This window comes from Saccharothrix sp. BKS2 (assembly GCF_047689505.1).
Taxonomy (GTDB): Bacteria; Actinomycetota; Actinomycetes; order Mycobacteriales; family Pseudonocardiaceae; genus Actinosynnema; species Actinosynnema lopnurensis.
The window spans coordinates 55,612-170,954 of record NZ_JAUQOL010000014.1; the positions used below are offsets into that span (position 1 = coordinate 55,612).

Below are 115,343 nucleotides of genomic sequence, written 5' to 3' on the forward strand. Positions count from 1 at the left end.
GTCGGCCGCGGCGTACATGGCCTCGACCTCCTCGAACTTCTGCCCGAGGCCCAGGGCCACCGCCTGGGTGCGCAGGTTGGACAGCTGGCCGCCGGGGATCTCGTGCGTGTAGACGCGGCCGGTGGGGCCGGGGATGCCCGACTCGAACGGCGCGTAGACCTTGCGCACGGACTCCCAGTACGGCTCCAGGTCGCAGACCGCCCGCAGGTCCAGGCCGGTGGCCCGGTCGGTGTGGTCGGTCGCCGCGACGATCGCCGACAGCGGCGGCTGCGACGTGGTGCCCGCCATCGACGCGACCGCGCCGTCCACCGCGTCCACACCGGACTGGACGGCCGCCAGGTAGGTCGCCAGCTGGCCACCCGCCGTGTCGTGGGTGTGCAGGTGCACCGGCAGGTCGAACTCCTCGCGCAGCGCGCTCACCAGCCGGGCCGCGGCGGGCGGGCGCAGCAGGCCCGCCATGTCCTTGACCGCGAGCACGTGCGCGCCCGCGCCGACGATCTGCTCGGCCAGCCTGAGGTAGTAGTCGAGCGTGTAGAGGCGCTCGGCGGGGTCGGACAGGTCGGCCGTGTAGCAGAGCGCGACCTCGGCGACCGCCGTGCCGGTCTCGCGGACCGCCTCGATGGCCGGGCGCATCTGCTCGACGTCGTTGAGCGCGTCGAAGATGCGGAAGACGTCGATACCGGTCTTGGTCGCCTCCTGGACGAAAGCGCTGGTCACCGCCTCGGGGTAGGGCGTGTAACCGACCGTGTTGCGACCGCGCAGCAGCATCTGGAGGGTGATGTTGGGCACGGCCTCGCGCAGCGCGGCGAGGCGTTCCCACGGGTCCTCGGCGAGGAAGCGCAGCGCCACGTCGTAGGTCGCGCCGCCCCACGCCTCCAGCGACAGCAGCTGCGGCGCCATGCGCGCCACGTGCGGCGCGACGGCCAGCAGGTCCTTGGTGCGCACGCGGGTGGCCAGCAGCGACTGGTGCGCGTCGCGGAACGTGGTGTCCGTGACGCCCAGGGCCGTGCTCCCCCGCAGCCACCGGGCGAAGCCCTCCGGGCCCAGCTCGACCAGCTTCTGCTTGGAGCCGGCGGGCGGCTCGGCGGCCAGGTCGACGGCCGGCAGCTTCTGCCGGGGGTCCACCGCGGCCGGGCGGGGGCCGTTGGGCTTGTTCACCGTGACGTCGGCCAGGTAGGTGAGCATGCGCGTGCCGCGGTCGGCCGGGGTGCGGGCGGTGAGCAGGTGGGGGCGCTTCTCGATGAACGAGGTGGTGACGCGGCCCTCGTAGAAGTCCGGGTCGTCCAGCACCGCCTGGAGGAACGGGATGTTGGTGGACACGCCGCGGATGCGGAACTCCGCCACGGCGCGGCGGGCGCGGGCCACGGCGGCCTCGAACGTGCGGCCGCGGCAGGTCAGCTTGACCAGCATCGAGTCGAAGTGGGCGCTGATGGCCGTGCCGACGCCGGTGGTGCCGCCGTCCAGGCGCACGCCGGAGCCGCCCGGCGAGCGGTAGGCGCTGATCATGCCGGTGTCGGGGCGGAACCCGTTGGCGGGGTCCTCGGTGGTGATGCGGCACTGGAGGGCCGCGCCGCGCAGGTGCACGGTCTCCTGGCTCAGGCCCAGGTCCGCCAGGGTCCGGCCGCTGGCGATGCGCATCTGGGACTGCACCAGGTCCACGTCGGTCACCTCCTCGGTGACCGTGTGCTCGACCTGGATGCGCGGGTTCATCTCGATGAAGACGTAGTTGCCGTGCGGGTCGAGGAGGAACTCGACCGTGCCCGCGTTGCGGTAGCCGATGTGGCGGGCGAACCGCACCGCGTCGCCGCACATGCGCTCGCGCAGCTCGGGGGAGAGGTTGGGCGCGGGCGCGATCTCGATGACCTTCTGGTGGCGGCGCTGCACCGAGCAGTCCCGCTCGAACAGGTGCATCACGTTGCCCTCGCCGTCGGCGAGGATCTGCACCTCGATGTGGCGGGGCTCGACCACCGCCTGCTCCAGGAAGACGGTCGGGTCCCCGAACGCGGACTCGGCCTCGCGGGAGGCGGCTTCGAGGGACTCGCGCAGCGCGCCGCGGTCCTCCACGCGCCGCATACCGCGACCGCCACCGCCCGCCACGGCCTTCACGAAGACCGGGAAGGTGATGTCCTCCGCGGCCCGCAGGAGGGTCTCCACGTCGCTGGAGGGCTCGCTGGACCTGAGCACGGGCAGGCCGGCCTCGCGGGCCGCGGCGATGGCGCGGGCCTTGTTGCCGGTCAGCTCCAGCACCTCGGCGGGCGGGCCCACGAAGGTGATGCCCGCCTCGGCGCACGCCTTGGCCAGCTCGGGGTTCTCGGAGAGGAAGCCGTAGCCGGGGTAGATCGCGTCGGCGCCCGCCTTGCGGGCCGCCTTGATGATCTCCTCGACGGACAGGTAGGCCCGTACCGGGTGACCGGGCTCACCGATCTCATAGGACTCGTCGGCCTTCAACCTGTGCAGGGAGTTGCGGTCCTCGTGGGGGAAGACGGCAACCGTGCCGGCGCCCAGTTCATAGGCAGCGCGAAAGGCCCGGATCGCGATCTCGCCGCGGTTGGCGACGAGGACCTTGCGGAACATTCGGCGTTCCCTCCCGGTAACTCGGCGGTGAATCAAGGCACGTTACCGCGCGCGTTCCGCTCCTCGGGAGTTCCATCTCACGTGACGGACGTCATCGTGATCGGTCACTCTTTCCCGCAAGGCCGGTGCGACCTGGGAGCACGCCCCGGGATTCTCCCCCGCGCGGGGCCGGCGCGCAGCCCGCTGGAAGGCGGTACGGCGGGGAAGGCGAGGGGTGCTCGGCCGGTCCGCCGGGCCCTCCCCGAACCTCACCCGACAGAGATCTTGCCCCCGGTCGAACACCTGTTCGAGAATAATCCCATGAACCCCATCACACCGTCCCTCACCCAGCCCGCCTCCCCCGCCTTGCCGTTCCCCTCGATCGCCCTGCCCGACGAACGGATTTCGCGACGCTGCACGCCCGGCCGATTACTGTGCGTTCACCGCATCGAGTGACCACTGCCGGCGTGTTCTCGGTAGGGTTGACCCATGGCCGGGGCTGAAGGGACTGGGCAGCCTGCTGCCCGCACCCATTTCGACGTCGTTCTGCGCGGGTACAACCAACGCCAGGTGAACGAGCGCGTGACGCGCCTGGAGTTCGACCTCAAGAACTCCACCAGAGCGCGTGAGGCGGCGTCGGCCCAGGTCGCCGAGCTGACGAAGCTGCTCAACGGCACGCGTGCGGAGCTGGACAAGGTCAAGGGCCAGCTGAACAACCTGGCCAACAGCCCGGTCAACGCGTCCAACGTCACCGAGCGCGTGCGCGTGATGATGACGTTGGCGGAGGAGGAGATCGCCGACATCCGCAAGGCGGCGCAGGACCAGGCGAACGCCACGCGCGCCGAGGCCGACCGCGCGGCGGCCGAGGGCAGGGCGGCGCACCAGCGGGCGATGGCCGAGCTGGAGGACCGGCGCCGGCAGCTGGAGGCGGCGCACCTCCAGCGGACCACCGAGCTGGAGCGGCAGCACGAGGAGCGGCGCGCCGAGCTGGAGAAGTCGCACGAGGAGCTGCGGGCGAAGCTCAACGCCGAGCACGAGGCCCTGGTGGCCGAGGCCCGCGCGGACCGCGAGCGGGCGACCGCGGAGTTCGAGGCGAAGGCCGCCGAGCTGGAGGCGAGGCGGACCGAGCTGGAGCAGAAGTACAAGGGCTACCACGACGACCTGGACAAGGAGTACGACGACCTGCGCACCACGCTCCGCAAGGAGCACGAGGTGCACGTGGTCGAGGCGAAGGCCGAGGCCGCGAAGCTCCTCGAAGCCGCTCGCGCGGAGACCGCGGAGCTGCGGGCCGAGACGCAGCGGCAGATCGCGGAGCTGGAGTCCGAGGCGCTGGCCAAGGCGGAGAAGGCGATCGGCGAGGCCAACGCGCAGGCGGAGCGGACCGTCTCCGAGGCCAACGCCCGCGCCGAGAAGACGGTCACCGAGGCGGACGCCCACGCCACGCGCCGCACCACCGCCGCGGACCGGAAGCTGACCCAGCTCCACGCGGTGCACGAGGAGCTGACCAAGCAGTTCGCCGCGGCTCACGACGCGATGACCCGCGCGGTCGGCACCCTCACGCCGCTGGAGGGTGACCTGGCCCTCACCGGTGGCGGCGCTGATGGCGGTAGCGGTGTCAGTGCTGATGCCGGTGCGGACACGGGTCCCAGCGCTGCCGCCGAGAAGACCTCGGCGGGCAAGAGCGCGGACGAGGGCGCTGCGGAGAAGGCCGCTGTCGACAGCACCACCGCCGGTACGGCCGCTGCCGGCGCGACCGACACCGACGACGAGACCACCGTGGTGACGCGGAAGCCCGCCGCCGGTGGGGCCGGACTCGGTGCGAGCCAGGCCGGGCCGAAGGCTGCCGCCAACGCCGGTGGGGCAAAGGCCGGTGGCGCGAGGGTTGGTGGCGCGAGGGTTGGCGGCGGGGCAGCTCAGGCCGAGGTCAACCAGTCCGAGCCGCCCACCACCAAGCTGCCCATCCTCAAGAAGGGCGGCAGGTAGCCCTCAGGGGTGGCGGGGTAGGCCAGTTGGGCTCGGTCCACGTCACCCCGGCCCGATCGACCGGCTGGCCCCTGGGGCTGGCCGGCTCCCGAGTCCGGCCGGCCCTCGGGTCCGGGTCGCGCTCGGGTCCGGCTGGCCCCTGGGTCCGGGTCGCGCTCGGCCACGACGTCGAGAGGCCGGATCCGGCAGGGGTCCGGCCTGGTCGGGCTGGGGAGCCGAGTAGCTCGTGCCGCAGCCGCCTACCTAGCCCGCCTACCCGCCTGCCTCGCCCGTCCTACTGCGGAATTTCCTCCGCCGGGACGACCTGCGCCTGGTTGGGCACGACCACGTCGACCGGTCCGCCCCAGTCGCGGAACCGGGTGGCGGAGCGCTTGACCACCTTCCCGTCCAGTTCGAACCGGTACTCGGCCTTCAGCGGCACCGAGGTGTCGTCCACCCACACCGACGCGGCGATCTTCACGCCGTACTCGGCCAGCTGGGTGTGCTGGAGCTGGATGTCCGGGTCCTCGATGGTCTTGGCCATCTTGAAGGTGTCGACGACCAGGTCGTACCGCGTCACCGGCACCCCGTCGAGGTCCTCGGTCGCGCGCGCGACGATCAGCGCCGCCCTCGGCTGGAGGTAGTCCAGCTCGGCCCCCACCGTCGCGCTCGGGCCGAAGCCGCGCAGCAGCGCGCCCAGCTCGGCGCTGTTGCCCGCCGTGTAGTAGCCCCACTCCTTGCCCGCCGGCATGGGCGCGCCCGCGACCCGCACGTACGTCCCGCCGGGCACCAGGACCAGCGACGTCCGGTTCGGGGCCTGCCCGCCGGTCGAGACGTCCATGTCCATCGACGCGCTCACCCCGCCGCCGGAGTAGCGCACCACGCCGTTCACGACGTTGCTCACGTCCAGGCCCTGCCCGTCGGTGGCGAACCCCTCGGTGCGGAACGAGGCGGTGGCCAGCTCGGTCCGCCGCTGCTCGACGCGGTCGGCGAGCAACGCCAGGTCGCCCCTGGGCGGGGACGAGGTGTTCGGGGCCGGGTCGCCGGACGGCGCGGTCGAGCAGGCGACCAGCGCCAGCGGAACCAGGGCGAGCAGGAATCGGCGCACGAGTCAGGGTAACCGCACCCGGCCTGCGCCTTCTCCAGGTGCTCCGGCCCGTCCCGCGCCTCCCCCGGGTACCCCGCCCGCGCTACGCCTTCTCCAGGTACTCCGCCCGCTCGTCGTCCAGCAACCCCGCCACCAGCAGCGCCAGGCCGGGGTGCGCCACCAGGTCCGGATCGGCGTCCACGACCCCCTGCGCCACCACCCGCGCCTCGGTGATCACGTCCTCGTCGCGCAGCAGCGACAGCATCTTCAGCCCGGACCGCGTACCCGACTGGGCCGCGCCGAGGATGTCGCCCTCGCGCCGCAGCTCCAGGTCCAGCTGCGCCAGCTCGAACCCATCCACAGTGGACTCCACGGCCCGCAGCCGGGCCATGGTGGAGGTGCCCTCCGGCATCTCCGTGACCAGCAGGCACAGCCCCGGCGCGCTGCCCCGCCCGACCCGGCCGCGCAGCTGGTGCAGCTGGCTCACGCCGAACCGGTCCGCGTCCATGATCACCATGACGGTGGCGTTGGGCACGTTCACGCCGACCTCGACCACGGTCGTGGCCACGAGCACCTGCACCTGGTTGGCCGCGAACGCCCGCATCACGGCGTCCTTGTCGTCCGGGGGCATCCGGCCGTGCAGGACGTCCACCCGCAGGCCCCGCAGCGGCCCCTCGACCAGCCGGTTGGCCACGTCCAGCACGGCCAGCGGCGGCCGCCGGTCGGAGCCGTCCTCCTTCGGCGGCTCCTCCGCGCCCGGCTCCGCACCCGACGCCGACTCGTCGCCGTCGCCGATGCGCGGGCACACCACGTACACCTGGTGGCCCTTGCCGACCTCCTCGCGGATGCGCTGCCAGGCCCGGTCCAGCCAGGCCGGCTTCTCCGCCACCGGCACCACGGACGTGCTGATGGGCGACCGCCCGGCGGGCAGCTCCCGCAGCGCCGAGACCTCCAGGTCGCCGTACACGGTCATGGCGACCGTGCGCGGGATCGGGGTGGCCGTCATCACCAGCACGTGCGGCGTGGAGCCGCCGGCCCGGCCGCTCAGCGCGGCCCGCTGCTCGACGCCGAACCGGTGCTGCTCGTCCACCACGACCATGCCCAGGTCGGCGAACTCCACCCGGTCCTGGATCAGCGCGTGCGTGCCGACCACGATCCCGGCCTCGCCGGTCACGATCTCCAGCAGCGCCCGCTTCCGCGCCGCCGCGCCCATGGACCCGGTCAGCAGCGTCACCCGCGTCGCGTGCTCGGCGGCACCCAGCTCGCCCGCCTGCCCGAGGTCGCCCAGCAGCTCCCGCAGCGACCGCGCGTGCTGCGCGGCCAGCACCTCGGTGGGCGCGAGCATCGCCGCCTGCCGCCCGGCGTCCACGACCTGGAGCATCGCCCGCAGGGCCACCATGGTGTTGTGCGTCACGACGAAGTGGTCGGTGACGTAGAGCCGGTCGCGGTGCGCGATGGAGAGGCACCGCACGGGCTTGCGCCCCACGCGCTCGACCCGGCGGATCACCCGGACCGGCTCGGCCGGCCGCGCGGAACCGGCCTTGCCCGGCACCCGGAACGGCGGGAAGCCGCCGGGCAGGCGCACCTCGACCGAGGAGCCGGCGGGCAGACCCGACTCGACCGAAGAGCCGGCCAGGACCCGGCCGGTGCCGCCCAGCGACTCCGCGAGCCACCCCACCTGCCCGACGAGCCGCGCCGAGGGCGACCGGAACACCACCTCTCCCCCGACCACCTCGCCGGCGGCGTCCAGCAGCCCCTGCAACAGCGCGTGCCGGTCCTTCACCGGGGCCACGAGGTACGCCTCGGGCACGCCCCCGCCGGGGAGCGAGGCACCGAGCCGGTACGGGTCCTCGGGCCGGTCCTCGAAGCGGTCCAGCTCCGGCGCGACGACGGTCGGCAGGCGCCACTCGACCCCGTCGGACAGGCCGTCGCGGATCTCGCGCAGGGTCAGCACCTCGCGCCGCCCCGCGCGGTCCACCGCCCACAGGTGCTCCAGGTCGCACTCGACGCCCGTGCCGTCGGACAGGACCAGCCGGTAGACGTCGCGCTCGCCCTGCGGGAACACCCCGGTGACCACGGTGACCTCGCCGTCGGCGGCGATCACCTCGTCACCGGGCTCGATGTCGCCCATCGGCCGGAACCCGGTCGGGGTGAGCACGCCCGCGTCCAGCGGCTGCGCCTTGCCCGAGCCGACCTCCCCCTGGAGCAGCCGGTTCATCGGGTGCTCGCCGGACAGGTCGGCGGCGATCCGCTCCCCCACCTCGCGCTGCCCGGCGGTCAGCTCGAACGGCAGCCGGTCGTCGAACGCGTCGCGCACCCGGCCGGTGCGGGGCGGGCAGGCGGGGGCCGGGCGGGCGTTGGACGACCGCCGCCGCTGCGCCAGGGCCAGCTGGACGGCCATCGCCTCGTCCCACTTCAACCGCTCCTGCGCCACCGCGATCGCGGCCCAGCCGTCGGGGCGGTGGACGTCCCGCAGCGCCTTCTCCAGCGGCACGAGCCCGCGCTCCTGCCGCAGCGCGGCGGGCAGCGGGTCCTCGGCCACGCCGTCCCACAGGGCCAGGACCTGCTCGACGCAGTTGGACACGTGCCACGACTGGATGCCCTGCGCCGCCGGGTAGACCGGGATGAACGCGCCCGCGAACCTGGCCGCGTCGCCCTCGAACCCGTCGAGCACCTGGTAGTCGGGGTGGGCCAGCTGGAGCTTGCCGTTGAACATGCCGACCTTGCCCGCGAACATCGCCTCGCGGCCGGGCAGCAGCTCGCGCTCGACCTTGCGGGAGCCGCGGCCGAAGAACACCAGGTGCAGGTCGCTCGACCCGTCGGTGATGACGGCTTCGAGCAGCTCGCCGCTGCGCGACTTCATCCGCCGCTGGCGCGCGCTCTTCACCCGCGCCTGCACGGTCACGTGCTCACCGAGCTCCAGGCCCTTGATCTCGGTGAGCTTGCCGCGCTCGTCGTACCGGCGCGGGTAGTGGCGCAGCAGGTCACCGACCGTGCGCAGGCCCAGGCCGGACCCCAGCGCGTCGGCGCTCTTCTTGCCGAGCACCGGTTCCAGCTCGTCGTCGAAGGTCGTCATCCCGGCCCATCCAACTACTCGACACCGACAACCAGGATCGCGTCCGGCTGCCCGCCCGCGTAGGCGGCCAGCTCCACCTCGGGGTGGGCGACGCGGAGGTGATCCTCCAGCACGCGCCCGATCCCGCTCGGGGCACCCCGGCCGAGCAGCACGGTGACCAGCTCACCGCCGCTGGCGAGCATCCGGTCCACCAGCCGGCACGCCAGCGCGCCCACGTCGGCGGAACCGGGCTCGATCAGCACGACCTCGCCGTCCACCATGCCGAGCAGGTCGCCGGGCGAGCAGCGGCCGACCCAGGTGATGGCCTCCCGGCCGGACACCGCGACCTCGCCGCGCCTCGTCGCGGCGGCGGCCTCGGCCATGGCCACCACGTCGTCGCCCGCCCGCCGGGACGGCGAGTGCACGGCGAGCGCGGCCAGCGCCTGCACCGGCGAGAACGTCGGCACCACGACCACGTCCTGACCGGCGGCGCACGCCTGCGCCACGGCGTCGTCCAGCGGCTCGCGCAGCTCCGGGCCGCCGGGCAGCACGGTCACGTGCCGGGCCCGCGTGCCGGTCAGCACGGCGAGCACGTCGGCCGCGGTCACCGGTCCGCCGGTGTCGAGCACCACCGCGCCCTCGGAGCGGAACAGCTCCACCGCGCCGGGGCCGTCGACCAGCACCACCACCGCCCGCTCGCGGGTGAACCGGGACGCCTGGGCCTCGACCTGGTCGGCGAACCTGGCCACCGTGATCCGGTGGGGGCGGCCCGCCTCGACGCCGGCCTCCACCGCCGCGCCGATGTCGTTGCAGTGGACGTGCACGGTCCACAGGCCCGCGCCGTCGCCCACGACCGACACGCAGTCGCCCAGCGCGCCCAGCACGACCTTCAGGCGCTCGGCCCCGGGGTCCCCGGCCACGCCGTCGAGCAGGTACATGACCTCGTACTCGAACTCCGGCGACCCGGCCTCGCGCGCGGTGGTCAGCGCGTCGCGCGGCACCGGCGGCCCGGCGGGCGCGGGCGCCACCGCCTGCCCGGTGATCACCGCGGCCAGCGCGTCCAGCAGCACCACCAGGCCCCGGCCGCCCGCGTCGACCACCCCGGCGCGGGCCAGCACGGCCAGCTGGCGCGGGGTGTCGGCCAGCGCGTCGGCGCCCGCGCCGGCCGCCGCGGTCACCACGTCGCCCAGCTCGTCGGAACCGCAGTCGCGGGCCGCCGCGGCGGCGGCGCCCAGCACGGACAGCACGGTGCCGGGCACGGGCTCGGACACCGCGGCGGTGGCCAGTTCGTCGGCCCGCAGCAGGGCCCGGCGCAGCGACGCGCCGGTGGCCGTGGAGGCGCCCTGGGCCGCCTCGGCGAGCCCGCGCAGCACCTGGGACAGGATCACCCCGGAGTTGCCGCGGGCGCCGGCCAGCGCGCCGCGCGCCAGGGCGGCCAGCGCGCCGCCGACCGAGTCCACGGGCGTGCGGAGCAGGTTGTCCAGGGCCGAGCGCATGGTCTGGAGCAGGTTCGTGCCGGTGTCGCCGTCGGGCACCGGGAAGACGTTGATGCGGTCGATGTCCTCCCGGTTGGCGTCCAGGGACCGCACACAGGCGTCCGCCCACTGGCGCACCGCGACCGCATCGAGAGCCCGCATGGCGGGAGGGTACTTCGGCGCGGTGGCGCCCCGGTTTGGAGGCGGTGCCGCCCACGGGCTACCCTGTGGGAGTTGCCATGCCCGGCTGAGGCTTGTGCACGCTTGCGCGCCCGCCGGGGCGTGAGTACCGCTGAAGAACCTTAAGGAGTGGCTGACGTGGCTGCCGTGTGCGACGTCTGTGGCAAGGGGCCGGGCTTCGGCAAGTCGGTCTCGCACTCCCACCGACGCACCAACCGCCGGTGGAACCCGAACATCCAGACCGTGCGCGCGAAGGTCTCGCCCTCGCAGCGCCAGCGGTTGAACGTGTGCACCTCGTGCCTGAAGGCGGGCAAGGTGGTGCGCGGCTGACGACCGCGCCCCCCACGCGTTGAGAAGGGGCCCGGTCACCTCGCCAGAGGTGGCCGGGCCCCTTGTCGTCCACCCCGGGCCTGCCGGGCGGCGGGTACGGGGTGCCAGAGGACGAACCCGCCAGGCCCTGGTGGCGAGCCCGGGACTCCGGGGTGGACGACTGCGGTGTCCGGGTGGACGTCCCGGGGATTGCCCGGTCGCCCCGCGTCAAGCAGGAATCACTCGAAAGAGGAACGGATCAACGCCGGGGTGGCACGGCAGCGCCCGCGCCCCGCACTTCCGCGTCACGGCAGCAGCCGCGCGCCTCGTCGCGCCATGACAGCTTCCGCGCCCAGCGCTCCCGCGTGTCACGGGAGCGCCGAAACCGGGGCGGTCCCTACGGGAGCTTCCAGTCGACCGGGGCCGCGCCCTGCTCCACCAGCAGGTCGTTGACCTTGCTGAACGGCCGCGAGCCGAAGAAGCCGCCGGCCGCCGACAGCGGGCTCGGGTGCACCGACTCGACGCACGGGAACGGCGCCAGCAGCGGCTTGAGCGCCCGCGCCTGGCTGCCCCACAGGATCGCCACCAGCGGGGTGTCGCGCGCCGCCAGGGCCTTGATCGCCTGCTCGGTCACCGGCTCCCAGCCCTTGTTGCGGTGGGAGTTCGACTTGCCCGGCTGCACGGTCAGCGCCCGGTTGAGCAGCAGCACGCCCTGCTCGGTCCACGGCGTCAGATCGCCGGTGGACGGCTTCGGGTGGCCCAGGTCGGACGTGTACTCCTGGTAGATGTTGACCAGGCTCTTGGGGATCGGCCGCGTCTCGGGCGACACCGAGAAGCTCAGGCCGACGGCGTGCCCCGGCGTCGGGTACGGGTCCTGGCCGACGATCAACACCCTGACCGAGTGGAACGGCTGCTGGAACGCCCGGAGCACGTTCTCCCCGGCGGGCAGGTAGGTGCGTCCCGCGGCCACCTCGGCGCGCAGGAACTCCCCCATCTTCGCGACCTGGTCGGCCACCGGGGCGAGCGCCTCGGCCCAGCCGGATTCCACGATTTCCTCAAGAGGGCGTGCCACGGCGGGACCCTATCTCAGTCCAGTCGGCGCAGTTCCCCTCGGTACCGGGAGATGTTCTCGACGTAGTTGTCGACGATGAACTTCCACGCGCCCTCGGGCACCACGTGGCCCTCGCGCACGCGGGCCGGCACGCCGAGCGCCATGGACCGCGCCGGGATCCGGCCGTCGAACGAGACCACCGCGCCCGCGCCGACGATCGCGCCCTCCCCGACCACGGAGCCGTTGAGCACCACCGAGCCGGAGGCGATCAGGCACCCGTCGGCGATGGTCGCGCCCTCGATGTGCACGTTGTGGCCGATCACGCACTCCGCGCCGATCAGCGCCGGGTGGACCTGGGTGCAGTGCACGACCGTGCCGTCCTGGACCGAGGTGCGCTCCCCGACCTCGATGCGCCCGTAATCGCCGCGCAGCACCGCCTGGGGCCACACCGAGGCGTGCGCGCCGATCCGGACGTCGCCGATCACGGTCGCGTCGGGGTGCACGTAGGCGTCCGGGTGGATCTCCGGTGCCACGTCGCCCAGCGCGTAGATCGCCACCGCGTCCTCCAGCGTGCTCAGAGTTCCTTCGCGAAGCAAAGGCTGTTGGGATGATCGCGGTAGACGCCGAAGTTGTCGATACGGGTGTAGCCGCTGCGGGTGTAGAGCCCGATCGCCTCGGGCTGCCGGTCGCCCGTCTCCAGCACCATGCGCCGGCGCCCGACCGCGCGCGCCGCGTCCTCCAGCGCGGTCAGCACGAGCCGCGACAGGCCGCGCCCGCGCAGGGCGTCCACCACGTACATGCGCTTGATCTCGGCGTCGCCGGGGCGCAGCGAGTCCAGCGCCTCGTCGTGCGCGCGCCAGCCGCCGCAGGCCACCGGGCCGCCGTCGAGGTAGCCGACCACGAAGTGGCCGGCGGGCGCGGCGAACTGCGCCGGGTCGACCGGCGTCACGTCCTCGTCGCCGTAGCGCACCACGAAGACCTGCTGGAGCTCCGCGATCAACTTGACCGCGTCTGGATGGTCATACGGGAGCGTGCATAGTTCCACACCGATCAGGCTACCTAGCGCCAGTGCTCCCAACCAGGGGGCTTCTCGTACGCGCGGCCGTCCACGGTCACCCCGCTGCCGTGCCGGACCGTGCCGATCGTGGTCCACCCCTCGGGCACCGCGGCGGGCTCGGGGAACGCCGCGGCCAGCGCGTGGTCCTCGCCGCCGGTGAGCACCCAGTGCCGGGCGTCCGCGCCGAGCGCCGCGGCCACGTCGATCAGCCGGGGGTGCACCTCCAGCAGCTCGGTGCGGATGTCGATGCCGATGCCGGACTCGTCCGCGATGTGCCCGAGGTCGGCCAGCAGCCCGTCCGACACGTCGATCATCGCGGTCGCGCCGGCCTCGGCGGCCTGCGGACCGGCCGCGTACGGGGGTTCGGGGTTCCGCTGCGCGCCGACCACCGCGACCGGCGACCGGAACCCCCGCTGGAGCACCGCCAGGCCGCCCGCCGCCCAGCCGAGGCGACCGCACACCGCGATCACGTCGCCGACCTGGGCGCCGGACCGCGTCACCGGCTCCAGGCCGTTCATGTCGCCCATCGCCGTAACGGAGATCACCAGTGTCGCGGAGGACACCATGTCGCCGCCCACCACGCCCGCGCCCGCGACGACCGCCTCCTGCCACAGCCCGGCGGTGATGCCCTCGACCACCGCGGAGGGGGTGTCGGCGGGGCAGGCGAGGCCGATCGTGAGGGCCGTCGGGATGGCTCCCATCGCGGCCACGTCGGCCAGGTTCACGGCCGCCGCCTTGCGGCCGACCTGCTCGGGAGAGGACCAGTCGAGTCTGAAGTGGACACCTTCGACGAGCACGTCGGTGGACACCACCACGCGGCCGTCCGGCGCGGCCACCACGGCCGCGTCGTCACCCGGCCCCAGCAGGGTGGTGGGCGGTTGCGTCCGACCCGCCGTCACGCGGCGGATGAGACCGAACTCACCCACTTCAGCGACCGTGTCCGCGCTGTGCGGCGGCTCCGGACGCACGATTGCCTCCCGTTCTGAGCATTCGGAACCCCAACTGGGGTACGTTGCTGTGCACGTTCCTACCCCGACCCAACCTGTCGCGACGAAGGGGCACGCCGTGGTCCACGCATACATCCTCATCCAGACCGAGGTCGGGAAGGCAGCCGCCGTCGCGGCGGAGATCTCGGGCATCCCGGGCGTGGCCCAGGCGGAGGACGTCACCGGTCCCTACGACGTGATCGTCCGCGCCGAGGCCGAGACCGTGGACCAGTTGGGCCAACTGGTGGTCGCCCGCATCCAGAACGTCGAGGGCATCACCCGAACGCTGACCTGCCCGGTGGTCCACCTCTGACGCCGTGCTGTCATAGCGGCGTGGCACCGCAACCGGACACCGCACCACCGCTTCCGCGTCCGCTGACCGCCGTGGCCGTCGGCCTGTCGGCGCTGCTGGTGGCGGGGGTGGGGGCCGTGGGCCTCTTCTCCCGCACGGTCGGCGAGGACACCCCCGCCGCACCGCCGCCGGTGGACCGCTCCGGGCCCGTCGCGCTGGTGCCCGTGCCCGCCCCGGCGGCCGGGTCCGACGCGTGCCGGGCGCTGCTGGGCGCGCTGCCCGCGGAGCTGGTCTCCAACGGGACCGCGCTGCCGCGCCGCGAGCTGGCCTCCCCCGCGCCCGAGGGCGCCCTCGCGTGGGGCGACGCCGCGCACGAGCCGGTGGTGCTGCGGTGCGGGCTGGACCGGCCGGGCGACCTGGCGCCGACCTCCGAGCTGCGCACCGTCTCCGAGGTGGAGTGGCTGGTGCTGTCGGCCGCGGGCTCGGCCACCTGGTACGTCGTGGACCGGCCGGTGTACGTGGCGCTGACCCTGCCGACCGACGCGGGCACGGGGCCCCTCCAGGACATCTCGGCGACCGTCCGAGACACCCTGGCGAAGGGCCCCGTGGACACGCGGGGCTGACCTACCGCAGGCCGGTGCCGCGGGCGATCGCCGTCTCGACCAGCGTGGTCAGCAGGGACGGGTAGTCCAGACCGGTCTCCGCCCACATCCGCGGGTACATCGAGATCGGCGTGAAACCCGGCATGGTGTTGACCTCGTTGACCACCAGCCGCTCGTCCTCGGTGACGAAGAAGTCCACCCGGGCCAGGCCCTGGCAGTCCAGCGAGCGGAACGCCGTGACGGCCATCTCGCGCAGCGCCCCGGCGACCCCCTCGGGCAGCTTCGCGGGCACGTCGAACTCGCACACGTCGTCGAGGTACTTGGCGTCGAAGTCGTACCAGTCGACCTCGCCGCCGACCACGCGCAGCTCGGCGGGCACCGACGCCTCCACCCGGCCGTCGGGGAACTCCAGCACGCCGCACTCGACCTCGCGGCCGGGAACGCCGGCCTCGATGATCACCTTGGGGTCGGTCTTGCGGGCCAGGGCGATGGCGCCGTCCAGGTGCTGCCAGTCGACGACCTTGGAGATGCCCACCGAGGACCCGGCGCGCGCGGGCTTGACGAAGACCGGCAGCCCGAGGCGCTCGCGGTCGGCGTCGGACAGCGTGTCCTGGTCGCGCCGCAGCACGGCGTACCGGCCGACCGGCAGGCCCGCGCCCTCCAGCAGGCGCTTGGTGAACTCCTTGTCCATCGCCGCGGCGCTGGCGAGCACGCCCGGCCCGACGTAGGGCAGGTCGGCCAGCTCCAGCAGGCCCTGGACCGTGCCGTCCTCGCCCCACGCGCCGTGCAGCAGCGGGAAGACGACGTCCACGCCGGACAGGGCCTCGCCCGGGGCGACCGGCTCCAGGTGCCCGCCCGAGACGGGGACCAGCGCGGTGACCGACGGCAGTTGCCGGTCACGCACCTCCAGCGCCTTCGTGTCGTCGGCGCCGACCACCCACGCGCCTGCTTCGGTGATGCCCACGGGCACCACCTCGAACCGCTCCCGGTCGAGGTGCGGCAGGACGCTGCCGGCGGACAGGCAGGAGACCTTGTGCTCGCTGCTGCGCCCGCCGAACACCACGGCGACCTTGGTCTTGCGCTGTGTCATGGATCGGACCCTACCCGGATGGCGTAACAGCGTGACCGGACCGCTCGGGGGGCTGGGCGGGTGGGTTGGCAGGGTCGGTGCCCGGCCGGGCAGGGCCACTCAGCGCGAGCCGCTCAACCCAGAACCGCCCGCAGCAGCGCGATCAGCTCGGGCACGGCGGCGGCCAACTGGTCGCGCGAGCAGGCGCTGTAACCGATGGCCGCGCCGTGCACCCTGGGCCGGCCCGCGTGGTGACGACCCAGGCCGTCCAGGCGCAACCCCTTCGCGTGGGCCGCGGCGAGCACGTCGCGCTCGGCCTGCGCGGTGGGCAGGGGCACCACGATGTGCGCGCCCGCGTCGTCGCCCAGCACCGGGACGCCCGCCTCCGCGAAGGCCGCCGACAGCAGCGCGCGGCGCTCGGACAGCTCGCGGCGCAGCCTGCGCAGGTGGCGCCCCAGGTCGCCGTTGCGCGCCAGCTCGACCAGCACCCGCTGGCCGGCCGCCGACGGGCTGGTGCCGGTGCGGTCGCGGTGGTCGTTCACCTCGGCCGCGACCTGCTCGGGCGCGACCATCCAGCCCGCGCCGAGCGTCGGGGTGAGGATCTTGCTGGTGGTGCCCAGGTGCACGACCACGTCCGGCGCGAGGGCCGCCAGCAGCGGCAGGGGCGCCACGTCGTAGCGCAGCTCGCCGTCGTAGTCGTCCTCGACCACCAGCCAGCCCTCGGCCCGCGCCCGCTCCACCAGGGCGACCCGGCGCGCCGCCGACATGCGCCCGCCCATCGGGTACTGGTGCGCGGGCGAGCAGTAGACACCGCGCACGCCCGCGGGCACGCCCTCCACCAGCAGGCCCTCGGCGTCGACGGGCGCCTGCACCACGCGCACGCCCGCCGAGCGCAGCGCCCACACCGCCCGCTGGTAGCCGGGTTCCTCCACGGCCACCACGTCACCGGGCCGCAGCACCGCCGCGGCCAGCTCCACCAGCGCCGCGGTCGTGCCGCCGGTCGCGAGCACCGACTCCTCCCGCAGCCCGCCGCGCACGGCCAGGCCGCGGTGGCGCAGCAGGTGCTCGGCGACCACGGCGCGGTACTCGGGCAGGCCCGCGCGGGACGGGCGGAACAGCGGCGGCACGTCCGCGGCCGCCCGCCAGGCCCGCCGCCACGCCGCGCGGTCCAGGCCCTCGGCCCACGGCGCGCCCGGCGCCAGGTCCACCACGTCGGCGGGCGCGGGCGCGGTGGTGGTGCGGCGGGCGCGGGCGCGCAGGGCGCCGGGCGGCGTGGTCGTCACGTAGGTGCCCGAACCGTGCCGGCCCGCGATCCAGCCCTCGGCGTGCAGCTGCTCGTACGCCGCCGCGGTCACCGTCCGGCTCACGCCCAGCCGCTCGGCCAGCGCCCGGGTCGAGGGCAGCCGGTCGCCGCTGCGCAGCCTGCCGTCCGCGGCCGCCTCGCGCAGCGCGTCCGCCAGCTGCACGGCCAGCGGCTCGGCCGAGCCGCGGTCCAGCGCCACCGCCAGTGCCGTAACCGCCACAGTGGTCTCCTCTAATAGCCTGTAATTGGCTCTTGTTGGAGGCCACTTTAGCGGTGAGGCTGGTCGCATGACGTTGTCGCCGACGCCCCGCAGCACGGTGAAGCGCGGACACCAGCGCGCCGTGACCGAACGCCCCGCCCTGCACGCCGTCCTGGACGCCGCGCTCGTCTGCCACCTCGCGGTGGTCGTCGACGGCGCGCCGCTGGTGGTCCCGACCGGCTACGGCCGCGACGGCGACACCCTCTACCTGCACGGTTCGACCGGCGCGCGCAGCCTGCGCGAGGCCGAGGCGGGCGTGCCCGTGTGCGTCGGCGTGACCGTGCTCGACGGCGTGGTCTACGCGCGCTCCCTGTTCGGCCACTCCCTGAACTACCGCTCGGCGGTCGTCCACGGCGTCGCCCGGCCCGTCACCGGGCGGGAGGCCAAGCTGCACGGCCTGCGCGTGCTCACCGAGCACCTCTCCCCCGGCTCCTGGGACTACGCCCGGCAGCCCACGGCCAAGGAGCTGGCCGCCACGTCGGTGCTGGCGCTCGACCTCACCGAGGCGTCGGTGAAGGTCCGCGGCGGCCCGCCCGGCGACCACGAGGACGACGTGGCCGCCAACGAGCGGTGGGCGGGCGTGCTGCCGGTGCGCGCGGTCTGGGGCGAGCCCGAGCCGGACCCGTCGCTCGTCGGCGACTGGGACGTCCCGCCGCACGTCGTCACGCGCAGTCGGGCCTCGTCGCCGCCGGGACCTCGCGCGTAGGCCCGGCGACCGGGTCGTACCGGTACGGGCGCATGGTGCGCCCGCCGTCGCGGTAGACGTGGATCGTGACCGCCGGGTCGACGCCGTCGTTGCGGACCCGGTGCACGTAGTCGGGGCCGAACACGCGCGACTGGCCGGCCACCAGGTGGTGCAGGACCTGGCGGCGGCCCACCGCGACGATCTCCGTCAGGGAACCGCTGACCAGCGTGAACGCCCCGGTGGTGAGGCCGTGGTCGTGCAGGTCGGTGTGCTGGCCGGGCAGCCAGCTCATCAGCCACACCTCCTGGTCCCCGGTGCGCTCCACCAGGGCGGCGAAGCGGGTGTCGGGGTCGTAGCGGAGCAGGTGGGACCAGCGCTCGCGCCGTGCCGCGGTGTCCAGCGCGATCCGCACGGGGTGCAGCGCGCCGTGGGACTGGGGCAGGGCGATCGTGTTCTCCGGAACGGCGAACATGGTTCCTTCTCGGGATCTCGGGGGCGTGCGGGCCTCAACGGCTCGCGGGGCGCGAGGCGATCACCGAGGGAGACAGAGCGCGCTGGCGACCAGGCCGAGGTCGATGTGACCCCGCCCGGCGGTCCTGGCGCGGAAAGACATGGGACCGAGGGTGGCAGCGCCCCCGGTCCCCCGCAAGCGCGTCCCACGAAATGGACCCGTTCAGGTGGCCCCGCTCAGAGCGAGGCGAGCACGTCCGCCACCAGGTCGGCGGTGTCCTCGCAGCCGGCGGACAGCCGGACCAGGCCCTCCGGCACCGGGTCGCCCCAGTGGGCGCGCCGGTCCAGGGTCGTGTGCAGGCCGCCGAAGCTGGTGCTGGCGTACACCAGCCGCGATCGCTCCAGGAACGCCCCGACCGCCGCGGCGTCGGCCAGCACGAAGGTCAGCACGCCGCCGAACCGCCGCATCTGGCGGGCCGCCACCTCGTGGGCCGGGTCCTCCGGCGAGCCCGGCCAGCGCAGGCCGGTCACCGCCGGGTGGTCCTTGAGCACCTCGTACAGCGCCGCGGCGTTCTCGGCCTGGCGGGTCAGGCGCAGGTCGAGGGTGCCCAGGCCGCGGTGCGCGAGCCAGGACTCGAACGGGCCGGGGATCGCGCCGCCGGTGGTGCGCGCCGCCCGCACCCGCCCGGCCAGGTCCTGGTCGGCGGTCGAGACGTGGCCCAGCAGGACGTCGCTGTGCCCGGCGACCGCCTTGGTGTCGCTGCCGACCACGACGTCCGCGTCCAGCCGCAGCGGCTGCTGCCCGAGCGGCGTCGCGGTCGTGTTGTCCACCGCCACCAGCGCGCCCGCCGCGTGGGCCGCCCGCGCCAGCGCCGCGATGTCGCAGACCTCCAGACCCGGGTTGGACGGCGACTCCAGCAGCACCAGCCGGACCCCCTCGAACGAGGGGTAGGGGCCCGCCGTGGGCGCCTCCACGACCCGCACCGGCATCTCGGCGACCAGGGTGCGGGTCAGGTAGTAGCCGTCGCTCGGCACCACCACGGTGTCGCCGGGCGCGAGCACCACGCGCAGCAGGGTCGAGATCGCGGCCATGCCGGACGGGAACAGCACGGCCGTGCCGCCGTCCAGCTCGCCCAGCGCGGCCTCCAGCGCCCGCCACGTCGGGTTGTGCGCGCGGCCGTAGGTGTCCTCGCCGCCCAGGTGGTAGGCCGAGGCGAACACCGGGCCCGCCAGGAACGGCTGCCCCGGCGCGACCGGCGCGGAGTGGACGACCCGCGTGCCGTCGCCCCAACCGGCCGCCGCGCCACCGCCGGTGGTCGCCGCGCCGTCCGCCGCCGGGCCCTCCGCTGTCGCGCCACCCGCCGCCGCGCCACCCGCCTCCGCGCCACCCGCCTCCGCGCCCTCCGCTGTCGTGCCACTCATCATCGCGCCACCCGCCGCGCCTTCGTTCCCGCTCACTGCCGTTCCGCCTTCCGCTCCCGCCCGAGCAGCGCCGCCGTCAGCACGCGCGGGTCCATCCCCTCGTGGCACACCCGGTGCACGCCCTCCGTAATCGGCATGTCCACGTCCAGCCGCGCCGCCAGCTCGCGGATCGACGAGCACGACTTGACGCCCTCGGCGACCTGACCGTGCGCGGCCTCCTGGGCCTGCGCGATGGAGTCGCCGCGCCCCAGCCTCTCCCCGAACGAGCGGTTGCGCGACAGCGGCGAGGCGCACGTGGCCACCAGGTCGCCCAGCCCCGCCAGCCCGGCGAGGGTCAGCGGGTCCGCGCCCAGCGCCTCCCCCAGCCGCGCGGTCTCGGCCAGGCCGCGGGTGATGAGCGAGGCCATCGTGTTGTCGCCGAACCCCATGCCCGCGGCCATCCCGCAGGCCAGCGCGATGACGTTCTTGCACGCCCCGCCCAGCTCGCAGCCGACCACGTCCACGTTCGTGTAAGGCCGGAAGTAGGAGTTCGAGCAGGCGTGCTGGAGGTCGACCGCGCGGTCGTGGTCGGTGCACGCGATGACCGTCGCGGTCGGCTGCTCGGCGGCGATCTCGCGGGCCAGGTTCGGCCCGGACACCACCGCGACCCGGTCCTCCGGCACGGCGGCGACCTCGCGGACCACCTCGCTCATCCGCTTGAGCGTGCCCAGCTCCACGCCCTTGGCCAGGCTGACCAGGGTGGCGTCCCGGGGCAGCAGGTCGCGCCAGCCGGAGAGGTTCGCGCGCAGCGTCTGGCTCGGCACGGCCAGCACCACGGCCTCCGCGCCGTCGAGCGCCTTGGCCGCGTCGGAGGTGGCGGCCAGGTTGTCCGGGAGGACGATGCCCGGCAGGTAGTCGGCGTTCACCCGCCCCGCGGCGATGGCGTCGGCGACCTCGGGCCGCCGCGCCCACAGCACCACGTCGGTGCCGGCGTCGGCGAGCACCTTGGCGAAGGCCGTGCCCCACGACCCGGCGCCCAGCACCGCGACCCGCTCCACGTCAGACCTTCCTGGAGGAGTAGAAGCCGTCGGGCGCCTGCTCCTGGCGGATCTCCGCGAGCAGGCCCTTCACCTCGCCCATCAGCAGGTCGGTCACCTCGCGCAGCAGGCCCAGGCTCTGCGGCCGCGCGCGGTAGGTCGACAGGTCCACCGGCCCGCCCACCCTCGTCACCACGGTCTTGCGCGGCAGCGGGCGGAACTTCCGGCGGTAGTGGTCGTAGACGTCGCGGGTGCCCCAGCGGGCCGCGGTCAGCACCGGGACGTCGTGCTCCAGCGCGAGCCGCGCCACCCCGGTCCGGGAGCTCATCGGCCAGCCGTCGGGGTCCTTGGTGATCGTGCCCTCCGGGTAGATGATCACGAGCAGCCCCTGCTCCAGGGCCTCGTGCGCGGCGCGCAGGCTCTGCTGGGCGTCGGCGGTGCCGCGGTAGACGGGGATCTGGCGGGCGCCCCGGAGCACCGAGCCGAGCACGGGCACGTTCCACAGGCCGTGCTTGGCCAGGAAGTGCGGCACCCGGCCCTGCTTGTGGACGAAGACCGCGTCGTAGACCGGGTCGAGGTGGGACACGTGGTTCATCACCACGAGCACCCCGCCCGAGCTGGGGACCCGCTCGCCGCCCTCGATGCGCTTCCGCGACATCGCCGCGGTGGCGGGGTAGAAGACCACCGCGGCGAACCCGACCCAGAAGCCGCCCTTCTCCTTGGCCACGTGCACTCCCTCTGAAGTCGTGGACCCGGAGTCTTCCCCGGAGCCCCCGGCCAGGTCCAGCCGGCATCGGGGAGTATGGCGGGGTGGGAGCCGAAGTGGACCTGGTGGTGCCGGTCAAGACCCTGGAGCGGGCCAAGTCGCGGCTGGTGGGGGCCAGGTTGGACCGGCCCGCGCTGGCGCTGGCGTTCGCGCTGGACACGGTCGCGGCCGCGCTGCCCGTCGCGCGGCGGGTGCTGGTCGTCACGTCGGACCCGGCCGTGGCGCGCGGGCTGCGGGCGCTGGGCGTCGAGTCGGCGGCGGGGCCCGAGGGCCTCAACGAGGCGTTGCGGTTCGGGTCCTCCGTGCTGCGCGAGCGCGACCCGGGGTCGGTGGTGGGCGCGCTCCAGGCCGACCTGCCCGCGCTGCGGACCGCCGAGCTGGCCCTCGCGGTGGCGGCGGCGCGCGGGCGGGCGTTCTGCCCGGACCGGCAGGGCACCGGGACGACGCTGCTGCTGTCGGAGCCGGGCGGACCGCTGGAACCCGCGTTCGGGACGGGCTCGGCGGCGGCGCACGCGGCGTCCGGGGCGACCGCGCTGGTGGGCCCGTGGCCGTCGCTGCGGCACGACGTGGACACCGCGGCGGACCTCGACCTGGCGGCGGACCTGGGCCTGGGCCCGCGCACGGCGGCGGTCCTGAGCCCCGTCTGCTAGCCGAGCCGGTCGAGCGCGCCGCGCAGGAACGCGTCGCGGCGGGCGGCCACCACCCCGGCGGTCAGGTCGGCGCGGCCCTGGCCGTGGATCGCCGGGAGCCACGTCGCGACGTCCGCGGGCGTGCTCAGGGCCGCGACGACGTCCCAGCGGGCGAGGTCCCGGGCGGGTCCGGCGACCGACTCCCACCCGTCGAGGACGTGTCCGGGCGCGGCCGGGTCGCCCAGCAGGGCCGCGTCGCAGCGCAGGTTCCCGAGGTCCACGCCGGCCGACCCGACCCCGCCGTACTCCCAGTCGACGAAGCCGGAGAACGAGTCGCCGACCCACAGGGCGTTGCCCTGCCAGAGGTCGGCGTGCACGAACACGGCGGGCTCGGGCGCGGGCGCGCCGCCGACGCGTTCCCGCGCCTCGACGAGCAGCGGCGAGGTGCCGTGCCAGGCCGTGGCGAAGCCCCCGCCGGCCCCGTCCATCGGCCACCGGCGCAGCGGCAGGTCCGGTCCCGGCTCGGCGGTCACGGCGTGCAGGGCGGCCGCCGCGCGGCCCAGCGCCCGCATCCGCTCCGGCGACGGGGTCACCGGGATCCGGCTGCTGCCGGGCAGCACCGTGGTCAGCAGCGCGGGACGGCCCGACGCCGCGCCGTCGAGCTCGGCGGCGATCAGCCTCGGGGTCGGCAGGGCGTGCCGGCCCGCCAGGTCCAGGGCGGCGGCCTCGGTGGCGAGCCGCTCGCGCGCGCCCCGGTCGTCCGGCGCGGCCAGGCGCAGGACGGCCGCGCGGTCGGGGTCGCCGAAGCGGACCAGCCACGGGCCGGCACCCGACCGCAGGCTCCGCACGCCGACCACCCGGGCGCCGGGTGCCACCGCGCGGGCGGCCCACCTCAGCGCCGGTCCCCTCGCACCGCTCATCGCCACACGCTAGCCAACCGGGTCGCGCGGCCGGTGCGGTCGGGACCAGACTGCGACCGTGGACGAACTCGATCCGGCGGTGGCGGTGCGGGCGCACGTGGACGCGTTCAACGCGGGCGACCTGCACGCGTTGGCGGCCGGTTTCACCGACGACGCGGTGTGGGTGACCGGTACGACGACCGTGCGGGGCGCCGCCGCGCTGAACCGGCTGTTCGCCGACGCGATCGCCGGCCTGCGCCCGCGCCTGGCGGTCCACGGCCTGCTCGTCGACGGGGACCGGGTGGCCTGCGAGATGACCGAGACGCTGGTGGCGGGCGGGGAGGAGCGCTCCTCCCCGATCGCGGGTTTCTACCGGCTGCGCGGCGGGCGCATCGCCGCGGCGAAGATCTACCGCGAGGGCAGCGCCGAGGTCGCCTGACGCGGCCGGCCGCGAACACCCCGGCGGTCGAACGCCGGCCGGGGCGGTGCGGCCGATCGGCTAGCGTTGCCGCCGTGCCGGAGCAAGCGACCGTCAGCGCGCACCACCCGGATGGCGCAGCCACCGTCCTGCGGGACGACGGCGTGCTGGTCGACGTGCCCGCCGCCGCGGTCGCCGCCGGCGGCTGGCGCGCGTTGCGGCCCGGCCAGCGCGTGACCCTCGACCGCGACCCGGCCGGCGGGGTGCGGGCCCTGCTCCGGCCGGTGTGACGCGGAGTTCACCTCCTGGTCCGTCCCGATCAGGGCGGACGTCGGATTTCTGGGGAACAATGCGTTCGTGAGCACCGAGAACACGCCTGAACAGCCGGCGCCGAGGCGGCGCGGCCGATCACCCCGCGCGACCCCGCCCCCGTCGGGCACCGCGCGCCGCCGCCCCCGCCCGGCCACCCGCCGCGGCACCGGCCGGACCGCGACCCCGCCGCCCGCCGAGACGCCCGCCCGGCCGTTCCCGAGCTCACCGCCCGCCGTCACCGCCACCGAGGCCCAGGTCGACCTGCCCGACGACCGGTACTTCAACCGGGAACTGTCCTGGTTGGACTTCAACGCCCGGGTGCTCGCGCTGGCCGAGGACGCCTCCCAGCCGCTGCTGGAGCGGGCCAAGTTCCTGGCGATCTTCGCGTCGAACCTCGACGAGTTCTACATGGTGCGGGTCGCGGGCCTCAAGCGCCGCGACGAGACCGGCCTGTCGGTGCGCAGCGCGGACGGGCTCACCCCGCGCGAGCAGCTGTCCAGCATCTCCAAGCGCACCCAGGAGCTGGTCGAGCAGCACGCCAGGGCGTTCCTGGACCACGTGCAGCCGGAGCTGGAGAAGCACCACATCAGCATCGTGAACTGGGCGCAGCTGACCGATTTCGAGAAGCTGCGCCTGACCAACTACTTCACCGACCAGGTGTTCCCGGTGCTCACGCCCCTCGCCGTGGACGCCGCGCACCCCTTCCCCTACATCTCCGGCCTGTCGCTGAACCTCGCGGTGACCGTGCGGGACCCGGAGGGCGGCGCGGAGCGGTTCGCCCGCATCAAGGTGCCGGACAACGTGCCGCGGCTGGTCCGCGTGGAGAAGGACCGCACCAGCCCGACCGCGACGTTCCTGCCGCTGGAGGAGCTGATCGCGGCACACCTGGGCGAGCTGTTCGCGGGTATGCAGGTGGTCGAGTGCCACGCCTTCCGGGTGACCCGCAACGCCGACCTGGAGGTCGAGGAGGACCAGGACGAGGACCTGCTCCAGGCGCTGGAGCGCGAGCTGGCCCGCCGCCGGTTCGGGCCGCCGGTGCGGCTGGAGGTCTCCGGCGACATGACCGACCACATGCTGGAGCGCCTGCTGCGCGAGATGGAGGTCGACCCGGCCGACGTCGTGCAGGTGCCCGGCCTGCTCGACCTGTCGTGCCTGTGGCAGCTCTACAGCGTCGACCGCAAGCAGCTCAAGGACGCGCCGTTCGTGCCCGCGACGCACTCGGCGTTCGGGGAGCGGGAGACGCCCAAGAGCATCTTCGCCACCCTGCGGGAGGGCGACGTGCTGGTCCACCACCCGTACGACTCGTTCTCCACGTCCATCCAGCGGTTCATCGAGCAGGCGGCGGCCGACCCGCGCGTGCTGGCCATCAAGCAGACGCTGTACCGCACCTCGGGCGACTCCCCGATAGTGGACGCGCTGATCGACGCGGCCGAGGCGGGCAAGCAGGTCGTGGCGCTGGTGGAGATCAAGGCGCGGTTCGACGAGCAGGCCAACATCAAGTGGGCGCGGGCGCTGGAGAAGGCGGGCGTGCACGTCGTCTACGGCCTGATGGGGCTCAAGACGCACTGCAAGACGTCGCTGGTGGTGCGCCAGGAGGGTTCGCGCATCCAGCGCTACTGCCACATCGGCACCGGCAACTACAACCCGAAGACCGCCCGGCTGTACGAGGACATCGGCCTGCTGACCGCGGAGCCGACCATCGGCGCGGACCTGACGGACCTGTTCAACGTGCTCACCGGGTACGCGCGGCAGGACCACTACCGCAGCCTGCTGGTGGCGCCGTACGGCGTGCGGCGGGGCATCGTGGAGCGCATCGGGCACGAGATCGAGCTGGCGCGGGCCGGGCAGCCCGCGGGCGTGCGCATCAAGGTGAACTCGCTGGTGGACGAGGAGGTCATCGACTCGCTGTACCGGGCGTCGCAGGCGGGCGTGCGGGTGGAGGTGGTGGTGCGCGGGGTGTGCGCGCTGAAGCCCGGCATCAAGGGGCTGTCGGAGAACATCCACGTGCGGTCGATCCTCGGGCGGTTCCTGGAGCACTCGCGGGTGTTCCACTTCACCGGGGCCGGCGAGCACTGGATCGGCAGCGCCGACATGATGCACCGGAACCTGGACCGGCGGGTCGAGGTGTGCGTGCGGGTGACCGACCCGAAGCTGACCGCGCAGCTGGACTCGTTCCTGAACTCGGCGCTGGAGCCCACCACGCGGTGCTGGGTGCTCCAGCCCGACGGGGAGTGGGAGGCGTGGCCGGCGGACGGCAGCCGGGTGCGCGACCACCAGGCCGAACTGCTCCGCCGGCACCGCGCGGTGGGGTGACCGGGGTGATCAGGGCTGCCGGCGCCGTGCTGTGGCGCGAGGGTGCCGCGGCGGTCGTGCACCGACCGCGGTACGACGACTGGTCCCTGCCCAAGGGCAAGCTGGACCCCGGTGAGACCGTGCCCGCCGCGGCGGTGCGGGAGGTGCGGGAGGAGACCGGGTTCCGGGCCGTGCTGGGCCGGCACCTGAACCGCGTCTCCTACCAGGTGTCGGCCGGGCCGAAGACCGTGGACTACTTCAGCGCGCGGGCCGGGTCGGGGGCGTTCTCGCCCAACGACGAGGTGGACGAGCTGCGGTGGGTGCCGTTCGCGGAGGCCGCGCGGCTGGTCAGCCACGACACCGACCGGGCCGTGCTGGAGACCTTCCTGTCCGCCCCGGTCGACCTGGCCCACGTGCTGCTGGTGCGGCACGCCAAGGCGGGCAAGCGGGACAACTGGCCGGGTGACGACGACCTGCGCCCGCTCAGCTCGGCCGGGTGGCGGCAGGCCGCGGGCCTGCGCTCGATGCTGCCCCTCTGGGGGCCCGCGCGCGTCCACTCGGCACCGCGCGTGCGGTGCGTGGACACCGTGCGGGGGGTCGCGGACGACCTCGGCGCGGCCGTCCTGCTGGAGCCGCGCCTGTCCGAGGAGGGCTACTGGCCGGACCGCGAGGCGGCCCTGGTGCGCTTCCTGGAGATCGTCGACGGCGCGGGCACCCCGGTCGTCTCCAGCCAGGGCGGCGTCATCCCCGACATCGTCTCCACCCTCGCCGACCTGGGCGGTCTTCCCCTGGACGACGTCCCGTGCAAGAAGGGCAGCGCCTGGCTCCTGGCGTTCCGCCGGCCCGCCCCGGGCTGGTCCACATCGGACTCGTCGACCGGCTGGCCCCGGCTGGTCTCGGCGCACTACTTCCCCACCGCGCTGCCGACCCCGCCGGCCAGGTGACCTCACCCCACCGGTTGGCCGCACCGGCGGAAGCGGACGGTGCGGCCCGGGGTCGGTCCGCAACCCGACCGGCCCAGTGGCGACCCGGGTGGTCTAGTCGCCCGAACGTTGAACTCGGGGGTCCCGAACGTACGACACGGTCGTCCTGAACGTACGACTCGCGGAATTGCTCAGGGCCCGGTGCGCGTCCGCACCGGGCCCTGAGCTGGTTGCGGGGGCCGGTGCGCCGGCCCCTGCGTCACTTCTTCTTCGCTGCCGACGTCTTCGCGGCAGCTGCCGGCTTGGCCGCGGCGGCGGGCTTGGCAGCCGCCGACGCGGGCTTGGCGGCAGCCGACGTCTTGGCCGTGGTGGCCTTCTTCGCCGCGGTGGCGGGCTTGGCCGCCGCGGAGGTGGTGGCCTTGGCGGTCGACGCCTTCGTCGTGCTCGCCTTCTTCGCCGTGGTCGTCGCCGGCTTGGTCGCGGCCGCCTTGGTGGCGGTCGACTTCGCGGCGGTCGACTTGGTCGCGGTGGTGCTCTTGGCGGGCGCGGCCTTGGTGGCGGTGGCGGCCGGCTTGGTCGCAGCCGTGGTGGACCTGCTGCGGGTGGCCGGGGCCTTCGTGGCGGCAGCGGCGGCGCGCGCGGTGGTGGCGGTGCCGCTGGTGCTGCGCGCCGTCGAACGCGACGTGGTGCCGCGCGCGGTGGTGCTGCGGGTCGCCGGTGCCTTGGTACCCGCGGCCGGCTTGGCGGCAGCGGCAGCGGCGGCGGGCTTCGCGGCCGTCACGCGAGGCAGCTTCTTGGTGCCGCTGATGACGTCCTTGAACGTCGAACCGGCGCGGAACGCGGGCACGTTGGTCTTCTTGACCTTCACGGTCTCACCGGTGCGCGGGTTGCGAGCGGTGCGGGCCGCACGGGCACGCTTCTCGAAGACACCGAAGCCGGTGATGTTGACCTTCTCGCCCTTGTGGACGCTGCGGACGATCACGTCGACGATGCCGTCGACGGCGGCAGCGGCGTTCTTCTTGTCGCCAAGGCGCTCGGCGAGCGCCTCGATGAGCTGGGCCTTGTTCACCGTCAGTCCCTCCCAGGACGCTCACGGCCCTAGTCGGGCCGACTGATGGTCACGGTAAGCCCATATGCAAGGAAATACCAATCGCCACGCCAAAGTTTTCGTTGTGGCGTGGCGATTACGACCTGTCGAGGGACACTCCCCGGAGCCCCCGGGAGGAAAGGCCGGGACCGGATTTCCGCTGCTAGAGGCGGAAACCCGGCCCCTTCGGGTCACTTCACGGGCACGGGATCGGTGGTCGGCAGCCACCCCTGCCTGCGCTGCTCGAACTCGGCGATGTCATCGGCGTGCCGCAGCGTCAGGGCGATGTCGTCCAATCCCTCCAGCAGCCGCCAGCGGGTGTACTCGTCGACGGTGAAGGGGGCGGTGAAGTCCTTCGCCACAACCGTGTTCTTCGTCAGGTCGACGGTCACCGGGGTGCCCGGCTCGTTCTCCAGGAGCTTCCAGAGCAATTCGACATCGGACTGCTCGCACTGGGCCGCCACGAGCCCCTGCTTGCCCGAGTTGCCCCGGAAGATGTCGGCGAACCGGGACGAGATGACCACCCGGAAGCCGTAATCCATGAGCGCCCACACGGCGTGCTCGCGGGACGAGCCGGTGCCGAAATCGGGTCCGGCGACGAGCACGCTGCCGGCCCGGTAGGGCTCCTGGTTGAGCACGAAGTGCTCGTCACCGCGCCAGGCGGCGAACAGGCCGTCCTCGAAGCCCGTGCGGGTGACGCGCTTGAGGTAGACGGCGGGGATGATCTGGTCGGTGTCCACGTTGGACCTGCGCAGGGGCACCCCGACCCCGGTGTGGGTGGTGAACGCTTCCATTCGGCTCGGATCTCCCTCAGACCAGGTCGGTGGGCGCGGACAGGGTGCCGCGCACGGCGGTGGCGGCGGCCACCAGCGGCGAGACCAGGTGGGTCCGCCCACCCTTGCCCTGCCTGCCCTCGAAGTTGCGGTTGGAGGTGGACGCGCTGCGCTCACCGGGCTTGAGCTGGTCCGGGTTCATCCCGAGGCACATGGAGCAACCGGCCTGGCGCCACTCGGCGCCCGCCTCCAGGAACACCTCGTGCAGGCCCTCGGACTCGGCCTGGGCGCGCACGCGCATGGAGCCGGGCACGACGAGCATCCGCACGCCGTCGGCCACCCGGTGCCCGCGCAGCACGTCCGCGGCGGCCCTCAGGTCCTCGATCCGGCCGTTGGTGCACGAGCCGAGGAAGACCGTGTCGACCCGCACGTCGCGCAGCGGGGTACCCGGCTCCAGCCCCATGTACGCCAGCGCCTTCTCGGCGGCCACGCGCTCGTTCTCGTCCGCGATCGCCCCGGGGTCGGGCACCCGCTCGCCCAGCGGCAGCCCCTGGCCGGGGTTGGTGCCCCAGGTGACGAACGGCGTCAGCTCGTCGGCGTCCAGCCGCACCTCGGCGTCGAACTCGGCGTCGTCGTCGGTGCGCAGCGTCCGCCAGTACTCGACGGCCGCGTCCCAGTCGGCGCCGGACGGCGCGTGCGGGCGACCCCGGAGGTAGTCGAACGTCGTCTCGTCGGGCGCGATCATGCCCGCGCGGGCGCCCGCCTCGATGGACATGTTGCACACGGTCATCCGGGCCTCCATGGACAGCGCCTCGATCGCGCTGCCCCGGTACTCCAGGACGTAGCCCTGCCCGCCGCCGGTGCCGATCTTGGCGATCACCGCCAGGACGACGTCCTTGGCCGTGACCCCGGGCCCGAGCCGCCCGTCGATGTTGACGGCCATGGTCTTGAACGGTTTCAGCGGCAGCGACTGGGTGGCCATCACGTGCTCGACCTCGGAGGTGCCGATGCCGAACGCCAGCGCGCCGAACGCGCCGTGCGTGGAGGTGTGGCTGTCACCGCAGACCACGGTCATGCCGGGCTGCGTCAGGCCCAGCTGCGGACCCACCACGTGGACGATGCCCTGCTCGACGTCGCCCATCGGGTGCAGCCGGACGCCGAACTCGGCGCAGTTCTTGCGCAGCGTCTCGACCTGGGTGCGCGACACCGGGTCGGCGATGGGCAGCTCGATGTCGACGGTGGGGACGTTGTGGTCCTCGGTGGCGATGGTGAGGTCGGGTCGGCGGATCGGCCGACCAGCCAGGCGCAGGCCGTCGAACGCCTGCGGGCTGGTCACTTCGTGCAGCAGGTGGAGGTCGATGTAGAGCAGGTCGGGCTCCGCGCCACTGCCGTGGCGCACCACGTGTGCTTCCCACACCTTCTCCGCGAGCGTGCGGCTCATCGCAACTCTCCCAAGATCTGGACAGTCGATAGATCTGGACTTCCCAGACAGTGGGAAGTTAGTATCGGCTTGTGGGACAGCATAGCGGGATCGGCGTGCTGGACAAGGCAGTGGCCGTCTTGAACGCCGTCGCAAAGGATCCGTGTGGGCTCGCCGAGTTGTGCAACCGGACGGGCTTGCCGAGGGCTACCGCGCACCGGTTGGCGGTCGGCCTCGAGGTGCACCGGTTGCTGCGACGGGGTTCCGACGGCCGCTGGCGTCCGGGCGCGGCACTGGCGGAGTTGGCGGGCGGCGCGACCGACCCGCTGCTCGACGCGGCCTCCTCGGTGTTGCCGAGGTTGCGCGACATCACCGGCGAGAGCGTCCAGCTCTACCGGCGAGACGGGATGCAGCGCATCTGCGTCTCCTCCGCGGAACCCCCGAGCGGTTTGCGCGACACGGTGCCGATCGGCGCGCGTTTGCCGATGACCGCCGGCTCGGGCGCCAAGGTATTGGCCGCCTGGTCCGACCCGGGCACCCAACGCTCAGTCCTGGCCGACGCCGTATACGGCGAACGCACATTGTTGGAAGTGCGCCGCCGGGGCTGGGCGCAAAGCGTCGCAGAACGCGAACCAGGCGTAGCTTCCGTTTCCGCCCCGGTCCGGGACAGCACCGGCACAGTAGTGGCCGCCGTCTCCGTCTCGGGCCCCATCGACCGCATGGGCCGCCGCCCGGGGGCCCGCTGGGCAGCCGACCTGCTAGCCGCAGCCGAAGCCCTACAAACCCGCCTCTGACCCCAACACACCACGCCCCTCCCGCACCCCCCGCTCACCAGGTCGGGGGGTGCCACACTTCCCCTGACCAGCACACGAGGCCAGGCCGGATGCGAAGGCGAAGGCGAAGCCGAGCCAACGCGGTAGACGCGAGGGCGAAGCCCAACGCGTCACCGCAGGGGGGTGCAGGGGGGCGAAGCCCCGCCTGCCCGGGGTCCGGGGGTCGGACCCCCGGTGTGAAATGCGAAAGATCCCCGTTCTGCAAAGCAGAACAGGGATCTCCCAGATCTGTAGCCCCGAAGGGATTCGAACCCTCGCTACCGCCTTGAGAGGGCGGCGTCCTAGGCCGCTAGACGACGGGGCCCTAGGTATCTTGCTTCATTCAGTTTAGCAGGTCTTCGGATTCTTGCAAAATCCGCTTTCCTGGCTTGCTCGGGCAGTCTAGCACTTGCTTTTCTACCCTTGCAGCTGGGGTACCAGGACTCGAACCTAGACTAACTGAACCAGAATCAGTCGTGCTGCCAATTACACCATACCCCATTGGTTTCCCGGTTCGCTCCCCGTCTCCGGGGGCTCTCCGTTCCGCCGGGGAGAATACTAGACCACGTACCCGGCGGAACGGAAATCGGGGGTCACGCGGAGGTGGCCGCCAGCTCGCAGACGAGGAGTTCGGGCAGCTCAGACAGGCTGCTGATGGCCGCGACCCCCGTCGGCAGCGCGCCCTCGCGCGGGCCCTCGCGGTTCAGCCAGACGCCCTTGAGGCCGGCGTCGCGGGCGCCGATCGCGTCGGCGTGCAGCCGGTCGCCCACGTGCACCGCGTCCTCGACGTCCACGCCCAGGTCGGCGCACGCGGTGTCGAAGATCACCCGATCAGGTTTGGCCGCGCCGACCTCGCCCGCGATGAGGACCGTGTCGAAGTACTGCGCCAGCCCGAGCATGGCGATCTTGGCCCGCTGGTGCCGCCCCGAGGCGTTGCTCACCGCGGCCAGGGGCAGACCGGTGGCCCGCAGCCACTCCAGGCACGGCACGACGTCCGGGAACAGGCGCCAGCCCGACGCCAGGACCTCCTGGCGCCGCAGCTCCCGGCGGGTCGCCTCGTCCTGGTCCAGCTCCTCGCCCAGCGCCGCGAAGAAGGCGCGCGTGCGGATGTTCCGCATGGACTCGTACTCCAGCTCGCCGGCGAGGAGGCGGGCGCAGTGCTCGTCGGTGATGCGCTGCCACAGCGTCCAGGCGTCGGCGTTGCCCGCCATCGCGACCAGGGCGGCCCGGGACGAGGTGCTGTAGTCGACCAGGGTGTCGTCCACGTCGAGGCAGACGGCCCGGATTCCGCCGGTTCTCCGAGGGGTGAAAGTCGGGGCTGCGGTTGTCACCCCGTGAGGCTAGGTGCGCTCACCCCTCGTGCGAGTCGGCCAGAGAGGTGATATCTGGGGGTTCTTGCACGGTCAAGCACCGCAGAACCCCCCGATAGCACCACTCAGATTGCCCCGAGCGCGCGGCGCAATCGCCCGATCGAGCGACTCCGGCCCACGAGTTCCAGGGATTCGTACAGCGGAGGCGAGACGGTACGGCCCGTCACGGCGACCCGCACCGGGGCGTACGCCTTGCGGGGCTTGAGGCCCATTCCGTCCACAAGCGACACCTTCAGGGCGTCCTCGATCGCGGCGGCCGTCCACTCCGGAAGGGATTCCAAGGCGCTGATGCTCGCCTCCAGCACGGGGCGCGCGTCCTGGCCCAGGGCCTTGGCCGCGGAGTCCTCCTCGGGCGCGAAGTCCTGCTCCGGCACGAACAGGAAACGGACCATCCCGGACGCTTCGGACAGCACGACCAGCCGCTCCTGCACCAGCGGGGCGACCCCGGACAGCACCGCCAGCTGCTCCTCGGTCGGCTCGGCCGGCAGCACGCCGTCCTTGACCAGGTGCGGCAGGACGCGCCGGACGAACTCCTCCACCGGCAGCGCGCGCAGGTGCGTGGCGTTGATCGCCTCGGCCTTCTTCAGGTCGAAGCGGGCCGGGTTGGCGCTGACGCGGCCCAGCTCGAACGCCTCGAACATCTCGGCCATCGTGAAGATGTCGCGGTCGTCGGCGATGGACCAGCCCAGCAGCGCCAGGTAGTTCAGCAGGCCCTCGGGCAGGAAGCCGCGGTCGCGGTAGAGGAACAGGTTCGACTGCGGGTCGCGCTTGGAGAGCTTCTTGTTGCCCTCGCCCGTCACGTAGGGCAGGTGCCCGAACCGCGGCGTGGAACCGGTCACGCCGATGCGGGTCAGCGCCTGGTACAGGGCGATCTGGCGGGGCGTCGACGGGAGCAGGTCCTCACCGCGCAGGACGTGGGTGATGCCCATCAGCGCGTCGTCGACCGGGTTCACGAACGGGTACAGCGGGTCGCCGTTGGCGCGCACCAGCACCGGGTCGGGCGTGCTGCCGACCTTGAACGTGACCTCGCCGCGCACCAGGTCGACCCAGGTGATGTCCTCGTCGGGCATCCGCAGCCGCAGCACGGGGGCGCGCCCCTCGGCGCGGAAGGCGGCCTTCTGCTCGTCGGTCAGGTCGCGGTCGTGGCCGTCGTAGCCGAGCTTCGGGTCCTGCCCGGCGGCCCGGCGGCGCGCCTCGATCTCCTCGGCGTTGGAGAACGACTCGTACAGCTCGCCCGCCTCGAACAGGCGCCGGGCCACGTCGTCGTACAGCTCGCGCCGCAGGCTCTGCCGGTACGGCGCGTGCGGGCCGCCGACCTCGGGGCCCTCGTCCCAGTCGAGGCCGAGCCAGCGCATGGCCTCCAGCAGCGAGAGGTACGACTCCTCGGAATCACGGGCCGCGTCGGTGTCCTCGATGCGGAACACCACCTTGCCGCCCACGTGCCGGGCGTACGCCCAGTTGAACAGGGCGGTGCGGATGAGCCCCACGTGGGGCGTGCCGGTCGGCGACGGGGAGAACCGGACGCGGACCTCTGGGGTGGCTGCCTCTGGGGTTCCCACCTCTGGGGTGGCTGCTGATGCGCTCATGACCCGATCAGCCTATCCGCCTTGACCAACGCGTCCCCCGGGAGCATCCTGAAGTTATTCAACTGACGTTGAAAAGAGGAGGGGGAATCGTGGAGCGAACGGGCGTGGTCGTCGCCGGCGGCGGACCGGCGGGCATGGTGTGCGCGTTGTTGCTGGCCAGGGCCGGTGTCGAGGTGACGGTGCTGGAGAAGCACGGTGATTTCCTGCGCGACTTCCGCGGCGACACGGTGCACGCGTCCACGTTGACGCTGCTGGACGAGCTGGGCCTGGGGCCGTCGTTCGCCGAGGTGCCGCACCAGCGGCTCGAACGGGTGCAGGTGCAGCTGGACAGCGGCGTGCAGACGATGGGCGACATGACGCGGCTGCCGGGGCCGCACAAGCACATCGCGATCGTGCCGCAGTGGGACTTCCTGGACCTGCTGGCCGACGCGGGCAGGCGCGAGCCGACCTTCTCGCTGCGGATGAGCACCGAGGTGGTCGACCTGGTGCGGGACGGCGGCCGGGTGACCGGGGTCCGCTACCGCACCGCGGCCGGGGAGACCGGCGAGCTGGCGGCCGACCTGGTCGTGGCGGCCGACGGCCGGTACTCGGGGGTGCGCGACCGGGCCGGCCTGCCGGCGGCGCGCTCGTTCGGCTCGCCCATGGACGTGTGGTGGTTCCGCCTGCCTCGCCGGCCCGGCGACGTGGCGAACGCCACCGGGCGGTTCAGCGGGGGCAGCGGCCTGGTGCTGATCGACCGGGGCGACTACTTCCAGACCGCCTTCCTGATCCGCAAGGGCACCGACCGGCTGCTGCGCGAGGAGGGCGTGGAGGCGTTCCGGCGGCGGCTGGTGGCGCTGGTGCCGTGGCTGGCCGACCGGGTGGGCGCGATCGGGTCGATGGACGAGGTGAAGCTGCTGGACGTCCGGCTCGACCGGCTGCCGCGCTGGCACACCGACGGCCTGCTGTGCATCGGGGACGCGGCGCACGCCATGTCGCCCATCGGCGGGGTGGGCATCAACCTGGCCGTGCAGGACGCGGTGGCCGCCGCGCGCATCGTGGCCGGGCCGCTGCGGCGCGGCGAGCTGACGCCGCGGGTGCTGGCGGGGGTGCGGCGGCGCCGGTGGTTCCCGACCGCGGTGGTGCAGGCGGTCCAGCGGCGCATCCAGGACTCGTTCCTGGCGCCGACCCTGGCGGGGACCTCGGGCGTGGCCCGGGGGGACGTGCCGCTGCCCGTCCGGCTGATGCGGCGCTTCCCCCGGTTGCAGGTGGTGCCCGCCTACCTGGTGGCGATCGGGCCGCTGCCCGAGCACGCGCCGGGGTTCGCCCGGCGCGCGCCCGAGCGGATCGAGCGGAGCTGACGGGGTCTCCCCCGTCCGGCGGTCGGCGGTGGCCCCCCGCTCACGGCGATCAGCGGTGGCCCACCGCGTTGGTGAGCGTGCCCAGGCCCTCCACCGTCACCGAGACGGTCTGCCCGGCGGACAGCGGGCCGACGCCGGCGGGCGTGCCGGTCAGGATCACGTCCAGCGGGCGCAGGGTCATCACCGAGGAGATGTGCTCGATCAGCTCCGGGATGCCGTGCAGGAGCAGGGAGGTCCGCGAGTCCTGCTTCACCACCCCGTCCACCTCGGTGCGGATCGCCACGTCGGAGGGGTCGAACTCGGTCTCCACCCACGGGCCCAGCGGGCAGAACGTGTCGAAGCCCTTGGCCCGCGTCCACTGCCCGTCGCTCTTCTGGAGGTCCCGCGCGGTCACGTCGTTGGCGATCGTGTAGCCCAGGACCGACTGCCGGGCGCGGGAGGCGGGGATGTCCCGGCCGCCGACGCCGACCACGACGGCCAGCTCGCCCTCGAAGTCGACCCGCCCGGACGCCGCGGGCAGCTTGATCTCGGCGTTCGGGCCGATCACCGCGGTGTTCGGCTTGAGGAACACGATCGGTTCGGCCGGGATCTCGTTGCCCATCTCGGCGGCGTGCTCGGCGTAGTTGCGGCCGATCCCGATGATCTTGGGCGGCAGGAAGGGGGCCAGCAGGCGGACGTCGGCCAGCGGCCAGCGGCGGCCGGTGAACGTCGGGTTCGCGAAGGGGTCCTCGGCGATCTCGACCGCGGTCAGGTCGTCGCCGTCCCCCTCGATGGCGGCGAAGGCGAGGCCGTCTGGCTGGGCGATACGGGCGATGCGCACGGAGTTCACCCTAACCGGCGGCTGGAAACGGCACCGGGCGTGCCTAGCGTCGAGGGATGCGAACCCTGTTCCTCGCCCTCGTCCTGCTGCTGGGCACGGCCACCCCCGCGGCCGCCGCCCCCGTGCCCCTGGAAGCGGGCACCCAACTCGGCACGCTCCCGGGGTACCGGTGCGTCAACGGCTACAACGTCCGCGGGTACCTGCTGGTGCCGCAGCACTGCGGACCCCTCGGCACGATCGTGCGCGGCCCCGGCGGCGTCGACGTCGGCCCGATCGTGGCCGTCCGCTCGACCTACGCGGTGGTGCGGATCACCAACACCACCGCGTGGGTCCAGCGGCCGACCATCGCCGGTCGCTCCGGGGTCATCACGGGCGCCGCCGAATCCCCCGTCGGTGCGGCGGTGTGCACGGTCGGCCGAACCGTCGGGCTGCGGTGCGGCACCGTCCAGGCCAGGAACGTGACGGTGCACTACCCGGAGGGGTCGGTCTCCGGGCTGACTCGGACCACCCTGTGCACCGAGCCCGGCGAGCTGTGGAGCCCGGTGTTCGCCGGCTCCCAGGCGCAGGGCCACCTCCTGGGCGGCAGCGGGAACTGCTCGACCGGGGGCGTGAGCTACTTCCAGCCGCTGCGGCAGATCCTGACCGCCGAGGGGTTCACGCTCGTGACGGGCTGACCCGCGTCGCCTTGTGCGCCAGCGCGTCGCACAGGGCGAGCCAGCTGGCCTCGACGATGTTGCCGTGCACGCCCACGGTGGTCCACTCGCGCTCGCCGTCGGTGGACTCCACGAGCACGCGGGTGACGGCGTCGGTGCCATGCTCGGCCGAGTTGTGGCGGGTCCCGGGGAGGATGCGGACCTTGTAGTCGTTGAGCTCCACCGCGTCCAGCCAGGACAGGTGGGGCAGCAGCGCCTTCCGCAGCGCGGCGTCCAGCGCGTGCACCGGCCCGTTGCCCTCGGCGGTGGCGATCACCCGCTCGCCCGCCACGTGCACCTTGACCGTGGCCTCGGACACGATGACGCCGTCCTGGCGGTGGTCGAGCACCACCCGGTAGGACTCCAGCTCGAACGGGGCGTCGTCCAGTTCGGACAGCTCCGCCTTGAGCAGCAGCTCCAGGGAGGCGTCGGCGGCCTCGAACGACCAGCCGCCCGCCTCCAGCTCCTTGACCTTGCGCACGGCGCTGGTCAGGGCGTCGGGCCGGCGGGTCAGGTCGATCCCGAGCTCGCGTCCCTTGAGCTCCAGGCTGGCCCGACCCGCCATCTCGGTGACCAGCACCCGCATGTCGTTGCCGACGGTCCCCGGGTCGATGTGGTTGTACAGCTCCGGGTCGACCTTGATCGCGCTCGCGTGCAGGCCCGCCTTGTGGGCGAAGGCCGACGACCCGACGTACGCCTGGTGGGAGTCGGGTGCGATGTTCGCGATCTCGGCGAGGGCGTGGGAGACGCGGGTGAGCTCGGCCAGCGACTCGTGCGGTAGCACCTGGAGGCCGAGCTTGGTCACGAGGTTCCCCACCACGGCGAACAGGTCGGCGTTGCCGGCCCGCTCGCCGTAGCCGTTGGCGGTGCACTGGACGTGGGTGGCGCCCGCCTGCACCGCGGCGAGGGTGTTGGCCACCGCGCAGGACGTGTCGTCCTGGCAGTGGATGCCGACGCGGAAGCCCGTGCGGGCGACGACGTCGGCGACGGTCTCGGCCAGGCCCAGGGGCAGCTGGCCGCCGTTGGTGTCGCAGAGCACGACCACGTCCGCGCCACCCTCCACAGCGGACTCCAGCACCCGCAGCGAGGTGTCCGGGTCGAAGGCGTGGCCGTCGAAGAAGTGCTCGGCGTCGACGAAGACGCGGCGGCCCTCGTCGACCAGGAACCGGACGGTCTCGCGGACCATGGCGCAGTTCTCCGCCACGTCGGTGCGCAGGGCCCGCTCGATGTGCCGGCGGTCGGACTTGGCGACCAGCGTCACCACCGGCGCCTGGCTGTCCAGCAGGGCCCTGACCTGCGGGTCCTCCGTCACCACCACGCCCGCCTTGCGGGTGGAGCCGAAGGCGACGAGCTGCGCGTGCTTGAGCGTGAGGTCCCCCGCGGCGGCGCGGGCGAAGAACTCGGTGTCCTTGGGCAGCGCGCCCGGCCAACCGCCCTCGATGAAACCCACGCCCAACGAGTCGAGCAGCCTGGCCACGGCCAGCTTGTCGGTGACCGAGTAGGAGATGCCCTCGCGCTGGGCACCGTCCCGCAGGGTCGTGTCGTAGACGTGGAAACTGTCGCCGAGGGGGGTCACGAGGGGGCTCCTAGGGGATCGCGGAAAACAAAAAGACCCCCCGCAGGATGCGAGAGGTCGGCGCGCCGGGTGCTTCGAGGAGCACTTACCCGACGCGCTGGGCAATAATGACCACGGTGTGGAGAGCCACGTCGGCGATCGTGCCACAACCCGTCCGCGCTGACCATGCCACGGACGGGTTGTCCCACATGATGGGTGTCAGGCACCGGCCAGGAACCGGGCGAACGCCTCGACGGCGGCCGGGTTGCGCGGCGATTCGACCAGTGCCGCGTAGGGCAGCACGAAGAACCTCTTGTCCCTGATGGCGGGCACGTCCTCGAGCGGTTCGTAGGACTCCAGGAAGGCCCGCTTCTGCTCGGGCGTGCTCGCGTCCCCGTCGGCGTAGTCGTTGATCAGGACGACCTCCGGCGCGCGGGCGACGACGGCCTCCCACCCGACCGTGGTCCAGCTGTCGTCGAGGTCGCCGAAGACGTTCTCGCCGCCCGCCTTCTCGATGATGTCCTGCGGCGCGGCGTTGCGGCCGGAGGTGAACGGCTGGTCCAGCCCGCTGTCGTAGAGGAACACCCTCGGGCGCTTCCCGGTGACCAGCCGCTGGGCCTCGGCCACCTGCTCGCGGTAGCCGGTGATCAGCCGTTCGGCCCGGTCCTCGACGCCGAAGATCCGGCCGAGGTTGCCCAGGTCGGTGTAGAGGGCCTCCAGGGGCGGCATGATGCCGCGCTGCTTCGCCACGCCGTTGCGGCACGCCTCGGTGAGCTGGTAGGTGGCGATGCCGAGCTGCCCCAGCGAGTCCGGGGTGAGCCCGGTGCTCTCGGAGAAGCCGTAGTTCCAGCCCGCGAACACGAGGTCCGCGCCCACGCCCTGGACCAGCTCCTTGGTGATCTTCTCGCCCAGGTGCGGCACGCGCTCGAAGTCGGCCCGCCAGGGCGAGGACGCCACGTCGCCGGTCTTGGCGGAGGAGGAGATGGTGTAGCCGGCCATCCGGTCGGCCAGCCCGAGCGCGAACATCAGCTCGGTGATGCCGGTGTCGTTGGTGACGACCCGGGAGGGTGTCGCGTACTCGACCTCCCGGCCGCAGTTCGTGACGGTCGTGGTGCCCGTGCCCGGCGGTTCGGCGACGACCCGCGCGCCGCACGCCGTCGTGGACAGGACCGCGGCGAGCGCGATGAGCGTTCTCAGCACGGGGTGGCCTCCTGGTGGTCGAACAGCAGTTGCGGCACCCCGGTGGTGGGGTGCGGGACGACGTGGGCGCGCACGCGGAAGACCTCGGCCAGCACCTCGGGGGTGAGCACCTCGGCGGGCGTGCCGCTGTGCGCGACCCGGCCGCGGTCGAGCACGTGCAGGCGGTCGCAGTGGGCGGCGGCGAGGTTGAGGTCGTGCAGCACGGCCAGGACGGTGACGCCCAGGCGGCGGACCAGGGCGAGCACGGCCAGCTGGTGGCTGATGTCCAGGTGGTTGGTCGGCTCGTCGAGCACCAGCACCCTGGGCCGCTGGGTCAGGGCGCGGGCGATGAGCACGCGCTGCCGCTCGCCGCCGGAGAGGGTGAGGAAGCCGCGGTGCGCGAGGTGGGCCGCGTCCACCCGGGCCAGGGACTCGCGCACGATGGCCTCGTCGTCGGGGCCCGCGCCGTGGGGCAGCCGGCCCATGGCGACGACCTCGGTGACGGTGAAGTCGAACTCGACGTGGCTGTCCTGGGTGAGCGCGGCCAGGTCGCGGGCGGTGTCGCGGACCCGGGTGGTGGTGATGTCGCGGCCGTCGAGGCGGACCACTCCCCCGTGCGGCTTGAGCGCCCGGTAGGCGCAGCGCAGCGTGGTGGACTTGCCGCTGCCGTTGGGACCGACGATGCCGTGCACCTCGCCCGTGCCGGCGGTCAGGTCGACGCCGCGCAGGATGCCGTCGACGGCCAGCCCCTCGATCCGGACCTCCATCAGCGACCCCCGAACACGTAGCCGCGGCGGCGCAGCAGGAGCACGAAGCACGGCACGCCCAGGGCGGCGGTGATGACGCCCAGCGGCAGCTCCTCCGGCGCGGCGAGCAGGCGGGCGGCAACGTCGACCCAGATCAGGAAGCAGGCGCCGGCGAGCGGGGCCACGGCGAGCACCCGGCGGTGGTCCGCGCCGACCAGCAGGCGGACCAGGTGGGGCAGCACCAGGCCGACGAACCCGACCGCGCCGCTGACCGCGACCAGCACGCCGGTCATGGCGGCGGTGACCAGGAACAGGGTGCGGCGGGTCCGGGGGACGTCGACGCCGAGGGTGGTGGCGGTCTCGTCGCCCATGGCCAGGGCGTTGAGGTGCCGGGCGCGGGTGGTGAGGTAGGCGGTGCCGGCGACGACCACGGCCGCGGCGACCGGCACCGACGCCCAGGTGACCCCGCCCAGGCTGCCGAGCAGCCAGAACAGGGCGGCGCGGGCGGCCTCACCGCGCGGCGCCTGGAAGACCAGCAGCATGGCGATCGCGGAGAAGCCGTGGGCGAGGGCGGTGCCGGTGAGGACCAGGCGCAGCGGGGTCAGCCCGCCCCGGCCGGCCACCAGGTAGACCAGGGCCGTCGCGGCCAGGGCGGACAGGAACGCGGCGGTGGACAGGGCGTAGATGCCCAGGGAGGCGAACAGGCCGGTGGTGGCGACCGCCGTGGCGCCGACGCTCGCGCCCGAGGAGATGCCCAGCACGTACGGGTCGGCCAGGGCGTTGCGGACCACCGCCTGGACGGCCACGCCGACCGCGGCCAGCCCCGCGCCCACGACGGCGGCCAGCAGCACCCGGGGCAGCCGGATGTCCCACACGATCCGGTAGGGGCCCGCCTCCGCGGCCTGGACCACCCCGCCCGTGACGGCCGCGTGCAGGTAGCGGACCACGTCGTCGAACGGCACGGGCACCGGGCCGAGGGCCACGCCGCACACCACCGAGACCGCGAGCGCGACGGCCAGGGCCGCGCACGCGCCGGTGGTGGAGAAGGCCGGTCCCGCGGTGGTCGGGTTCGTCGGGGTCACCGGGTTCGTCGGGGTCACCGGGCGCCTTTCGGGCGGGTGGCCTCGACCGGGTGGCCCCGGTCCGCGGCGGACCGGCGCGCATCCGTCCCGCAGACCACGGCAGGAGTGGAGCTTCTTCCCACCGCCCGCGGGTGATCGGGCTGGCCGAAGGCGACTTCGGCTTACCGTTGCGGGTCAGCGCCGGACTCTCACCGGACTTCCCCCGCGGGCGACGCTCGCGACCCTAACGCGAAGGGCCACCACGACCGTGTCGTGGTGGCCCTGATCACGCGTCCGGGAGGGCGGTCAGGCCCCCGTGCGGACGTTCGACGACACGAGCGCGGCCAGGCGGTCGCCCACCGCGTAGGTGGCGCCCGGCGACGAGTGGTCGCGGGTGGCCAGGTCGAAGGCCACCGACGCCTCGATCCGGCGCGCCGCCTCCGACTCGCCCAGGTGGTCGAGCATCAGCGCCACCGACAGCACGGCGGCCGTCGGGTCGGCGATGCCCTGTCCCGCGATGTCCGGCGCGCTGCCGTGCACCGGCTCGAACATGCTCGGGTTGCGCCTGGTCACGTCCAGGTTGCCCGAGGCCGCCAGCCCGATGCCGCCGGTCACGGCCGCCGCCAGGTCGGTCAGGATGTCCCCGAACAGGTTGTCGGTGACGATCACGTCGTAGCGGCCCGGGTCGGTCACCAGGTGGATGGTGGCCGCGTCCACGTGCTGGTAGGCCACGGTCACGTCCGGGTGCTGGAGCGACACCTCCTCGACCACGCGCGACCACAGCGAGCCGGCGTGGGTCAGGACGTTGGTCTTGTGCACCAGCGTCAGGTGCTTGCGCGGCCGGTTGGCCGCCCTGGCGAACGCGTCGCGCACCACCCGCTCCACGCCGAACGAGGTGTTGATCGACACCTCGGTCGCGATCTCGTGCGGGGTGTCCTTGCGCAGGAGCCCGCCGTTGCCCGCGTACAGCCCCTCGGTGCCCTCGCGCACGACCACCATGTCGATCTCGGGCGGGTCGGCGATCGGGCTGCGGACACCCGGGTACAGCCGGGCCGGGCGCAGGTTCACGTGGTGGTCGAGTTCGAACCGGAGCCGCAGCAGCAGGCCGCGTTCCAGGATGCCGCTGGGCACGGACGGGTCGCCCACGGCACCGAGCAGGATCGCGTCGTGCTGGCGGAGCTCACCGAGCACCGATTCCGGCAACAACTCACCTGTGGCGTGCCAGCGCGCCGCACCGAGGTCGTAGCGGGTGATCTCGGCCGCGGGAACGACCTCACCGAGCACCTTCAGGGCCTCGGCGATGACCTCGGGCCCGATCCCGTCCCCTGGGATCACTGCGAGCCGCATCCACACACCTCCCAGGTATCAGTCCCATGTCGCGGGACTAGTTCTCAATGCGAAAGGCTACCGGGCGCGGAGCGTGAAAACGCACTCGGAACACACCTACGGGGCGATGTCTCCCGGACTGCGGGACACCCGAACGGTTCAAGGCCCCCGAACGGGTGTCGCCCGATGCGCTTAAAAGGCTCTGGCCGGCCGGGGCAACCCCCGACCGGCCAGAGCGTGGAACGTCGATCAGCCCACCGGGATCAGTCCGCCGAGCGGTTGCCCGTCTTCCCCTTCACCTTCACCACGTCGGCGCGGTCGCCCGTCGCGTTGTGGTGGTGCAGCAGGAGCAGGCTGTCCGCGCCGTCGGCGGCCAGCGCCGCGGCGTCGCGGTTGACCACCAGCGCGGTGCCGGGGCGCGCCTGGTAGGACAGCGCGGCGTCGCCGCCGCCCTGGACCCACAGGCCCGGCTTGAGCGGGTCGAACGACAGCGGGCTCGGGATCGAGTCCACGAGGCCGTCGCCGGCGCCCGGCGCCAGGTAGAACCCGGCCACGCCCACCTGGTACGAGATCCGCGAGGTGTCCGCCGAGGCGTCGATGCCCAGCGCCGAGAGCAGCACCGGCAGGACCACCACGTTCGTGTCGAACACGTTGGTGTCGACGTCGCCGAACTGGCCGTTGACGCCCTGGATGTCGACCGTGGCGCCCGTGTTCAGGTCCACTGTGCTGGCGACCAGCAGGTCGGTGTCGGTCAGCTTGGTCGCGAAGACCTCGTAGTCGAACGCGCCGTCGCCGTCGGTGTCGATGTCGACGAACGGCACCGTGTTGCTGCCCAGGTTGTACCAGTTGCTCCAGGTGGCGACGCCGAACGCGAGCAGCGCCTCCTCCGGGTTGCCCTGCGCCCTGGCCAGCGGCGCGGTGGACGCGGCGCCGACGTAGCGCAGGTCACCGCCCTTGGCCGTGTCGTTGAGCGTGCAGTTGGTGGTGACGTTGCGGCGGCACTCCGGCAGCCTCGGCGAGGACGCCTGGAGCTCCAGCGCGCTGACCAGCGACTGGTAGGCGCCCTGGTTGAGGCCCCGACCGGTCAGGTTCAGCACCGCCTGGCCCTGGCCGTTGGCCTTGACGCTGCTCGGCGCGTTGATGTCGGCCACCGGCTTCGGCGCCGAGTACACCGGCACGCGCAGCGCGACCGAGGAGCCCGACTTCGGGGTGAGCACCACGCGGCCCGACGCGTCGGCCAGGAACTGGCGCGGCACGTCCAGGTGCAGCGGCTCGATCGTCGGGTCGACGGTCTTGCGCAGCGCCTTCGGGTCGTCGATCTTCAGCGTGACCTTGACCCGGGCGACGCCGCGCGGGGACACCCGGACGGTGTTCGCCGACAGCTCGTAGCGCACGCCCGGCATCTGGGTCAGGGCCTCGTAGCCCACGGTGTAGTCGACGAACCGGGTGGACTTGTTGACCACCTTGATGGTCTTGGTCAGCGACACCGGCTTGGCCACCTCGACCACGCCGAACGACGCGGAGACCGCGCCCGGGGCGTCCTCGACGAAGGCCAGCACCTGGTTCTCGACCGCGGCCTTGCCGTCCACGCGGCCGGAGCCGACGCGGTTGGGGGCGTAGGTCTCGCCGTCGGCCTTCACGTCGGAGCCCGCGGAGTTCATCACCGCGGCCTTGACCTCGGCCGGCGTCCAGTCCGGGTGGACCTGGCGCACCAGCGCCGCGATGCCGGCCACGTGCGGGGCGGCCATCGAGGTGCCGGAGTTGACGAACGACTTGCTGCCCGAGCCGACCAGCGCCGAGGTGATGGTGTCACCGGGGGCCGCGACGTCCGGCTTCACGACCGGGCCGCGCACGCCGCGCGAGGTGAACGAGCTGGGCGTGTCGCTGATCGACGGGTCGTAGGTCGGCAGCGAGGTCGCCAGGTCGCCGCCGAAGCGGACGACCAGGGTGCCCGCGTTCACGGCCGGGCGCAGCTGCGCGGTGGCCGTGCCGGTCAGCTGGAGGACCGGGATCAGGGCGTTGCCCGCGATGCCGGCGTTGAAGTGCTCCAGCTGCGAGGTGAACAGCGCGCCGATCGCACCGGCGTTGGAGGCGTTGTTGGTGCGGCCGGCCGAGCCGCACCGGCGCGTGGCGTCGTTGTCGTCCCACTCCAGCCACGCGACCTTGCCCGCCACGGCCGCCCGGTCGGCGGCCGAGAACGGCAGGCAGCCGTCGAGGTTGGCCGGGTCGCTCAGCTTCACGACCTGGCCGGTGGTGCTCACGCCCTCCAGGTTGAAGCTCTGGCTGTACTGGCCGGGCTTCGGGCCCGCCAGGTTCGCCGGGGCGGTCACCTCGACCGCGTCGCGCAGCACGTACGCGTCGCGGGTGCTGGCCACGGTCAGCGCCTCGGGGGTGCTGCCCGGCGAGCCGCCGATGTCGTACAGGTCGCCGCCGTTGCCCGCCGAGAAGACGGTGAGCACGCCGGAGGCGTTGAGCTTGCGCACGAACAGGCTGTCGGGGTCGTCCGGGGCGCCGTAGTCGGAGCCCAGGGACAGGTTGACCACGTCGAGGTGGTCGGAGAAGTCACCGTCGCCGTCGGGGTCGAGCGACCAGTCCAGCGCCTGCGCGGTGACGTTGGTGGAGCCGTCGCAGCCGAACACCTTCAGCGCGTACAGCAGGGCCTTCGGCGCGGTGCCGGGACCGATGCGCATCGCGTCCAGCGCCTCGGGGGTGAGCTTGGTGTAGTCGCCCTCGAAGGTGCTGCCGTCGGCGTTGACGCCGAAGCCCGCGGCGGTGCCGGCGACGTGCGAGCCGTGGCCGTTGCAGTCGAGCGGGTTCGGGTCCGGCTTCGGGGTGTTGAGCGCCGGGTCGTCGCTGCCGCCGTCGTAGGCGTTGCCGACGAAGTCGTAGCCGCCGACGACCTTGGCGGTCGGGAAGTACGACGCGTCGACCTTGGTCTCGTCGATGGCCTCGAACGCCTCGATGGTGCCGGGGCCCGCGAAGTCGCTGTGGGTGTAGTCGATGCCCGTGTCGATGATGCCGACGCGGGTGTCGTCACCGAGCTTGCCGTACTGCTGCCACGCCTTGAGCGTGTTGGTCAGCTGCACGGCGCTGGAGTTCTGGCGGCTCTTGGGCACCACGGTGCGGATGGACTTCACGTCCGCGCGCTGCGCCAGCTCCCGCACCTTGGCCGCGTCGGCCTGGACGACCACGCCGGGCACGCCGTTGGCGGTCCGGTACAGCTCCTTGGTGGCGCGGTCCTTGCCCTTGAGGTCGCCGACCACGCGGTCCACGACCTTGCCGGTGTCGTTCCTGGTCGCCTTGGCGGCGTCCTTGGCCTGCTGCTTGCTCGCGCCCTGGCCGGTCTTCTCCGCGTAGGCGTCGACGGCGGGCTTGGCCTCCAGCTCGACGAACGCGGTCACCCGGCCCCGGGCGGTGGAGAGCCGCTCGGAGACCTTCAACTGCAACTTGCCGGCGTCCAGGCCGCGCGCGGCGGCGACGGACGGCGCCAGCGGATCATCCGCGGCCAGCGCCGTGCCGGTGGACGCCACGAGGAGGATCGTGGCGAACAGCGGTACGGCTGATCTGGCGAAAACGCGAGATCGGCTCACAACGTGCCCCAACCGAGGTCGGATACGACCGGGCGGGCAGCGTCGCGACGTTTTCAGGGGGGACAGCTACCCGCGTGGTGCCGTGCCCTCTACGGCACCGGGTCAACCTCGTGGGAGGGAACCTAATCCCTCGATCGTGTCGAACAATTAGACCGAACGAGTGACGACGCCCACAGATTTGACAATCAACGGTCAACTGTCACGCCGCCGGGACCTGCGACGATATACATCGCAGGTCCCGGCGGCGTTAGTCCGTTCGGGGAAATACGACCTGCAAATCAGTCGAAGTCGACCGAGCGCACCGTGCGGGCGCCGACCGCCGCGCCGATCGGGTCGAGCACCGCGGAGTCCACCGGGCGGTCCACCCGCAGCAGCATGAACGCGTCCTGGCCGTCCTTGGTCTGGCTGATCTGCGCGGCCTCGACGTTCACGCCCGCCTCGCCCAGCAGGGTGCCGACGGTGCCCATCACGCCCGGCCGGTCCGGGTACTCCAGCAGCAGCACGTTGCCCTCGGCGCGCAGGTCGAAGCCGCGGCCGTTGACGCCGACCAGCTTCTGCACCTGGTCGAGGCCCGCGAGCGTGCCCGAGACGGTGATGACCGCGCCGTCCGCCTGCACCGCGCGCACCGTGACCAGGCTGCGGTGGTTCGCGCTCTCCGGCTCCTTGACCAGGTCCACCTGCACGCCCAGCGACTCGGCCAGCGCCGGCGCGTTGACGAAGGTGACCTGCTCCTCGACCACGCTGGAGAACACGCCGCGCAGCGCGGCCAGCGGCAGCACCGCCACGTCCTCGTTGGACAGTTCGCCGCGCACCTCGACCGTGACGCTGGTCGGGGCCTTCGCGGACAGCGCCGCGACGACCGTGCCCAGCTTCTGCGCCAGCGGCAGGTACGGGCGGACCTCCTCGCCGACCACGCCGCCGCCCTGCACGTTCACCGCGTCCGGCACGAAGTCGCCGGCCAGGGCGAGCAGCACCGAGCGGGCCACGTCCGTGCCCGCGCGGTCCTGCGCCTCGGTGGTGGACGCGCCCAGGTGCGGGGTGACGACCACGTTCGGGACGCCGAACAGCGGGCTCTCGGTGGTGGGCTCGGTGGAGAACACGTCGATGCCCGCGCCTCCGACCTGGCCCTCCTTGACCGCCTCGGCCAGCGCCTCCTCGTCGATCAGCCCGCCGCGCGCGGCGTTGACGATGATGACGCCGCGCTTGGCCTTGGCCAGCTGCTCGGCGCCGATCAGGCCCTTGGTCTCCGGGGTCTTCGGCAGGTGGATCGAGACGAAGTCGGAGCGCTCCAGCAGCTCCTCCAGCGTGACCAGCTCGATGCCGAGCTGCGCGGCGCGGGCCGCCGACACGTACGGGTCGTAGGCGATGACCGTGGTGCCGAAGGCGGCGATGCGGGCGGCGAACAGCTGGCCGATCTTGCCCAGGCCCACCACGCCGACGGTCTTGCCGTTGACCTCGACGCCGTTGAACTTGCTGCGCTTCCACTGGTGGTCCTGGAGCGTGGCGTGGGCCGCCGGGATCTGGCGGGCCGTGGCCAGCAGCAGGGCGACGGCGTGCTCCGCGGCGCTGACGATGTTGGAGGTCGGCGCGTTGACGACCATCACGCCGCGCTCGGTGGCGGCGGGCACCTCGACGTTGTCCAGGCCCACGCCCGCGCGGGCGACGACCTTGAGCCTGGTGGTCGCCTTGAGCACCTCGGCGTCCACCTTGGTGGCGGAGCGGACCAGGAGGGCGTCGGCGGTGGCGACGGCGGCGAGCAGCGCGGGACGGTCGGTGCCGTCGACGTGGCGCACCTCGATGTCTTCGCCGAAGACGTCGAGAACGGACGGTGCGAGCTTCTCGGCGATCAGGACAACGGGCTTGGTCACGGAACGTCGCTCCCAGCGGTCTGGTCGGGTGGTGAGCGCGGGGGCCGTCGTTGCCGTCGTTGCAGGTCGTCACCCGCGCCGGCCGGCCACGGCAATGTGTCCGGGTTGTTAACGAGCATAGTCAGCGACCCCGCCGACCAGAACGGCGGGTGCCCCCGTTTCACCTGCTGGAATACGGTACGCGCGTCCCGTTCGACCGGCCCACCACCGCACCCGGCCCAACCAACGAATCCCGAACGCTCAACTCGGGTACCCCGAACGTACGACTCGCCCAACCTGAACGTACGACTCGCGAGTCCCGAACGTACGACTCGCGCGGCGTGGGTGTTCGACACGTGCGCGAGTCGTACGTTCGGGACTACCGTGTCGTACGTTCGCGACCCCCGAGTTCACCGTTCGCGCACCGGATCAGTCGTCCCAGGGCTCGTCGAACTCGCCGTCCTTGACGCCGAGGATGAACGCCTCCCACTCGGCCGGGGTGAAGACCAGCACCGGGCCCTCGGGGTGGGCGGAGTTGCGCATCGCCGTGTAGGTCACGCCGTCGCTGTGCTCGACGAACGCGATCTCGACGTGCTCCTCCTCCTGCTCCGCGCCCTCGTCGCTGCGGATCCACGTGACACCGGCGAGGTCGAGGTTGCCCCGGACGTGGGCCTTGTCGTCGTAGATCGGCGCACTGTCGGTCATGGGGCCTAGGTATACCGGAGCCCGCGGTGCCGGTGAACACCGCGGGCCGCCGGAAACCGCAGGTACTAGGCCGTTTCGGTGATGGGCCGGTCCACCCACGACATGAGGCCGCGCAGCTTCTTGCCGACCTCCTCGATCGGGTGCTGCTCGCCCTCCTGCTGCAACTTCTTGTAGTTGCCGCGGCCGGCGTCGTCCTCGTTCACCCACTCGGTGGCGAAGGTGCCGTCCTGGATCTCGGCCAGGATCTTGCGCATCTCCTCCTTCACCGCGGGCGTGATGACGCGCGGGCCGCGGGTCAGGTCGCCGTACTCCGCGGTGTCGGAGATCGAGTAGCGCATCCGGGCGACGCCGCCCTCGTACATGAGGTCGACGATGAGCTTCAGCTCGTGGAGGCACTCGAAGTAGGCCACCTCGGGCGCGTAGCCCGCCTCGGTCAGCACCTCGAAACCGGCCTGCACCAGCGCCGACGCGCCACCGCAGAGCACCGCCTGCTCACCGAACAGGTCGGTCTCGGTCTCCTCCTTGAACGTCGTCTTGATGACGCCCGCCCGCGTGCCGCCGATGCCCTTGGCGTAGGCCAGGGCGAGCGCCTGGGCGTTGCCGGTCGCGTCCTGCTCGATCGCGATCAGCGCGGGCACGCCCTTGCCGTCCACGAACTGCCGCCGCACCAGGTGCCCGGGGCCCTTCGGCGCGACCATGGCCACGTCCACGTTGGACGGCGCCTCGATCAGGCCGTAGCGGATGTTGAAGCCGTGGCCGAAGAACAGCGCGTCGCCGTCCTTCAGGTTCGGCGCGATGTCCTGCGCGTAGATGTGCCGCTGCGCGGTGTCCGGCGCCAGGACCATGATCACGTCGGCCTCGGCGGCCGCCTCGGCGTTGGTCAGGACCCGCAGGCCCTCCTCCTCGGCCTTGGCCGCGGACTTCGAGCCCTCGCGGAGGCCGATCCGCACGTCCACGCCCGAGTCGCGCAGGCTCAGCGCGTGCGCGTGACCCTGGCTGCCGTAGCCGATGACCGCGACCTTGCGCCCCTGGATGATGCTCAGGTCGGCATCGTCGTCGTAGAAGATCTCGACGCTCACTGGTTGGTACTCCCTTTCCTACAGCGGGTTTCAGCGCACCGCGGTCGCGGTGATGGAACGGGCGCCACGGCCGATGGCGACCATGCCGGACTGGACGATCTCGCGGAGCCCGTAGGGCTCCAGCATCCGCAACAGCGCGTCGAGCTTGTCAGACGTGCCGGTGGCCTCGACGGTGACCGCCTCCGGGGAGACGTCGACGACCTTCGCGCGGAACAGCTGCACCGTTTCGAGGACCTGGCTGCGCACCGTCGCGTCGGCGCGCACCTTGACGAGCAGGAGCTGCCGCTGCACCGAGGCCGCGGGCTCCAACTCGACGATCTTGATGACGTTGATGAGCTTGTTGAGCTGCTTGGTGACCTGCTCCAGCGGCAGCTCCTCCACCGCCACGACGATGGTCATCCGGGAGATGTCGGGGTGCTCGGTGCGGCCGACGGCGAGCGACTCGATGTTGAAGCCGCGCCGGGAGAACAGGCCCGCCACTCGGGCCAGGACACCGGGCTTGTCCTCGACCAGGACGCTGAGGGTGTGCTTCGTCATCATCAGTCCTAGACGTCGTCTTCGTCGTTGCGGCTCTCGCCCACCGGGAGGCGGGCGCTACACATCGTCTTCGTCGAACAGCGGGCGGATGCCCCGCGCGGCCATGATCTCGCTGTTGCCGGTGCCCGCCGCGACCATGGGCCACACCTGGGCGTCCTTGCCGACCACGAAGTCGATGACCACCGGCCGGTCGTTGATCCCCATGGCCTGCTCGATCACCGCGTCGACCTGGTCCCTCGACTCGGCGCGCAGCCCGGCGCAGCCCATGGCCTCGGCCAGCATCTTGAAGTCGGGGATGCGGTGCTTGTGCGTGCCCAGGTCGGTGTTGGAGTACCGCTCGCCGTAGAACAGGGTCTGCCACTGCCGGACCATGCCCAGGTTGCCGTTGTTGATCACGGCGACCTTGATCGGGAGGCCCTCGATGGCGCAGGTGGCCAGCTCCTGGTTGGTCATCTGGAAGCAGCCGTCGCCGTCGATGGCCCACACCTGGACGCCCGGCACGCCCGCCTTCGCGCCCATCGCGGCGGGCACCGCGAAGCCCATCGTGCCCAGGCCGCCGGAGTTGATCCAGGTGCGCGGGGACTCGTACTTCACGAACTGCGCGGCCCACATCTGGTGCTGGCCGACGCCCGCGGTGAACAGGGTGTCCGGCGGGGTCAGCACGCCGATCCGCTCGATCACGTACTGCGGGGACAGCGTGCCGTCGTCGGGCCAGTCGTAGCCCACCGGGAACGTCTCGCGCCACACGTCGAGCTGCTCCCACCACGGGGCCAGGTCGACCGCGCGGGCGGCGTTCTCCTTCTCCACCCGGACGGCCTCGACCAGGTCGCTGATGATCTCCTTGCAGTCGCCCACGATCGGCACGTCCGCGCGGCGGTTCTTGGAGATCTCGGCGGGGTCGATGTCGGCGTGCACGACCTGCGCGTCCGGCGCGAACGTGGACAGCTGGCCGGTGACCCGGTCGTCGAACCGCGCGCCCAGCGCGATCAGCAGGTCGGACGCCTGCATGGCGGCGACCGCGGAGACCGTGCCGTGCATCCCCGGCATCCCCAGGTGCTGCGGGTGCGAGTCGGGGAACGCGCCGCGCGCCATCAGCGTGGTGACCACCGGGATGCCGGTGGACTCCGCGAGCGCCATCAGCTCGTTCGACGCCTCGGCCTTGATGACGCCGCCGCCGACGTAGAGGACGGGCCTGCGGGCCGCGGCGATCAGCTTCGCCGCCTCGCGCACCTGCTTGCCGTGCGGCCGGGTGGTCGGCCGGTAGCCGGGCAGGCGCAGCTCCGGCGGCCAGGAGTACGAGGTCATCTCCTGGAGCACGTCCTTGGGGATGTCCACCAGGACGGGGCCGGGGCGGCCGGTGGACGCCAGGTGGAACGCCTCCGCGATCGCGCGCGGGATGTCGGCGGCGTCGGTGACCAGGAAGTTGTGCTTGGTGATCGGCATCGTGATGCCGCAGATGTCCGCTTCCTGGAACGCGTCGGTGCCGATCAGCGGACGGGACTGCTGGCCGGTGATGGCGACCACCGGGACGGAGTCCATGTTGGCGTCGGCCAGCGGCGTGACCAGGTTCGTCGCGCCGGGGCCCGAGGTCGCCATGCAGACGCCGACCTTGCCGGTGGCCTGGGCGTAGCCGGTCGCGGCGTGCCCCGCGCCCTGCTCGTGGCGGACGAGCACGTGGCGCACCTTGGTGGAGTCCAGGAGCGGGTCGTAAGCAGGCAGGATCGTGCCGCCGGGGATGCCGAAGACCACCTCGCAGCCGACCGCTTCGAGGGAGCGGACGAGCGACTGGGCGCCGGTCACGCGGACCGGGGCGCCGCTCGGCGGGGCCGGTTTCGGGCGGGGTCCAGGGCGGGGCGACGACGACTCGCCGGGAGCCGGTCGCGAGGTTGCGCTGGTCATCTTCTGCCTCGTGGTTAAGGGTGCACGGTCCGGGCACGAAAAAACCCTCGCCAACCCGGACGGGTAGGACGAGGGTCGCGCGTCGACGCAAGCTCGAACTGCCTAGGCGTCGACGCGCCTGGGAAGTACGAGGACGAGGTTGCGCTGCATGGCGGTGACGTTAACCGTCAAGCCCGGCGAGCGTCAACTGTGCGGGACGGCGCTCCCGGATCGTGGAACCCGGCCTGGTCCGCGCACCGCCCGACCGGGTGGCGTGAACGCCCGAAAGGCGAGGTGGGACCATCGGGGACGTGCCGAAAGTCGTGTTCCGCGTCCCCACCCCCGCCCTGCTCGCCGCGGGCCTGGCCCTCATCTGCGTGACGCCGGTGGCGTGGGCCGCGCCCGGCCTCCAGGTGATCTACCTGCTGCCGCTGGGCTTCGCGCTGTGGGTGGTGCGCAACCGGACGGCGGTGGACGGCGAGCGGATCGTGGCGCGCAGCACGTTCGGCAGGCGCGTGCTGCCCTGGGCGGACGTGAAGGCCATCAAGGTTGACCCGAAGGGGTGGTTGTCGGCGGTGCTGGCGGACGACACCCTCGTCCGGCTGCCCGCCGTCCGGACCGGGCACCTGCCCGCGTTGGCGGCGGTCAGCGGCGGTCGGGTGGCCGACCCCACGGCGGCGGTCGCGGCTCCCGGGGACGCCGTGCCCGACCAGGGGGACGCCGCTCCTGACGCCGCGCCTGACCAGGAGGCAACGCCGCCGCCCGTAAAGTCCGGGGAGTGAGCCAGCACACCACCCGCGCGTGGGGCCGGGTGCCGGTGGTCAGCCTCCTGCTGTCCCTGGCCGGCCTCGCCGTCTCGACCTACCTCACGATCGCCCACTTCCGGCAGGGCGCGCTGCTGTGCGCGGAGGGCGAGGTCATCGACTGCGGCACGGTCACCACCAGCGAGCAGTCCGAGCTGCTGGGCATCCCCGTCGCCGTGCTCGGCCTGGCGTTCTTCGCCTTCCTCACCGTCGCCACCCTGCCCTTCGCCTGGCGGGTGGCGGCGCTGCACTGGGCGCGCCTGGCGGCGGCCGGCGTGGGCGTGCTGTTCGTGGTCTACCTGGTGGCCGCCGAGTTCCTGCTGATCGGCAAGATCTGCCTGTGGTGCACCGCCGTGCACGTCATCACACTCGCGCTGGCGGCTGTGCTGGTCACGGGGGCGTTGCGACGGAGTAGCCTCTAAGCACCGCTCCCACCACCGGCGCCCACCCCCGCGCCGTTCGCGATCAGCTTCCACGCAGACTTCCTGGAGGAGCCGTGCCACCGCTCCGTTCCCGCACCACGACCCACGGCCGCAACGCCGCGGGAGCCCGCGCGCTGTGGCGTGCGACCGGCATGACCGACTCGGACTTCGGCAAGCCCATCGTGGCCATCGCCAACTCCTACACGCAGTTCGTGCCCGGTCACGTGCACCTCCGCGACCTCGGCGACATCGTGGCGGAGGCGATCCGCGAGGCGGGCGGCGTGCCGCGCGAGTTCCACACCATCGCGGTCGACGACGGCATCGCCATGGGTCACAGCGGGATGCTCTACTCGCTGCCCTCGCGCGAGATCATCGCCGACTCGGTCGAGTACATGGTCAACGCGCACCAGGCCGACGCGATCGTGTGCATCTCCAACTGCGACAAGATCACCCCGGGAATGCTGAACGCCGCCATGCGGCTCAACATCCCGGTGGTGTTCGTCTCCGGCGGGCCGATGGAGGCCGGCAAGGCGGTCGTGGTGGACGGCGTCGCCGTCGCGCCGACCGACCTGATCACCGCCATCTCCGCCTCCGCCTCACCGGACGTGGACGACGCCGGCCTGGCCGAGGTGGAGCGCTCGGCGTGCCCGACCTGCGGTTCCTGCTCGGGCATGTTCACCGCGAACTCCATGAACTGCCTCACCGAGGCCCTGGGCCTGGCGCTGCCCGGCAACGGCTCCACGCTGGCCACGCACGCCGCCCGCCGCGAGCTGTTCTCCCGGGCCGGCCGCACCGTGGTCGAGCTGTGCCGGGCCTACTACGGCGACGACGACGAGTCGGTGCTGCCGCGCTCGATCGCCAACCGCGCGGCGTTCGAGAACGCCATGGCGCTGGACATGGCGATGGGCGGCTCCACCAACACCGTGCTGCACATCCTCGCCGCCGCGCGGGAGGGCGAGGTCGACTTCGAGCTGACCGACATCGACGCGCTGAGCAGGCGCGTGCCGTGCCTGGCGAAGGTGTCGCCGAACTCGGACTACCACATGGAGGACGTCCACCGGGCCGGTGGCATCCCGGCCCTGCTGGGCGAGCTGTGGCGGGCCGGGCTGCTCAACGAGGACGTGCGCACCGTGCACAGCCCGGACATGGCGTCGTGGCTGTCGGCGTGGGACGTCCGCGCGGCGGACCCCTCGCCCGAGGCGGTCGAGCTGTTCCACGCCGCGCCCGGCGGCGTGCGCACCACGCAGGCGTTCTCCACCTCGAACCGCTGGTCGAAGCTCGACACGGACGCGGCGGGCGGCTGCATCCGCGACGTCGAGCACGCCTACACCAGGGACGGCGGCCTGGCCGTGCTGCGCGGCAACCTGGCCGAGCGCGGCGCGGTCATCAAGGCGGCGGGCGTCGAGGAGGAGCTGTGGCGCTTCGAGGGGCCGGCCCGCGTGGTCGAGTCCCAGGAGGAAGCGGTCTCGGTGATCCTGAAGAAGGAGATCCAGGCGGGTGACGTGCTCGTGGTCCGCTACGAGGGGCCGGCGGGCGGGCCGGGGATGCAGGAGATGCTGCACCCGACCGCGTTCCTCAAGGGCGCCGGCCTGGGCAAGAAGTGCGCGCTCATCACCGACGGCCGGTTCTCCGGCGGCACGTCCGGCCTGTCCATCGGGCACGTCTCGCCGGAGGCGGCGGGCGGCGGCGTGATCGGCCTGGTCGAGGACGGCGACCGCATCCTGATCGACGTGCACGAGCGGCGGTTGGAGCTGCTGGTCGACGAGGCCGTGCTGGCCGAGCGGCGGGCGAAGGTGGAGGCGTCGGAGCGGCCGTGGCAGCCGGTGGACCGGGTGCGCCCGGTCACCTCGGCGCTGCGCGCCTACGCCCGGATGGCCACTGACGCCTCCACGGGCGCGGTGCGCGACGTGAACAGGTAGGGGCGGTTCGCGAGGGCCGGTCGGCGGGGTTCCGTCGGCCGGTTTTCGCTGTTCAGAGGGGTTGGGCGGGGGTCGGTCGCGGGTCTGGTCGCGGGCCTTTCGCGGGCCTTCCGCAGGTCAGCGGAACACGTACAGGGTCGCCGTGGTGGCGCCCGCCGCGAGGAGCAGGCACAGGAAGCCGGCCGTCAGGGGGTGGCGGAACCAGCTGCGGCCGCGGTCGAGCGCCGCCCGGCCCGGACCGGTGAAGAGCAGGCCGAACGCCATCGCCGCGTAGGCGACCTCCAGCTCCACGCCGTTGGGCGCGAAGAACCCGCCCCGGAACTTGAGCGCGATCACGTTCGCCACCACGCCCAGGACCCCGGCCGCCGCCAGCGGCGTGAACAGGCCCAGGACCAGCAGGCCGCCGCCCGCCAGCTCGGTGACGCCGGTGACCCACGCCAGGATCCGCGCCTCCCGGAACCCGGCCGCCTGGAGGTACCGCTCGAAGCCGTCGATGCCCGGCCCGCCGAGCAGGCCGAACACCTTCTGCAACCCGTGCACGACGAACGCCCCGCCCAGCGCCAGGCGCAGCACGAACAGGCCGAGGTCGGCGCTGCCGCTCCAGCCGAACGGTGTGCGCTCGTCCTCGTCGTCGTAGTGGGTGGGCTCCGGGTCGGCGTCGTCGACCACCGGCGTGTACCCGGTCGTGTCGAAGCCCCGGGTGTCCTTGTCGCGGGCGGTGTCGTAGGGGTCGTCGTAGGCGTTGCCGCGGGGGTTGCCGTGGGCGTCGCTGTAGGTGTCCCGACCGAACGACCGGGTGCCGTCGTCGAAGTGGTGCGCCCCTCCGGTCGGGTAGGGCCCTGAGCCGGAGTAGCCGCCCGAAGCACCGGAGCGGTCGTCGTGAGTAGCCACGCACCCGCACGTTAGGAGGTTCGGCCGACCACCGCGAGCGTCCGTTCCGCAGCGCCCGGTAGACCGAACGGGCTAGTAGTCCCCCTCGACCAGGTTGGCCGGCTGCTCACCGCGCGCGAACCGGGCCACCTCTGAGGCGACGACCGCGTAGGCGCGCTCGGCGTGCCCCGTGCAGCTGCCCGCCACGTGGGGGGTGAGGAACAGGCCGGGCGCCGACCACAGCGGGTGGTCGGCCGGCAGCGGCTCCGGCTCGGTCACGTCCAGCGCCGCCCGCAGCCGGCCCGAGCCCAGCTCGGCCAGCAGCGCGTCGGTGTCGACCACGGCCCCGCGCGCGGCGTTGACCAGGACCGCGCCGTCGCGCATCCGGGAGAGGAACTTCGCGTCGACCATCCCGGTGGTCTCGGCGGTCAGCGGCACCACGACCAGGACCGCGTCGAAACGGCCCAGCAGGTCGGGCAGCTCGTCCACGCCGTGCACCCCGGGGCGGGCCGTGCGGCCGACCATGGTCGCGCTCGCCCCGAACGGCTCCAGCCGGCGGCGGAACTGCTCACCGAGGTCGCCCGCGCCGACCACGAGCACCTCCTTGTCCTGCAACGTCTCCGTCAGGTGGTAGTCCCAGCGCCGCTCCTGCCGGGCCCGCTCGAACACCGGGAAGTCCCGGTAGACGGCGAGCAGTGCGCCGATCGCCCACTCCGCCGTGCTGCCGCCGTGGGCGCCCCGGCACGTGGACAGCAGCACCCCGTCGGGCACGACCCCGATGAACCGCTCCGCGCCGGCCGACAGCAGCTGCACCAGCTCCAGCGCGGGCAGCTGGGCGAACACCCCGGCCGGGTCGGTGCCCTGGAGGAACTTCGGCACCAGGACCCGGGCCCGCGCGGCCTCGGCGGGCAGCTCGCGGCCCGGCTCGTAGCGGACGGGCCGGACACCCTCCACCTCGGACAGCACGTGGACACCCAGGTCGTCGGGCACCAGCACGGTCAACTCGTCGTCGGTTCCACGGTGGGGCAGCGTCACGCCGGGCACGTTACGCACGTCGACTCCCCTGCCGCCACACCGCCTCCGCCGCCCCTGGCCGGCTTTCCCCTTGGGTCGTGACGACTGTCATAGGTGGGGGTGGGGCCGGTGGCTCGTCTCGTTTCGGGTCGGGTCGTCTCGGGCCGTCTCGGCTCGTCTTGGCTCGTCCCCTCTCGGCGCTCGGGCCGCTCACCCCGCGTTCACGACCGCGCACCTAGTCTGGATGGCGTGTCGCGACTGCGTGGAGTGCTGATCGGGTCGGCCCTGGGCCTGTTGGCCGCGGGCTGCGCGAGCTTTCCCGAGCAGCCCTCACCGGCGGAGTGGAGCCCGGCCCAGCAGCTGACGCCGCAGGCGGGGCCGCGCCCCGAACTGCCCGGCGAACTGCCGCCCAGCCCCCAGGGCCAGCAGCCCGGCCAGTCGCCGACGCCGGTGCCGCCGCCGCAGGGGTGCAAGGACTTCAGCCCGGCCGTGGTCGCGACGTGCCTGGACCCGGTGTCCGGGGTGGCGCTGATCGACGTGAACCAGTCCACCGGTGCGGTGACGGCGCTGGCGACCGAACGGGCGACCGGCCGGTTGCTGCGAGTGACCAAAGACGTGGACCCGGTCGAGCTGGCGAAGTTCGAGGTGGACGCCACCACGGGCGGCGGCCTGACCGGCCTGACGCTGTCCCCGACCTACGCCGAGGACCAGCTGGTCTACGTCTACGTGACGACGGCGACCGACAACCGGGTGATGCGCATAGCGCCCGGTGACGTGCCGAAACCGGTGCTGACCGGCATCCCGAAGGGCGCGTCGGGCAACCGGGGCGCCCTGACCCACGACCGCACGGGCGCGCTGCTGGTGGCGACCGGCGACGCCGGCAACCCGGCGCTGGCCGCGGACCCGAACTCGCTGGCCGGGAAGATCCTCCGGATCGACGGCTCCGGCCAGCCGGCCCGCGGCAACCCGGCGGCGGGCTCCCGGGTGCTGACCAGCGGCCTGCGCTCACCGGGCGGCCTGTGCGTGTCGGGCGACGGCACGAAGACCTGGGTGACCGACGCCGGCACGTCAGCCGACCTGCTCTACCGCGTGGACGCCGGCAAGCCCCTGGGCGACCCGGCGTGGTCCTGGCCCGAACGACCGGGCGTCGGCGGGTGCGCGGCGATGTCGGACGTGGTCTGGCTGGCGACGTCGGCGACACCCGGCAGCCTCTCACTGCCGATGAGCCCCGACGGCAGCTTCAACGGCAAGCCCGAGGTGACGCTCGACGGCGAGGACGGGTTCGGGCGGCTCGGACCGATGGTGGCGCTGGACGACCAGACCGCGCTGGTGGGCACCGTGAACAAGACCCCCGGCGGGTCGCCGGTGTCCAGCGACGACCGGGTGGCGATTGTCGTGCGCCAAACCGGCGGCGGCAACGGCGGACGGGACTGAGGTCTCGGGGACAGGGGCCGGCTGCGGTTTGGGGACTGGCGGTCAGGCCGGTGGTCAGGCCGGTGGTCAGGCCGGTCGGTCAGGCCGGTCGGTCAGGCTGGTCGGGAAGCCCGTCGGTCAGGCCAGGCGGTGAGCCCGGTGGTCAGGCCAAGCAGTGAGCCGGTCAGTCAAGCCAGGCGGCCAAGCCAAGCGGTGAGCCGGTCAGTCAGGTAGCGGACACTCAGGTAGGCGGTCAGGCCGAGCGGTGAGCCAGGCGGTCAGCCGGACCAGGCGGTCAGCTGATCAGCCGGGCCGAGTGGTCGGGTAGTCGGTCAGGTGGGGTGGTCGGCGGCTCCATTTCATTTCCAACCGATGATCGGTGACGGTGTTTCCGTACATTTTCGGGCCATCTTCACCCGAAAGTGTGGGTCCGACCCACGTGGAACGGCTGGTGGGAGTCGTTCCGCCGCTAGTGCACAAGATCATTGTGCCGTGCGGTAGATGGCGTCGGCCACCTGCCAGTACAACCCTTTCGGGTGGTCTCGGAAGAGTGGTTCCGTGCCGAACAGCACCGCCCTCGCCCCCCGTGCCGACGTCCCGGCGACCACCGCCGCCTGTCCGGCCGCCTCCTCCTGCCCACCCGAACCGTCCGGGCGGGAGGTCCAGTGGCCGGCAACCAGCTGCCGATAACGCTGCATCACCTCGACACCGTCACCCAGGTCGGTGAACCAGTGCGGGGCGTAGACGAACGTGTGGTCCGGTCGCCCGGTCGGGCCCGTGACGCCCACCACGCCGTTCGCGTCCTCCTTGCCCGCCACCGCCCGGACCGGCAGCACACCGGTGTCGGAGTTGAAGCGGGCGCCCGCGGCACCCCGGGTCACCACGCCGCCACGGGACAGGAAGGCGTCGACCCCCGCCCTGGCCCCCTCACCCAACTGGTCGTACCGCAGTCCCGAGGACACGACCAGCACGTCCACCTGCGCCAGGTCGAACCCGCCGTTGAGCACGGCGGTCGACACGGGGCGCACGTCGAAACCCATGTCGCGCAACGCCTTCAACTCGTCGGCCGCCACGGCGGCGGCCACGGCCACCGGGCGCAGCGGGGTTCCGCCCGGCCTCCCGGGGGTGAACCGGACGCCGTGGCGGTCGGCTGCCGCCGCCACCTCCGCGCGGGCCGTGGCGGGGGCCACGACGGTGCCGTCCTCGTGTCGGCGGAGCTCGATCCCGTGACCGAGGAGGTCGTTGACCGCCGCGACGTCCTTGCCGTCGGTGAGGGTTAGGGCGAAGCCCGCCCCGGTCGTGGCGGGCAGCGAGCCGGTGGGGGCGGCGGCGACGACGGCGCGGCCCCGCACGTCCAGCCGGCCCGAGCGCACCACGTCCACCGACGCGCCCCACAGCAGGCGGTGGCTCCAGCCGGAGATGTCGTACATGACCGGAACCGCGTCGGACAGGTCGCGGCCCGCCTCCAGCATCACGTTGGCCAGCGCGCGCTTCGGCTGGTGCATGTCCACCACGTACGACCCGATCGGGTAGTGGCGGCCACCGAGCGTGAAGGGGCGGTCGGCGCGGGTGACGCGCACGTCGTGCGCCACCAGGTGGTCCACGAGCCTCGCCGCGGCGGGGCCGGACCGCTGCCGGTCGCCCACCGGGACGACGTAGGCGCGGGGGAACTCCGTGGTGTACCGGTCCTCCGGCCCGAAGCCCGGCACGATCCCGTCCGGCAGGCGCCGCTGCGGCTCGCCGGCGGCTCCGCGCCGGAAGATCTCGACCTGGTTGTCGACCATGGACGTGCGGTGGTCGCGCACGTAGGACAGGGCGCCGCGGATGGTCGCCTCCACGACATCGGTGTTGATGGCCGAGCGCCGCCGCAGTTCGGGCACCGGCTGTGCCTCGTAGTCGCCTCGGTTCACCCTCATGGGGATCTCGATCGTGTAGGACACCGCGCCGTGGTACATCGCGTACTGGGCGGTGTAGATCGGCGCCCAGCCGTCCCACACGCCGGGTTCGTAGTCGCGGAAGGGGATCTCGGGCCGGGCCGCCTCGGGGTGGCCGAGCGCCTGCACGGCCTGCTCCATGCGCAGCCCGCCCGCGTAGCCGTGCTTGATGTAGAGGTCGAAGTCGTAGTTCTGGCCGTGCGGCGGGGTGGTCGGCTCGATCAGCGTGTTGGCCACGTACCCGTGCTGGTCGAGCACCAGCACGGGCTGGATGCGCTGGACGAGGTCGCGCATCGCCCGCGACTCGGGCTGCGACGAGGTCGCGAAGTCCCGGTTCAGGTCGAACCCGCTCGCGTTGGCGCGCGTCCCGGCCACGCGCCCGTCCGGGTTCGCGGTGAGGTTGACGTGCACGCGGTGGCGCCCGAGGAGCTCCACCACCCGCCGGTCGCGGGTGAGGCTCAGGTCCTCGATCACGCGCAGGGCCCCGTCGGTGCCCTCCCACTCGTCGCCGTGGATGTTGGCGTTGATCCAGATCGGCGCCTTGTAGGCGTGGCGCAGCAGGACGTCGCGGCGGGCGGCCTCCGGGTTGTTCTCGATCTTCCCGCGCCACGCGTCCTGGCGGCGCGCCTCGGCCGGGGTCTCGGGCGCGGTGAGGGTGACCAGGTAGAGGTCGCGGCCCGCGGTGGACTGGCCGATCACCTCGACGGAGATCCGGTCGCTGCGGCGCTGGAGGTCGTTCAGGCGCGGCGCGAGCGAGTGGTACGGCGCGAGGCCGAGCTTGATCGACCTGTCGGTGGGGTGCTCGGGGAACTCGCGCAGCAGGGTGCGGCGCGGGTAGCCCTGGACGGCCTCGGGCCGGTTCTCACCCCGCGCGGCGGTGACGGCCGGCGGCGGGTCGACGGCGGCGACGAGGTGGCGCTCGGGGCCGTTGCCCGGTTCCGCGCCCCGGCCGGCCGGGGGTTGGGCGGTGGCGGGTGTGGTCAGGGTGGCCAGCAGCACCACCGTCAGCAGCAGCGAACGCACCGCGCCCTCCGATCGCCGGGGGAATTCACCTCAACCCTGGGTAGTCGGTGGGTGCTTGCCCGGTCAACCGGTCGAAAGGCTGGTTGACCGGACGAAAGGCAGGTCGGGCGGGGCGAGGACGGGGGGAGGAGGTGTCGGGCAGCAGGGCGAAAGGCGGCGGGGCGGTGGGGCGGTGGGTGGCAGGACAGCGGCGGGGCAGCGGGGGGCGGTGGGGCGGCGACGGAGCGGCGGGACAGCGGGGCGAAAGGCAGCGGGGCAGCAGCGAAAGGGCACCCGGCCGAACCCCGGTCGTTCAGCCCGAGCCCAGGCAGACGAACGGGCGGCGCAACGGGTCCACGGCCACCGCGTCCGCCAACGCCACCGCGGGCGACGCCCCACCGGAGAGGTTGCGGTGGAAGTCGGCCATGGCCGCCGCCGACGGCTGGTCACCCACCCTGCTGGACGCGGCGATGACCGTGCGCGCGCCGCCGGCCAGCAGCGCCCCGGCGAACCCCAGGGGCTCGTCACCGGGCCGCACGCGGTTGAGCGCCAGCTCGCACGCCGCCAGCACCACCTGGTGCGGCGGGTGGCGCACGCGGCCCACCTCGTGCGCGAACATCGCCCCGTCCACCAGCTCCAGCCGCGAGAACAGCGCGTTCTCCGGCTCGTGCTCGCCGTGGGCGGCGATGTGCGCCAGCTTGACCCCGTCGAGCGCCTCCAGCACCGCCCCGACCTTCGCCTCGGCCACGCCGAGCAGCTTGGCGTCGCCGTGGTAGCCGGCGAGCAGGTCGATCTCGCCCTGCGCGGCCTGGAGCCCGGGTCCGCGCACCAGCAGCACCCCGCCGGCCGGGTGCCGGTCCTCGCGGACCGCCGACACCCAGGCGGTGGCCGAGGGCACGGCCGTGGTGGGTCGGTTGGCGCAGGTGGGCAGCACGCCCCAGGGCACCACGTACAGCGTGCCGGTGGGCACGACGACCAGTTCGCGGTCGCCGATCATCGGGGCGAGGGGGCGCAGCAGCACCCGGTCCAGCTTCTCCGCCTCGCGCCGCGCGGACGCCGAGATCACCCCGAGCAGGGGTGGCGGGAGGTGGTCGGGGGCGAGGGCGTCGAGGTCCGCGTGCAGCCGGCGCGCGTCCTCGGTGACCGCGGCGGCGGAGCCGAGCCGCACCAGCCGCACCCGGTCGTCGACCAGCACCACGGCGGTCAGCTCGTCGCCGGCGATCGCGTAGCTGACCATCGCCCGCCCGGTCAGCCGGGCGAGCACCTCCTCGGCGGTGACGACGGGGCGGGGCGTGCCCCAGGGCGTGGCGCTCCAGCCGAGCTGGTTGGCGGCGCGCTGGCCGGCCTTGAGCAGCACCTCCAGCCGGGCGGTCGGCAGGCCGTCGAGCCTGGCCCGCAGCAGGGCCCGGCTCAGCCGCCGCACCTCGGCGATCCGCTCGCCCAGCTCCGAGTCGGCATCGGATTCGACCGGGTCGTACCGGTAGAGCTGGGCGCGGGTGCGCTCCAGCCAGGTGAACAGGCGCTTGGCGTTGGCGGTGGAGTCGCCGCCGTCGAGCACCAGGCGCACGGCCAGCTCCCCGAGTTCGCGGCCGTGCACGGCGGTGCCGGACACCAGTTCCAGGCCGCCGAGCCGGTCGCGCATCCGGCCCAGCTCCGCGAGCCCGGCCTTGGCCTGGGCCAGCGCCACCCGCCGGTTGCCCCGGGCCAGGGCCAGTTCCGCCCGGCACAGCCGCAGCAGCATCCGGTGGTCGATGGGGGTGATCCGGCGCGTCGTCGGCACGCCGCGCAGCAGGTCGGCGGCCCGGTCGGGCGCGCCGCGGCGGATCTCCACGCGGGCGGCCAGGACCAGCGCGAACGCGGCCTGGTCGGCGAGCTTCAGCGCGGCCAGCTCGGCGGACAGGGCGATCGCGCGGGCCACGACCCGGGCCGGCGGCCAGCGGAACCCCAGCGCCTTCGACACGTCCACGCGCAGCGCGATCAGGCCCGCCACCGCCGCCCACGCCGGGCTGCCGCGCCGCAGCAGCTTGCGCTGCGCCGCACCGGCCATCCGCTTGGCCAGCACGAGGTCGCCGTCCTGGAGCGCCGCGGCGGCGCGGAACAGCTCGGCCTCGGCGACGTCCTGCCCGATGCGCTGGCGGCGCAGCTCGGGCAGCACCTCGTCGAGCAGCCGGCCGGCCTCGTCGGCGAGGCCGACGCTGATCATGGCCTCGGCCTGGTCGATGCGCAGGCGCAGCAGCAGGCCGGGTTCCAGCTCCTGGAAGGCGCGGCTCGCGTCCTGGTAGTGGCGCAGGGCGGCGGGGATGTCGCCGGCGCGCTGCACGACGTTGCCCAGGGCGTGCTCGGCGATGGCCGCGCGCAGGGGCAGGTCGTGGGTGCGGGCGAGGGCCACGGCGCGGTCGAGGTCGCGGACCGCCCGGTCGACGCGGTGCGCCTCGCCGTGCGCGTTGCCGCGGTTGGACAGCGCGAGCGCGAGCAGGTCCACGGCCTCGGTGTCGGCGGCCCCGGGACCCGAGACCCCCGGACCGGGCACCCCGGAGCCGGGAATCCCCTGACCGGGCACCCCGGGAGCCGTACGGCGCGCGGCGAGGCGGCGCTCGCTGCGGTCGATCTCCAGGTCGAGCTGGGCCACGCCCTCGTCGACCCGCCCCACCCGGCACAGCAGGGCGGCGCGGTTGAGGTTGACCTTGGTCGACAGCTGGGCCCGCAGCGCCTCGTCGCGCAGGCCGGACAGCTCCTGGTCCACGCCCGCGAGCTGGGTCAGGCCGTCGTCGACGTTGCCGGTCTCGGCGAGGCAGAACGCGAGGGTGTTGCGCAGCCGGGTGCGGACCTCCAGGCGCTCCTGCGGGTCGATGCCGGGGATCTCCAGCAGGGCCAGGCCCCGGCGCATCCACCGGATGGCAGCGGGGTGGCGGTCCGCGGTCGCCGCGTCCAGCGCGTTGCGGTGGAGCCGGCGCGCGGACGCGACGGCTCTGCCGGGGTCCTCGGAGTCGCGCGTCCCGCGTCGTCCGCGTGCGGGTGAAGGCGCAGGCACGGTCATATCAGATCACACACCGCGGGCGGGCACCCCCGGCCGACCGGGGGCACCCGACGCGCGTTCACCTCGGGATCAGGTGGTGCTGATGGCCGCCGGTTCGTCGGTGGTCGGCTTGTACGGGCCGCCGTTGGTCTCCGCCGGGTCGCCGGTGGGCTTGTAGGGCCCGCCCATCGGGGTGACCACGGGGTCGCCGGTCGGCTTGTACGGGCCGCCCATCGGGGTGACGAGCGGGTCGTCGGTCGGCTTGTACGGGCCGCCGTTCGGGTCGTCACCACCGTCGGGGACGACGAGGGCGGGCGGCAGCTCCTCCTCGGTGATCGCGTCGATGATCTCGTCCTCGATCGCGTCCTCGATGGAGTTGATCTCGGCGACCAGCTCGGGATCGGTTCCGGGCATGGCGTTGTCCTCCCCTGCAACGGCCCCGCGGCGGGGGGCATCGGCGGTGGCGTCCGGCGGTCCTCCCCGACCGACCGAACGGGCCCAGCCTGACACAGATGGACGCAGCCGGATGGAAAATTTTCACCGAGAGCGACGAAGAAAGTGATCAAGCCCACGTCTGACCAGCAGCGGCATCACTTAGCCATGGACGTTACCACTCCAACGGAGTAATCAATTAACGGAATGCAGTGACCGCGGGGCCGCAATACTGGTACTCCGGCCGGGCCCGCCGAGGTGGAATCCTCCCGCGACAGTCGCCCCGCGACAGTCCCGCCGGGTCCGTCCCACCCGGTCCGCCCCACCCGGTCCGTCCCACCGGACCCGTCCCACCCGGTCCGCCCCACCGGGTCCCCGGCACGCGAAAGGGGCGGGCCCCCCACCGGGACCCGCCCCCTCACCTCGCCCGACCGCTCACGAGCAGCGCGCGATCACCAGCTCCCGCACGCGCTTGGCGTCCGCCTGGCCCTTCGTCGCCTTCATCACCGCGCCGACGATCGCGCCCGCCGCCGCGACCTTGCCGTCGCGGATCTTGGCCGCCACGTCCGGCTGCGCGGCCAGCGCCTCGTCCACCGCCAGCTCCAGCGCCGAGTCGTCCGAGACCACCTTCAGGCCCCGGGCCTCGACCACGGCCTCCGGCTCGCCCTCGCCGTCGAGCACCGCGTTGACGACCTCGCGGGCGAGCTTGTTGGTCAGCTCGCCCGAGTTCACCAGCGCCACCACCCGCGCCACCTGCGCCGGGGTGATCGCCAGCCCGACCAGCTCCACGCCCCGGTTGTTGGCCTGCTGCGGCAGGTAGGACACCCACCACGACCGGGCCTCGACCGGGGTCGCCCCGGCCGCGACCGTCGCCGCCACCAGGTCCAGCGCGCCGGTGTTGACCAGGTCGCGCAGCTCGGCGTCGGTCAGGCCCCACTCCTGCTGCACCCGCCGGCGCAGCTCCCACGGCAGCTCGGGCAGCGTGCCGCGCAGCTCCTCGACCCACTCCCGGGACGGCGCGATCGGCACCAGGTCGGGCTCCGGGAAGTACCGGTAGTCCTCGGCCGTCTCCTTGGTGCGACCGGAGGACGTGCCGCCGGTGGACTCGTCGAAGTGCCGGGTCTCCTGGGTGATCGAGCCGCCGGCCGCCAGCACCGCCGCCTGCCGCGTCATCTCGAACCGCACGGCCCGCTCGACGCTGCGCAGCGAGTTGACGTTCTTGGTCTCGGTGCGGGTGCCGAACTCGGTGGCGTCCTTGGCCATCAGCGACACGTTCGCGTCGCACCGCAGCGAGCCCTGGTCCATCCGCACGTCCGACACGTCCAGCGCCTTGAGCAGGTCGCGCAGCGCCGACACGTAGGCCCGCGCCACCTCCGGCGCGCGCTCGCCCGTGCCGGTGATCGGCTTGGTGACGATCTCGATCAGCGGCACGCCCGCCCGGTTGTAGTCCAGCAGCGAGTGCTCGGCGCCGTGGATGCGGCCCGTCGCGCCGCCCACGTGCAGCGACTTGCCGGTGTCCTCCTCCATGTGGGCGCGCTCGACCTCGACCCGCACCACCTCTCCGTCGTCCAGCAGCACGTCCAGCCAGCCGTTGAACGCGATCGGCTCGTCGTACTGGGAGGTCTGGAAGTTCTTCGGCATGTCCGGGTAGAAGTAGTTCTTCCGGGCGAACCGGCACCACTCGGCGATCTCGCAGTTCAGCGCCAGGCCGATGCGGATGGCCGACTCCACCGCCTTGCCGTTGACCGCGGGCAGCGCGCCCGGCAGCCCCAGGCAGACAGGGCACACGTGGGTGTTCGGCTCGCCGCCGAACAGGTTCGCGCACCCGCAGAACATCTTGGTGCTGGTGTGCAGCTCGACGTGCACCTCCAGCCCCAGCACCGGGTCGAAGCGCTCGATGACCTCGGCGTAGTCCATCAGCTCGTGCACCGACGTCATGCCTTCCCGCCCTTCCGCAGATCCCGCGCGGCCAGCGCCGCGCCCGTGATCGCCACCAGGATGCTCGCCGCCGCGTTGGCCAGGGCCAGCTTGTCGTTCTTGCCGCGGGCCGACTTCAACGTGGAGAACGCGCTGGTGGCCGCGCCCGCGGCGCCGACCAGCGACAGGAACGGCCGCGCCCGCTTCACCGCGCCACCGCCGGCTCCGGCACGCCCAGGATCAGCGGCGCGCCGGCCGCCGCGTCCCGGGCCACCTCGTAGGCCGCAGCCACCCGGTACATGCGGTGGTCCTGGAGCGCCGGGGCCATGATCTGGAGGCCCACCGGCAGCCCGTCCTCGTCGGACAGTCCACTGGGGACGCTCATGGCGGCGTTGCCGGCCAGGTTGGCGGGGATCGTGCAGAGGTCCGCCTTGTACATGGCCATGGGGTCGCCGGTGCGCTCGCCGATCCGGAACGCCGTGGTCGGCGTGGTCGGCGAGACCAGCACGTCCACCGTGGCGAACGCCTGCTCGAACTCGCGCGAGATCAGCGTCCGCACCTTCTGCGCCGACCCGTAGTAGGCGTCGTAGTAGCCCGAGGACAGCGCGTAGGTGCCGATCATGATCCGCCGCTTGACCTCGGCCCCGAAGCCCGCCTCGCGGGTCAGCGACATGACCTCCTCGGCGCTGCGCGTGCCGTCGTCGCCGACGCGCAGGCCGTAGCGCATGGCGTCGAAGCGGGCCAGGTTCGAGGACGCCTCGCTGGGCGCGATCAGGTAGTAGGCGGGCAGCGCGTAGTCGAAGCTCGGGCAGGAGACCTCGACGATCTCCGCGCCGAGCTGCTTGAGCTGCGCCACGGCCGCCTCGAAGCTGCGCAGCACGCCCGGCTGGTAGCCCTCGCCGCTGAACTGCGTGACCACGCCGACGCGCACGCCCGACAGGTCACCGGAGGCGCCCTCGCGGGCGGCCGCGACGACCGGCGGCACGGGGGCGTTCACCGAGGTCGAGTCCAGCGGGTCGTGGCCGCCGATGACCTCGTGCAGCAGCGCCGCGTCCAGCACGGTCCGCGCGCACGGCCCCGCCTGGTCCAGCGAGGAGGAGAACGCCACCAGGCCGTACCGGGAGACGCCGCCGTAGGTGGGCTTCACGCCGACCGTGCCGGTGACCGAGCCGGGCTGGCGGATCGAGCCGCCGGTGTCCGTGCCGATCGCCAGCGGCGCCTCGAACGCGGCCAGCGAGGCGGACGAGCCGCCGCCGGAGCCGCCCGGGATGCGGTCGAGGTCCCACGGGTTGCGGGTTGGGCCGTAGGCCGAGTTCTCGGTGGACGAGCCCATCGCGAACTCGTCCATGTTGGTCTTGCCGAGGATCACGATGCCCGCCTGCCTGAGGCGGCGGGTGACCGTGGCGTCGTAGGGCGGGCGCCAGCCCTCCAGCATCTTCGAACCGCAGGTGGTGGGCACGCCCTCGGTGGTGAAGACGTCCTTGAGGGCCAGCGGCACGCCGGCCAGCGGGCCGACCTCGACCCCGGCGGCGAGGTCGTCGTCCACCTTCTTCGCGGCGGCCAGCGCGCCCTCGGTGTCGACGTGCAGGAACGCGTGCACCGCGCCGTCGACCTGGTCGATCCGGTCGAGGTGGGCCCGCGCGACCTCGACCGCGGAGACCTCGCGGCTCGCGATCTTGGCCGCCAGCTCGGCGGCGGTGCTGCGGATCAAGTCGCTCATGCTTCCTCACCCAGGATGCGGGGGACGCGGAAGCGGCCTTCCTCGGCGGCGGGGGCGCCCGCCAGCGCCTGCTGCTGACCGAGGCTGGGACGCACCACGTCCTCGCGGAACACGTTGGTCAGCGGAACGGCGTGCGAAGTGGGCGGGATGTCCGCGGTGGCGATGTCGCCCACCGTGGCCACCGACTGGAGGATCACGTCCAGCTGACCGGCGAACAGGTCCAGCTCGTCGTCGGTGACGGCGAGCCTCGCCAGTCGGGCCAGGTGCGCGACCTCGTCGCGGGAGATGCTGGGCACCTCGTCAACCCCCGGGGGTCTGGTTTTCTCGGATTTTGGACCTGCCGAGTCTATTGGCTGGTCAGGGCGGCCTCGTACCGGGTTACCCTCGCTCGCGCGCGTGGGTGCGCGATTTTACCGGCGGGCAACGCGGCTGGTGGGTCGGAAAGCGAAGCTGCGTCTGCGAGAATCAGCGGCCGGCAAGTCCGTTCCAGCCTGGAGGCGTGCACCGTGTCCTTCCTGATCCGGGTCCAGCTCCCGGACCGTCCCGGCACCCTGGGCGCCGTCGCCTCCGCGCTCGGCGAGATCGGGGCCGACATACTCAGCGTGGACGTGGTGGAGCGCGGCGCGGGGCTGGCCATCGACGACCTGGTGGTGGAGCTGCCGTCGGGCAGGCTGCCGGACGTGCTCATCACGGCGGCGGAGTCCATCGACGGGGTCGAGGTGGACGCGGTGCGGCCGTACGCGGGTGTGCTGGACACCCACCGCGAGCTGGAGCTGGTCGAGGAGGTCGCGGAGGAGCCCGCGCACGGGCTGGCGGTGTTCACCGAGGGCGTGCCGAAGATCATCCGCGCGGGGTGGGCGGTGGTGGTGTCGTGGGACGGCACCGCGCTGCGCCGGCTGACCTCGTCGTCCGCCGCGCCCGAGGCGGGCCTGCCGTCGTCCCCGCCGTGGCTGCCGCTGGCGCGGGCGACCGTGCTGGACGGCGACGACGAGTGGGTGCCGGAGACGTGGCAGGAGCTGGGCACGGAGCTGGCCGCGACGCCGCTGGGCAAGCCGGACCGGGTGCTGCTGGTGGGGCGGCCCGGGGGGCCGATGTTCCGGGCGGCGGAGGTGGCGCGGTTGGCGCACCTGGCCGGGATCGTGTCGGTGGTGCTGCCGGACTAGGGGTGCCCGCGGGCCACCGGACCAGGGGTGCGGGCCGGGCGCCGAGTCGTGGTGCTGCCGGACCAGGCGGTGTTGCCTGGTCGTGGTGTTGCCCGACCCAGGCGGTGTCGCCGGACCGGGGGTGTTGCCGGGCCGGTGACCGGGTCAGTCCTTGCGGCCCGTCACCGCGACCGCCACGCCCAGCCCGATCATGGTGACCCCGCCGACGCCGCCGACCGCCGCCAGCCGGCGCGGCGACCGGGCGAACCAGTTCCGCGCGGTGGCCGCCACCAGGCCCCAGGCGCTGTCGCACAGCAGCGCGATGACGTTGAACACCAGCCCCAGCACCAGCATCTGCGCCACCACGTGCCCCTGCGCCCGGTCGACGAACTGGGGCAGCACGGCGGCGAAGAACACGATCGTCTTGGGGTTGGCCACCCCGACCGCGAACCCCTCCCCCAGCGTGCGCAGGCCGCCGTGCGCGGGGGCGGAGCCGTCGAACGCCGCGCGCAGCGAGCCCCGGTCGCGCAGCGCCTTCACGCCCAGGTGGACCAGGTAGGCCGCGCCGACCAGCTTCAGCGCCGTGAACACCAGGGCCGACCCCTCCACCACCGGTCCGACGCCCAGGGCCACCGCCACCACCAGCGCGTAGGCGCCGAGCGTGTTGCCCAGCACCGTGATCAGCGCGGTGCGGCGACCCCGCGCCAGCGCCCGCCCCACCACGAACAGCACGCTGGGACCGGGGATGACGATGAGCAGCAGGGACATGGCCGCGAACGCGAGCAGTCGGTCGGTGGTCACCACGGCGGCAGCGTAATCCCGGCCACCGGCCGACCCACCCGCATTTTCCCCTAGCGCGCCGACGCCGCGGCCACCAGCGCCGCGTTGTCCGCCGCGGGCGCGCCGGACCGGTCGAGCAGGGTGTCCTCCAGCCCGATGCGGGTGTCCAGCCCCCGCGCCACCGCGTGGTCGAGCACGGGCCACGCGCTGCCGTCCTCGCCGTGCAGCAGCACCGGCACGGCGAGCGGCGCGAGCAGGTCGAGCAGCAGGTCCGCCTGCGCCACGCCCTCCCCCGGCCGGACCTCGACCAGCACCCGGACCACGCCGCCGGGCACCCCGCGGTCGAGCAGCGCGCGGGCCGCCCGCTCGTGGAACACCCCCAGCTCGACGCCGACCCCGGCCCCAGCCAGCGCGGCGGCGGTGTCGGGCCAGCCGTCCTCGTGCACGTTGACCGAGGCGAAGTCCGGCCGGCCCGCCGCCAGCCCCGCCCAGGCGCGCACCAGCCCCGCCCGCCGCGCCGGGTCCGGCACGATCCAGGCGCCCGTGGTCACACCGATCTCCGCGTGCGGCACCGCGGCCCGCACCACCGCCACCGCGGTGGCCACCTCCGCGCCGGCCAGCGACTCCCGGCCCAGCACGTCGCGCGGGTGCAGGTGGAACGAGGCCACGCCCAGTTCCGCGCAGTCGGCGGCGGCCGCGGCCAGTTCGTCGGGGGTGATCGGCAGGGCCGGGTGGCTGCCCGGCTCCCGGGCGCCGTTCAGACATGCCTGGAGCACGAGGCCCACCGAACCACACGGTGTTGGATACCGCCATGCAGACGCTCACCCAGGCCCTGCTCCGGCACCACGCGGGCGCCAAGTCGTACTGGCGCGGACTGGCCTACCGGGGCGCCGTCGTGGAACTGGTCATCCGCTCCCGACACGTGGACGGCGTCGTGGTCGGCGCGGACCCGTACCGGGTGTCGCTGACGTGGCAGGGCACCCACCTGGCGGGCACCTGTTCGTGTCCCTACGGGACGCAGGGCTTCTTCTGCAAGCACTGCGTGGCGGTGGGGCTGGTGCTGCTCGAACGCGGCCTGACCGTGCCGCCGCCGGACGCGGAGGACGAGGAGCTGCGCGACCGCCTGGCCGCGCTGGACCACGCGACGCTGGTGGAGCTGCTCTACGACCGCGCGTGCGCCGACCGGGCGCTGTACGACGAGGTCATGCGAGTTCGAGGCTGAACGCGCGGGCGACGACGTCCACGCCCGGCACCGGCCGCCAGTCCCGCTCGGGCAGCCGCCGGAAGCCCAGCCGCCGGTAGAGGCGGTGCGCCGTGGTCATGTGCTCGGAGCTGCTCATCACCAGCCGCCGCGCGCCCAGCTCGCGGGCGCGCGCGACGGCCGCCCGCACCAGCGCCTCGCCGACACCGCGCCCACGCGCGGGCGGGTTCACCGCGAGCATCCGGAACTCCACCTCGCCCGGCTCGCTGACCTCGGCGTACGGGGTGCCCGGCCGGGCGATGGTGACCGTGCCCAGCACCGAGTCGTCCTCGTCCACCGCCACCAGCAGCTCCGCCTGCCCGGCCCGGGTCCGGGCGTCGGCCAGCACGTCGGCGTACCCCCCGGTGGAGCTGTCGATGTGGCGGTCCGCCCGGTAGGCGGCCACCGTGACGGCTCCGGCCGCCGCCCACTCGTCTTCCCGCGCGGCTCTCACCACGACGTCGGCCATCGTCCCTGTCCTCCGCTCGCCCGGTTCGGTGTCCCGGGGTCGCCCCCGCGGACCGGTGCCACAACAGAACCACAACAGGCGGGGCCTACCACTGTGACCGGAACCGAACGGGCAGCAGGGGGATGGGAACGATGATGCGTTGGGCAGTCGCGGGAACCGTGTCGGTCGCGGTGGTGCTGGGGTGCGCGCCCGCGGTGGCCGCCGCCGGCACCGGGTGCGTGGTCGACGTCCACGACCCGGCGGCGGTGTACGAGGGCAGCTACGCCGACACCGCGGTGAAGTTCACCGTGACCGCGTCGGCGGGCTGCGGGGGGACGGTCGGCTACCGGACCCTGCACGACCAGGGCCAGGGGTGGGCGACCGGCTCGGTGGACTACACCGCCGTCGACGGGGTCCTCAAGATCACCGGGGGCACCTCGCAGTCGGTGCTCGTGTGGGTCACCGCGGACCAGGTGCAGGAACCGGACGAACTGTTCCGGGTCGCCCTGTACGGCGAGAGCGGGGTGACCGTGGGCCGCCGGGTCGCCACCGGCAAGGTCCTCGACGACGAGTTGGGCGTCAAGACCCAGGGCGGCCGGATGGACTGGTACCCGTCGCACCTGGAGCTGGACCTGCACCTCGTCGCGCCCGCCAGGGCCCCGGTCGCGGTCCGCTTCCGCACCGTCGGGGACACGGCCGTGGGCGGCGTGCACTACGTGCCGGTGTCGGACGGCGTGGTCACCTTCGGGACGGGGCAGGACACGGCGACCGCGCGGGTCGAGCTCCTGGGCGCGGCGGCGGAACCGGGGGCGCGCTTCTTCGTGGAGCTGTTCGCGCCCTCGGCGGGGACGATCGACACGCCGCGCGTCGAGGTGCCGCTGACGCCGTCCCGTTGACGCCGTCCGTTGGGCCCGGCCGGCCGAGCGGGCGGGAACCACCGGGGGAACCGCGGGTGACCGGCCGAGCCGACCGGCCGGTCGCCCGCGGTCACGGCGGTGGCCGGTCACCCGCGATCACAGCGGCGGCCCGGTCACAGCAACGGCCGGTCGCCTGCGATCACGGCGGCGGCCCGACCACCCGCCGCCATCACGGCAGCAGCCGGTCGCGTGCGGCCGGGGGTCGGTCAGGGCTCGGTCGGCCCCGCCTCACCCGCGGCGTTCGCGCGGGCGCGGAGCCGGGCCGAGGTCCCCCGGTGCCGCTCCGCCGCCACCGGGTCGCCGCGCCGCTCCCACAGCTCGCCCAGGTCCCGGTGCAGGTGGGCCTCCTCGTGGTCGTCGGGGACCCGCGCCCGCACGGCCAGCGCCGCGTCCAGGTGCTCCCCCGCCGCCGCCAGGTCGCCCGCGAGCAGGTGACCGCGCCCGAGGTGCGCCAGGGCGCAGGACTCGCCGTGGCGGTCGCCGACCTCGCGGCTGATGGCCAGCGCCCGGTCGAAGCACGCCAGGGCCCGGCCGTGGTCGCCCCGGTCGAGGTGGGCGGCGCCGGTGTCCAGCAGGATCTCCCCCTCCAGCCAGCGGTCCCCGATGTCGCGGCTGATGGCCAGCGCCCGGTCGAAGTGCGTCAACGCCCGGTCCGGGTCGCCGAGCAGCAGGCACGCCTCGCCCAGGGTGTCCAGGGTGCCCGCCTCGACCCGGGGGTGGCCCAGCTCGCGGCAGCGGGCCAGCGCCTCCTCCAGCGGTGCGAAGGCCGGTTCCGGTCGGCCCATCCGCACGTGGGCGTTGCCCAGGTTCCGCAGCACCAGCGCCGTGCCCAGGCCGTCCCCGGCGGCCGCGCAGCGCTCCACGGCCAGGTGGTAGGCGGCCACGGCCTCGTCGAAGCGGCGCAGCTTGGTGTGGATGTTGGCCACGTTGTTGTGGATGTGCCCCTGGCCGGGCACGTCGCCGATGGCACGGGCCAGTTCCAGGGCCCGCTCGTTGGTCTCCAGCGCCTCGCGGAGCCTGCGGGTCATGGAGTAGGCCACGCCCAGGGCCCGCAGCATCTCCACCTCGGCGGCCGGGTCGCCCAGGCCGGCGGCCGCGGCGGCGCCCTCCCGGCACAGCTCGACCCGCTCCTGCCAGTGGCCGGTGGAGGCGTAGAAGCTGGTCAGCAGGTAGGTCAGCTGCCAGGCGGCGGTGAGGTGGCCCCAGGCCCTGGCCTGCCGCACCACCGGCACCAGGTTGCCGCGCTCGGCCTCCAGGAACGCCAGCGCGGCCTGCTGGTCGGCGGGGAACGGCAGCTCCGCCGGCGGGTGGGCCACGGACGGGGTCACCAGGCCGCGGGCCGGGTCGAGCAGCCGGTTGGCCGCGTCCACCACGGCCAGGTACCAGTCCACGAGGCGGTCGGCGGTGTCGCCGCCGGGTTCGCGGGCGCGCAACCGCCGCCGGGCGAACTCCCCGATCAGGTCGTGGAAGCGGTAGCGGTCCGCGCCGACCGCGCTCACCAGGTGCGAGGCCGCCAGTTCCGCCACCGCGCGCCGGCCCCCGTCCGGCGGCAACCCGCACAGCGCCGCGCCCAGGTGGGGGCCGAACGTGGGGCCCGGGTGCAGGCCGAGCCGGTCGAACACCCGGGCCGTGCCCTCGGCCAGCGGCGCGCACGCACCCGCCAGCACGGTCCGCACGGTGCGGGAGTCGCCCTCGACGGCCAGCCCGTCGATGCGGTCGGCCCCGGTCAGCTCGGCGGCGAACTCGGCCAGGGGGCGCACCGGCTGGCCGACCAGCCGGGCCGCGGCGATGCGCAGGGCCAGCGGCATCCCGCCGCACAGCCGCGCCAGCCCGGCCGCCGCGCCCGCCTCCCGCTCCACCCGGTCGTCGCCCACGACGCTGCCCAGCAGCGCCACGGCCTCCTCGTGGCCCAGCGCGTCGACCACGACGACGCGGGTGGCGTGCCGGGCGGCCAGGGCGGACATCACCCGGCGGCTGGTGACCAGCAGCAGGTTGCCCTCGCCGCCGGGCACCAGCCGCGCCACGTCCTCGGCGCTGCCCGCGTTGTCCAGCAGCACCAGGCACCGCTTGCCGTGCAGCAGCGAGCGGTACAGCGCGGCCCGCTCGTCCGGGCCGCCGGGGATGCGGTCCTCGGGCACGTCCAGCCCGCGCAGCAGGTGCGCGAGGGCGTCGTGGGCGGACACCGCGCGCTCCGGGTCGTGGCCCCGCAGGTCCAGGAACAGCTGCCCGTCGGGGAAGCGGCCGATCACCCGGTGGGCCCACTGCACGGCCAGCGACGTCTTGCCCATGCCGGCGGGACCGGTGACCACCAGCACCGGCAGGTCGTCGGTGGCGGCCGCCACCGCCGCGTCCAGGGCGGCCAGCTCTGCGGCGCGACCGGTGAAGTGGCCGACCCGGGCGGGCAGCTGCCGGGGCAGCACGGCGGGCGCGGGCGCCGCGGGCGGCGGGTCGAGGACCGGTTCGCGCCGCAGGATCGCGGTGTGCAGCTCGGCCAGCTCGCGGCCGGGGTCGACGCCGAACTCCTCGGCCAGGTCCTGCCGCAGCCGCCCGTAGACCTCCAGGGCGTCGGTGTGCCGGCCGCAGCGGTAGAGGGCCAGCATGTGCAGGCGGACCAGGCGTTCCCGGGTGGGGTGCTCGGCCAGCAGGCGGGGCAGCTCCAGCGCGGCCGCGCCGTGCCCGCCGGAGCGGATCTCGGCGTCCCACAGGTCCTCCACCGCCGAGAGCCGCAGCTCGTGCAGGCGTTCGACCTCCCGCTCGCCCCAGCCGACCAGCCCGGCCCCCGCCAGCGGCTCACCCCGCCACAGCCCCAGGGCGGAGCGCAGCGTGCGCGCGGCCCGGTCGGGCGCCCCGGTCAGGTCGCGCCGGGCGGCGGCCACGAGGTCGGCGAAGCGGTGGGCGTCGACCTGGTCGGCGGGCAGGTCCAGCACGTAGCCCGGATCGCTGGTGCGCAGCAGCGGTCCCGCGCCGCACGCCGTCAGCGCCTGCCGGATGCGGGCGACGTGGCTGTGCAGGGTCCGCAGCGCGGTGCGCGGCGGGTCCTCGCCCCACAGCACGTCCACCAGGCGGTTGCCGGGCAGCACCGCGCCCGCGTGCAGCGCGAGCACCCCCAGCACCGCCCGCTGCCGGGCGCCGGACAGCGCTGCGGGACCGGCCGGGCCGAGCGCGGTCACCGGGCCCAGCACCCGCACCTCGCACCGCTCGTCAGAGGCCGTCACGCGCTCCCCCTCCCCGGCCACCGGGCATCGAGGCCGGCACCCCGCCCGCGCAGACCCGCGGTCGTCCGGTGGGCGGGACCCGCCGGTCGGTCGGGAGGGGAATCCCCATGAGCACCCGCCTCCGTCCTCGCTCGACCCCGTTGTGGCGCTGCGCGCTGCCCGTGGTGACCGCGGTCGCGGTCGTCGCGTCCACGATGCCGGCCCGCGCGTTCACCGACACCACGACTCCCGGCACGATCCCGGCTCGATCCTCGGCCCGATCCCCCGGGACGTGGACCACCCCCGCGGCAGGGGCGCCCGGTCGCCCCAAGACCAGGCGCGGGCCCGGCTCGGGCCGCCGGCCAGGCGCTCGACCAGCCGGCGTCGCAGGCCGGCCGTCCGGGAGGTGGCGCCCGGGAGGTGGCGTCCGGCCGGCGCACCGGGTCGGGGGCGGTGCCGGGGGTGGGGGGATGATGCGGGGATGACCTTGCCCGGAGCGATCGAACTGCCCGACGGCGCCGCGGTGCGCGGTCGGGGCCTGCGCAACCCCGCCCCGGAGGGCACGCCCGACCACGGGCTCTACCTGGGGTCGAACCGGATGCGGCGGGCCCACTCGTTCCCGTGGTCGCACGAGTGGGTCGAGTGGCCGGACTTCCGGCTGCCGCGCGACCACGACCGGGCCGTGGAGCTGATCCGCGACCTGCACGCGCGGGCGCTCGCCGGTGAACGGGTGGAGGTGGCGTGCGGCGGCGGGATCGGGCGCACCGGCACCGCCGTGGCGTGCCTGGCCGTGCTGGCGGGGGTGCCGGCGGCGGAGGCGGTGGCGTGGACGCGGGCCCACTACCACCGGCGGGCGGTGGAGACGCCGTGGCAGAAGCGGTGGGTGGCGCGCTTCCCGGGGTAGCGGACGCCGGCGGGCCGGGGCCGGGCGGTCCCCGCACCCGCCGGGCGCCGCTCACGTCGTCGACCACTTCAGGAACTCCCGGACGGCCTTGAGGTCGTCTTCCTCGAAACCACGCAGGTCGGCCGGGTCCCTGCCCTTGAGGACCTGGTCGATGTCGGCAGCCTTGACGCCCTTGTCGGTGCCCCCCGAAGGCTTGATCCAGGGCACCGACGCCTCCTTGCCGGAGCCGGACTTCGCCGTCACCCACTGCCCCTTCAGCGTCGGCATCCTGCCGTTGATCACCAGGGGCAGGTAGCCGAGGTTCTTCCACTGGTCCATGCGCCCGGCCTGGGCGCTGCCCTTCTCCTCGATGTAGCGGACCTCGTGCCCGATCAGCGCGTAGGGCTCCAGGTTCCCGCTGCGGAAGCCGAGGTGCTTGAGGCGCCCGCCGGAGGCCGTGTGCAGGAGGTCGAACACCGCGAACTGGGCGAAGCGGGACTTGAGCCCCAGGTCGGTCCACCCCGAGTCCAACCAGAACTCGCGGAGGTCGTGGACCCCGGCCGCCTCGATCTTCGACCTCCACTTGTCGCGCGCCCGCGCCGAGATCGGGAGGTCACCGGCGACGACGACCCGACCGCCCTGGCCGAGAGCGATCTCCAGCAGCTGCTCGAACGCCCGGAAACCCATGTCGTGCTGGGGGTGGGGCCGCCCTTGCTGCCGCTGAAGCGGCACCAGAGCACGACGTAGTCGCCCTGGGCGATCGGCACCCCGCGGCTCTTGACGAACTCCTCCACCTTCCGCTGATCGCCGTCGAGGCCCCAGGCCGCCCGCACCCCGTCCCTGGTCTCCTCGCCCCGCCAGCCGGCGGCCACCTGCGTCGTCGCCTCGGTCACCGGCAGCTGGAACTGCGTGCCGCGCAGGAACGGGGGCACGGGCGGTGCGGCCTTCTCGTAGGGGATCTCCTCGCGCTTCGCGTCCGAGGTCGTTCCGCACCCGCTTGCCCTCCTTCGGGTCGGCCGAGTGGACGTCGGCGACCACGTGGTTGATCAGCTGGTCGGCGCCGAAGACCGCGAGCAACCCCGCGAACACCACCGCGAACTGGTCGGACAGCCGCTTCGAGGTCGTCGGCGCTCTGGTGGTGGTGGTGGTGTTCGAGCCGGGTTTCTGCGCGTTCCGGTGCGCCTGGTACTGGTCCCCGCGCCGCGCCTCCAGCTCGCCGAAGAACCGGTCGATCGGCATACCCGTCCGCTTGAGGCCCCGCAGCAGGTCGAACAGGTCGGATTTCTGCTTGGTGTCGGCGGGGCGCTGCGCGAACGACAGCGCCTTGTCGAAGATGACGTCCTCACCGGAGATCGCCCCACCCGAGGGCTGGTAGGTCGTCATGCCCTTGACGACGTGCCTGATCGTCACCTTGCAGCCCTCGACAACGGCGTCCACGGCCATCGTGTCGCGATCGGCTTTGGTGAAGGGCTCCTGCACGGTGAATTGCTTCAGCGCGTCGTTGAGGCGGCTTTCACCGACTTGTCGAGCTCCGCGGCGACCTGATCGGAAACGGCCCGTTCAGCCACGGGTCACCGCTCAGGAAGTCGTGGAGGATGTCCCGCAGGGGCACGGCGGTCTCACCGGGCGGCAACGCGTAGCTCAACTTTCCCGGTTGGGCGGGAAGGCTCGCGGGAACAGCCGAGGGGCCGCCGGTGGCGACGGCACCGCCCTTCGGCGCTTTGACCGGCCGCACGACACCGCCCGGTTTGCCGTCCTCCCGGACCTCGATCTTGAAGGTGGCGCGCTGGACCACCACCGCACCGGCGGCCGCGTTGCCGGCGGCCCGCTGCAACCGCAGCACGGTGTCCGGCGTGAGCGGCCCCGGGCCGCGCCGACCGATTCCCGCCGACCGCGCGGCACCGCCTCGGATCACGGGTCCGCGCGGTCCGGGCCCCCGCTGCCCCGTCGCGGCGGAGCGCTCGCCACCGGCGCCCGGGTGCGACCGGCCGGCGAGGTGGTCCTGTGCCATGGGCCCGAGAGGACCACGCCGGTACCCGGCCCGGGAACGGCCGGGCGGGCGGTCTTCGGGCCGGAGTTCCACCGCGCCCGGCATCGAGGTCAGGCTTCGGCCACCGCCACCCCCTTGGCCACCACCTCCCCCGGTTCCCCCGCCACTCCCTCGGCCACCCCCTCCGGTTCCGCAGCCACCCCCTCGGCTTCGGCAGCCGGCTCCTCTGACTCCTCCGCCACCGCCACCGCCACCGGCTCGTCCGGCTCCTCCACCGACGGCTCCTCCGCCGCCGCAGCCACCACCGCCACCCGGGTCGCCGCCTCCGGCCCCTCCTCCAGCAGCACCCGGAACCCGGCCTCGTCCAGCACCGGCACCTTCAGCTGGACCGCCTTGTCGGCCTTCGACCCCGGCGACTCCCCCACCACCACGAACGCCGTCTTCTTCGACACCGCCCCCACCGCCTTCCCGCCCCGCGCCAGGACCGCCTCCTTGGCCTCGTCCCGCGAGAAGCCCTCCAGCGAACCCGTCACCACGATCGACAGCCCCTCCAGGTTCCGCGGCACGGAGGTGTCGCGCTCCTCCACCAGCCGCACCCCGGCGGCACGCCACTTCTCGACCACCTCCTGCCGCCACGGGGTGTCGACCCACTCGCGCACGGCGGCGGCGATCGTGGGGCCCACGCCCTCAGCCGCGGCCAGTTCCTCCTCCGACGCGGCGACGATGCGGTCCACCGAGCCGAACTCCCGCGCCAGCGCGCGGGCCGCGGTGGGGCCGACGTGGCGGATGGAGAGAGCGACCAGAATCCTCCACAGTGGACGCTCCCTGGCCGTGGCGAGGTTGTCCAGGAGCTTGGTCGCGTTGGCGCTCAGGGCACCGTCCTTGGTGCGGAACAGGGCGACGGCCGCCAGGGCGTCCGCGTCGAGCGCGAACAGGTCGCCCTCGTCGCCGTACTCGCCCGACTCGACCAGGGCGGCGGCCGCCTCGTAGCCGAGCACCTCGATGTCCAGCGCCGACCGCGACGCCAGGTAGGCGAGGCGTTCCCGCAGCTGGGCGGGGCACCGGGCCGCGTTCGGGCAGCGGATGTCGACGTCGCCCTCCTTCATGGGGCGCAGCGCGTGGCCGCACTCCGGGCACGTCGTGGGCATCTCGAACTCGCGGGCGTCGGCGGGCCGCACGTCGACCACCGGGCCGAGCACCTCGGGGATCACGTCGCCGGCCTTGCGGATCACGATCCGGTCGCCGATCAGCACGCCCTTGCGCTTGACCTCGCTCGCGTTGTGCAGGGTGGCCCGCGCGACCGTGGAGCCCGCCACCTTCACCGGTTCCATCACCGCGAACGGCGTCACCCGACCGGTGCGGCCGACCTGCACCTTGATGTCGAGCAGGGTGGTGGTCGCCTCCTCCGGCGGGTACTTGAACGCGATCGCCCAGCGCGGCGCGCGCGAGGTGCTGCCCAGCCGCCGCTGCGCCGCCACCTCGTCGACCTTGACCACCACGCCGTCGATCTCGTGCACGGCGTCGTGCCGGTGCTCGCCCCAGTACGCGACGTGCTCGGCGACCTCCTCGAACGTGCTCAGCACGACCGTGTGCGGTGACGTCGGCAGGCCCCACGCCCGCAGCGCCTCGTACGCCCCGGACTGCCTGGTCAGCTCGAAGCCCTCGCGCTTGCCGAGCCCGTGGCAGATCATGCGCAGCTTGCGCGACGCGGTGATCCTGGGGTCCTTCTGCCGCAGCGACCCGGCGGCGGTGTTGCGCGGGTTCGCGAACGGCGGTCTGCCCGCCTCGACCAGCCGGGCGTTGAGCTCCAGGAAGTCCTCCACGGCGAAGAACACCTCGCCGCGCACCTCGACCAGGTCGGGCACCGGGTGCTCGTCGGTGCCGGTCAGGGTCTCGGGCACGTCGCCCAGCGTGCGGACGTTGAGCGTCACGTCCTCGCCGGTGCGCCCGTCACCGCGGGTGAGCGCCCGGACGAGCCTGCCCTCCCGGTAGAGCAGGTTGATCGCCAGGCCGTCGATCTTCAGCTCGCACAGCAGGTGGGCGCCGGCCCCGACCTCCCGGTGGACCCGCTCGAACCAGGAGCGCAGCTCCTCGTCCGAGAACGCGTTGTCCAGGCTGAGCATCCGCTCCAGGTGGTCGACCGCGGTGAACTCGGTGGAGAAGGTGCCGCCGACGCGCTGGGTGGGCGAATCGGGGGTGGCGAGGCCGGGGTGGGCGGCCTCCAGCGCCTCCAGCTCGCGCAGCAGCGCGTCGAACTCGCCGTCGGCGACCGTCGGCGAGTCCAGGACGTAGTAGCGGAACTGGTGACCGCGCACGACCTCCGCGAGCGCCGCGTGCCGCTCGCGCGCGGCGGCGGGCACGTCCTCGACGCCCTCGGCGGGGGCCTCGACCGGGTTCGGGAAGTCGTTGCTGGTCACGGGAAAAGACTAGCCAGGGGGTCCGACAATTTCAGGAGGGGCGCTCGACTTCCCCCCGGACGAGGTCGCGGACGAGGTCGCGGAACTCCAGCAGGCCGATCGCGCCCTCCGGTTCGGTCACCGCGGTCTCCACCCGGCCGAGTCGTTCACCGGCCAGGCGCTCACCGAGGGTGACGTCCAGCGGGAGGAACGTCAGCCGTTCGCGGGTCGCGTCGTCGAGATCGGGAAGATCCGGGTGCCAGACCGCGACGTCGACGAGCCCGTCGGACAGCCGCGCCACCACCCGCACGTCCGCCAGCCGCAGCCGCCGCGCGCCGAGGTTGATCGTGACCAGGGTCGGGTCCGGCACGGGCGGCACCGAGTCGTGGTACTCCCAGATCACGTCCTCGGCGGGCGCGGCTGCGACCCAGGCGTCGGTCCACGGCCGCAGCCGCGGGTCCTCCTGGCCGGTGACCACCAGCGCGTAGATGGCCCGGTGCCCGCGTTCGAGGGAGAAGCGCAGGTCGGGGTGCAGGTCGGCGACCAGCTCGGCGAGCCGGTCCTCGACCCGCTCGGGCGCGCGGTCGCCCAGCGCCGCGCTCACCGAGGGCAGCAGGTCGTGCCACGCGGCCCAGAACGCGGCCGCCGCCTCGTCCGGGTTGGGCAGGTGGACGGGGACGGGTCCGGGCTCCCGGCGTCGGCGGAACCAGCTCATGACCCCATTGAACTACGCGCCCCGGCGGGTGGTGTGGGCGCGCAGCAGGTCGGCGTTGAGGCGGGCGATGGTGGTCAGCGGGACGCCCTTGGGGCAGGCGGGCGCGCACTCGCCGGTGTTGGTGCAGCCGCCGAACCCCGCCGCGTCGTGCTCGGCCACCATGTCCCGCGCCCGCGACCACCGCTCCGGCTGCCCCTGCGGCAGCACGCCCAGGTGGGTGACCTTGGCGGCGGTGAACAGCATCGCCGACCCGTTCGGGCAAGCCGCCACGCACGCGCCGCAGCCGATGCAGGCCGCCGCCTCGAACGCGGTGTCGGCGTCGGGCTTGGGCACGGGCACCGCGTGGGCGTCCGGGGCGCTGCCGGCGGGCACGCCGACGTACCCGCCCGCGGCCACGACGCGGTCGAGCGCCGACCGGTCCACCACCAGGTCGCGCACCACCGGGAACGGCCCGGCCCGCCACGGCTCCACGGTGACCGCGTCGCCGTCGCGGAAGTGGCGCAGGTGCAGCTGGCAGGCGGTGGTGGCGCGGCGCGGGCCGTGCGCCTCGCCGTTGATCACCACCCCGCACGCGCCGCAGATGCCCTCGCGGCAGTCGTGGTCGAACGCCACCGGCCGCTCGCCGGCGGTGATCAGCCGCTCGTTGAGCACGTCCAGGGCCTCCAGGAACGACATGTCCGGCGACAGGCCGTCCAGGTCGTGGTCGACCAGCCGCCCGGTCGGGCCGTGCTGCCGCCAGATCCGCAGGGTGAGTTTCACGCGTAGCTCCTGGTGGTGGGCGTGACGTGCTCGAACACGAGCTCCTCCTTGTGCAGCACGGGCGGTCGGCCCACGCCGGTGTGCTCCCAGGCGGCGACGTAGGCGTACCGGGCGTCGTCGCGCCGGGCCTCGCCCTCGGGGGTGCAGCTCTCGGACCGGAAGTGGCCGCCGCAGGACTCGGCGCGGTGCAGGGCGTCCAGGCACATCAGCTCGGCCAGCTCCAGGAAGTCGGCCACCCGGCCCGCCTTCTCCAGCTCCTGGTTGAGGTCGTCGCCCTCGGGCACCCGCACCCGCCGCCAGAACTCCTCGCGCAGCTCCGGGATGCGCTCCAGCGCCCCGCGCAGGCCGGCTCCGTCGCGCTCCATGCCGCACTCGTCCCACATCAGGCGCCCCAGTTCGCGGTGGAACGACTCCACCGTGCGGTCGCCCTTCACGGCCAGCAGCGTCTTGAGCCGGCCGCGCACCTCGGACGCCGTGTCGGCCACGGCCGGGTGGTCGGCGGTCACCGGGTCGAACGGCGCGTCGGCCAGGTAGTCGCCGATGACGCCCGGCAGCACGAAGTAGCCGTCCGCGAGGCCCTGCATCAACGCGCTGGCGCCCAGCCGGTTCGCGCCGTGGTCGGAGAAGTTCGCCTCGCCGATGACGTACAGGCCGGGGACGGTGGAGCGCAGGTCGTAGTCAACCCACAGGCCGCCCATCGTGTAGTGCACGGCCGGGTAGATGCGCATCGGCGTGCGGTAGGGGTCGTCGCCGGTGATGCGCTCGTACATCTCGAACAGGTTGCCGTAGCGCTGCCGCACCACGTCGCGGCCGAGGCGGTGCAGCGCGTCGGCGAAGTCCAGGTACACGCCGCGCTGCCCGTCGGAGGCGTTCTTCGCGGCGCGGGAGGCGATGTCGCGGGGCACCAGGTTGCCGAAGCTCGGGTACAGGCGCTCCAGGAAGTAGTCGCGCTCGGCTTCGGGGACGTCGCCGGGCGGGCGGCGGTCGTGCCGGTCGCGCGGCACCCACACGCGGCCGTCGTTGCGCAGCGACTCGCTCATCAGGGTGAGCTTGGACTGGTGGTCGCCGCTGACCGGGATGCACGTCGGGTGGATCTGGGTGAAGCACGGGTTGGCGAACAGCGCGCCGCGGCGGTGGGCCCGCCAGATCGCGGTGGCGTTGCAGCCCTTGGCGTTGGTGGACAGGTGGAACACGTTGCCGTAGCCGCCGGTGGCGAGCACGACGGCGTCCGCGAGGTGCGTGGTCACCTCGCCGGTCACCAGGTCGCGCGCCACGATGCCGCGGGCCCGGCCGTCGACCACGACCAGGTCCAGCATCTCGGTGCGCGCGTGCACCGCCACGCGCCCGGCGGCCACCTGGCGCTCCAGGGCCTGGTAGGCGCCCAGCAGGAGCTGCTGCCCGGTCTGGCCGCGGGCGTAGAAGGTGCGGGAGACCTGGGCGCCGCCGAAGGAGCGGGTGTCGAGCAGGCCGCCGTACTCGCGGGCGAACGGCACGCCCTGCGCCACGCACTGGTCGATGATCTTCGCGCTGATCTGCGCGAGCCGGTGGACGTTCGACTCGCGGGAGCGGAAGTCGCCGCCCTTGACGGTGTCGTGGAACAGCCGCCAGACGCTGTCGCCGTCGTTGCGGTAGTTATTGGCGGCGTTGATGCCGCCCTGCGCGGCGATGCTGTGCGCGCGGCGCGGGCTGTCCTGGTGGCAGAACGAGTCGACGCGGTAGCCCAGTTCGGCGAGCGTCGCCGCGGCCGAGCCGCCGGCCAGGCCCGTGCCGACCACGATCACCGCGCGGTCGCGCCGGTTCGCGGGGTTGACCAGGCGCGCGGAGAAGCGGCGGCGGTCCCAGCGGTGCTCGATCGGGCCGGCGGGCACGCGGTGGTCGTGGAGGGGCGCGCCCTCGGTGTACCGGCCCTCGGCGTGGGCGTTCTCGGCGTGGGCGTTCTCGGCGTGGGCGTTCTCGGCGTGGGACATCTCAGCTCACCAACCCGGTGAAGACGGCGAAGGGGACGGACAGGAACCCGGCCGCGACGACCACGGCCACGGCGAGGCCGATCGCGCGCGAGGTGGTGACGCCCAGGCTGCGGGTCGCGCTCCACACGCCGTGGCGGATGTGGAGGGCGAGGGCGACGACCGCGGCGGTGTAGGCCAGCACCACGTACCAGTGCCGGAAGTCCGCCGTCACGTTCGCGTGGATCTCGCCGGGCACGCCGTGCGGGTTGAGCCACCCGGCGGTCAGGTCGAGCAGGTGGTAGACCACGAACAGGGCGATGACCACGCCGCCCCAGCGCATGGTGCGGGCCGCGTAACCGCCCCGGACGGGCCGCCGGTGGGCGTAGCGGCCGCGAGCCCGGCGGGCCCGCGCGGTGAGTTGGCAGGCGGCGGTGAAGTGCAGCGCGACGGCCGCGAGCAGGGCGATCCTGGTCGGCCACACGGCCCCGACCTCGCGCAGCCACCGGCCGTAGCCGTCGATCGCCGCCGGGCCGGAGAAGAACGTGAGGTTGCCGATCATGTGCGCGAAGACGTAGAGCAGCAGCACCGCGCCGGTGACCGCCATGACGGCTTTCTTGCCGACGGTGGTGCGGTAGAGCCGGATCGTGTCCACGCGTCAGACGCTAGGAACGCCGGCGACGAGTCGTCCAATACATCGTGGGCTGGTTGACGATAGTCTGACGCTATGACGCTCCAGCAGCTCGCGTACTTCCTGGCCGTGGCCAGGACGCGGCACTTCACCAGGGCCGCGGCGGAGGAGCGTGTGGCGCAGCCCTCACTGTCCAAGCAGGTCCACGCGTTGGAGAAGGAGCTGGGCGCGGCGCTGTTCACCAGGGCGCGCGGCAACATCTCGCTGACGCCCGCGGGCGAGGCGCTGCTGCCGGTGGCGAGCCGCATCCTGTCCGATGTGGACACCGCGCGGCTGGAGGTGGCCGAGCTGGTGGGGCTGCGGCGCGGGCGCGTGCGGGTGGGCGCCACGCCGAGCCTGTGCGGCAGCCTGTTCGCGGACGTGATCAAGCGCTACCACGACGCCTACCCGGGCGTGCGCGTGTCGGTGACCGAGGGCGGGTCGCGGGACCTGGTGGCCGCGCTGGAGGCCGGTGGGCTGGACCTGGCGCTGGTGATCGTGTCGCCGGCGGACGCGGACCGGGCGCTGACCGTGGTGCCGGTGCTGCGGGAGGAGCTGGTGGTGGCCTCGGCGGCGCCGCTGGACGTGTCCCGGATGCGGTGGACCGACCTGCGCGAGCAGCCGCTGGTGATGTTCCGGCCCGGGTACGACCTGCGGGAGACCACGCTGGCCGCGTGCCGGCGGGCCGGGTTCGAGCCGGTGTTCGCGGTGGAGGGCGGGGAGATGGACGCGGTGCTGCGGTTCGTGGAGGTCGGGCTGGGCGTGGCGATCGTGCCGTCGACGGTGCTGGCCGCGCGGTCGCTGCACGCCACGCCGCTGACGCCGGGGGCGGGGCGGACCATCGCGCTGGCCCACCGCACCGACGTGGCGCCGACGTCGGCCGGGCGGGCGTTCCGGGAGGTGCTGCTGGGGTTCCTGCGCGGCGCCGACCTGCCGGCCGGCGTGCACGCGGTGGTGTCGTGAGGGGTGGTGTCGCGGGCTGTGGTCTGGCGGGCGGCGCTGTCGCGGGCGGCGCTGTCGCGGGCTGCGGTGTCGCGGGCTGCGGTGTCGCGGGCTGCGGTGTCGCGGGCTGCGGTGTCGCGGGCTGCGGTGTCGCGGCTGAGACCTCCCGGCCTACGGGGTCGTAAGCTGCCCGACGTGCTGATCAGACGCGAAACGCCCGCCGACGTCGAGGCGATCCGGGCCGTGACCGGGGCCGCGTTCGCGGCGAACCCCGGCGGGGAGGCGCGGTTGGTCGACGAGCTGCGCGCCGACACCGGCTGGATACCCGCGCTGTCCCTGGTCGCCGAGGCGGACGGCGAGGTCGTGGGGCACGTGGTGTGCACGCGGGCTTCGGTGGACGGCGCACCGGCGCTCGGGCTGGGACCGTTGAGCGTGCTGCCCGCGCGGCAGCGCACCGGCGTGGGCAAGGCCCTGGTGCACACCGCGCTGGGCGTGGCGGACGGACTGGGCGAGCCGCTCATCGTCCTGCTGGGCGACCCGACCTACTACTCGCGCTTCGGCTTCCGCCCAGCCTCGACCCTGGGCATCACACCCCCGATCCCGGAGTGGGCCCCGCACTTCCAGGCCCGCCCCCTGTCCTCCTACCACCCGGCCCTACGCGGCACCTTCCACTACGCCCACCCCTTCACCACCCTCTGACCCCGCGCGAGTCGAACACTCAGGACCATCGTGTCGAACACTCAGGACCACTGAGTTCAACACTCAGGACGTCCCGAATGTAGAACTCGGGGGTCACGAAGGTTCGACACGGTGGGCACGAGTGTTCGACTCGCGGGGGGTTACCAGGTTTCGGGGGGTTCGGCGAAGGCTTTGGCCAGGTCGCGGGTCAGGGTCAGGGCGCGGCGGGGCCACGAGGCGGTGGCGCCGGCCAGGCCGCAGGTCGGGGTGGGGACGGCGTGGGTGGCGAGGATGTCGCGGGGGAAGCCCAGGCGGTCCACCAGGTCCAGGGCCGGTTGGGCGGTGGACCTCGGGGTGGGTGGGGTGCGGGGGTCGGTGGAGGGGGTCAGGCCCAGGAAGAGGTGGGTCTTCTCCTCCCACGCCTCGCCGATCTCGTCCCAGCTCGTCCCGTCCAGCGCGGTCAGGTCGAACGAGACGGCACGCGCGCCCGACCGGCGCATCAGGGTGATGGGCGGGCGCGGCGCGCAGCAGTGCACGACCACGTCCGCCTCGATCGCCTCGACGACGGCCTGGAGGGTGGCCAGGGCGTCGGGCTCGGGCACGGCGGCGACCGTGCCGAGCTTGGACGGCGTGGGCAGCAGGCCGCGCAGCACGGCGGGCAGCGCCGGTTCGTCCAGCTGCACCACGACCCGCGCGCCGGTGCGCTTGGCGACCTCGGCGACGTGCCGGTTCAGGCCCTCGACCAGCGACGCGGTGAACTCGCGCAGCGCGCCCCGGTCGGTGAGCACGCGGTGGCCGCGCAGCAGCTCGACGCTCGCGGTGAGCGTCCACGGCCCGGCGGCCTGGACCTTCACCACCGCCGGCGGCGCGGGCTCGGCCGCCTCCTCGAACGCGTCGAGGTCGCGGCGCATCAGGTCCACCGCCCGCCGGTGGTCCCGGCCGGGGTGGGCGGCCGTCCGGTAACCGGAGGGGACCACCTCGACCGGCAGGTCCACCAGGAGACCGGCGGTGCGGCCGATCATGTCCGCGCCGACGCCCCGGGCGGGCAGCTCGGGCAGGTGCGGCAGGTCGGGCAGCTCGCCGAGCACCACGCGAGCGGCTTCGAGGGGGTCGGTTCCGGGCAGCGAACCGATGCCGGTCGCGGTGCCGGCGGGCCAGGGCAGTGGATCCACCCGCCCAGTCTTCCACCCGCCGGTTCGGGCGGGTGTGCGACGAAGAGGTCTAGACCCATTGACGCGGTGGTCTAGGCCACCTACCGTCACCTTGTCGGTGCCGACGGTGGCGAGGGCACCGCCGAGACCGTGGTGTGGGGGCGTGCCGCGCCCCACGCTCCCGCACCACTCCCACCCCGTCCGCACTGCCCGGTCCCGGTACGGGTTCACCACCACCTCCAGGGGCTTCACCGGCTGACGGCCTCAGCCGAGCAGGATCAGCACGCCGATGGCGATCAGCACGACCGGCAGCACGACGTGACCCCGGCGGCTCAGGGCGCGGGCCACCGGTGGGCGCGTGGCGAACCACCGGCCGGCCGCGCACCAGACCGCGACCAGCACCAGGAAGACGACCACGTACGGCACGACACCCGCGGTGGCGAAGACCGGCACGTAGACGCCGATGTTGTCGCCGCCGTTGGCGAAGGTCACCGCCGCCACGCCCAGGGCGCCGGTCGCGGTCGGCTCGTCGTCGTCACCGCCGCCGCGCCACGCCCGCCACGCCGCCCGCAGGCCCAGCGCCAGCGGCAGCAGGCCCAGCCACGGCAGCGCCGACGGCGGCAGCAGGGTCGCGCCCAGGGCGGCGGCCACCGCCACCGCCAGGATCGCGGCGAACCCCGCGTACTGGCCGAGCACCACCCGCCACGGCGGCACGCCGCGGGCGAAGAACAGGGCGAGCAGCACGAGGTCGTCGACGTTGGTCACGGCGAACAGGCCGGCGGCGCGGAGGACGTCCAACACCGGGCGAACCCCAGGGTGCCGACCACGGACCCCGCGGACCCGCTCGCCAACGACCCCGCCCCCACCGCGCTCGGCACCCGCACCGTGCGCCGGGGCGACGAGGTGGTGGCCGACGCGGTCCGGGGGTGAGGGGCCGGACCGGACCCGATCGGGCCGGATTTCGCCCGCCGACACGGCGGTCACCGGAGCGCCCGTGGTTGCCCCGGCTGGAACGATGTCCGTCATGCCTGTCGAGCTGACGCTGCACAAGGCCGCCGAGGAGGTCGAACGCGGCGACCTGGCCAGCGTGCTCCGCGCCCGGCAGCGCCTGGTCGGCCTGGTCACGAGCTTCCCGGACCGGCTGGACCTGCGGGACCGCCTCACGCAGGTCTACCGGCTGCTCGGGGACGCCGCCCAGGCGGGCCGGTGGAGCTACCTGTCCGAGGACCGCGACGAGACCGAGGTGGCCGCGTTCGAACGCGCCTACCGCACCCCGATGGCGCGATTAGCGGCCCTGAACTGGACCGGCGGCGAGCGGGCCGCCGCGACACCGGTCGCGCGCGACCGGCTGGTGGCGCTCCAGAGCGCGGCGAACGTCCAGCTGCGCGCGGAGCTGCTGGTCACCGACGACCGCGACTCCTCCTGGGGCACCAACGTGCTGGTGCTGCTCGGGCTGGTGGTCGCGCTGCTGTGCTTCGTGGTCGGCGCGGTGACGCTGGTCATGGGGGCCTACAGGTGGTTGGCCGGGTGAGCGCATCCTGGGGGGCATGAACCCCGACGTAGCCGCCGCCGCGGACCGCATCCGCCCCTACGCCCGCCGCACGCCGCTGTGGCGCGCCGAGGTCGACGGCCGACCCCTCGTGCTCAAGCTGGAGCACCTCCAGCTCACCGGCTCGTTCAAGCTGCGCGGCGCGCTGAACGCGCTGCTCACCGCGGACTCACCCGATCGCGTGGTCACGGCGTCCGGGGGCAACCACGGCCTGGGCGTGGCCGAGGCCGCGCGGCAGCTGGGCCTGCCCGCCACGGTGTTCGTGCCGGTCGGCGCGCCGGAGGGCAAGGTGCGGCGGATCGAGGCCGCGGGCGCCAAGCTGATCCGGCACGGCCAGACCTACGCGGAGGCCGTGCTGGCGGCGCGGCAGGCGCCCGGGTACTACGTCGAAGCCTACGACTCCCCCGCCGTCATCGCCGGTCAGGGCACGGTCGCCGCCGAGGTCGTGGCCGACGCGCCGGACGTGGACGTGATCGCGGTGGCCGTCGGCGGCGGCGGGTTGGCGGCGGGCACGGCGCTCGGGGCGGACGGGCGGCTGACCGCCGCGGTCGAGCCGGAGCGCTGCCGCGCGCTGAACCACGCGTTCGAGGCGGGTCGGCCGGTCGACACGGAGGTGGTCTCGGTGGCGGCGTCGGCGCTGGGCGCCACGCGCGTGGGCGAGGTCCCGTTCGAGGTGCTCCGGGCGCACGACGTGCGGTCGGTGCTCGTGTCCGACGCCGAGCTGCTGGCCGCCCGCGACCGCCTCTGGGAGGAGTTCCGGCTGGCCGTGGAGCCGGCGGCGGCCGTGCCGTTCGCGGCGTGGCTGGCCGGGCGCGTGCCCGGCGGGACGGCCTGCGTCGTCCTCTGCGGCGCGAACACGGACTGGACGCCGTGAGGCCGCACCGGGCCCCACGGCGCCCCGACCCCTAGCGACCCCGGTGCGGGGCCGGGCAGTACCCGACCGACAGGTCCTCGCCCAGGCGGCGGCGCGCCACCCGGTCGTCCGACCCCCGCACCTGCGCCGGCACGTCGACCTCGACCACCGGCACCAGCTGTTCCACCCGCTCCACCAGCGCCTCCACCCGGACCAGCAGGTCGGCCCACTCGGCCCGGTGCCGACGCTCGCGGACGACCCACTGCAACGTCCGCGCCTCGGCCCGCAGCCGCTCGTGCTGCTCGGCCGTCAGGCGTTGCGCCGACGGGTGGTCGACCTTGCTCCCCAGCACACCCACGCGGATTGCGACGTCCGCCAGCGAGCGGCGGCGTCGTTCGTTGTCATGTGGCACACCCGCAGTGTGTCAGGCCGCACCGACAAAATCCGTCAACCGGTCGAGCTGATCGTGGCGCTCGCCAGGACCAGGTCGCCCGCCTCGGCGTCCGGCCGGTACACCGCGACGGCCTGACCGGGTGCGACGCCGCTGAGCGGCTCGCGCAGGCGAACCCGCAGCTCATCGCCCACGAGTTCGGCCACGGCGGGCGCCAGGCCGCCGTGCGCGCGCACCTGCGCCACGCACTCCACCGGGCCCTCGAACTCGACCCGGGTCACCGGCCGGCGCGCCACGATCTCGGTCACCTTCAGCCGTTCGGCCGAACCGACCCGGACCGTTCCGGTGATCGGTTCCAGCGACAGCACGTAGCGGGGTCGCCCGTCGGGTGCGGGCGCGTCGATGCCCAGGCCCTTGCGCTGGCCCACGGTGAACTCGTGCACGCCCGCGTGCCGCCCGAGCACCGCGCCGGTGGTGTCGTCGACCAGCAGGCCCGGCTGCTCGCCCAGCCGCCCGGCCAGGAAGCCCCGGGTGTCGCCGTCGGGGATGAAGCAGATGTCGTGGCTGTCGGGCTTGCGAGCGACCTGGAGCCCGCGCCGCTCGGCCTCGGCCCGCACCTCGGTCTTGGTCGAGCCGCCCAGCGGGAACATCGCGTGGGACAGCTGCTCGCGGGTCAGCGACGCCAGCACGTAGGACTGGTCCTTGCCGTCGTCGGCCGACCGGCGCAGCTCCACCCGGCCCCCGGCGGTGGACAGGCGGGCGTAGTGCCCCGTGCACACCGCGTCGAAGCCCAGCGCGACCGCCTTGTCCAGCAGCGCCTCGAACTTGATCTTCTCGTTGCACCGCAGGCACGGGTTGGGCGTGCGACCCGCCGCGTACTCGGCGACGAAGTCCTCCACCACGTCCTCGGTGAACCGCTCCGCGAAGTCCCACACGTAGAACGGGATGCCGAGCGCGTCCGCGGCGCGCCGCGCGTCCCGGGCGTCCTCCAGCGTGCAGCAGCCCCGCGCGCCGGTGCGCAGCGTGCCGGGCTTGGCCGACAGCGCCAGGTGCACGCCGGTCACGTCGTGCCCGGCCTCCACCGCCCGCGCCGCCGCCACGGCGGAGTCCACCCCGCCGCTCATCGCCGCCAGCACCCGCATGCCGTCACACCTCCGCAGTCGTCCGCCGCCCGGTCCCACCGCCGGCCAGCCGCCGCAGGCCGGCGATGCCCGCCGTGCGGGCGCGCTCGACCACCGGGCCGATCACCCCGACCAGCTCGTCCACCTCGGCGCGCGTCGAGGTGTGCCCGAGGGAGAACCGCAGCGAGCCGCGCGCCCGCACCGGGTCCACGCCCATGGCCAGCAGCACGTGGCTGGCCTGCGCCACGCCCGCCGTGCACGCCGAGCCGGTCGAGCACTCGACGCCCTTGGCGTCCAGCAGCATCAGCAGGCTGTCGCCCTCGCACCCGGGGAAGGTCAGGTGCGCGTTGCCGGGCAGCCGGTGCACCGGGTCGCCGTTCACCGCCACGTCCGGCACCACCCGCCGCACCCGCTCCACCAGCTCGTCGCGCAGCGCGGCCAGCTCGACCGCCGCGCGCGGCTGGCCGTCGACCGCGTGGCGCACGGCCGCCGCCAGGCCCGTGATGGCCGGCACGTCCAGCGTGCCCGAGCGCACCTCGCGCTCCTGGCCGCCGCCGTGCAGCAGGGGCGTGGTGGCCACGTCGCGGCCGAGCAGCAGCGCGCCGACGCCGTAGGGCCCGCCGATCTTGTGGCCGGTGAGGGTGAGCGCCGAGGCGCCCGAGGCGGCGAAGTCCACCGGCACCGCGCCCACGGCCTGCACCGCGTCGGTGTGGAACGGCACCGAGCGCGCCGCGGCCAGCTCGGCCAGCTCGCGCACCGGGTTGATCGTGCCGACCTCGTTGTTCGCCCACATCGCGGTGACCAGGGCGACGTCGTCGTCCAGCGCGTCGGCCAGCGCCTCGGGCCGGACGCGGCCGAGCCCGTCCGGCTCCAGCCAGGTGACCTCGGCGCCCTCGTGGTCGGCCAGCCACTGCACCGCGTCCAGCACGGCGTGGTGCTCGACCGACGAGGCCACCACCCGCGTGCGGCCGGTCGCGCGGCGGGACCAGTAGACACCCTTGACGGCGAGGTTGTCGCTCTCCGTGCCGCCGCTGGTGAAGACGACCTCGGAGGGGCGCGCGCCGAGCGCGTCGGCGATGTCCTCGCGGGCCTCCTCGACCGCCCGCCGCGCCCGCCGCCCCGAGGTGTGCAGCGACGAGGCGTTGCCCGTGGTGGACAACGCCCTCGTCATCGCCTCGATCACCTGCGGCAGCGCGGGGGTCGTGGCGGCGTGGTCGAAGTAGGCCATCAGCGTTCCAGGGTAGCCGGGCGCAGCCGTCCGGCCAGCACCGCACCGAGCACCGCCAGCCCCGCCATCAGCAGGTCGAACGGCAGCACGGCGGCCGTCGGCGCGTCGGCGGAGGCCACCGCGGCGACCAGCACCCCGCCCAGGCCGACCAGCAGCGCCGAGCCGAGCATGTCGCTGATCTGCAGGGCCGAGGAGTTGAAGCCCCGGTCGACGTCGGAGGACGCCGCCAGGGTGAGCACGCTCAGGCTCGACATCGCCATCCCCATCCCGGCGCCCGCGACCGCCCACAGCACCGGCGTCGCCCACGCCGGGCCCCAGGAGGGTGCGATGAGCGTCACGCCCGAGATACCCGCGGCGCTGAGCACGAACCCCCAGCGGACGAACTCCTCCCGCGGTCGGTCCGGCCGACGGGACTGCCACCAGGCGGCCGAGGACCAGCCGAGCGCGCTCAGGGTGAGCGGGATGCCGGCGGCGATCGCCGAGTACCCGTGCACGGCGGTCAGGGTCAGCGGGATGAACGCCTCGACGGCGAAGAACGACCCGGCGAGCAGGCCGCGGGCCAGGATCGTCATGGGCAGGCCGGGGCGGGCGGTGAGGGTGCCCCGGGGCAGCAGCACGCGCAGGGCGGGCACCAGCGCGACCAGGCCGGCCAGCCCGACCAGCAGGTTCAGCCCGCGCGGGTGCTGCGCGGCCCAGCTGAGCGCGGCGACCCCGCCGCCCGCGCCGAGGGCCGCCAGCGGCAGGCCGGGCCGGGTGTTCCGGTCGGGGGTGTGCGGCGGCAGGCCCCGCAGCACGGGCACCACCAGGAACACGCCGACCAGCACGAACGGCGCCAGGCCGAGGAACACCCAGCGCCAGCTCAGCACCTCGGTCAGCCACCCGGACAGCGCCGGGCCGACCAGCGAGGGCACCACCCAGGCCGAGGCGAGCAGCCCGAACACGGCGGGCCGGTCGCGTTCCGGGTGGACCAGGGCGATCAGCACGTAGACGGCGACCACCTGCGCCCCGCCGCCCAGGCCCTGGAGCACGCGGCCGATCAGCAGCTGGGCCATGTCCTGGGCGGCGCCGGCGACGAGCAGGCCGACCAGGAACAGCGCGGGGCCGATCAGCAGGGAGGGACGCGGACCGCGCAGGTCGCTCAGCCGGCCGGACAGCACGGTGGCCACCACGCTGGCGGCGAGGAAGGCCAGGAACGGCCAGGCGTACAGGTCCTTGCCGCCGAGGTCGGCGACCATGCGCGGCATCGCCGTGGAGACGCCCATGTTCTCGAACGCGAGGAGGGTGACGAGCAGCACCATCCCGACCGTCGGGCCCCTCCGCTCGGCGCCCCAGAGGTCGCTCTTCCCGGTCGGGGTCCCCGTCGTCGTCACGGGTCAATGGTTCAACCTCCACCTCGGTCGAGGTCAAGGCAATATGACGCAAAGCGCCCCGGCCAGGCCGGCGGTTCCGGGAATTCCCGACAAAACCCCGACTCGACCGCATCAGGTGACACACGTCGGGGTGGTCCCTCCGCACGCGTGGCGTGTCCCCCCGCTCCAGGGGGCAACTCCCCAGTCACCATCCGCAACACGCCTGGATGATCCGGCGCCTCGCCGTCGTCCCGGTGGATCACCAGAAGTGAAGATCGATCAGCTGCACCGGAGTTCGGAGGACAACTCATGAAGACCCACACCAGGACCACCCGGTTGACGGCCGGGCTCGCCACCGCGGCGGCCCTCGGCCTGGCGCTGGCGGCCGCGCCGACGGCGGTCGCCCAGCCGCTCGGCGCCGAGCCCCTCAGCGCCGAGCCGGCGATCACCGTGAACCCCTCCACCGACCTGCCCTCGGTCGCCCGCGTGACGGTCGACATCTCCGGCTTCGAGCCCGAGGAGGCCGTGTTCGCGCAGCAGTGCGCGCAGGTGGCGCAGGGCTCCTTCGCCTGCGCCCACAAGTCCATGCAGTCGGTGACCCTGGACGAGAACGGCGCCGGCACGGCCACGGTGACCGTGCGCCGCGTGTTCGAGGGGTACGACGACAGCAGCGACCTGGTCGGCGACATCGACTGCGTGACCGTCGAGCTGGGCTGCTTCGTGGCCGTCGCCAACGTCGAGGGCGGCACCGGTGAGATGATCTACTTCGACGACCGCCGCTAGGAGGCGCCCCGGACCGCCGCCGAGCGCCGCGGCCCGGGGAGCGCGGGTCGGCCCGGACCGGTGGCCCCGTGCCGGTGGGAGGCGGTGGGACGCCGCCGCCGCCCGACCAGCCGGTGGGTCACGCGATCCGGGCCACGACCGGGATCGGCACTTCCGGAAGTCGTACCAGTCCCGGTCGGGCAGGTAGCCGGTGCACCAGAGCCCGCTGCCGTTGACCCGCACGTCGACCCGCCGGTACCCGGTGGCCGGGTCGACGTGGACGTTGCAGGTCCGGTCGGCACGCCCGTTGGCCGGCCGGCGCGGCGACCGCGGTCGGGCCGGTCAGCGCCGCCGCAGCCGCCGCGACGAGCACGAGCGCGCGTGCTCCGCGGGTTCCGATCATGGTGTTCAGGCCGAGCGCGACCGGCTCGCCCAGGAGCGGCTGTCCGCCCAGCACGACCTGGTCGACACCCGGCTGCGCCCGGGGCACGGCGCGCACCTCGTGGTCGAACTCGCCGAGCGCACCGCCGCCCACCCCTGGACGAACGCGTCGCCGGCCAGCACCTGCCGGCCCTGCACCAGGCCGGGCGCACCGCCGACGCGCTGGAGCACTACCGCCGGGTCCACGCGCGACTGGCCGACGAGCTGGGCACCGACCCGGGCGCCGCGCTGCGGGACCTGCGCCACCGGCTCCTGACCGGGAACCCCGGCGCGGGAGCACCGCGGCCCGAAGCCCGCCCGGCCACCGCCGGCATCGCCCAGCTGCCGGCCGCGCCGCGGAGCTTCGTGGGCCGGGACGAGGCGCTGCGCGCCCTGGGCGGGGCGCCCGAGGAGGCCGGCGGCGCGGTGGCGCACGTCCTGACCGGCACCGCGGGCGTGGGCAAGACCGCGCTGGCCCTGCACTGGGCCCACCTCAACCGGGCCCGCTTCCCCGGCGGGCAGCTGTTCGTGAACCTGCGCGGGCACGGCGCCGGGACGCCGCTGACCGCGCGGCAGGCGCTGGAGGAGCTGGTGCAGGCGCTGGAGGTCGACCCGGCCCGGCGACCCGCCGGCGTGGACGGCGCCGCTGCGGTCTACCGCTCGGCGCTGGCCGACCGGCGGGTGCTGGTGCTGCTCGACGACGCCGTGGACGCGGGTCAGGTCCGCCCCCTGCTGCCCGGCACACCGGACTGCGCGGTGGTGGTGACCAGCCGGAACGGGCTCGACGGCCTGGTGGCCCGCGAGGGCGCCCGGCAGCAGCGGCTCGACGTGCTCGGCGCCGGGGACGCGGCCGCGGTGCTGGACCGGGTGGTCGGCGGGGCGCGCGTCGCCGCCGAGCCGGGGGCGGCCGGCGAGCTGGTGCGGCTGTGCGGCGGCCTGCCGCTCGCCCTGCGCGTCGCCGCCGCGCACCTGGCCGCCCAGCCGAACCGCTCGATCGGGGACTACGTCACCGAGCTGCGCGGCGGCGACCGGCTCGCCGCGCTGGAGCTGCCCGACGACCCGACCGCCGCCGTCGGCGCCGCCATCGGGCTGTCCTACGCGGCCAGGGCCCCGTCGACGCGGCGGGTGTTCCGGCTGCTCGGGCTGGCGCCGGGACCGGACACGACCGCGCCGGCGGTCGCCGCGCTCGCGGACGTCGCGCCCGCCGACGCCGAGCGCCGTCCTGCACCACTACACCGGCACGCTGGCCACGGCGTTCCGGCACCTGCGCCGGGCCGACGAGATCGCCGGCGCCCACGCCACCTGCCTGGTCCACGCCGGCGCCGTCCTGGTCAACCTGGGGGCCACCGCGCTCAAGCTCGGCCGCCCGGCCGAGGCCGTGGAGCACTTCACCAGGGCGCGGGCCGCGCAGGAGGCGTCCGGCCACGACCGGGGGCGCGGGGCCGCGCTGCTCGGGCTGGCCGAGACCCACCCGCACCTCGGACGGCTCAAGGACGTGGACGCCCTGCTCGACGTGGTGGCCCCGCTCGTCCGGCGGGTCCAGGTCGGCCACGAGACCGCGTGGTACCTGGAGGTGCGGGCCAGGCTCATCGCCCTGCGGGGCGACCTCGACCACGCCGCGGAGCTGCTCGACCAGGCGGTGGAGGCGGGCAAGGGGCACCACGCCGTCGCGGTCGACACGCGGAACACCCTGGCGGGCGTGCAGTGCCTGAGGTCGCGGTTCGACGAGGCCGAGTCCTGGCACCGGCGCGCGCTCACCGCCGCCGACTCCTCGCACTACCGGCAGGGGCGGATCGACGCGCTGCTGGGCCTGGCCGCGGTGCACCACCACCGCGGCGACCCGACCCGGGCCGTCGAGGACGCCGGCGCGGCGCTCGACCTGGCCGTCCGCACCGGTCACCGGCACCAGCAGGGACGCGCCCACGCCACCTCGCGGCGGCCCACCTGCGCCGGGGCGACCACCGGGCCGGCACCCACCACGCCGAGCGGGCCCGGTCCGCCCACGGCGGGACGGGGCACCTCCTGGGTGAGGCGCAGGCCCTGCTGCTGCTGGGCGAAACGGCCGGGCACGACGGGGAGGCGGGCCGCGCGTCGGCACCTGCGGCGGGCCGAGCAGCTCCTGGCCGCGATCGGGCTGCCCCGGGCCGGTCTCGCGGGGGCTTGGGAGGTGCGGCCACGCGCCTGAGCGGGGGGGCGGGTTGAGGTACGCACCGGGCCGCGGTCCGATCCCGGGCAGGCGGTCGTGGCCACCGCGCGGGCCGAAAACCGCATGTGGCCGCCCGAGGCCCATCGGTAGGTTGGCGCGGTGCGCGTGCTGTTCACCTTCGCCGGCGGGCTGGGCCACTTCCGACCGCTGATCCCCCTCGCCTCGGCCGTGGCCGCCGCCGGCCACACCGTCGCGTTCGCGGCCCACCCGACCGCGCGGCGGGCGGTCGAGGCAGCCGGGTTCACCGCGTTCGCGATCGGTGAGGGCGACGGCGACGAGGTCCCGGAGCGCCGGCCGCTCCTGGTGCCCGACCGGGAGCGGGAGGACCGCGACCTGCGTGACGGCTTCGCCCGGCGCGGGGCCGGCCGCAGCCTGCCGCGCTACCTGGACCTGTTCGACCGGTGGCGCCCGGACGTGGTGGTCTGCGAGGAGGTGGACTTCGGCAGCGTGCTGGCCGCCGAGAAGCTCGGCCTGCCCTACGCGAACGCCCAGGTCATCGCGTCCGGCGCGTTCGTGCGGCGGGAGGTGGTCGGGCCGGCGCTGGCCGAGTTGCGCGCCGCGCACGGCCTGCCGCCCGACCCCGACCTGGTCATGCTGCACCGGCACCTGCTGCTCTCGCCGTTCCCGCCGAGCTTCCGCGACCCGGCCTCCCCGCTGCCGGGCACCGCCTTCCCGATCCGCCCGCCGGTCGGCCCGCGAGCCCGGTCTGGGCGACCGACCGTCTACTTCACGCTGGGCACGGTGTTCAACACCGAGTCCGGCGACCTGTTCGCCCGGGTGCTGGCCGGGCTGCGCGACCTGCGGGTGGACGTGGTGGCGACCGTCGGCGAGCACGTCGACCCGACCGAGTTCGGCGACCAGCCCGAGCGGGTGCGCATCGCCCGCTACCTCCCCCAGGCCGAGGTGCTGCCGCACTGCGACCTGGTGGTCTCGCACGGCGGCTCGGGCAGCGTCATCGGCGCGCTGGCCCACGGCCTGCCGGCGGTGCTGCTGCCCCTGGGCGCGGACCAGCCGCACAACGCCGAGCGGTGCGTGCGGCTCGGCGTGGGCCGGGAGCTGGACCCCGTCACCGCCACCCCGCGCGACGTGCGGACCGCGGTGGCCGAGGTGCTGGCGGACCGGTCTTACCGGCGGGCGGCCGAGCGGGTGCGGGAGGAGATGCTGGGCCTGCCCGAGCCCGCGCGGGCGGTGCCGGTGCTGGAGCGGTTGGCCTCCGTTCCGGGCGTCCGGCGCTGATCCGCGTCACCACCCCGCCCGGCGGGTCCTGAATGTGGAACTCGGGGGTCGTGAGCGTTCGACACGGTCGACGTGGGTGTTCGACTCGCGCGGGGTTCAGGCGGGGGTCGGGTGGGGGGTGGGGAGGGGGGTCGAGGGCAGGGTGATGTGTTCGGAGGCGCGCTGGGTCAGGGCGGCCAGGGCGTGGCGGGTCGCGGCCCGGCCCGGGGCGATCTCGTCCAAGACGTGCACCTCGACGGTCAGGGCGCGGGCGCGCAGGACGCGGCGCAGCGAGTCGACCAGGGTGTCCGTGCCGATGAACGCCGGGCGGGTGGTCGTGGCGCCGTCCTGGAGGTAGCGCAGCACCACCGGTCGGACGGGCACGCCCGCGTCCAGCGCCGCCTGGAACAGCGCCGGCCGGTAGCGGCCGGACGCCACGCCGCACCACGTGGTGCCCTCGGCGTGGATGCCCACGGCCGCGCCCTCGCGCAGCGCGGCGGCCAGTTCGGCGACCGTGCCGGGCAGCAGGGACAGCCGCTCGCGGTCCAGGTAGACGGTGCGGGCGGCGGTGATCAGGGGGCCGAGCACGGGCCAGTCCCGGATGTCGCGCTTGGCCACCAGCCGGATCGGCTGCACCGCGTCGATGGCCAGCTCGTCCAGCCACGACACGTGGTTGGACACCACCAGCACCCCACGCCCCGGCGTCGCCTGGAACACCGGTCCGACCAGCCGCAGCCGCACCCCGAACGCGCCCAGCAGCACGCGGAACCAGCGGCGCAGCAACGCCTCCCGGGCCCCGCCCCGCGCCACCAGCGCCGCGGGCGCGACCACCGCCCCGCACAGCAGCACGGCCAGCGCCGCGACCGCACGCCACGCCGCCCGCAGCGGGCCCACCGACGGCGACGACCGGTCCACGCACCCCTCACCGCACGGTGAGACGGGCATCCACGGGTGCGCGCTCACGCCGTCTCACCCAGGAAGAACCTCAGGTACCGCCGGTCCATCCGGCGCATCTCCATCAGCACCGGCAGGTCGGCCACGCCGAAGTCGCGGTCCAGCGCCGGCCGCCCGCACACCCGCGCGCCCAGCCTCAGGTAGCCCTTCAGCAGCGGCGGCAGCACCGTCCGGTCGGGCCGCGCGACGGCGTCCACGTCCCACGGCTCCAGCGGCTCCACCCGGTACTCGTCGGGCGCGTGGTGCCTGGCGCGCACCACGTCCCAGACGCCCGCCGCGAACGAGCCGCCGTCGTGCAGCGGCACCGAGGCGCAGCCGATCAGCCACGAGTGGCCCGTCAGCAGCATGTAGCGGGTGAGCCCGGCCCACACCAGCGAGACCACGGCCCCGTTGCGGTGGTCGGGGTGCACGCACGACCGGCCGGTCTCCACCAGCGAGGGCCGCAGCGCGTCCAGCCGGGACAGGTCGAACTCGGTGTCGGTGTAGAGCTGCCCGGCCTCGGCCGCGCCCTCGGGCGGCAGCATCCGGTAGGTGCCGACGATCTCGCCGGTGCGGTCGTCGCGCACCACGAGGTGGTCGCAGAACTCGTCGAAGCGGTCGACGTCGTGGCCGGGCACGGACGTGCGCAGGGTGGCGCCCATCTCCTCGGCGAACACCCGGTGCCGCAGCCGCTGGGCGGCCACGACCTCGTCGCCCTCGCGCGCGACCAGCAGGGAGTAGCGCGGCGCGTCGGTAGCGGCGTCACCGGTGCTGACAAGCAGTTGCGGCTGCGTCATGAGCCCAGGTTGAACCGCGCCGCGCAACCGGGAGCAGGCCGTTTCGATGACGCCTCGGTGAGTCCTCGGTTACGGCCGGGTGCGGGGGCCGGGGGGTACGGAGGCGGGGGCGGGACGCGCGGAGGGCCGCCCCGCGTGGCGGGACGGCCCTCCGGTGCGGCGGGGTGCTCAGCCCTTGCGCTTGGCCACCTCGTCGGTGAGCTGCGGCGCGACGGAGAACAGGTCGCCCACGACGCCGAAGTCGGCGATCTCGAAGATCGGCGCCTCCGCGTCCTTGTTGACCGCGATGATGGTCTTCGAGGTCTGCATCCCGGCCCGGTGCTGGATCGCACCGGAGATGCCCAGCGCGATGTAGAGCTGCGGGGACACCGTCTTGCCGGTCTGGCCGACCTGGAACTGGTGCGGGTAGTAGCCGGAGTCGACCGCGGCCCGGGAGGCGCCGACGGCGGCGCCGAGGCTGTCGGCCAGCTTCTCGACGACGTCGAACTTCTCCGCGCTGCCCACGCCGCGACCGCCGGACACGACGACCGACGCCTCGGTCAGCTCCGGCCGGTCGCCGCCGACCACCGGCTCGCGACCGGTGACGCGGGTGGCCTTGGCCTGGTCGGTGGCGGGCAGCTCGACGACCTGCTCCACCGCCTCGGCCGGCGCCTGCTCGGCCTCCACGCCGCCGGGGCGCACCGCGATGACCGGGACGCCGTTGCTGACCTTGGACTTCACCACGTAGGCGCCGCCGAAGACGGACTGCGTGGCGACGCCCTCACCGTCGAGGTCGACGGCGTCGTAGAGCAGGCCGGAGCCGAGGCGCACGGCCAGCCGGCCCGCGACCTCCTTGCCCTCCAGCGTCGCCGAGACCAGCACGGCGGCCGGGGAGGCGGTGGCCGCGACCGCGGCGAGCGCGTCGACCTTGGGCGTCACCAGGTAGTTCGCGGCGTCCTCGGACTCCACCGCGTACACCTTGGTCGCGCCGTAGTTGCCCAGGGACTCCCTCACCTTTCCCGCCGTGCCGGGCGATCCGACCACCACCGCGGCCGGGTCGCCGAGACGGCGCGCGGCGGATAGGAGCTCATAGGTGACCTTCTTGACCTCGCCGTCGACGTGGTCGACGAGGACCAGGACTTCAGACATGTGATTCCCCGCCTTCAGATGAGCTTCTGGCCGACCAGGTACTCGGCGATCTTCGAACCGCCGTCCCCGGAGTCCTCGACGCGCTGACCGGCGCTGCGCGGCGGCTTCGGGGCCGCCTCCAGCACCTGCGTCCACGACGCGCCCAGGCCGACCTCGCCGGCGTCCAGGCCCAGGTCGGCGACGGTGAGCGTGCTCACCGGCTTCTTCTTGGCCGCCATGATGCCCTTGAACGACGGGTAGCGCGGCTCGTTGATCTTCTCGTTCACGCTGACCACGGCGGGCAGGCTCGCCTCCAGGTGCGCCAGGCCCTCGTCGGTCTCGCGCTCGGCCCGGACGGTGCCGCCCTCGACGGTCAGCTTGCGGACCTGGGTCACCTGCGGGAGGCCCAGCAGCTCGGCCAGGATGGCGGGCACGGCGCCCGCGCGGCCGTCGGTGGCCTCGTTGCCCGCGATGACGAGGTCGAAGCCCTCGACCGTGGCGATGGCCTTGGCCAGCACCTTGGCGGTGGTGATCGCGTCGGAGCCGTGCAGCGCCTCGTCGGAGACGTGGATCGCCTTGTCGGCGCCCATCGACAGGGCCTTGCGGATGGCGTCGGTCGCGCGGTCGGGACCCATCGAGAGGACGGTCACCTCACCGCCGTGCGCTTCCCGGAGCAGGAGCGCCTCCTCGACGGCGCGCTCGTTGATCTCGTCCAGCACGGCGTCCGCCGAGTCGCGGTCGAGGGTGTGGTCGGTGTCGGTGAGCTTGCGCTCGGACCAGGTGTCGGGCACCTGCTTGACCAGGACGACGATGTTCATGGGTCCTCTTCGACCTCCTGCGGACGGGCGGCGACGCGCCGGGGCGACGGTGGTTGCCTGCTGCGGTCGCCGTCTTCTCGGTGACCCGTGACCCTGCCATGTCATCGCCGCGTTGGCATGGTGGTGTCTGCCACCCGGATGTTACCCGTCAGTAGCAGGGGTTCACACCACAGCGGGCACCGCGCGCGCGTGATGATGCTCACTGGAGGGTTTCACCACCTCCCGAGGTGCCGCGCGGGCTACCCGGAGGCGCCGACGCGGCTCGGCTCGGCCATCGGCGCGCACGTCGGGCCGGGGCGCGGTCGGGGTGACCGTTTCGCCGGTTCAGTCGGGTTCGGAACTCCGCAGCGCGTTTGGGCGTTGAGCTGACAGGGAAGCTTGACCAGGAGAGACAGGGCCGGGCAAGGAGGTGCGAGATGGCTTCGCTGTTCAGCAAGATCGCGGCATTCGCCCGCAGCCCTCAGGGGCGGCGGTTGGTCGACCGTGCCAAGCACACGGCGCAGGACCCCCGCAGTCGCGCGAAGGCGCAGGAGATGATGCGGAAGTTCCGCAAGCGCTGACCGGAGCGGGACCGGGACGGCACGGCTCCGCGGGGTCGGGACGACACGGTTCCGCGAGACCGGGGCGACAGGGCTCCACGCGCCGCACGTGATGGTGCGGCGCGGGACCCGGACGGCAGGACTCCGCGCGCCGCGCCTGATGGCGCGGCGCGCGCCGTCGTGATCGGGGCTACGTGCTCGACTTCCGGCGGGCCGCCTCGGCGGTGCGCGGGTGGTGCTGCGGGAACCCGGTCGCGTCCGATCCGGCGCGCGGGTCGTCCCGGGTGGGCGGTGGTCGCGTCGACGACGATTCGGTGGTGGGTGCCGGCGGCCCCGGCCCGGTGACGGGCTCGGGGTGCGCCGGCACCTCCACGACCACCGGGCCCCCCGGCGTGGCCTGGACCGCCTCCGCCCCCGGGAGTTCCGCGCCGACCCGTTCGGTCCACGCGGCATCTTGCGACGACGGCTCGGGCAGATCGGGCACCACGCGCATCCGCCGGACCCGGACGGGCTCCACCGGCCCCTCGGGCGCCGGGCGGGGCACCAGCACCAGCGCCGGCCGGGTCGACCCGGACCCCGGCGCCGCTCCCGGTCCGGGAGCCGGCGCGGGCAGCGCCACCGGGAAGCCCATCACCGGGTTGCGGTGGATCGGCTTGCTCACGTAGTCCTCGGACGGCCACCGGACCTCGGCCGGCACCGGCTCCTCGACCGGCGGCGGCACGGGCTCGTCCCCGGGTCCGGGCAGCGGTTCGCGCCTCAGCACGACCGCCGTCAGCACGCACCCCGCCGCGAACGACAGGGCGCACATCCCGAACACGAACGCGACCGCGCCGGACATCAGCACACCCCCTACCCGATGAACACCTCGACCTGTGACCCGCGCCCGGGGAAGTCCGCACCGGCTCCGCCCGCCGCGGTCTCACCGCGGCCGGCCCGGGTGCCCCCGGAGAGCCGTCACGTTCCCGAACCCACGCTCGCGCGACCGTCGACCGGCTCGCCGTCGTGGACCTCGCCGTCCCGGACCTCGCCGTCCCGGACCTCGCCGTCCCCTGCCTGACCGTCCCCCGCCTGGCCGTCGAGCGCTCGGGCGGCGTCGGCCCGCTCCACGGTCGCCTGCTGCGGGATCAGATCAGGCACGCGGCCCACGGCCGCCTCCAGGGCCTCGCGGGAGGCGGCGAACTGGTCGGCCACCACCCGGCGCAGCTCCCGCAACTCGTCGGTCCGCCGCTGGATCTCGTCGATGCGCCGGCGCGCCTCCCGGGCGGCCAGCTTGATCAGGAACGCCGCCCGCGCCTTGGCCAGCTCCTCCTGCTCGGCGAAGTGCTGCTCGGCCTCGTGCCGGCGGCGGTTCATGGTCAGCTCGAAGAAGTTCTGCACCTTGGCGCGCTTGGCGTCCGACTCCGCCTCCAGCCCCTCGCACCGCTCGGCGGTCTCGCGCAGCAGCCGGTCCGCGTCCTCCCCCGCCCGCGCCAAGGCGGCCGCGCACTCGGCGTCGATCTCCTCGACGCGCGCCCTCAGGTGCGCCTCGACCTCGCCGCGGTGGCGCTCCAGGGAGATCTCGCGCTGGTCCATCTCGGCGGCCCGCCGGTTGGCGATCTCGCGCTGCTCGCGGGTGTAGGCGTCGGCCTCGGCGCACCGCGCGGCGATCTGCGCCTCCACCTCGCGCACGCGCTCGGCCAGCTCGACCTCGGTGCGCTGCCGCAGCGACTCGACCTCGTGCTCCGCGTTGAGCCGCAGCTCGTTGGCCTCGTCCTCGGCCATCAGCAGCATCCGGTGCATCCGCTCGGTGGCGCCGACCGTGGTGCCCGGGGACCGCTCCAGCCGCTCGACCCGCGTCCGCGCGTCCTCCAGGTCGTGCCTGGTCATCTCCAGCAGCTTGCGCAGGTCCCCCGCCTGGGCCAGCGCCTCGTCGCGGTCGACGCACGCGTACCGGAACTGCTCCTCCAGGTGCTCCAGGTGCTCGATCACCTGCTTGCGGTGGAAACCGCGGTAAACGACGTCGAAACCCGCGTGCAGCGGAACGATCTCCGGTTCTTTCGCACCCATGGCGTCCCCACTCGTTCGCGAAGATTGGCCGAGGGTACCGATCACCCGGCACCCCATCCAGCACATGACCAGCCCGGACTACCCGGGTGCGGGGCCGCCGACGCGTGCCGGATCAGGACAAACACCATCGTGGGAGATCAACACGGAGAACCCCGAGGTCACTCGATGGTGTCGTTTTCCCGGAAAGCGTCCGCCTCGGCGGAAACCCTCCACCTGTCAACTCATCGTAATAATGCAGAAAAAGTTCGCCCGAATTAGTGACAGCCCAGTGGGCGGGCGCTGCCTACCCGCCAGTAACGGACAACTAGGCTGGTCGGGTGACCGTCGAGCCGCTGCCCCTCACCGGTGAGCGCACCGTGCCCGGGATCGTCGAGGAGAACTACTGGTTCAGGCGCCACGAGGCGGCGTACCTGGACCTGGTGCGGCACTGCGTCGGCGCGGTGGTGCTGGAGGCGGGCTGCGGCGAGGGCTACGGCGCCGCGCTGATCGCCGGGCGGGCCGCGCGGGTCGTCGCGCTCGACTACGACGAGACGACCGCCGCGCACGTCGGCCGCGCCTACCCGGGGCTGACCGCGGTGCGCGGCAACCTGGCGGCCCTGCCGGTGCGGGACGCGGGCGTGGACGTGGTGGCGAACCTCCAGGTCATCGAGCACCTGTGGGACCAGGAGGGCTTCCTGGCCGAGTGCGCGCGGGTGCTGCGGCCCGGCGGGCGGCTGCTGGTCACCACGCCGAACCGGATCACCTTCTCCCCCGGCCGCGACACCCCGCTCAACCCGTTCCACACCCGCGAGCTGGCGCCGGCGGAGCTGCGCGACCTGCTGGTCGGCGCGGGCCTGGAGGTCGAGCTGCTGGCCGGGCTGCGGCACGGGCCCGCGCTGCGCGCGCTGGACCGGGCGTTCGGCGGCTCGATCATCGACGCGCAGGTCGCGGTGGTGCTGGGCGGCGGCGGGTGGCCCGCCGACCTGCTGGCGGCCGTGGCCTCGGTGCGCGCCGAGGACTTCGAGCTCACCACCGACGACCTGGACGCCTCGCTCGACCTGGTGGCCGTGGCGGTGCGGCCGTGACCGCGGTGGACCGGGGCACCGGCGCCGAGGGCACGTTCTGCCTGGTCCTGCACAGCCACCTGCCGTGGCTCGCGCACCACGGCGCCTGGCCGGTCGGCGAGGAGTGGCTGTACCAGGCGTGGGCGCACTCGTACCTGCCGGTGGTGGACCTGCTGGAGCGGTTCGCCGCCGAGGGCCGCGAGGACGTGCTGACGCTGGGCGTCACGCCGGTCCTGGCCGCGCAGCTGGACGACCCGTACTGCCTGCGCGGCCTGCACGACTGGCTGGGCGACTGGCAGCTGCGCGCGCACGGCGCCGCCGACCGGCTGCCCGACCTGGCCGCCCGCGAGCACCGCGGCTCGGCGTGGGCGCTGGAGCGGTTCGAAACGCGGTGGCGGCACGGGTTCTCGCCCGTGCTGCGGTCCCTGGTGGACTCGCGGGCGGTCGAGCTGCTCGGCGGTCCGGCCGCGCACCCGTTCCAGCCGCTGCTGGACCCGGGGCTGCGGGCGTTCTCGCTGCGCACCGGGCTGGCCGACACCGCGTGGCGGATCGGCTCGGCGCCCCGGGGCATCTGGGCCCCGGAGTGCGCGTACGCGCCGGGCCTGGAGCGCGACTACGCGCGGGCGGGCGTGCGGCGGTTCCTGGTGGACGGGCCGGCGCTGCACGGCGACACGGCCGCGGGCCGGCCGGTGGGCGACACGGACGTGGTGTGCTTCGGGCGCGACCTGGAGGTGTCCTACCGGGTGTGGTCGCCGAAGGTCGGCTACCCGGGCGACCCGGCGTACCGGGACTTCCACACCTACGACCACGCGAGCGGGCTCAAGCCGTCCCGGGTGACCGGCAAGAACGTGGCCCCGGCGGACAAGCGGCCGTACGACCCGGACCAGGCGGCCGAGGCGGTGCGGCGGCACGCGGCCGACTTCGTGGACACGGTCGTGGCGCGGCTGCGGTCGCTGAGGGAGCGGCACGGCAAGCCGTCGCTGGTCGTCGCCGCGTACGACACCGAGCTGTACGGGCACTGGTGGCACGAGGGGCCGGCGTGGCTGGAGGCCGTGCTGCGGGCGCTGCCGGGCGCCGGGGTGCGGGTGACGACGCTGCGCGGCGCGGTCGAGGCGGGTCACGTGGGCGCGCCGGTGGAGCTGCCGCCGTCGTCGTGGGGCTCGGGCAAGGACTGGCGCGTGTGGAACGGGCCGCAGGTGGGCGACGTCGTGCGGGGCAACGAGCAGGTCCAGCGGGAGCTGCTGGCGCTGGACCTGTCCGGGCCGGTGCGCTCGCCGGTGGCCGACCAGGCGGTGCGGGAGGCGTTGCTGGCGCTGTCCAGCGACTGGGCGTTCATGGTCACCAAGGACTCGGCCGCGGACTACGCCCGGTACCGGGCCAAGGCGCACGCGGACCGGTTCGCCGAGCTGGCCGCGCTGCTGCGGTCCGGGCGGGGCGCGGGGGCCGCGGAGCGGGCCGCCGAGCTGCGGCGGGTGGACGGGCCGTTCGGGCACCTGGACGCCAGGGGGCTGGCCGGTGGTTGGGAGGATGGGCCATGCGCGTGCTGATGGTGTCGTGGGAGTACCCACCGGTCGTCGTGGGCGGGTTGGGCAGGCACGTGCACGCGCTGGCCACGTCCCTGGCCGGGCAGGGGCACGAGGTGGTCGTGCTGTGCCGGCAGCCCACCGGCACCGACGCGGTGACGCACCCGACGTCCGACGAGCCCGTGGAGGGCGTGCGGCTGGTGCGCGTGGCCGAGGACCCGGCGCACCTGGTGTTCGAGCGGGACCTGGTGGCGTGGACGCTGGCCATGGGGCACGCGATGACGCGCGCGGGCCTGGCCCTGCTGCGCGACTGGCGGCCGGACGTGGTGCACGCGCACGACTGGCTGGTGACGCACCCGGCGATCGCGCTGGCCGAGGCGGCGGGCGTGCCGCTGGTGGCGACCGTCCACGCGACCGAGGCCGGGCGGCACGGCGGGTGGCTGTCGCAGTCGCTGAACCAGCAGGTGCACTCGGTGGAGTGGTGGCTGGCGAACCGGGCCGACGCGCTGATCACGTGCTCGGCCGCGATGCGCGCGGAGGTGGCGCACCTGTTCGAGGTGGACCCGGGCACGATCACCGTGCTGCACAACGGGATCGAGCCGAGGCGGTGGCGGGTGCGGGCGGCCGACGTGGCGGCGGCGCGGGCCCGGCACAGCCCGTCGGGCGCGCCGCTGCTGCTGTTCTTCGGGCGGCTGGAGTGGGAGAAGGGCGTGCAGGACCTGATCGCCGCGCTGCCGCGGGTCCGGCGGTCGCGGCCGGGGACGCGGCTGGTGGTGGCGGGGACCGGGACGCACCGGGACTGGCTGGTGGAGCAGGCGCGCAAGCACCGGGTGCGGCGGGCGGTGTCGTTCGCGGGGCACCTGTCGGACCGGTCGCTGGCGGCGCTGCTGGCGGCGGCGGACGCGGTGGTGCTGCCGTCGCGGTACGAGCCGTTCGGGATCGTGGCGCTGGAGGCGGCGGCGGCCGGCGCGCCCCTGGTCGCCTCGACCGCGGGCGGGCTGGGCGAGGTCGTGCGGGACGGGGTGACGGGGCTGTCCTTCGCGCCGGGCGACGTGGACGGGTTGGCGCGGGCGGTCCGCTCGGTGCTCGACGACGGGCCGGCGGCGGCGCGGCGGGCGCGGGCGGCGAAGGCGCGCCTGGGGACGGACTTCGACTGGGGGACGATCGCCCGGGACACGGCGGGGGTCTACCGGGCGGCGCGGGTGCGGGCGCGCGAGCCGCTGGGGCGGCCGAAGATCGCCACGGGCAACGCTTTCCTGTAGGCGCGGGGCGCCGGCCCACTCATGAGCATCGTTTCCGTTGAACGGAAATCCGCCGCAGATCAACGGCCGATCCATTTGTTCGATCATGGCTCCACCAGCGTCACCCGATGGTGCTTCCGTCCAACGGAACCGAGGTCTGGGCCTACCCGCGCGTCGCGAGGATCCTCCGGTGGCGACAAGGACCACTGAGCCGGAGGACGGATGGGGAACAGGGGAAACGGCCGATCGGTCACCTCGCGGGCGCTGGACCTGCTCGGCGCGTTCGACGTGGAGCACCCGACGCTGACGCTGAGCGAGCTGGCCGCCCGGTGCGACATGCCGATGGCCACGGCGCACCGGCTGGTCGGCGAGCTGGAGGCGTGGCGGGCGCTGGAGCGCAACGCGGACAACCGCTACCAGGTCGGCACCAGGCTGTGGGAGATCGGCCTGCTCTCGCCCGTGCCGCGCCGGCTGCGGGAGATCGCGCTGCCGTTCATGCAGGACCTCTACGAGCGCAGCAAGGAGAACATCCACTTCGCGGTGCGCAAGGGCCACGAGGCGCTCTACATCGCCAAGCTCACCGGCCACCGGGCCGTGCCGATTATCTCGCGCGAGGGCACCCGGCTGCCCATGCACACGACCGGCGTGGGCAAGGCGCTGCTGGCGTTCGCGAGCGAGGAGTTCATCGAGACCTACTGCGCCCGGCCGCTGGCGCGCTGCACCCGGCACAGCATCGTCGAGCCGGGCAGGCTGCGCCGGGAGCTGGCGCTCGTCCGCGGCCGCGGGTACGCGCTGACCAACGAGGAGATGACGCTCGGGTCGTGCTCGGTGGCCGTCCCGGTGTTCGACCCGGACGGCCGGGTCGAGGCGGCGCTCGGCGTGGTCGTGCACAGCGTGCGCGGCAACCTCACCCGCTACGTGAACGACCTCAAGTCGGAAGCCGCCAAGATCGCCCAGGCCGTGGGCGAGCACCGCGCGGACCCGTACCCGGGTTTCGTGCACGACCTGCCGGACGAGGTGTAGCCGTGCACTGGGACCAACTGCTCGCGTCGATCACCGGCGGGGTGTCGGTGGCCGCCATCGTCGCCGCCGGTCGGGCCCTGCGGCGGAAGCGGCACGTGTCGCCGGCGCTGTCCGGCCGGGTGTCGCGGCACACCTACCTGAACACCGTGCTGCGCATCTCGCGGTGCGGGGACGTGGAGCGCCTGGACGCGTTCGTGCCCAACCTCCGGCCCGCCGGGCGCGAGGGGGTGCTGCGCGACATCCAGGACGAGTGGCAGCGGATCAACGGCGGGCTGGGCGTGCGCCTGGTGACCCGGGAGCACCAGGACTGCCTCAAGGCGGGCGCGGAGCTGCTGAGCCGGGGCGTGGAGGTCCGCGTCGCCGCCGCCCTCAACAGCGACGACCTGTCCTACCACGTGTTCGCCGGGAAGCGGCACCACACCGTGCTCAACCACCGCGACGGCGACCACGACCGGCCCAACCGCCTCGACGGCATGTCGCCCGCCAAGGTGTTCCTGGCCCACTTCGAGGAGGTCTGGACCCGGTCCGCGCCGCTGGAGTCCGTGCTCGCGGACCACCTGCTGCGCTCGCTGCGCCGGCGCGACGACCGGGCCGAGATCGCGGACCGGCTGCGGGACCTCAAGACCAGGCACGGGCTCGACCCGGTGGCCGCGGAGGCGGTGGTGCGGCACTTCGCGTTCCGGCACTCGGCGCCGGTCGTGTTCGTCACCGGGCTGCCGGGCGCGGGCAAGTCCCTGCTGCGGCGGCGCCTGGCCGCGCAGCTGACCGCGATGCGGTTCCAGGTGGACGAGCTGACCGACTACGTCTACGCGTTCCACGACTTCATGCACGGGGTGATGCTGCTGGACGGCGACCGCGGCCTCGGGTTCGCGCCGGACGCGGGCGGCGCGTTCCGGGTGTCCGGCGAGGAGGACCTGGCCCCGGCGCTGAACGCGCTGGCCCAGCGCGTGTGGCGGAACCAGGGCTCCACCCGCGTCACGCTGGTGGAGTTCGCGCGCTCGGACGTGGTCAAGGCGCTGGACGCGTTCGGCTCGACGGTCCTGTCCTCCGCGCGGGTGATCCACGTGCGGGCGCCGGAGGAGGTCCGCGCGGCGCGGCTGGAGTCCCGCGCGCAGCCGCCGCGCATCGAGGTCACCGAACCCGGCATCAACGTCGTGGTGTCCGACGACCACCGGCTGCCCGGCGTCGTGGCCCGGTCGGTGTACGCGTCGGACGGCTTCAGCGGGCTGCGCGCCCACGAGGGCGTGGTGGGCCGGGTGCACGCCGTGGACAACGAGGGGGACGACCCGTCGGGCGCCAGGCTGGACGAGGCGCTGACCGGGTTCGTCGAGGACGTCGTGCGGCCCTACCGGGCGTTGAGCGGGTGAGCGGGCGGCTCGTCGCGTCACCCCGGCGAGCCGCCGCGGGCGCGCTCCAGCGCCTCCCGGGCCTTGCGGTCCATGTCGGCGACGGCGGCGCGGCGCGCGGCGTCGGCCTCGTAGTCCTCGCGGCGGTCCCTGACCACGCGGGCCGGGATGCCGACGGCGATCGCGAAGTCCGGCACGTCGCCGCGGACCACGGCGTGCGCGCCGACCACGCAGCCGCGCCCGATGCGCGTGCCGCGGGTGACGGTGACCTTCGTGCCCAGCCAGCAGTCCGGGCCGATGCGCACCGGGGACTTCACGATGCCCTGGTCCTTGATCGGCATCGTGATGTCGGCGGTGACGTGGTCGAAGTCGCAGACGTAGACCCAGTCGGCGACCAGGGTGGCCGCGCCGATCTCCACGTCGAGGTAGCAGTTGACCGTGTTGTCCTTGCCGAACACGGCCTTGTCGCCGATGCGCAGCGACCCCTCGTGGCAGCGGATGGCGTTGCCGTCGCCGATGTGCACCCAGCGGCCGATCTCCAGCCGCCCGTAGCCGGGGCGGCAGTGCAGCTCGACCTTCCGGCCCAGGAACACCATCCCGCGCAGCACCACGTGCGGGTTGGCGAGGCGGAACCGCAGCAGCCGCCAGTACCGCACCAGGTACCAGGGGGTGTAGGCGCGGTGCCGGACGACCCAGCGCAGCGACGCCAGGGTGAGGAAGCGGGCCTGCGCCGGGTCGCGGCGCGAGCCGCGCCACCTGCGCCACACCGGTGATCCCCACATGCTCGTCACGCGGGCACTCTAACTTCCCGCCCGCCCGACCAGGCGGCCACCGCCCGCCTCGGCGGACCCGCGCCGCAGGTGGGCGCCGGTGGCCCGCGACCCGACCACCGGGCCAGGATGGCGGGCGTGACGACCCCCCTCATCATCGACACCGACCCGGGCGTGGACGACGCGTTCGCCCTCGCGCTCGCCGCCGCCAGCCCGGAGGTCGAGCTGCTCGGCGTGACCACGGTCTTCGGCAACGTCCTGCTCGCCGACACCACGGCCAACGCCCTGCGGCTGCGCGCCCTGCTGGGCCGCGAGGACGTGCCGGTCGCGGCCGGCGCGGACCGGCCGCTGGTCCACCCCCAGCCGCACCTGTCCAGCGCCCACGGCTCCGACGGGCTGTCCGGGGCGCGCGGCACCCTGCCGGAGCCGACCCGGGCCGCCGACCCGCGCGACGCCGTCACGCTGATGCGCGAGCTGCTGGAGGCGGCCGACCGGCCCGTCACGATCGTCCCGATCGGACCGCTGACCAACGTCGCGCTGCTGCTGGCCGCGCACCCGCGGCTCAAGGAGAAGATCGGCAGGCTCGTCGTCATGGGCGGCGGGGTCGACGTCGGCAACGTCACCCCCAGCGCCGAGTTCAACCTGTGGAGCGACCCGGAGGCCGCGCGCCGGGTGCTGGTCGAGGAGGACGTGCCCACCACGCTCGTCCCGGTCGACCTGACCCACCGGTGCGCGGTGGGCGCCGGGTGGCTGGCCGACCTGGCGCGGACCTCCGCGACCGGCGCGGCGCTGGTCGGGCTCACCGGGGAGTACCTGGCCACCTACCGGCGGATCCTGGGCCTGGACGGCATCGTCGTGCACGACGCCGTCGCGGTGGCCGAGGCGATCCGGCCGGGCATCCTCGCCACCACCGCGTTCGCGGCGGACCTGGACTGCTCGTTCGGCCCGAACCGGGGCGCGCTGGTGGTGGACCGGCGGCGGGAGGTCGAGCGGCCCGCCGACCTGGACGTCGCCCTGGACACCGACCTGGACGTCGCCCTGGACACCGACCTGGACGGGCTGCGGTCGTTCCTGTTCGAGCGGCTGTCCTCGCTCGGCGGCGCGTAACACCGGTTCCCGGCGCCCCGATTCCCCCCTCGACCACACCCCACGGCCCGGGAGACGCGCTTGGCTCGGCGCCCGTCGGCGATCACCGTCATGGTGATCGGCTTCGCCATCGCACTGGTGGGGAACATGGCCACCAACACCGTCTCCGTCGACGAGCCCTGGCGGCCGTTCGCGGTGTGGGGCGCGGTCGCCGCCCTGATCGCGGTGGCCGTGCTGGTGGAGAGGCGCCGGGAACCGGAGCCGGCGGGGGAGGAACTCGCCGCCATCGCCGACCGCCTGGCCGCGGTGGTGCGCAAGCAGTGGCAGGACGAGGTGGCCCGGCGCTCGCTCAACGACCCGTACCCGCTGCCGGTGCGCTGGGGCGCCGCACCGGCCGACCTGGTCGCGAGCTGGCCGGACATCACGCGGCTGGCGGTGGACGGCGTCGGCCGGCCGCGCGGCGGTGACCGCACCGCGTGGGCCGCCTCGGCCGGCGACCTGGCGGGTGACGACCTGCTCGCGACGTGGCGCCGGGTGCCCACCGGCCGGCTGGTGGTGCTCGGCGCGCCGGGCGCGGGCAAGACCGTGCTGCTGGCCCGGTTCGTGGTCGACCTGCTGGACCCGACCACCCGCGTCCCCGGGTCGCCGGTGCCGGTGCTGGTGTCCGCCGCCTCCTGGAACCCGGAGGAGCGGGACCTGCCCACCTGGCTGGCCGAGCGCCTGGCGGTCGACCACCCGGCGCTGGACCGCCGGACGGCGGCGGGGGTGTCGGTGCTGCGGCGGCTGCTGGACGAAGAGCTGGTGTTCGCGGTGCTGGACGGCCTGGACGAGATCCCGGGCGCCCTGCGCGCCAAGGCGGTCGCGGAGGTGAACGGCGTGCTGGCCGGCGGCGCGCCGCTGGTCCTGAGCAGCCGCACCGACGCGTACCGCGACGCGACCCGCCCGCCGGGTGGCGCGGAGGTGACCCTGACCGGGGCGGCGGGCGTCCGATTACAGCCGCTGGCGGCCGAGGACGTGGTGTCCTACCTGCGCAGCAGTGCGGGCGGACCGGCCGGCGAACGGCGCTGGGACCGGGTCGCGGAGGCCCTGGGGGCGGGCGGCGCGCTCGCCGGGGCGATGGGGACGCCGCTGATGACGACGCTGGCCCGGGTCGTCCACAACCCGCCGCCCGGCGTCCCGCCCGCCGACGTGCCGCACCCGGACGTGCTGCTC

100 protein-coding genes, 2 tRNA genes, 4 pseudogenes and 1 riboswitch (1 of these 107 running past the window's edge) are annotated in these 115,343 nt (G+C 74.0%); of the genes and pseudogenes, 37 read left to right on the top strand and 69 right to left on the bottom strand.

Annotation, left to right across the window (positions count from 1 at the left end; genetic code table 11):
* Nucleotides 1-2,574: the 5' portion of a pyruvate carboxylase gene (locus Q5530_RS27925; RefSeq protein ID WP_415365781.1), read on the bottom strand. The gene continues 804 nt to the left of window position 1, outside the view; only the first 2,574 of its 3,378 coding nucleotides appear in the window; its start codon is at nt 2,572-2,574; its stop codon lies off the left edge, out of view.
* Nucleotides 2,575-3,123: 549 nt separating this feature from the next.
* Here Q5530_RS27925 and Q5530_RS27930 point away from each other — a divergent pair.
* Nucleotides 3,124-4,536 carry a hypothetical protein gene (locus Q5530_RS27930; RefSeq protein ID WP_415365782.1) on the top strand — a complete coding sequence of 471 codons (1,413 nt, stop codon included), beginning with the start codon at nt 3,124-3,126 and terminating at the stop codon, nt 4,534-4,536.
* A gap of 274 nt (nt 4,537-4,810) precedes the next feature.
* Here the strand turns inward: Q5530_RS27930 and Q5530_RS27935 are convergent, their stop codons facing one another.
* The 4 genes and pseudogenes from Q5530_RS27935 to Q5530_RS27950 all read right to left on the bottom strand — a co-directional run bounded on the left by Q5530_RS27935 (nt 4,811) and on the right by Q5530_RS27950 (nt 10,294).
* On the bottom strand, nt 4,811-5,623 hold the full coding sequence (locus Q5530_RS27935; protein WP_415365784.1) for a hypothetical protein: 813 nt from the start codon (nt 5,621-5,623) through the stop codon (nt 4,811-4,813).
* A gap of 82 nt (nt 5,624-5,705) precedes the next feature.
* A pseudogene (locus Q5530_RS27940) lies at nt 5,706-7,004 on the bottom strand (ATP-dependent DNA helicase RecG); the annotation flags it as partial.
* A 1,170-nt stretch (nt 7,005-8,174) separates the two neighbouring features.
* A pseudogene (locus Q5530_RS27945) lies at nt 8,175-8,678 on the bottom strand (OB-fold nucleic acid binding domain-containing protein); the annotation flags it as partial.
* 14 nt (nt 8,679-8,692) lie between these two features.
* Complete coding sequence (locus tag Q5530_RS27950) at nt 8,693-10,294, bottom strand: DAK2 domain-containing protein (RefSeq protein WP_415365785.1); 1,602 nt, start codon at nt 10,292-10,294, stop codon at nt 8,693-8,695.
* 156 nt (nt 10,295-10,450) lie between these two features.
* On the opposite strand from Q5530_RS27950, the gene rpmB reads away from it, so the two are divergent.
* Nucleotides 10,451-10,642, top strand: a complete 192-nt coding sequence (gene rpmB / locus Q5530_RS27955) for a 50S ribosomal protein L28 (RefSeq protein WP_033431502.1) — start codon at nt 10,451-10,453, stop codon at nt 10,640-10,642.
* Between the two features lie 376 nt (nt 10,643-11,018).
* On the opposite strand, the gene Q5530_RS27960 is transcribed toward rpmB, so the two are convergent.
* Genes Q5530_RS27960 through Q5530_RS27975 form a run of 4 tightly spaced genes read right to left on the bottom strand, consistent with a single transcriptional unit; the run spans nt 11,019 to nt 13,697 of the window.
* The gene (locus Q5530_RS27960) at nt 11,019-11,693 is read right to left on the bottom strand and encodes a uracil-DNA glycosylase (RefSeq protein WP_380641459.1); all 675 of its coding nucleotides are present in this window, start codon (nt 11,691-11,693) and stop codon (nt 11,019-11,021) included.
* Between the two features lie 14 nt (nt 11,694-11,707).
* Nucleotides 11,708-12,229, bottom strand: coding sequence for a gamma carbonic anhydrase family protein (locus tag Q5530_RS27965; RefSeq protein WP_415365787.1), 522 nt, complete (start codon nt 12,227-12,229; stop codon nt 11,708-11,710).
* A 17-nt stretch (nt 12,230-12,246) separates the two neighbouring features.
* Complete coding sequence (locus Q5530_RS27970) at nt 12,247-12,717, bottom strand: GNAT family N-acetyltransferase (RefSeq protein ID WP_415365789.1); 471 nt, start codon at nt 12,715-12,717, stop codon at nt 12,247-12,249.
* 14 nt (nt 12,718-12,731) lie between these two features.
* Nucleotides 12,732-13,697 carry a thiamine-phosphate kinase gene (locus Q5530_RS27975; protein ID WP_380641465.1) on the bottom strand — a complete coding sequence of 322 codons (966 nt, stop codon included), beginning with the start codon at nt 13,695-13,697 and terminating at the stop codon, nt 12,732-12,734.
* Nucleotides 13,698-13,794: 97 nt separating this feature from the next.
* Between Q5530_RS27975 and Q5530_RS27980 the strand changes: the two genes are divergently transcribed.
* Complete coding sequence (locus Q5530_RS27980; RefSeq protein ID WP_344035252.1) at nt 13,795-14,028, top strand: Lrp/AsnC family transcriptional regulator; 234 nt, start codon at nt 13,795-13,797, stop codon at nt 14,026-14,028.
* Nucleotides 14,029-14,048: 20 nt separating this feature from the next.
* Nucleotides 14,049-14,630 (top strand): DUF3515 domain-containing protein, encoded by a 582-nt coding sequence (locus Q5530_RS27985; RefSeq protein WP_415365790.1) that lies wholly within the window; start codon nt 14,049-14,051, stop codon nt 14,628-14,630.
* A gap of 1 nt (nt 14,631) precedes the next feature.
* Here the strand turns inward: Q5530_RS27985 and Q5530_RS27990 are convergent, their stop codons facing one another.
* Together Q5530_RS27990 and Q5530_RS27995 are read right to left on the bottom strand one after the other, a co-directional pair.
* Nucleotides 14,632-15,699: a D-alanine--D-alanine ligase family protein gene (locus tag Q5530_RS27990; protein WP_415365792.1), complete on the bottom strand. Its 1,068-nt coding sequence runs from the start codon at nt 15,697-15,699 to the stop codon at nt 14,632-14,634.
* A gap of 113 nt (nt 15,700-15,812) precedes the next feature.
* Complete coding sequence (locus Q5530_RS27995; protein WP_415365977.1) at nt 15,813-17,270, bottom strand: PLP-dependent aminotransferase family protein; 1,458 nt, start codon at nt 17,268-17,270, stop codon at nt 15,813-15,815.
* On the opposite strand from Q5530_RS27995, the gene Q5530_RS28000 reads away from it, so the two are divergent.
* Nucleotides 17,269-17,946 carry a pyridoxamine 5'-phosphate oxidase family protein gene (locus Q5530_RS28000; protein ID WP_380641471.1) on the top strand — a complete coding sequence of 226 codons (678 nt, stop codon included), beginning with the start codon at nt 17,269-17,271 and terminating at the stop codon, nt 17,944-17,946. The genes Q5530_RS27995 and Q5530_RS28000 overlap by 2 nt on opposite strands.
* Here Q5530_RS28000 and Q5530_RS28005 read toward each other — a convergent pair.
* The 4 genes from Q5530_RS28005 to Q5530_RS28020 form a co-directional block, all read right to left on the bottom strand.
* A complete protein-coding gene (locus Q5530_RS28005) occupies nt 17,903-18,397 on the bottom strand; it encodes a cysteine dioxygenase (protein ID WP_415365793.1) in 495 nt (164 codons plus the stop codon). The genes Q5530_RS28000 and Q5530_RS28005 overlap by 44 nt on opposite strands.
* Nucleotides 18,398-18,612: 215 nt before the next feature.
* On the bottom strand, nt 18,613-19,833 hold the full coding sequence (locus Q5530_RS28010) for a cystathionine gamma-lyase (protein WP_415365794.1): 1,221 nt from the start codon (nt 19,831-19,833) through the stop codon (nt 18,613-18,615).
* The gene (locus Q5530_RS28015; RefSeq protein WP_415365796.1) at nt 19,830-20,834 is read right to left on the bottom strand and encodes an NAD(P)H-dependent glycerol-3-phosphate dehydrogenase; all 1,005 of its coding nucleotides are present in this window, start codon (nt 20,832-20,834) and stop codon (nt 19,830-19,832) included. Before Q5530_RS28015 ends, Q5530_RS28010 begins: the two co-directional genes overlap by 4 nt.
* Before the next feature lies 1 nt (nt 20,835).
* Nucleotides 20,836-21,540, bottom strand: coding sequence for a lysophospholipid acyltransferase family protein (locus Q5530_RS28020; RefSeq protein ID WP_415365797.1), 705 nt, complete (start codon nt 21,538-21,540; stop codon nt 20,836-20,838).
* 83 nt (nt 21,541-21,623) lie between these two features.
* Between Q5530_RS28020 and cofC the strand changes: the two genes are divergently transcribed.
* Complete coding sequence (gene cofC, locus Q5530_RS28025) at nt 21,624-22,229, top strand: 2-phospho-L-lactate guanylyltransferase (RefSeq protein ID WP_415365798.1); 606 nt, start codon at nt 21,624-21,626, stop codon at nt 22,227-22,229.
* Here the strand turns inward: cofC and Q5530_RS28030 are convergent.
* Complete coding sequence (locus Q5530_RS28030; RefSeq protein WP_415365799.1) at nt 22,226-23,128, bottom strand: aminoglycoside phosphotransferase family protein; 903 nt, start codon at nt 23,126-23,128, stop codon at nt 22,226-22,228. The genes cofC and Q5530_RS28030 overlap by 4 nt on opposite strands.
* Before the next feature lie 58 nt (nt 23,129-23,186).
* Between Q5530_RS28030 and Q5530_RS28035 the strand changes: the two genes are divergently transcribed.
* The 4 genes from Q5530_RS28035 (at nt 23,187) to Q5530_RS28050 (ending at nt 27,073) form a co-directional block, all read left to right on the top strand.
* Nucleotides 23,187-23,546: a nuclear transport factor 2 family protein gene (locus Q5530_RS28035; RefSeq protein WP_415365800.1), complete on the top strand. Its 360-nt coding sequence runs from the start codon at nt 23,187-23,189 to the stop codon at nt 23,544-23,546.
* Nucleotides 23,547-23,620: 74 nt separating this feature from the next.
* Nucleotides 23,621-23,815: a hypothetical protein gene (locus tag Q5530_RS28040; protein ID WP_415365801.1), complete on the top strand. Its 195-nt coding sequence runs from the start codon at nt 23,621-23,623 to the stop codon at nt 23,813-23,815.
* 67 nt (nt 23,816-23,882) lie between these two features.
* On the top strand, nt 23,883-26,150 hold the full coding sequence (locus Q5530_RS28045) for an RNA degradosome polyphosphate kinase (protein WP_415365802.1): 2,268 nt from the start codon (nt 23,883-23,885) through the stop codon (nt 26,148-26,150).
* A complete protein-coding gene (locus Q5530_RS28050) occupies nt 26,147-27,073 on the top strand; it encodes an NUDIX hydrolase (protein ID WP_415365803.1) in 927 nt (308 codons plus the stop codon). The genes Q5530_RS28045 and Q5530_RS28050 overlap by 4 nt, the downstream gene beginning before the upstream one ends.
* A gap of 238 nt (nt 27,074-27,311) precedes the next feature.
* Here the strand turns inward: Q5530_RS28050 and Q5530_RS28055 are convergent, their stop codons facing one another.
* The 3 genes from Q5530_RS28055 to leuC form a co-directional block, all read right to left on the bottom strand.
* Complete coding sequence (locus Q5530_RS28055) at nt 27,312-28,121, bottom strand: HU family DNA-binding protein (RefSeq protein ID WP_415365804.1); 810 nt, start codon at nt 28,119-28,121, stop codon at nt 27,312-27,314.
* Nucleotides 28,122-28,330: 209 nt separating this feature from the next.
* Nucleotides 28,331-28,933: a 3-isopropylmalate dehydratase small subunit gene (gene leuD / locus Q5530_RS28060; protein WP_380641493.1), complete on the bottom strand. Its 603-nt coding sequence runs from the start codon at nt 28,931-28,933 to the stop codon at nt 28,331-28,333.
* Nucleotides 28,934-28,949: 16 nt separating this feature from the next.
* Nucleotides 28,950-30,353 carry a 3-isopropylmalate dehydratase large subunit gene (gene leuC, locus Q5530_RS28065; RefSeq protein WP_415365805.1) on the bottom strand — a complete coding sequence of 468 codons (1,404 nt, stop codon included), beginning with the start codon at nt 30,351-30,353 and terminating at the stop codon, nt 28,950-28,952.
* Nucleotides 30,354-30,424: 71 nt separating this feature from the next.
* On the opposite strand from leuC, the gene Q5530_RS28070 reads away from it, so the two are divergent.
* Nucleotides 30,425-31,126: an IclR family transcriptional regulator gene (locus tag Q5530_RS28070; RefSeq protein WP_380641497.1), complete on the top strand. Its 702-nt coding sequence runs from the start codon at nt 30,425-30,427 to the stop codon at nt 31,124-31,126.
* 270 nt (nt 31,127-31,396) lie between these two features.
* Here Q5530_RS28070 and Q5530_RS28075 read toward each other — a convergent pair.
* The 4 genes from Q5530_RS28075 to gltX all read right to left on the bottom strand — a co-directional run bounded on the left by Q5530_RS28075 (nt 31,397) and on the right by gltX (nt 34,100).
* A tRNA-Glu gene (locus Q5530_RS28075) sits at nt 31,397-31,469 on the bottom strand.
* Nucleotides 31,470-31,573: 104 nt separating this feature from the next.
* Nucleotides 31,574-31,645: transfer RNA gene (locus tag Q5530_RS28080), tRNA-Gln, on the bottom strand.
* A gap of 92 nt (nt 31,646-31,737) precedes the next feature.
* Complete coding sequence (locus Q5530_RS28085) at nt 31,738-32,475, bottom strand: HAD family hydrolase (protein ID WP_415365806.1); 738 nt, start codon at nt 32,473-32,475, stop codon at nt 31,738-31,740.
* Nucleotides 32,476-32,579: 104 nt separating this feature from the next.
* Complete coding sequence (gene gltX, locus Q5530_RS28090; RefSeq protein ID WP_415365807.1) at nt 32,580-34,100, bottom strand: glutamate--tRNA ligase; 1,521 nt, start codon at nt 34,098-34,100, stop codon at nt 32,580-32,582.
* 86 nt (nt 34,101-34,186) lie between these two features.
* On the opposite strand from gltX, the gene Q5530_RS28095 reads away from it, so the two are divergent.
* Nucleotides 34,187-35,440 (top strand): FAD-dependent oxidoreductase, encoded by a 1,254-nt coding sequence (locus tag Q5530_RS28095; RefSeq protein ID WP_415365978.1) that lies wholly within the window; start codon nt 34,187-34,189, stop codon nt 35,438-35,440.
* Nucleotides 35,441-35,489: 49 nt separating this feature from the next.
* On the opposite strand, the gene Q5530_RS28100 is transcribed toward Q5530_RS28095, so the two are convergent.
* On the bottom strand, nt 35,490-36,260 hold the full coding sequence (locus Q5530_RS28100) for a fumarylacetoacetate hydrolase family protein (RefSeq protein ID WP_415365808.1): 771 nt from the start codon (nt 36,258-36,260) through the stop codon (nt 35,490-35,492).
* Nucleotides 36,261-36,316: 56 nt separating this feature from the next.
* On the opposite strand from Q5530_RS28100, the gene Q5530_RS28105 reads away from it, so the two are divergent.
* Complete coding sequence (locus tag Q5530_RS28105; RefSeq protein ID WP_415365809.1) at nt 36,317-36,934, top strand: S1 family peptidase; 618 nt, start codon at nt 36,317-36,319, stop codon at nt 36,932-36,934.
* On the opposite strand, the gene cimA is transcribed toward Q5530_RS28105, so the two are convergent.
* The 11 genes from cimA to Q5530_RS28160 form a co-directional block, all read right to left on the bottom strand.
* Nucleotides 36,915-38,528 (bottom strand): citramalate synthase, encoded by a 1,614-nt coding sequence (cimA, locus tag Q5530_RS28110; protein ID WP_415365810.1) that lies wholly within the window; start codon nt 38,526-38,528, stop codon nt 36,915-36,917. The genes Q5530_RS28105 and cimA overlap by 20 nt on opposite strands.
* 198 nt (nt 38,529-38,726) lie before the next feature.
* A complete protein-coding gene (locus Q5530_RS28115) occupies nt 38,727-39,707 on the bottom strand; it encodes an ABC transporter substrate-binding protein (protein ID WP_415365811.1) in 981 nt (326 codons plus the stop codon).
* Complete coding sequence (locus Q5530_RS28120; protein WP_415365813.1) at nt 39,701-40,453, bottom strand: ABC transporter ATP-binding protein; 753 nt, start codon at nt 40,451-40,453, stop codon at nt 39,701-39,703. Before Q5530_RS28120 ends, Q5530_RS28115 begins: the two co-directional genes overlap by 7 nt.
* Complete coding sequence (locus Q5530_RS28125; RefSeq protein WP_415365814.1) at nt 40,453-41,532, bottom strand: FecCD family ABC transporter permease; 1,080 nt, start codon at nt 41,530-41,532, stop codon at nt 40,453-40,455. Before Q5530_RS28125 ends, Q5530_RS28120 begins: the two co-directional genes overlap by 1 nt.
* 90 nt (nt 41,533-41,622) lie before the next feature.
* Nucleotides 41,623-41,746, bottom strand: a riboswitch (cobalamin riboswitch).
* A 53-nt stretch (nt 41,747-41,799) separates the two neighbouring features.
* On the bottom strand, nt 41,800-42,840 hold the full coding sequence (locus Q5530_RS28130) for a 3-isopropylmalate dehydrogenase (protein WP_380641517.1): 1,041 nt from the start codon (nt 42,838-42,840) through the stop codon (nt 41,800-41,802).
* 242 nt (nt 42,841-43,082) lie between these two features.
* On the bottom strand, nt 43,083-46,409 hold the full coding sequence (locus Q5530_RS28135; protein WP_415365815.1) for a S8 family serine peptidase: 3,327 nt from the start codon (nt 46,407-46,409) through the stop codon (nt 43,083-43,085).
* 278 nt (nt 46,410-46,687) lie between these two features.
* Entirely contained in the window at nt 46,688-48,277 is a 1,590-nt protein-coding gene (serA, locus tag Q5530_RS28140; RefSeq protein WP_415365816.1) for a phosphoglycerate dehydrogenase, read from the bottom strand.
* A 408-nt stretch (nt 48,278-48,685) separates the two neighbouring features.
* Nucleotides 48,686-48,961, bottom strand: coding sequence for a DUF397 domain-containing protein (locus Q5530_RS28145; RefSeq protein ID WP_415365818.1), 276 nt, complete (start codon nt 48,959-48,961; stop codon nt 48,686-48,688).
* A gap of 65 nt (nt 48,962-49,026) precedes the next feature.
* Nucleotides 49,027-50,040, bottom strand: coding sequence for a ketol-acid reductoisomerase (gene ilvC, locus Q5530_RS28150; RefSeq protein WP_380641525.1), 1,014 nt, complete (start codon nt 50,038-50,040; stop codon nt 49,027-49,029).
* Nucleotides 50,041-50,070: 30 nt separating this feature from the next.
* Complete coding sequence (gene ilvN, locus Q5530_RS28155) at nt 50,071-50,577, bottom strand: acetolactate synthase small subunit (protein ID WP_380641527.1); 507 nt, start codon at nt 50,575-50,577, stop codon at nt 50,071-50,073.
* Nucleotides 50,578-50,634: 57 nt separating this feature from the next.
* Entirely contained in the window at nt 50,635-52,476 is a 1,842-nt protein-coding gene (locus Q5530_RS28160) for an acetolactate synthase large subunit (protein WP_415365820.1), read from the bottom strand.
* Nucleotides 52,477-52,766: 290 nt separating this feature from the next.
* Here Q5530_RS28160 and Q5530_RS28165 point away from each other — a divergent pair, with 290 nt between their 5' ends.
* The 3 genes from Q5530_RS28165 (at nt 52,767) to ilvD (ending at nt 55,599) form a co-directional block, all read left to right on the top strand.
* A complete protein-coding gene (locus tag Q5530_RS28165) occupies nt 52,767-53,237 on the top strand; it encodes a PH domain-containing protein (RefSeq protein WP_415365822.1) in 471 nt (156 codons plus the stop codon).
* Nucleotides 53,234-53,680 (top strand): vitamin K epoxide reductase family protein, encoded by a 447-nt coding sequence (locus tag Q5530_RS28170; protein ID WP_380641533.1) that lies wholly within the window; start codon nt 53,234-53,236, stop codon nt 53,678-53,680. The genes Q5530_RS28165 and Q5530_RS28170 overlap by 4 nt, the downstream gene beginning before the upstream one ends.
* A gap of 74 nt (nt 53,681-53,754) precedes the next feature.
* Nucleotides 53,755-55,599 (top strand): dihydroxy-acid dehydratase, encoded by a 1,845-nt coding sequence (gene ilvD, locus Q5530_RS28175; protein WP_415365823.1) that lies wholly within the window; start codon nt 53,755-53,757, stop codon nt 55,597-55,599.
* A gap of 117 nt (nt 55,600-55,716) precedes the next feature.
* Here ilvD and Q5530_RS28180 read toward each other — a convergent pair whose 3' ends face one another.
* Together Q5530_RS28180 and Q5530_RS28185 are read right to left on the bottom strand one after the other, a co-directional pair.
* Entirely contained in the window at nt 55,717-56,490 is a 774-nt protein-coding gene (locus Q5530_RS28180; RefSeq protein ID WP_415365824.1) for a DoxX family protein, read from the bottom strand.
* A 72-nt stretch (nt 56,491-56,562) separates the two neighbouring features.
* Nucleotides 56,563-57,504 carry a 2-hydroxyacid dehydrogenase gene (locus Q5530_RS28185; protein WP_415365825.1) on the bottom strand — a complete coding sequence of 314 codons (942 nt, stop codon included), beginning with the start codon at nt 57,502-57,504 and terminating at the stop codon, nt 56,563-56,565.
* A gap of 228 nt (nt 57,505-57,732) precedes the next feature.
* On the opposite strand from Q5530_RS28185, the gene Q5530_RS28190 reads away from it, so the two are divergent.
* On the top strand, nt 57,733-58,917 hold the full coding sequence (locus Q5530_RS28190) for a PQQ-dependent sugar dehydrogenase (RefSeq protein ID WP_415365826.1): 1,185 nt from the start codon (nt 57,733-57,735) through the stop codon (nt 58,915-58,917).
* 461 nt (nt 58,918-59,378) lie between these two features.
* On the opposite strand, the gene Q5530_RS28195 is transcribed toward Q5530_RS28190, so the two are convergent.
* The 7 genes from Q5530_RS28195 to gatC form a co-directional block, all read right to left on the bottom strand.
* Entirely contained in the window at nt 59,379-61,853 is a 2,475-nt protein-coding gene (locus Q5530_RS28195; RefSeq protein ID WP_415365827.1) for a M14 family zinc carboxypeptidase, read from the bottom strand.
* A 292-nt stretch (nt 61,854-62,145) separates the two neighbouring features.
* Nucleotides 62,146-64,719, bottom strand: coding sequence for a CHAT domain-containing protein (locus Q5530_RS28200; protein WP_415365828.1), 2,574 nt, complete (start codon nt 64,717-64,719; stop codon nt 62,146-62,148).
* Between the two features lie 219 nt (nt 64,720-64,938).
* Nucleotides 64,939-65,262 (bottom strand): hypothetical protein, encoded by a 324-nt coding sequence (locus tag Q5530_RS28205; protein WP_415365829.1) that lies wholly within the window; start codon nt 65,260-65,262, stop codon nt 64,939-64,941.
* Between the two features lie 453 nt (nt 65,263-65,715).
* The gene (gene gatB, locus Q5530_RS28210) at nt 65,716-67,218 is read right to left on the bottom strand and encodes an Asp-tRNA(Asn)/Glu-tRNA(Gln) amidotransferase subunit GatB (protein WP_415365831.1); all 1,503 of its coding nucleotides are present in this window, start codon (nt 67,216-67,218) and stop codon (nt 65,716-65,718) included.
* Nucleotides 67,215-67,406 (bottom strand): hypothetical protein, encoded by a 192-nt coding sequence (locus Q5530_RS28215; RefSeq protein ID WP_415365832.1) that lies wholly within the window; start codon nt 67,404-67,406, stop codon nt 67,215-67,217. The genes gatB and Q5530_RS28215 overlap by 4 nt, the downstream gene beginning before the upstream one ends.
* Nucleotides 67,403-68,917, bottom strand: a complete 1,515-nt coding sequence (gatA, locus tag Q5530_RS28220; protein WP_415365833.1) for an Asp-tRNA(Asn)/Glu-tRNA(Gln) amidotransferase subunit GatA — start codon at nt 68,915-68,917, stop codon at nt 67,403-67,405. The genes Q5530_RS28215 and gatA overlap by 4 nt, the downstream gene beginning before the upstream one ends.
* Nucleotides 68,914-69,213, bottom strand: coding sequence for an Asp-tRNA(Asn)/Glu-tRNA(Gln) amidotransferase subunit GatC (gatC, locus tag Q5530_RS28225; protein ID WP_015804727.1), 300 nt, complete (start codon nt 69,211-69,213; stop codon nt 68,914-68,916). The genes gatA and gatC overlap by 4 nt, the downstream gene beginning before the upstream one ends.
* Nucleotides 69,214-69,423: 210 nt before the next feature.
* Here gatC and Q5530_RS28230 point away from each other — a divergent pair, with 210 nt between their 5' ends.
* On the top strand, nt 69,424-70,080 hold the full coding sequence (locus Q5530_RS28230; RefSeq protein WP_380641554.1) for an amino acid-binding protein: 657 nt from the start codon (nt 69,424-69,426) through the stop codon (nt 70,078-70,080).
* Nucleotides 70,081-70,224: 144 nt separating this feature from the next.
* Here Q5530_RS28230 and Q5530_RS28235 read toward each other — a convergent pair whose 3' ends face one another.
* On the bottom strand, nt 70,225-70,863 hold the full coding sequence (locus tag Q5530_RS28235; protein ID WP_415365834.1) for a LysE family translocator: 639 nt from the start codon (nt 70,861-70,863) through the stop codon (nt 70,225-70,227).
* 47 nt (nt 70,864-70,910) lie between these two features.
* Nucleotides 70,911-71,624, bottom strand: a complete 714-nt coding sequence (locus Q5530_RS28240) for a 3-keto-5-aminohexanoate cleavage protein (protein ID WP_415365835.1) — start codon at nt 71,622-71,624, stop codon at nt 70,911-70,913.
* Between the two features lie 26 nt (nt 71,625-71,650).
* On the opposite strand from Q5530_RS28240, the gene Q5530_RS28245 reads away from it, so the two are divergent.
* Complete coding sequence (locus Q5530_RS28245; protein WP_415365836.1) at nt 71,651-72,061, top strand: SWIM zinc finger family protein; 411 nt, start codon at nt 71,651-71,653, stop codon at nt 72,059-72,061.
* Here Q5530_RS28245 and Q5530_RS28250 read toward each other — a convergent pair.
* Nucleotides 72,042-72,548: a GNAT family N-acetyltransferase gene (locus Q5530_RS28250; RefSeq protein ID WP_415365838.1), complete on the bottom strand. Its 507-nt coding sequence runs from the start codon at nt 72,546-72,548 to the stop codon at nt 72,042-72,044. The two genes, Q5530_RS28245 and Q5530_RS28250, sit on opposite strands and share 20 nt — an antisense overlap.
* A 131-nt stretch (nt 72,549-72,679) precedes the next feature.
* On the opposite strand from Q5530_RS28250, the gene Q5530_RS28255 reads away from it, so the two are divergent.
* Nucleotides 72,680-73,423: a Calx-beta domain-containing protein gene (locus Q5530_RS28255; protein WP_415365839.1), complete on the top strand. Its 744-nt coding sequence runs from the start codon at nt 72,680-72,682 to the stop codon at nt 73,421-73,423.
* A gap of 227 nt (nt 73,424-73,650) precedes the next feature.
* On the opposite strand, the gene Q5530_RS28260 is transcribed toward Q5530_RS28255, so the two are convergent.
* Both Q5530_RS28260 and Q5530_RS28265 read right to left on the bottom strand, forming a co-directional pair.
* Nucleotides 73,651-76,659 carry a BTAD domain-containing putative transcriptional regulator gene (locus Q5530_RS28260; RefSeq protein ID WP_415365841.1) on the bottom strand — a complete coding sequence of 1,003 codons (3,009 nt, stop codon included), beginning with the start codon at nt 76,657-76,659 and terminating at the stop codon, nt 73,651-73,653.
* On the bottom strand, nt 76,646-76,894 hold the full coding sequence (locus tag Q5530_RS28265) for a hypothetical protein (RefSeq protein WP_415365842.1): 249 nt from the start codon (nt 76,892-76,894) through the stop codon (nt 76,646-76,648). The genes Q5530_RS28260 and Q5530_RS28265 overlap by 14 nt, the downstream gene beginning before the upstream one ends.
* Nucleotides 76,895-77,119: 225 nt before the next feature.
* Here Q5530_RS28265 and Q5530_RS28270 point away from each other — a divergent pair, with 225 nt between their 5' ends.
* On the top strand, nt 77,120-77,542 hold the full coding sequence (locus Q5530_RS28270; protein ID WP_380642178.1) for a protein-tyrosine phosphatase family protein: 423 nt from the start codon (nt 77,120-77,122) through the stop codon (nt 77,540-77,542).
* A gap of 51 nt (nt 77,543-77,593) precedes the next feature.
* On the opposite strand, the gene Q5530_RS28275 is transcribed toward Q5530_RS28270, so the two are convergent.
* From Q5530_RS28275 to Q5530_RS28305, 7 genes are all read right to left on the bottom strand, one after another.
* Nucleotides 77,594-79,000, bottom strand: a complete 1,407-nt coding sequence (locus Q5530_RS28275; protein WP_415365844.1) for a hypothetical protein — start codon at nt 78,998-79,000, stop codon at nt 77,594-77,596.
* A gap of 34 nt (nt 79,001-79,034) precedes the next feature.
* Nucleotides 79,035-79,364: a hypothetical protein gene (locus Q5530_RS28280; RefSeq protein WP_415365845.1), complete on the bottom strand. Its 330-nt coding sequence runs from the start codon at nt 79,362-79,364 to the stop codon at nt 79,035-79,037.
* Between the two features lie 257 nt (nt 79,365-79,621).
* Nucleotides 79,622-81,928, bottom strand: a complete 2,307-nt coding sequence (ligA, locus tag Q5530_RS28285) for an NAD-dependent DNA ligase LigA (RefSeq protein WP_415365846.1) — start codon at nt 81,926-81,928, stop codon at nt 79,622-79,624.
* 31 nt (nt 81,929-81,959) lie between these two features.
* A complete protein-coding gene (locus Q5530_RS28290; protein WP_415365847.1) occupies nt 81,960-82,622 on the bottom strand; it encodes a hypothetical protein in 663 nt (220 codons plus the stop codon).
* Between the two features lie 12 nt (nt 82,623-82,634).
* Complete coding sequence (locus Q5530_RS28295) at nt 82,635-83,381, bottom strand: succinate dehydrogenase/fumarate reductase iron-sulfur subunit (RefSeq protein ID WP_415365849.1); 747 nt, start codon at nt 83,379-83,381, stop codon at nt 82,635-82,637.
* Nucleotides 83,378-85,348 (bottom strand): fumarate reductase/succinate dehydrogenase flavoprotein subunit, encoded by a 1,971-nt coding sequence (locus Q5530_RS28300; RefSeq protein ID WP_415365850.1) that lies wholly within the window; start codon nt 85,346-85,348, stop codon nt 83,378-83,380. The genes Q5530_RS28295 and Q5530_RS28300 overlap by 4 nt, the downstream gene beginning before the upstream one ends.
* Nucleotide 85,349: 1 nt before the next feature.
* Nucleotides 85,350-85,979 (bottom strand): succinate dehydrogenase cytochrome b subunit, encoded by a 630-nt coding sequence (locus Q5530_RS28305; protein WP_415365851.1) that lies wholly within the window; start codon nt 85,977-85,979, stop codon nt 85,350-85,352.
* 72 nt (nt 85,980-86,051) lie between these two features.
* On the opposite strand from Q5530_RS28305, the gene Q5530_RS28310 reads away from it, so the two are divergent.
* Together Q5530_RS28310 and Q5530_RS28315 are read left to right on the top strand one after the other, a co-directional pair.
* The gene (locus Q5530_RS28310) at nt 86,052-86,957 is read left to right on the top strand and encodes a LysR family transcriptional regulator (RefSeq protein WP_415365852.1); all 906 of its coding nucleotides are present in this window, start codon (nt 86,052-86,054) and stop codon (nt 86,955-86,957) included.
* 174 nt (nt 86,958-87,131) lie between these two features.
* On the top strand, nt 87,132-87,635 hold the full coding sequence (locus tag Q5530_RS28315) for a GNAT family N-acetyltransferase (protein WP_415365854.1): 504 nt from the start codon (nt 87,132-87,134) through the stop codon (nt 87,633-87,635).
* Between the two features lie 140 nt (nt 87,636-87,775).
* Here Q5530_RS28315 and Q5530_RS28320 read toward each other — a convergent pair whose 3' ends face one another.
* Both Q5530_RS28320 and Q5530_RS28325 read right to left on the bottom strand, forming a co-directional pair.
* Entirely contained in the window at nt 87,776-88,786 is a 1,011-nt protein-coding gene (locus tag Q5530_RS28320; protein ID WP_415365855.1) for a methionine synthase, read from the bottom strand.
* Between the two features lie 243 nt (nt 88,787-89,029).
* Nucleotides 89,030-89,566: a cadmium resistance transporter gene (locus Q5530_RS28325; protein WP_415365856.1), complete on the bottom strand. Its 537-nt coding sequence runs from the start codon at nt 89,564-89,566 to the stop codon at nt 89,030-89,032.
* A gap of 223 nt (nt 89,567-89,789) precedes the next feature.
* Between Q5530_RS28325 and Q5530_RS28330 the strand changes: the two genes are divergently transcribed.
* Together Q5530_RS28330 and Q5530_RS28335 are read left to right on the top strand one after the other, a co-directional pair.
* Nucleotides 89,790-90,296: a DUF6584 family protein gene (locus Q5530_RS28330; RefSeq protein ID WP_415365857.1), complete on the top strand. Its 507-nt coding sequence runs from the start codon at nt 89,790-89,792 to the stop codon at nt 90,294-90,296.
* 16 nt (nt 90,297-90,312) lie between these two features.
* Nucleotides 90,313-91,188: a serine/threonine dehydratase gene (locus Q5530_RS28335; protein WP_415365858.1), complete on the top strand. Its 876-nt coding sequence runs from the start codon at nt 90,313-90,315 to the stop codon at nt 91,186-91,188.
* A 31-nt stretch (nt 91,189-91,219) separates the two neighbouring features.
* Here Q5530_RS28335 and Q5530_RS28340 read toward each other — a convergent pair whose 3' ends face one another.
* The 4 genes from Q5530_RS28340 to Q5530_RS28355 are packed head-to-tail and all read right to left on the bottom strand — an operon-like array spanning nt 91,220 to nt 95,277.
* Entirely contained in the window at nt 91,220-91,579 is a 360-nt protein-coding gene (locus Q5530_RS28340) for a hypothetical protein (RefSeq protein WP_415365859.1), read from the bottom strand.
* A gap of 35 nt (nt 91,580-91,614) precedes the next feature.
* A complete protein-coding gene (gene mnmA, locus Q5530_RS28345) occupies nt 91,615-92,700 on the bottom strand; it encodes a tRNA 2-thiouridine(34) synthase MnmA (RefSeq protein WP_380642156.1) in 1,086 nt (361 codons plus the stop codon).
* 4 nt (nt 92,701-92,704) lie between these two features.
* Nucleotides 92,705-93,907, bottom strand: coding sequence for a cysteine desulfurase family protein (locus tag Q5530_RS28350; protein ID WP_415365861.1), 1,203 nt, complete (start codon nt 93,905-93,907; stop codon nt 92,705-92,707).
* Entirely contained in the window at nt 93,907-95,277 is a 1,371-nt protein-coding gene (locus tag Q5530_RS28355) for an MFS transporter (protein WP_415365862.1), read from the bottom strand. The genes Q5530_RS28350 and Q5530_RS28355 overlap by 1 nt, the downstream gene beginning before the upstream one ends.
* 288 nt (nt 95,278-95,565) lie before the next feature.
* On the opposite strand from Q5530_RS28355, the gene Q5530_RS28360 reads away from it, so the two are divergent.
* The 4 genes and pseudogenes from Q5530_RS28360 to Q5530_RS28375 all read left to right on the top strand — a co-directional run bounded on the left by Q5530_RS28360 (nt 95,566) and on the right by Q5530_RS28375 (nt 99,880).
* The gene (locus Q5530_RS28360; protein WP_415365863.1) at nt 95,566-96,039 is read left to right on the top strand and encodes an enediyne antibiotic chromoprotein; all 474 of its coding nucleotides are present in this window, start codon (nt 95,566-95,568) and stop codon (nt 96,037-96,039) included.
* A gap of 360 nt (nt 96,040-96,399) precedes the next feature.
* Nucleotides 96,400-97,353 (top strand): annotated as a pseudogene (locus tag Q5530_RS28365) (BTAD domain-containing putative transcriptional regulator); the annotation flags it as partial.
* Between the two features lie 391 nt (nt 97,354-97,744).
* The gene (locus Q5530_RS28370) at nt 97,745-98,623 is read left to right on the top strand and encodes a tetratricopeptide repeat protein (protein WP_415365979.1); all 879 of its coding nucleotides are present in this window, start codon (nt 97,745-97,747) and stop codon (nt 98,621-98,623) included.
* 120 nt (nt 98,624-98,743) lie between these two features.
* Nucleotides 98,744-99,880: a glycosyltransferase gene (locus Q5530_RS28375; RefSeq protein WP_415365864.1), complete on the top strand. Its 1,137-nt coding sequence runs from the start codon at nt 98,744-98,746 to the stop codon at nt 99,878-99,880.
* A gap of 96 nt (nt 99,881-99,976) precedes the next feature.
* Here the strand turns inward: Q5530_RS28375 and Q5530_RS28380 are convergent, their stop codons facing one another.
* The 4 genes from Q5530_RS28380 to Q5530_RS28395 all read right to left on the bottom strand — a co-directional run bounded on the left by Q5530_RS28380 (nt 99,977) and on the right by Q5530_RS28395 (nt 103,514).
* Entirely contained in the window at nt 99,977-100,822 is an 846-nt protein-coding gene (locus Q5530_RS28380; protein ID WP_415365866.1) for a lysophospholipid acyltransferase family protein, read from the bottom strand.
* Nucleotides 100,819-101,589, bottom strand: coding sequence for a GNAT family N-acetyltransferase (locus Q5530_RS28385; protein ID WP_415365867.1), 771 nt, complete (start codon nt 101,587-101,589; stop codon nt 100,819-100,821). The genes Q5530_RS28380 and Q5530_RS28385 overlap by 4 nt, the downstream gene beginning before the upstream one ends.
* A 168-nt stretch (nt 101,590-101,757) precedes the next feature.
* Nucleotides 101,758-102,717 (bottom strand): electron transfer flavoprotein subunit alpha/FixB family protein, encoded by a 960-nt coding sequence (locus tag Q5530_RS28390; protein WP_380642138.1) that lies wholly within the window; start codon nt 102,715-102,717, stop codon nt 101,758-101,760.
* A gap of 14 nt (nt 102,718-102,731) precedes the next feature.
* Nucleotides 102,732-103,514 carry an electron transfer flavoprotein subunit beta/FixA family protein gene (locus Q5530_RS28395; protein WP_415365869.1) on the bottom strand — a complete coding sequence of 261 codons (783 nt, stop codon included), beginning with the start codon at nt 103,512-103,514 and terminating at the stop codon, nt 102,732-102,734.
* 416 nt (nt 103,515-103,930) lie between these two features.
* On the opposite strand from Q5530_RS28395, the gene Q5530_RS28400 reads away from it, so the two are divergent.
* Nucleotides 103,931-104,074 carry a hypothetical protein gene (locus Q5530_RS28400; RefSeq protein WP_380642135.1) on the top strand — a complete coding sequence of 48 codons (144 nt, stop codon included), beginning with the start codon at nt 103,931-103,933 and terminating at the stop codon, nt 104,072-104,074.
* Between the two features lie 169 nt (nt 104,075-104,243).
* Here Q5530_RS28400 and Q5530_RS28405 read toward each other — a convergent pair whose 3' ends face one another.
* Entirely contained in the window at nt 104,244-104,891 is a 648-nt protein-coding gene (locus tag Q5530_RS28405) for a hypothetical protein (RefSeq protein WP_415365870.1), read from the bottom strand.
* A gap of 116 nt (nt 104,892-105,007) precedes the next feature.
* Nucleotides 105,008-106,099 (bottom strand): hypothetical protein, encoded by a 1,092-nt coding sequence (locus tag Q5530_RS28410; RefSeq protein ID WP_415365871.1) that lies wholly within the window; start codon nt 106,097-106,099, stop codon nt 105,008-105,010.
* 317 nt (nt 106,100-106,416) lie between these two features.
* On the opposite strand from Q5530_RS28410, the gene Q5530_RS28415 reads away from it, so the two are divergent.
* The 5 genes from Q5530_RS28415 to Q5530_RS28435 all read left to right on the top strand — a co-directional run bounded on the left by Q5530_RS28415 (nt 106,417) and on the right by Q5530_RS28435 (nt 112,296).
* On the top strand, nt 106,417-107,163 hold the full coding sequence (locus tag Q5530_RS28415) for a class I SAM-dependent methyltransferase (RefSeq protein WP_415365873.1): 747 nt from the start codon (nt 106,417-106,419) through the stop codon (nt 107,161-107,163).
* Nucleotides 107,160-108,689 carry a 1,4-alpha-glucan branching protein domain-containing protein gene (locus Q5530_RS28420; protein ID WP_415365874.1) on the top strand — a complete coding sequence of 510 codons (1,530 nt, stop codon included), beginning with the start codon at nt 107,160-107,162 and terminating at the stop codon, nt 108,687-108,689. Before Q5530_RS28415 ends, Q5530_RS28420 begins: the two co-directional genes overlap by 4 nt.
* Nucleotides 108,677-109,927 carry a glycosyltransferase family 4 protein gene (locus tag Q5530_RS28425; protein ID WP_415365875.1) on the top strand — a complete coding sequence of 417 codons (1,251 nt, stop codon included), beginning with the start codon at nt 108,677-108,679 and terminating at the stop codon, nt 109,925-109,927. Before Q5530_RS28420 ends, Q5530_RS28425 begins: the two co-directional genes overlap by 13 nt.
* A 201-nt stretch (nt 109,928-110,128) precedes the next feature.
* On the top strand, nt 110,129-110,929 hold the full coding sequence (locus tag Q5530_RS28430) for an IclR family transcriptional regulator (RefSeq protein WP_415365876.1): 801 nt from the start codon (nt 110,129-110,131) through the stop codon (nt 110,927-110,929).
* A gap of 2 nt (nt 110,930-110,931) precedes the next feature.
* Nucleotides 110,932-112,296 (top strand): AAA family ATPase, encoded by a 1,365-nt coding sequence (locus Q5530_RS28435; protein ID WP_415365877.1) that lies wholly within the window; start codon nt 110,932-110,934, stop codon nt 112,294-112,296.
* 17 nt (nt 112,297-112,313) lie between these two features.
* Here the strand turns inward: Q5530_RS28435 and Q5530_RS28440 are convergent, their stop codons facing one another.
* Nucleotides 112,314-113,066, bottom strand: coding sequence for an acyltransferase (locus Q5530_RS28440; RefSeq protein ID WP_415365878.1), 753 nt, complete (start codon nt 113,064-113,066; stop codon nt 112,314-112,316).
* 117 nt (nt 113,067-113,183) lie between these two features.
* Here Q5530_RS28440 and Q5530_RS28445 point away from each other — a divergent pair, with 117 nt between their 5' ends.
* Nucleotides 113,184-114,152: a nucleoside hydrolase gene (locus tag Q5530_RS28445; protein ID WP_415365879.1), complete on the top strand. Its 969-nt coding sequence runs from the start codon at nt 113,184-113,186 to the stop codon at nt 114,150-114,152.
* Between the two features lie 126 nt (nt 114,153-114,278).
* Nucleotides 114,279-115,151 (top strand): annotated as a pseudogene (locus Q5530_RS28450) (NACHT domain-containing protein); the annotation flags it as partial.
* Nucleotides 115,152-115,343 lie beyond the last annotated feature (192 nt).

Coding starts and splice junctions, on each gene's coding strand:
- Q5530_RS27950 (WP_415365785.1), bottom strand. CDS start 10,294: ATGCGGGCTCTCGATGCGGTCGCGGTGCGCCAGTGGGCGGACGCCTGT.
- Q5530_RS27990 (WP_415365792.1), bottom strand. CDS start 15,699: ATGACACAGCGCAAGACCAAGGTCGCCGTGGTGTTCGGCGGGCGCAGC.
- Q5530_RS28000 (WP_380641471.1), top strand. CDS start 17,269: ATGACGTTGTCGCCGACGCCCCGCAGCACGGTGAAGCGCGGACACCAG.
- Q5530_RS27995 (WP_415365977.1), bottom strand. CDS start 17,270: ATGCGACCAGCCTCACCGCTAAAGTGGCCTCCAACAAGAGCCAATTAC.
- Q5530_RS28005 (WP_415365793.1), bottom strand. CDS start 18,397: ATGTTCGCCGTTCCGGAGAACACGATCGCCCTGCCCCAGTCCCACGGC.
- Q5530_RS28030 (WP_415365799.1), bottom strand. CDS start 23,128: ATGAGCGGTGCGAGGGGACCGGCGCTGAGGTGGGCCGCCCGCGCGGTG.
- leuD (WP_380641493.1), bottom strand. CDS start 28,933: ATGGAAGCGTTCACCACCCACACCGGGGTCGGGGTGCCCCTGCGCAGG.
- leuC (WP_415365805.1), bottom strand. CDS start 30,353: ATGAGCCGCACGCTCGCGGAGAAGGTGTGGGAAGCACACGTGGTGCGC.
- gltX (WP_415365807.1), bottom strand. CDS start 34,100: ATGAGCGCATCAGCAGCCACCCCAGAGGTGGGAACCCCAGAGGCAGCC.
- Q5530_RS28105 (WP_415365809.1), top strand. CDS start 36,317: ATGCGAACCCTGTTCCTCGCCCTCGTCCTGCTGCTGGGCACGGCCACC.
- Q5530_RS28120 (WP_415365813.1), bottom strand. CDS start 40,453: ATGGAGGTCCGGATCGAGGGGCTGGCCGTCGACGGCATCCTGCGCGGC.
- Q5530_RS28130 (WP_380641517.1), bottom strand. CDS start 42,840: ATGCGGCTCGCAGTGATCCCAGGGGACGGGATCGGGCCCGAGGTCATC.
- Q5530_RS28145 (WP_415365818.1), bottom strand. CDS start 48,961: ATGACCGACAGTGCGCCGATCTACGACGACAAGGCCCACGTCCGGGGC.
- ilvN (WP_380641527.1), bottom strand. CDS start 50,577: ATGACGAAGCACACCCTCAGCGTCCTGGTCGAGGACAAGCCCGGTGTC.
- Q5530_RS28160 (WP_415365820.1), bottom strand. CDS start 52,476: ATGACCAGCGCAACCTCGCGACCGGCTCCCGGCGAGTCGTCGTCGCCC.
- Q5530_RS28200 (WP_415365828.1), bottom strand. CDS start 64,719: ATGCGCCGGGGCCTGGCCCTGCTGGAGATCCCCGGCATCGACCCGCAG.
- Q5530_RS28205 (WP_415365829.1), bottom strand. CDS start 65,262: ATGCCCGGAACCGATCCCGAGCTGGTCGCCGAGATCAACTCCATCGAG.
- gatB (WP_415365831.1), bottom strand. CDS start 67,218: ATGACGTCGGTGCACGAGCTGATGGACTACGCCGAGGTCATCGAGCGC.
- gatA (WP_415365833.1), bottom strand. CDS start 68,917: ATGAGCGACTTGATCCGCAGCACCGCCGCCGAGCTGGCGGCCAAGATC.
- Q5530_RS28245 (WP_415365836.1), top strand. CDS start 71,651: ATGCAGACGCTCACCCAGGCCCTGCTCCGGCACCACGCGGGCGCCAAG.
- Q5530_RS28250 (WP_415365838.1), bottom strand. CDS start 72,548: ATGGCCGACGTCGTGGTGAGAGCCGCGCGGGAAGACGAGTGGGCGGCG.
- Q5530_RS28255 (WP_415365839.1), top strand. CDS start 72,680: ATGATGCGTTGGGCAGTCGCGGGAACCGTGTCGGTCGCGGTGGTGCTG.
- Q5530_RS28270 (WP_380642178.1), top strand. CDS start 77,120: ATGACCTTGCCCGGAGCGATCGAACTGCCCGACGGCGCCGCGGTGCGC.
- Q5530_RS28290 (WP_415365847.1), bottom strand. CDS start 82,622: ATGAGCTGGTTCCGCCGACGCCGGGAGCCCGGACCCGTCCCCGTCCAC.
- Q5530_RS28300 (WP_415365850.1), bottom strand. CDS start 85,348: ATGTCCCACGCCGAGAACGCCCACGCCGAGAACGCCCACGCCGAGAAC.
- Q5530_RS28310 (WP_415365852.1), top strand. CDS start 86,052: ATGACGCTCCAGCAGCTCGCGTACTTCCTGGCCGTGGCCAGGACGCGG.
- Q5530_RS28330 (WP_415365857.1), top strand. CDS start 89,790: ATGCCTGTCGAGCTGACGCTGCACAAGGCCGCCGAGGAGGTCGAACGC.
- Q5530_RS28335 (WP_415365858.1), top strand. CDS start 90,313: ATGAACCCCGACGTAGCCGCCGCCGCGGACCGCATCCGCCCCTACGCC.
- mnmA (WP_380642156.1), bottom strand. CDS start 92,700: ATGCGGGTGCTGGCGGCGATGAGCGGCGGGGTGGACTCCGCCGTGGCG.
- Q5530_RS28350 (WP_415365861.1), bottom strand. CDS start 93,907: ATGGCCTACTTCGACCACGCCGCCACGACCCCCGCGCTGCCGCAGGTG.
- Q5530_RS28360 (WP_415365863.1), top strand. CDS start 95,566: ATGAAGACCCACACCAGGACCACCCGGTTGACGGCCGGGCTCGCCACC.
- Q5530_RS28385 (WP_415365867.1), bottom strand. CDS start 101,589: ATGACGCAGCCGCAACTGCTTGTCAGCACCGGTGACGCCGCTACCGAC.
- Q5530_RS28390 (WP_380642138.1), bottom strand. CDS start 102,717: ATGTCTGAAGTCCTGGTCCTCGTCGACCACGTCGACGGCGAGGTCAAG.
- Q5530_RS28395 (WP_415365869.1), bottom strand. CDS start 103,514: ATGAACATCGTCGTCCTGGTCAAGCAGGTGCCCGACACCTGGTCCGAG.
- Q5530_RS28400 (WP_380642135.1), top strand. CDS start 103,931: ATGGCTTCGCTGTTCAGCAAGATCGCGGCATTCGCCCGCAGCCCTCAG.
- Q5530_RS28405 (WP_415365870.1), bottom strand. CDS start 104,891: ATGTCCGGCGCGGTCGCGTTCGTGTTCGGGATGTGCGCCCTGTCGTTC.
- Q5530_RS28410 (WP_415365871.1), bottom strand. CDS start 106,099: ATGGGTGCGAAAGAACCGGAGATCGTTCCGCTGCACGCGGGTTTCGAC.
- Q5530_RS28425 (WP_415365875.1), top strand. CDS start 108,677: ATGCGCGTGCTGATGGTGTCGTGGGAGTACCCACCGGTCGTCGTGGGC.
- Q5530_RS28430 (WP_415365876.1), top strand. CDS start 110,129: ATGGGGAACAGGGGAAACGGCCGATCGGTCACCTCGCGGGCGCTGGAC.